This is a genomic window from Rhodococcus sp. Leaf278, from assembly GCF_001426085.1.
Lineage (GTDB): Bacteria > Actinomycetota > Actinomycetes > Mycobacteriales > Mycobacteriaceae > Rhodococcoides.
In genome coordinates, this window is record NZ_LMRR01000012.1 from 172,866 (window position 1) to 288,208 (window position 115,343).

At 64.7% G+C, this 115,343-nt stretch carries 109 protein-coding genes and 2 tRNA genes (2 of these 111 cut by a window edge); 84 read left to right on the forward strand and 27 right to left on the reverse strand.

Features of this window, described 5'->3' with window-relative positions:
- Positions 1-556 carry the 3' portion of an NAD-dependent DNA ligase LigA gene (gene ligA / locus ASG84_RS13535; RefSeq protein WP_057477559.1) on the forward strand. It extends 1,595 nt beyond the left edge of the window, so only the last 556 of its 2,151 coding nucleotides appear in the window; its start codon lies off the left edge, out of view; the stop codon is at positions 554-556.
- Positions 557-571: 15 nt separating this feature from the next.
- Here the strand turns inward: ligA and ASG84_RS13540 are convergent, their stop codons facing one another.
- Positions 572-1,222, reverse strand: coding sequence for an amino acid-binding protein (locus tag ASG84_RS13540; RefSeq protein WP_057477560.1), 651 nt, complete (start codon positions 1,220-1,222; stop codon positions 572-574).
- Positions 1,223-1,521: 299 nt separating this feature from the next.
- Between ASG84_RS13540 and gatC the strand changes: the two genes are divergently transcribed.
- The 3 genes from gatC to ASG84_RS13555 are packed head-to-tail and all read left to right on the forward strand — an operon-like array spanning position 1,522 to position 4,379.
- A complete protein-coding gene (gene gatC, locus ASG84_RS13545) occupies positions 1,522-1,821 on the forward strand; it encodes an Asp-tRNA(Asn)/Glu-tRNA(Gln) amidotransferase subunit GatC (RefSeq protein WP_057477765.1) in 300 nt (99 codons plus the stop codon).
- Positions 1,818-3,290, forward strand: coding sequence for an Asp-tRNA(Asn)/Glu-tRNA(Gln) amidotransferase subunit GatA (gatA, locus tag ASG84_RS13550; protein ID WP_057477561.1), 1,473 nt, complete (start codon positions 1,818-1,820; stop codon positions 3,288-3,290). Before gatC ends, gatA begins: the two co-directional genes overlap by 4 nt.
- A gap of 6 nt (positions 3,291-3,296) precedes the next feature.
- Positions 3,297-4,379: an alpha/beta hydrolase gene (locus tag ASG84_RS13555; RefSeq protein WP_057477562.1), complete on the forward strand. Its 1,083-nt coding sequence runs from the start codon at positions 3,297-3,299 to the stop codon at positions 4,377-4,379.
- A gap of 37 nt (positions 4,380-4,416) precedes the next feature.
- Here ASG84_RS13555 and ASG84_RS13560 read toward each other — a convergent pair whose 3' ends face one another.
- On the reverse strand, positions 4,417-5,817 hold the full coding sequence (locus tag ASG84_RS13560) for an alpha/beta-hydrolase family protein (protein ID WP_057477563.1): 1,401 nt from the start codon (positions 5,815-5,817) through the stop codon (positions 4,417-4,419).
- Entirely contained in the window at positions 5,814-6,458 is a 645-nt protein-coding gene (locus ASG84_RS13565) for a hypothetical protein (protein WP_082520973.1), read from the reverse strand. The genes ASG84_RS13560 and ASG84_RS13565 overlap by 4 nt, the downstream gene beginning before the upstream one ends.
- Before the next feature lie 246 nt (positions 6,459-6,704).
- On the opposite strand from ASG84_RS13565, the gene ASG84_RS13570 reads away from it, so the two are divergent.
- From ASG84_RS13570 to gatB, 4 genes are all read left to right on the forward strand, one after another.
- Positions 6,705-7,862, forward strand: a complete 1,158-nt coding sequence (locus ASG84_RS13570; protein WP_057477564.1) for a sensor histidine kinase — start codon at positions 6,705-6,707, stop codon at positions 7,860-7,862.
- A 10-nt stretch (positions 7,863-7,872) separates the two neighbouring features.
- Entirely contained in the window at positions 7,873-8,535 is a 663-nt protein-coding gene (locus tag ASG84_RS13575) for a response regulator (protein WP_082520974.1), read from the forward strand.
- Positions 8,536-8,636: 101 nt separating this feature from the next.
- On the forward strand, positions 8,637-9,668 hold the full coding sequence (locus ASG84_RS13580) for an ATP-dependent 6-phosphofructokinase (RefSeq protein WP_057477565.1): 1,032 nt from the start codon (positions 8,637-8,639) through the stop codon (positions 9,666-9,668).
- 52 nt (positions 9,669-9,720) lie between these two features.
- On the forward strand, positions 9,721-11,232 hold the full coding sequence (gene gatB, locus ASG84_RS13585; RefSeq protein ID WP_057477566.1) for an Asp-tRNA(Asn)/Glu-tRNA(Gln) amidotransferase subunit GatB: 1,512 nt from the start codon (positions 9,721-9,723) through the stop codon (positions 11,230-11,232).
- A gap of 57 nt (positions 11,233-11,289) precedes the next feature.
- On the opposite strand, the gene ASG84_RS13590 is transcribed toward gatB, so the two are convergent.
- Positions 11,290-12,438, reverse strand: coding sequence for a PQQ-dependent sugar dehydrogenase (locus ASG84_RS13590; protein ID WP_057477567.1), 1,149 nt, complete (start codon positions 12,436-12,438; stop codon positions 11,290-11,292).
- Positions 12,439-12,522: 84 nt separating this feature from the next.
- On the opposite strand from ASG84_RS13590, the gene ASG84_RS13595 reads away from it, so the two are divergent.
- The gene (locus ASG84_RS13595) at positions 12,523-13,530 is read left to right on the forward strand and encodes a DoxX family protein (protein ID WP_057477568.1); all 1,008 of its coding nucleotides are present in this window, start codon (positions 12,523-12,525) and stop codon (positions 13,528-13,530) included.
- A gap of 69 nt (positions 13,531-13,599) precedes the next feature.
- On the opposite strand, the gene ilvD is transcribed toward ASG84_RS13595, so the two are convergent.
- Both ilvD and ASG84_RS13605 read right to left on the reverse strand, forming a co-directional pair.
- Positions 13,600-15,441 carry a dihydroxy-acid dehydratase gene (gene ilvD, locus ASG84_RS13600; protein WP_057477569.1) on the reverse strand — a complete coding sequence of 614 codons (1,842 nt, stop codon included), beginning with the start codon at positions 15,439-15,441 and terminating at the stop codon, positions 13,600-13,602.
- 59 nt (positions 15,442-15,500) lie between these two features.
- A complete protein-coding gene (locus ASG84_RS13605; protein ID WP_057477767.1) occupies positions 15,501-15,923 on the reverse strand; it encodes a PH domain-containing protein in 423 nt (140 codons plus the stop codon).
- A gap of 365 nt (positions 15,924-16,288) precedes the next feature.
- On the opposite strand from ASG84_RS13605, the gene ASG84_RS13610 reads away from it, so the two are divergent.
- From ASG84_RS13610 to ASG84_RS13630, 5 genes are all read left to right on the forward strand, one after another.
- The gene (locus ASG84_RS13610; RefSeq protein ID WP_057477570.1) at positions 16,289-18,247 is read left to right on the forward strand and encodes an acetolactate synthase large subunit; all 1,959 of its coding nucleotides are present in this window, start codon (positions 16,289-16,291) and stop codon (positions 18,245-18,247) included.
- Entirely contained in the window at positions 18,244-18,747 is a 504-nt protein-coding gene (gene ilvN / locus ASG84_RS13615; RefSeq protein ID WP_008717436.1) for an acetolactate synthase small subunit, read from the forward strand. The genes ASG84_RS13610 and ilvN overlap by 4 nt, the downstream gene beginning before the upstream one ends.
- 61 nt (positions 18,748-18,808) lie before the next feature.
- Positions 18,809-19,810, forward strand: a complete 1,002-nt coding sequence (gene ilvC, locus ASG84_RS13620) for a ketol-acid reductoisomerase (RefSeq protein WP_179274679.1) — start codon at positions 18,809-18,811, stop codon at positions 19,808-19,810.
- A 187-nt stretch (positions 19,811-19,997) separates the two neighbouring features.
- Positions 19,998-21,593, forward strand: coding sequence for a phosphoglycerate dehydrogenase (gene serA / locus ASG84_RS13625; protein WP_057477572.1), 1,596 nt, complete (start codon positions 19,998-20,000; stop codon positions 21,591-21,593).
- A 49-nt stretch (positions 21,594-21,642) separates the two neighbouring features.
- Entirely contained in the window at positions 21,643-22,653 is a 1,011-nt protein-coding gene (locus ASG84_RS13630) for a 3-isopropylmalate dehydrogenase (protein ID WP_057477573.1), read from the forward strand.
- Between the two features lie 79 nt (positions 22,654-22,732).
- Here ASG84_RS13630 and ASG84_RS13635 read toward each other — a convergent pair whose 3' ends face one another.
- Positions 22,733-23,956, reverse strand: a complete 1,224-nt coding sequence (locus tag ASG84_RS13635; protein WP_057477574.1) for an MFS transporter — start codon at positions 23,954-23,956, stop codon at positions 22,733-22,735.
- Positions 23,957-24,100: 144 nt separating this feature from the next.
- On the opposite strand from ASG84_RS13635, the gene ASG84_RS13640 reads away from it, so the two are divergent.
- Genes ASG84_RS13640 through ASG84_RS13650 form a run of 3 tightly spaced genes read left to right on the forward strand, consistent with a single transcriptional unit; the run spans position 24,101 to position 27,414 of the window.
- Positions 24,101-24,874: a fumarylacetoacetate hydrolase family protein gene (locus ASG84_RS13640; protein ID WP_057477575.1), complete on the forward strand. Its 774-nt coding sequence runs from the start codon at positions 24,101-24,103 to the stop codon at positions 24,872-24,874.
- A gap of 7 nt (positions 24,875-24,881) precedes the next feature.
- The gene (gltX, locus tag ASG84_RS13645) at positions 24,882-26,357 is read left to right on the forward strand and encodes a glutamate--tRNA ligase (RefSeq protein ID WP_057477576.1); all 1,476 of its coding nucleotides are present in this window, start codon (positions 24,882-24,884) and stop codon (positions 26,355-26,357) included.
- A 46-nt stretch (positions 26,358-26,403) separates the two neighbouring features.
- Positions 26,404-27,414: a YihY/virulence factor BrkB family protein gene (locus tag ASG84_RS13650; protein ID WP_057477577.1), complete on the forward strand. Its 1,011-nt coding sequence runs from the start codon at positions 26,404-26,406 to the stop codon at positions 27,412-27,414.
- Here the strand turns inward: ASG84_RS13650 and ASG84_RS13655 are convergent.
- A complete protein-coding gene (locus ASG84_RS13655) occupies positions 27,366-28,937 on the reverse strand; it encodes a bifunctional 3'-5' exonuclease/DNA polymerase (RefSeq protein WP_057477578.1) in 1,572 nt (523 codons plus the stop codon). The two genes, ASG84_RS13650 and ASG84_RS13655, sit on opposite strands and share 49 nt — an antisense overlap.
- A 245-nt stretch (positions 28,938-29,182) precedes the next feature.
- Between ASG84_RS13655 and ASG84_RS13660 the strand changes: the two genes are divergently transcribed.
- Positions 29,183-29,254 (forward strand) — tRNA-Gln (locus ASG84_RS13660).
- Positions 29,255-29,344: 90 nt separating this feature from the next.
- Positions 29,345-29,417, forward strand: a tRNA-Glu gene (locus ASG84_RS13665).
- Positions 29,418-29,479: 62 nt separating this feature from the next.
- Here the strand turns inward: ASG84_RS13665 and ASG84_RS27755 are convergent.
- Positions 29,480-29,647 carry a DUF5302 domain-containing protein gene (locus tag ASG84_RS27755; protein ID WP_162248334.1) on the reverse strand — a complete coding sequence of 56 codons (168 nt, stop codon included), beginning with the start codon at positions 29,645-29,647 and terminating at the stop codon, positions 29,480-29,482.
- A gap of 117 nt (positions 29,648-29,764) precedes the next feature.
- Positions 29,765-30,493 carry an IclR family transcriptional regulator gene (locus tag ASG84_RS13670; RefSeq protein WP_057477579.1) on the reverse strand — a complete coding sequence of 243 codons (729 nt, stop codon included), beginning with the start codon at positions 30,491-30,493 and terminating at the stop codon, positions 29,765-29,767.
- Positions 30,494-30,637: 144 nt separating this feature from the next.
- Here ASG84_RS13670 and leuC point away from each other — a divergent pair, with 144 nt between their 5' ends.
- From leuC to ASG84_RS13685, 3 genes are all read left to right on the forward strand, one after another.
- Positions 30,638-32,062, forward strand: coding sequence for a 3-isopropylmalate dehydratase large subunit (leuC, locus tag ASG84_RS13675; RefSeq protein WP_057477580.1), 1,425 nt, complete (start codon positions 30,638-30,640; stop codon positions 32,060-32,062).
- Between the two features lie 45 nt (positions 32,063-32,107).
- Entirely contained in the window at positions 32,108-32,725 is a 618-nt protein-coding gene (gene leuD, locus ASG84_RS13680) for a 3-isopropylmalate dehydratase small subunit (RefSeq protein WP_057477581.1), read from the forward strand.
- 150 nt (positions 32,726-32,875) lie between these two features.
- A complete protein-coding gene (locus tag ASG84_RS13685) occupies positions 32,876-33,562 on the forward strand; it encodes an HU family DNA-binding protein (RefSeq protein WP_032377009.1) in 687 nt (228 codons plus the stop codon).
- A 91-nt stretch (positions 33,563-33,653) separates the two neighbouring features.
- Here ASG84_RS13685 and ASG84_RS13690 read toward each other — a convergent pair whose 3' ends face one another.
- The 3 genes from ASG84_RS13690 to cofC form a co-directional block, all read right to left on the reverse strand.
- Positions 33,654-34,589, reverse strand: a complete 936-nt coding sequence (locus ASG84_RS13690; RefSeq protein ID WP_057477582.1) for an NUDIX hydrolase — start codon at positions 34,587-34,589, stop codon at positions 33,654-33,656.
- Positions 34,589-36,709 (reverse strand): RNA degradosome polyphosphate kinase, encoded by a 2,121-nt coding sequence (locus ASG84_RS13695; RefSeq protein WP_235581670.1) that lies wholly within the window; start codon positions 36,707-36,709, stop codon positions 34,589-34,591. Before ASG84_RS13695 ends, ASG84_RS13690 begins: the two co-directional genes overlap by 1 nt.
- A gap of 157 nt (positions 36,710-36,866) precedes the next feature.
- Positions 36,867-37,637 (reverse strand): 2-phospho-L-lactate guanylyltransferase, encoded by a 771-nt coding sequence (gene cofC / locus ASG84_RS13700; protein ID WP_082520976.1) that lies wholly within the window; start codon positions 37,635-37,637, stop codon positions 36,867-36,869.
- A gap of 121 nt (positions 37,638-37,758) precedes the next feature.
- Between cofC and ASG84_RS13705 the strand changes: the two genes are divergently transcribed.
- On the forward strand, positions 37,759-38,757 hold the full coding sequence (locus ASG84_RS13705; protein ID WP_057477584.1) for an NAD(P)H-dependent glycerol-3-phosphate dehydrogenase: 999 nt from the start codon (positions 37,759-37,761) through the stop codon (positions 38,755-38,757).
- Between the two features lie 73 nt (positions 38,758-38,830).
- Positions 38,831-39,937, forward strand: a complete 1,107-nt coding sequence (locus tag ASG84_RS13710) for a D-alanine--D-alanine ligase family protein (protein ID WP_057477769.1) — start codon at positions 38,831-38,833, stop codon at positions 39,935-39,937.
- A 9-nt stretch (positions 39,938-39,946) separates the two neighbouring features.
- Here the strand turns inward: ASG84_RS13710 and ASG84_RS13715 are convergent, their stop codons facing one another.
- Positions 39,947-40,555, reverse strand: a complete 609-nt coding sequence (locus tag ASG84_RS13715; RefSeq protein WP_057477585.1) for a DUF3515 domain-containing protein — start codon at positions 40,553-40,555, stop codon at positions 39,947-39,949.
- Between the two features lie 3 nt (positions 40,556-40,558).
- The gene (locus tag ASG84_RS13720; protein WP_057477770.1) at positions 40,559-40,807 is read right to left on the reverse strand and encodes an Lrp/AsnC ligand binding domain-containing protein; all 249 of its coding nucleotides are present in this window, start codon (positions 40,805-40,807) and stop codon (positions 40,559-40,561) included.
- Positions 40,808-40,928: 121 nt separating this feature from the next.
- Between ASG84_RS13720 and ASG84_RS13725 the strand changes: the two genes are divergently transcribed.
- Genes ASG84_RS13725 through ASG84_RS13735 form a run of 3 tightly spaced genes read left to right on the forward strand, consistent with a single transcriptional unit; the run spans position 40,929 to position 43,240 of the window.
- Positions 40,929-41,987: a thiamine-phosphate kinase gene (locus ASG84_RS13725; protein ID WP_442970940.1), complete on the forward strand. Its 1,059-nt coding sequence runs from the start codon at positions 40,929-40,931 to the stop codon at positions 41,985-41,987.
- A gap of 39 nt (positions 41,988-42,026) precedes the next feature.
- On the forward strand, positions 42,027-42,551 hold the full coding sequence (locus tag ASG84_RS13730; protein WP_057477587.1) for a gamma carbonic anhydrase family protein: 525 nt from the start codon (positions 42,027-42,029) through the stop codon (positions 42,549-42,551).
- Positions 42,548-43,240: a uracil-DNA glycosylase gene (locus tag ASG84_RS13735; RefSeq protein WP_057477588.1), complete on the forward strand. Its 693-nt coding sequence runs from the start codon at positions 42,548-42,550 to the stop codon at positions 43,238-43,240. Before ASG84_RS13730 ends, ASG84_RS13735 begins: the two co-directional genes overlap by 4 nt.
- A 69-nt stretch (positions 43,241-43,309) precedes the next feature.
- Here ASG84_RS13735 and ASG84_RS13740 read toward each other — a convergent pair whose 3' ends face one another.
- Together ASG84_RS13740 and rpmB are read right to left on the reverse strand one after the other, a co-directional pair.
- On the reverse strand, positions 43,310-44,146 hold the full coding sequence (locus ASG84_RS13740) for an enoyl-CoA hydratase-related protein (RefSeq protein ID WP_082520978.1): 837 nt from the start codon (positions 44,144-44,146) through the stop codon (positions 43,310-43,312).
- A gap of 88 nt (positions 44,147-44,234) precedes the next feature.
- Positions 44,235-44,426 carry a 50S ribosomal protein L28 gene (rpmB, locus tag ASG84_RS26950; RefSeq protein ID WP_008717389.1) on the reverse strand — a complete coding sequence of 64 codons (192 nt, stop codon included), beginning with the start codon at positions 44,424-44,426 and terminating at the stop codon, positions 44,235-44,237.
- Between the two features lie 263 nt (positions 44,427-44,689).
- Here rpmB and ASG84_RS13745 point away from each other — a divergent pair, with 263 nt between their 5' ends.
- The 14 genes from ASG84_RS13745 to smc all read left to right on the forward strand — a co-directional run bounded on the left by ASG84_RS13745 (position 44,690) and on the right by smc (position 62,105).
- On the forward strand, positions 44,690-46,369 hold the full coding sequence (locus ASG84_RS13745; protein ID WP_082520979.1) for a DAK2 domain-containing protein: 1,680 nt from the start codon (positions 44,690-44,692) through the stop codon (positions 46,367-46,369).
- Positions 46,370-46,381: 12 nt separating this feature from the next.
- On the forward strand, positions 46,382-48,646 hold the full coding sequence (gene recG / locus ASG84_RS13750; protein WP_057477589.1) for an ATP-dependent DNA helicase RecG: 2,265 nt from the start codon (positions 46,382-46,384) through the stop codon (positions 48,644-48,646).
- A 111-nt stretch (positions 48,647-48,757) separates the two neighbouring features.
- Entirely contained in the window at positions 48,758-52,174 is a 3,417-nt protein-coding gene (locus ASG84_RS13755; protein WP_057477590.1) for a pyruvate carboxylase, read from the forward strand.
- Positions 52,171-52,725, forward strand: a complete 555-nt coding sequence (gene rsmD, locus ASG84_RS13760; protein ID WP_057477591.1) for a 16S rRNA (guanine(966)-N(2))-methyltransferase RsmD — start codon at positions 52,171-52,173, stop codon at positions 52,723-52,725. Before ASG84_RS13755 ends, rsmD begins: the two co-directional genes overlap by 4 nt.
- A 35-nt stretch (positions 52,726-52,760) precedes the next feature.
- Positions 52,761-53,249 carry a pantetheine-phosphate adenylyltransferase gene (gene coaD / locus ASG84_RS13765; protein WP_057477592.1) on the forward strand — a complete coding sequence of 163 codons (489 nt, stop codon included), beginning with the start codon at positions 52,761-52,763 and terminating at the stop codon, positions 53,247-53,249.
- A gap of 135 nt (positions 53,250-53,384) precedes the next feature.
- Positions 53,385-54,173, forward strand: coding sequence for a DivIVA domain-containing protein (locus ASG84_RS13770; RefSeq protein WP_057477593.1), 789 nt, complete (start codon positions 53,385-53,387; stop codon positions 54,171-54,173).
- Positions 54,174-54,263: 90 nt separating this feature from the next.
- Positions 54,264-54,872, forward strand: coding sequence for a YceD family protein (locus ASG84_RS13775; RefSeq protein ID WP_200936576.1), 609 nt, complete (start codon positions 54,264-54,266; stop codon positions 54,870-54,872).
- Positions 54,873-55,055 carry a 50S ribosomal protein L32 gene (gene rpmF, locus ASG84_RS26955; RefSeq protein WP_032397784.1) on the forward strand — a complete coding sequence of 61 codons (183 nt, stop codon included), beginning with the start codon at positions 54,873-54,875 and terminating at the stop codon, positions 55,053-55,055. It begins immediately after the preceding gene.
- A 26-nt stretch (positions 55,056-55,081) separates the two neighbouring features.
- The gene (gene rnc / locus ASG84_RS13780; protein ID WP_057477594.1) at positions 55,082-55,864 is read left to right on the forward strand and encodes a ribonuclease III; all 783 of its coding nucleotides are present in this window, start codon (positions 55,082-55,084) and stop codon (positions 55,862-55,864) included.
- Entirely contained in the window at positions 55,864-56,730 is an 867-nt protein-coding gene (gene mutM / locus ASG84_RS13785) for a bifunctional DNA-formamidopyrimidine glycosylase/DNA-(apurinic or apyrimidinic site) lyase (RefSeq protein ID WP_057477595.1), read from the forward strand. Before rnc ends, mutM begins: the two co-directional genes overlap by 1 nt.
- Before the next feature lie 51 nt (positions 56,731-56,781).
- A complete protein-coding gene (locus tag ASG84_RS13790; protein ID WP_057477596.1) occupies positions 56,782-57,210 on the forward strand; it encodes an OsmC family protein in 429 nt (142 codons plus the stop codon).
- Positions 57,210-58,115: an SMP-30/gluconolactonase/LRE family protein gene (locus ASG84_RS13795; protein WP_057477597.1), complete on the forward strand. Its 906-nt coding sequence runs from the start codon at positions 57,210-57,212 to the stop codon at positions 58,113-58,115. The genes ASG84_RS13790 and ASG84_RS13795 overlap by 1 nt, the downstream gene beginning before the upstream one ends.
- Complete coding sequence (locus tag ASG84_RS13800; protein ID WP_057477598.1) at positions 58,112-58,387, forward strand: acylphosphatase; 276 nt, start codon at positions 58,112-58,114, stop codon at positions 58,385-58,387. Before ASG84_RS13795 ends, ASG84_RS13800 begins: the two co-directional genes overlap by 4 nt.
- 64 nt (positions 58,388-58,451) lie before the next feature.
- Positions 58,452-62,105, forward strand: coding sequence for a chromosome segregation protein SMC (gene smc / locus ASG84_RS13805; protein WP_057477599.1), 3,654 nt, complete (start codon positions 58,452-58,454; stop codon positions 62,103-62,105).
- Positions 62,106-62,116: 11 nt separating this feature from the next.
- Here the strand turns inward: smc and ASG84_RS13810 are convergent, their stop codons facing one another.
- Entirely contained in the window at positions 62,117-62,749 is a 633-nt protein-coding gene (locus ASG84_RS13810; protein ID WP_057477600.1) for an MSMEG_1061 family FMN-dependent PPOX-type flavoprotein, read from the reverse strand.
- 93 nt (positions 62,750-62,842) lie between these two features.
- Here ASG84_RS13810 and ftsY point away from each other — a divergent pair, with 93 nt between their 5' ends.
- The 12 genes from ftsY to trmD all read left to right on the forward strand — a co-directional run bounded on the left by ftsY (position 62,843) and on the right by trmD (position 75,642).
- Complete coding sequence (gene ftsY / locus ASG84_RS13815; protein ID WP_200936577.1) at positions 62,843-64,252, forward strand: signal recognition particle-docking protein FtsY; 1,410 nt, start codon at positions 62,843-62,845, stop codon at positions 64,250-64,252.
- 202 nt (positions 64,253-64,454) lie between these two features.
- Positions 64,455-65,744: an ammonium transporter gene (locus ASG84_RS13820; RefSeq protein WP_200936591.1), complete on the forward strand. Its 1,290-nt coding sequence runs from the start codon at positions 64,455-64,457 to the stop codon at positions 65,742-65,744.
- Positions 65,745-65,816: 72 nt separating this feature from the next.
- Entirely contained in the window at positions 65,817-66,155 is a 339-nt protein-coding gene (locus tag ASG84_RS13825; RefSeq protein ID WP_019664269.1) for a P-II family nitrogen regulator, read from the forward strand.
- The gene (locus ASG84_RS13830) at positions 66,145-68,676 is read left to right on the forward strand and encodes a [protein-PII] uridylyltransferase (RefSeq protein WP_057477775.1); all 2,532 of its coding nucleotides are present in this window, start codon (positions 66,145-66,147) and stop codon (positions 68,674-68,676) included. The genes ASG84_RS13825 and ASG84_RS13830 overlap by 11 nt, the downstream gene beginning before the upstream one ends.
- A gap of 204 nt (positions 68,677-68,880) precedes the next feature.
- Positions 68,881-69,840, forward strand: coding sequence for a M23 family metallopeptidase (locus ASG84_RS13835; protein WP_057477602.1), 960 nt, complete (start codon positions 68,881-68,883; stop codon positions 69,838-69,840).
- Between the two features lie 147 nt (positions 69,841-69,987).
- The gene (gene ffh / locus ASG84_RS13840; protein WP_032403595.1) at positions 69,988-71,547 is read left to right on the forward strand and encodes a signal recognition particle protein; all 1,560 of its coding nucleotides are present in this window, start codon (positions 69,988-69,990) and stop codon (positions 71,545-71,547) included.
- An 18-nt stretch (positions 71,548-71,565) separates the two neighbouring features.
- Complete coding sequence (locus ASG84_RS13845) at positions 71,566-72,675, forward strand: amidohydrolase family protein (protein WP_057477776.1); 1,110 nt, start codon at positions 71,566-71,568, stop codon at positions 72,673-72,675.
- Positions 72,668-73,498: a CPBP family intramembrane glutamic endopeptidase gene (locus ASG84_RS13850; protein WP_057477603.1), complete on the forward strand. Its 831-nt coding sequence runs from the start codon at positions 72,668-72,670 to the stop codon at positions 73,496-73,498. The genes ASG84_RS13845 and ASG84_RS13850 overlap by 8 nt, the downstream gene beginning before the upstream one ends.
- 186 nt (positions 73,499-73,684) lie before the next feature.
- A complete protein-coding gene (rpsP, locus tag ASG84_RS13855) occupies positions 73,685-74,161 on the forward strand; it encodes a 30S ribosomal protein S16 (RefSeq protein ID WP_057477604.1) in 477 nt (158 codons plus the stop codon).
- Entirely contained in the window at positions 74,158-74,400 is a 243-nt protein-coding gene (locus ASG84_RS13860) for an RNA-binding protein (RefSeq protein WP_008717313.1), read from the forward strand. Before rpsP ends, ASG84_RS13860 begins: the two co-directional genes overlap by 4 nt.
- A gap of 15 nt (positions 74,401-74,415) precedes the next feature.
- Positions 74,416-74,958, forward strand: coding sequence for a ribosome maturation factor RimM (gene rimM, locus ASG84_RS13865; RefSeq protein WP_057477605.1), 543 nt, complete (start codon positions 74,416-74,418; stop codon positions 74,956-74,958).
- 3 nt (positions 74,959-74,961) lie between these two features.
- Complete coding sequence (gene trmD / locus ASG84_RS13870) at positions 74,962-75,642, forward strand: tRNA (guanosine(37)-N1)-methyltransferase TrmD (protein ID WP_057477606.1); 681 nt, start codon at positions 74,962-74,964, stop codon at positions 75,640-75,642.
- A 5-nt stretch (positions 75,643-75,647) separates the two neighbouring features.
- Here the strand turns inward: trmD and ASG84_RS13875 are convergent, their stop codons facing one another.
- Positions 75,648-76,604 carry a serine hydrolase gene (locus tag ASG84_RS13875; RefSeq protein ID WP_057477607.1) on the reverse strand — a complete coding sequence of 319 codons (957 nt, stop codon included), beginning with the start codon at positions 76,602-76,604 and terminating at the stop codon, positions 75,648-75,650.
- 68 nt (positions 76,605-76,672) lie between these two features.
- Here ASG84_RS13875 and ASG84_RS13880 point away from each other — a divergent pair, with 68 nt between their 5' ends.
- The 13 genes from ASG84_RS13880 (at position 76,673) to ASG84_RS13940 (ending at position 89,840) form a co-directional block, all read left to right on the forward strand.
- Positions 76,673-79,021 (forward strand): Tex family protein, encoded by a 2,349-nt coding sequence (locus tag ASG84_RS13880; RefSeq protein WP_057477608.1) that lies wholly within the window; start codon positions 76,673-76,675, stop codon positions 79,019-79,021.
- Positions 79,022-79,128: 107 nt separating this feature from the next.
- Entirely contained in the window at positions 79,129-79,977 is an 849-nt protein-coding gene (locus ASG84_RS13885; RefSeq protein WP_156399527.1) for a hypothetical protein, read from the forward strand.
- A gap of 138 nt (positions 79,978-80,115) precedes the next feature.
- On the forward strand, positions 80,116-80,457 hold the full coding sequence (rplS, locus tag ASG84_RS13890) for a 50S ribosomal protein L19 (RefSeq protein WP_032378188.1): 342 nt from the start codon (positions 80,116-80,118) through the stop codon (positions 80,455-80,457).
- Positions 80,458-80,600: 143 nt separating this feature from the next.
- On the forward strand, positions 80,601-81,377 hold the full coding sequence (gene lepB / locus ASG84_RS13895; protein WP_057477610.1) for a signal peptidase I: 777 nt from the start codon (positions 80,601-80,603) through the stop codon (positions 81,375-81,377).
- Complete coding sequence (locus tag ASG84_RS13900; RefSeq protein ID WP_082520980.1) at positions 81,374-82,132, forward strand: ribonuclease HII; 759 nt, start codon at positions 81,374-81,376, stop codon at positions 82,130-82,132. The genes lepB and ASG84_RS13900 overlap by 4 nt, the downstream gene beginning before the upstream one ends.
- 37 nt (positions 82,133-82,169) lie before the next feature.
- The gene (locus tag ASG84_RS13905) at positions 82,170-82,475 is read left to right on the forward strand and encodes a DUF2469 domain-containing protein (protein ID WP_008717288.1); all 306 of its coding nucleotides are present in this window, start codon (positions 82,170-82,172) and stop codon (positions 82,473-82,475) included.
- A gap of 412 nt (positions 82,476-82,887) precedes the next feature.
- The gene (locus ASG84_RS13910; protein WP_057477611.1) at positions 82,888-83,232 is read left to right on the forward strand and encodes a histone-like nucleoid-structuring protein Lsr2; all 345 of its coding nucleotides are present in this window, start codon (positions 82,888-82,890) and stop codon (positions 83,230-83,232) included.
- A gap of 369 nt (positions 83,233-83,601) precedes the next feature.
- A complete protein-coding gene (locus ASG84_RS13915) occupies positions 83,602-83,958 on the forward strand; it encodes a YraN family protein (protein ID WP_057477612.1) in 357 nt (118 codons plus the stop codon).
- Entirely contained in the window at positions 83,958-85,463 is a 1,506-nt protein-coding gene (locus tag ASG84_RS13920; RefSeq protein WP_057477613.1) for a YifB family Mg chelatase-like AAA ATPase, read from the forward strand. Before ASG84_RS13915 ends, ASG84_RS13920 begins: the two co-directional genes overlap by 1 nt.
- Complete coding sequence (gene dprA, locus ASG84_RS13925) at positions 85,460-86,581, forward strand: DNA-processing protein DprA (RefSeq protein ID WP_057477614.1); 1,122 nt, start codon at positions 85,460-85,462, stop codon at positions 86,579-86,581. Before ASG84_RS13920 ends, dprA begins: the two co-directional genes overlap by 4 nt.
- A 93-nt stretch (positions 86,582-86,674) precedes the next feature.
- Positions 86,675-87,457 carry a siderophore-interacting protein gene (locus tag ASG84_RS13930; RefSeq protein WP_082520981.1) on the forward strand — a complete coding sequence of 261 codons (783 nt, stop codon included), beginning with the start codon at positions 86,675-86,677 and terminating at the stop codon, positions 87,455-87,457.
- Positions 87,458-87,526: 69 nt separating this feature from the next.
- Entirely contained in the window at positions 87,527-88,453 is a 927-nt protein-coding gene (locus ASG84_RS13935) for a tyrosine recombinase XerC (RefSeq protein WP_057477615.1), read from the forward strand.
- A gap of 304 nt (positions 88,454-88,757) precedes the next feature.
- Positions 88,758-89,840: a MinD/ParA family ATP-binding protein gene (locus ASG84_RS13940; protein ID WP_082520997.1), complete on the forward strand. Its 1,083-nt coding sequence runs from the start codon at positions 88,758-88,760 to the stop codon at positions 89,838-89,840.
- Positions 89,841-89,843: 3 nt separating this feature from the next.
- Here ASG84_RS13940 and ASG84_RS13945 read toward each other — a convergent pair whose 3' ends face one another.
- Positions 89,844-90,350, reverse strand: a complete 507-nt coding sequence (locus tag ASG84_RS13945) for a M23 family metallopeptidase (RefSeq protein ID WP_057477616.1) — start codon at positions 90,348-90,350, stop codon at positions 89,844-89,846.
- A gap of 347 nt (positions 90,351-90,697) precedes the next feature.
- On the opposite strand from ASG84_RS13945, the gene rpsB reads away from it, so the two are divergent.
- The 6 genes from rpsB to ASG84_RS13975 all read left to right on the forward strand — a co-directional run bounded on the left by rpsB (position 90,698) and on the right by ASG84_RS13975 (position 95,763).
- The gene (gene rpsB / locus ASG84_RS13950; protein WP_057477617.1) at positions 90,698-91,588 is read left to right on the forward strand and encodes a 30S ribosomal protein S2; all 891 of its coding nucleotides are present in this window, start codon (positions 90,698-90,700) and stop codon (positions 91,586-91,588) included.
- Between the two features lie 158 nt (positions 91,589-91,746).
- Positions 91,747-92,571 (forward strand): translation elongation factor Ts, encoded by an 825-nt coding sequence (gene tsf, locus ASG84_RS13955; protein WP_037189637.1) that lies wholly within the window; start codon positions 91,747-91,749, stop codon positions 92,569-92,571.
- A gap of 164 nt (positions 92,572-92,735) precedes the next feature.
- On the forward strand, positions 92,736-93,464 hold the full coding sequence (pyrH, locus tag ASG84_RS13960; protein ID WP_057477618.1) for a UMP kinase: 729 nt from the start codon (positions 92,736-92,738) through the stop codon (positions 93,462-93,464).
- A 55-nt stretch (positions 93,465-93,519) separates the two neighbouring features.
- The gene (gene frr / locus ASG84_RS13965) at positions 93,520-94,077 is read left to right on the forward strand and encodes a ribosome recycling factor (protein ID WP_057477619.1); all 558 of its coding nucleotides are present in this window, start codon (positions 93,520-93,522) and stop codon (positions 94,075-94,077) included.
- A gap of 34 nt (positions 94,078-94,111) precedes the next feature.
- A complete protein-coding gene (locus ASG84_RS13970) occupies positions 94,112-95,026 on the forward strand; it encodes a phosphatidate cytidylyltransferase (RefSeq protein ID WP_057477620.1) in 915 nt (304 codons plus the stop codon).
- A gap of 17 nt (positions 95,027-95,043) precedes the next feature.
- A complete protein-coding gene (locus ASG84_RS13975) occupies positions 95,044-95,763 on the forward strand; it encodes a class I SAM-dependent methyltransferase (protein WP_057477621.1) in 720 nt (239 codons plus the stop codon).
- Positions 95,764-95,784: 21 nt separating this feature from the next.
- Here ASG84_RS13975 and ASG84_RS13980 read toward each other — a convergent pair whose 3' ends face one another.
- Together ASG84_RS13980 and ASG84_RS13985 are read right to left on the reverse strand one after the other, a co-directional pair.
- Complete coding sequence (locus tag ASG84_RS13980) at positions 95,785-96,627, reverse strand: HpcH/HpaI aldolase/citrate lyase family protein (RefSeq protein ID WP_057477622.1); 843 nt, start codon at positions 96,625-96,627, stop codon at positions 95,785-95,787.
- A gap of 90 nt (positions 96,628-96,717) precedes the next feature.
- The gene (locus tag ASG84_RS13985; protein ID WP_057477623.1) at positions 96,718-97,158 is read right to left on the reverse strand and encodes a LapA family protein; all 441 of its coding nucleotides are present in this window, start codon (positions 97,156-97,158) and stop codon (positions 96,718-96,720) included.
- 166 nt (positions 97,159-97,324) lie between these two features.
- Here ASG84_RS13985 and rlmN point away from each other — a divergent pair, with 166 nt between their 5' ends.
- Positions 97,325-98,476, forward strand: coding sequence for a 23S rRNA (adenine(2503)-C(2))-methyltransferase RlmN (rlmN, locus tag ASG84_RS13990; protein ID WP_057477624.1), 1,152 nt, complete (start codon positions 97,325-97,327; stop codon positions 98,474-98,476).
- An 8-nt stretch (positions 98,477-98,484) separates the two neighbouring features.
- Here rlmN and ASG84_RS13995 read toward each other — a convergent pair whose 3' ends face one another.
- Positions 98,485-98,754 (reverse strand): DUF2631 domain-containing protein, encoded by a 270-nt coding sequence (locus ASG84_RS13995; RefSeq protein WP_057477625.1) that lies wholly within the window; start codon positions 98,752-98,754, stop codon positions 98,485-98,487.
- A gap of 215 nt (positions 98,755-98,969) precedes the next feature.
- On the opposite strand from ASG84_RS13995, the gene puuE reads away from it, so the two are divergent.
- Entirely contained in the window at positions 98,970-99,869 is a 900-nt protein-coding gene (gene puuE, locus ASG84_RS14000; protein WP_057477780.1) for an allantoinase PuuE, read from the forward strand.
- A gap of 1 nt (position 99,870) precedes the next feature.
- Here puuE and ASG84_RS14005 read toward each other — a convergent pair whose 3' ends face one another.
- On the reverse strand, positions 99,871-100,392 hold the full coding sequence (locus ASG84_RS14005; RefSeq protein ID WP_057477626.1) for a DUF1990 family protein: 522 nt from the start codon (positions 100,390-100,392) through the stop codon (positions 99,871-99,873).
- Between the two features lie 119 nt (positions 100,393-100,511).
- On the opposite strand from ASG84_RS14005, the gene dxr reads away from it, so the two are divergent.
- The 5 genes from dxr (at position 100,512) to ASG84_RS14030 (ending at position 106,913) form a co-directional block, all read left to right on the forward strand.
- Complete coding sequence (gene dxr / locus ASG84_RS14010) at positions 100,512-101,651, forward strand: 1-deoxy-D-xylulose-5-phosphate reductoisomerase (RefSeq protein WP_057477627.1); 1,140 nt, start codon at positions 100,512-100,514, stop codon at positions 101,649-101,651.
- A gap of 5 nt (positions 101,652-101,656) precedes the next feature.
- Positions 101,657-102,877: a M50 family metallopeptidase gene (locus ASG84_RS14015; RefSeq protein ID WP_057477628.1), complete on the forward strand. Its 1,221-nt coding sequence runs from the start codon at positions 101,657-101,659 to the stop codon at positions 102,875-102,877.
- 61 nt (positions 102,878-102,938) lie between these two features.
- Positions 102,939-104,078: a flavodoxin-dependent (E)-4-hydroxy-3-methylbut-2-enyl-diphosphate synthase gene (ispG, locus tag ASG84_RS14020; protein ID WP_057477781.1), complete on the forward strand. Its 1,140-nt coding sequence runs from the start codon at positions 102,939-102,941 to the stop codon at positions 104,076-104,078.
- Between the two features lie 121 nt (positions 104,079-104,199).
- On the forward strand, positions 104,200-105,036 hold the full coding sequence (locus ASG84_RS14025) for a GNAT family N-acetyltransferase (RefSeq protein ID WP_057477629.1): 837 nt from the start codon (positions 104,200-104,202) through the stop codon (positions 105,034-105,036).
- A gap of 62 nt (positions 105,037-105,098) precedes the next feature.
- Positions 105,099-106,913, forward strand: a complete 1,815-nt coding sequence (locus ASG84_RS14030; protein ID WP_057477630.1) for a penicillin-binding transpeptidase domain-containing protein — start codon at positions 105,099-105,101, stop codon at positions 106,911-106,913.
- 12 nt (positions 106,914-106,925) lie between these two features.
- Here ASG84_RS14030 and ASG84_RS14035 read toward each other — a convergent pair whose 3' ends face one another.
- Positions 106,926-107,807, reverse strand: a complete 882-nt coding sequence (locus ASG84_RS14035; RefSeq protein ID WP_057477631.1) for a helix-turn-helix transcriptional regulator — start codon at positions 107,805-107,807, stop codon at positions 106,926-106,928.
- A gap of 137 nt (positions 107,808-107,944) precedes the next feature.
- Between ASG84_RS14035 and map the strand changes: the two genes are divergently transcribed.
- From map to ASG84_RS14050, 3 genes are all read left to right on the forward strand, one after another.
- Positions 107,945-108,820 (forward strand): type I methionyl aminopeptidase, encoded by an 876-nt coding sequence (gene map, locus ASG84_RS14040; RefSeq protein WP_057477632.1) that lies wholly within the window; start codon positions 107,945-107,947, stop codon positions 108,818-108,820.
- Between the two features lie 2 nt (positions 108,821-108,822).
- Positions 108,823-110,352, forward strand: coding sequence for a cobyric acid synthase (locus tag ASG84_RS14045; protein ID WP_057477782.1), 1,530 nt, complete (start codon positions 108,823-108,825; stop codon positions 110,350-110,352).
- 70 nt (positions 110,353-110,422) lie between these two features.
- Entirely contained in the window at positions 110,423-110,989 is a 567-nt protein-coding gene (locus ASG84_RS14050; RefSeq protein WP_057477633.1) for an alpha/beta fold hydrolase, read from the forward strand.
- Here the strand turns inward: ASG84_RS14050 and mtr are convergent, their stop codons facing one another.
- A complete protein-coding gene (gene mtr / locus ASG84_RS14055) occupies positions 110,990-112,381 on the reverse strand; it encodes a mycothione reductase (RefSeq protein ID WP_057477634.1) in 1,392 nt (463 codons plus the stop codon).
- A complete protein-coding gene (locus ASG84_RS14060) occupies positions 112,378-113,418 on the reverse strand; it encodes an alpha/beta hydrolase (RefSeq protein ID WP_057477635.1) in 1,041 nt (346 codons plus the stop codon). The genes mtr and ASG84_RS14060 overlap by 4 nt, the downstream gene beginning before the upstream one ends.
- A 176-nt stretch (positions 113,419-113,594) precedes the next feature.
- On the opposite strand from ASG84_RS14060, the gene mqo reads away from it, so the two are divergent.
- Positions 113,595-115,115 (forward strand): malate dehydrogenase (quinone), encoded by a 1,521-nt coding sequence (mqo, locus tag ASG84_RS14065; RefSeq protein ID WP_057477636.1) that lies wholly within the window; start codon positions 113,595-113,597, stop codon positions 115,113-115,115.
- Between the two features lie 11 nt (positions 115,116-115,126).
- On the forward strand, positions 115,127-115,343 hold the start of the coding sequence (locus tag ASG84_RS14070) for a GNAT family N-acetyltransferase (RefSeq protein ID WP_032377066.1). The gene runs 260 nt beyond the window's last position; 217 of the gene's 477 nt are visible here — the first part of the coding sequence; the start codon lies at positions 115,127-115,129; the stop codon falls past the right edge of the window.

The window sequence follows — 115,343 nt, forward strand, 5'->3', positions numbered from 1 at the left end:
GGCCGTAGCGAAGAACCAGCCACTCTGGCGCGTCCTGGTCAGCCTGTCCATCCGGCACGTGGGGCCATCGGCTGCCCGTGCATTGGCCGGAGAGTTCGGCAGTCTCGAACGCATCGAGGCGGCATCGGTCGAGGAACTGTCTGCGGTCGATGGAGTAGGCGGCACCATCGCAGCCGCTGTGTCGGAATGGTTCGACGTCGACTGGCATCGAGCCATCGTCGACAAATGGCGGGCCGCCGGTGTGCGGATGGAAGACGAGCGCGATGCCTCCATAGAGCGAAATCTCGAAGGGCTGTCGATCGTCGTCACCGGCTCGCTGACCTCGTATTCACGTGACGAGGCAAAAGAGGCGATCCTGCTCCGAGGCGGGAAGGCGGCGGGTTCGGTGTCGAAGAAGACTGCGTTCGTCGTCGTCGGCGAGTCCCCGGGTTCCAAGCACGACAAGGCGATCGAACTCGGTGTACCGGTACTGGACGAGGCGGGATTCACTCGGTTGTTGACCGAAGGGCCCCAGGCGGTGGCACCAGCGGACACCGAACCTGCATCGGACGACTGACCCGAAGCGGCAGCGTCAGTTCAGCACGGTGGCCACGATGCCCGCGAGGTAACCGAGCCGGGCCACCTCCGACGGTCGAAACTCCGGGCCACCCGGCCTTCCCAGCATGAGGACGGTGCCGGTGTTTCCCAGCGGAGCGACGGCGATCTGGGTGTCCATGTCGCGCCACACCTGTGGAACCCAGTCTGCATCTGCGTCCAGCGCAGCGGGGGCCGCCAGGGGGAACCACGGCAGCTCGGCGGCGTGGGTCTCGGGTGCTCCGGAGCTACCCACCAGACGGAAGGGGCCGTGCGCATTGGTGGCCACCACAGTGCTCCACCCCACCCGTAGAACCCGAGGGGCACCGTCGACCAACACCTGCAATCGGTCGTCGGATGCAGCGGCGACGCGATCGATCAATTCCAGCTCTCGGTGGGTGTCGAGGACGCCGGTGTACGGCCGGATGGAATCGACGCGGACATCGTCGAGGTTTTCGGCGGCGGTGATAAGCGTGTCGGGAAGCGAACCGGGCGCGACCTCGACCACCAGATCGTCCACCGCGTATCCGTCACCGCGTTCGATGACGTCGAGGGAGAGAATGTCTGCGCCGACCGAACCCAGCGCGACGGCCAACGATCCGAGACTGCCCGGCCGGTCCGGTAGTTGAACGCGGAGCAGGTAGGACATGTCACGCTCCCTTTCGACTTCTGGCGTACTGCGGCCACCCAGCGTCACCGTTGCTGACGGGTGGAGGGAACTTGTGCACCCCGGCGCGAGCAATCCTTGCATCTTCGACCTGTGCGGCACGTCCCGCAACGCGGGCAGTGACAATTCTGACACCCGGAGCGCCGACGAGGAGTGCGTGCAGCCTGCGCGACGTGCCGCACTAGGCTGGACTGCGTTCGCGGACCCGTTCGGTTCGCTCTGCACAACCATGGGGTCGTTTCGTCCGGCTCCACTCCTACAGTGTGAAAGGGGTCCACGCGGTGCCTGACATCTCCCGCGACGAGGTCGCTCACCTCGCCCGGCTGTCGCGCTTGGCTCTCAGCGACGCCGAACTCGACGAGTTCGCCGGTCAGCTGGATTCGATTCTTCATCACGTCAAAGCCGTGGCGGAGGTGGCTACGGACGATGTTCCGCCGACGGCCAACCCCAGCGAGATCGTCAACGTGACGCGTCCCGACACGATCGTTCCCGGGCTGACGCCGGAACAGTCGCTCGCCGGCGCACCGAATGCAGAAGAGAGCCGGTTCGCGGTGCCGCAAATTCTGGGAGAGAGCGAATGACCGACCTGACGAAGCTGGACGCGTCCGAGCTCGCCGGCCGCGTCCACGCGCGCGAGATCAGTGCAGTCGAGGTGACCCAGGCACATCTCGACCGGATTTCGGAGGTCGACGCAGACCTGCACGCGTTCCTGCATGTGGCATCGGCCGAGGCACTTTCCGCGGCGACCGACGTCGACGCAGGACTGTCTGCCGGTCGTGCGCCCGCGTCCGCGCTGGCGGGGGTCCCACTGGCACTCAAGGACGTGTTCACCACGACCGACATGCCGACCACGGCCGGCTCGAAGATTCTCGACGGCTGGATTTCGCCGTACGACGCGACGCTGACCTCGAAGCTGCGCGCAGCGGGTATCCCGGTGCTGGGCAAGACCAACATGGACGAGTTCGCGATGGGCTCGTCGACCGAGAACTCCGCGTACGGGCCGACCAAGAACCCGTGGGACACGACCAGGATCCCCGGCGGATCGGGGGGTGGCAGCGCGGCGGCGCTCGCGTCGTACCAGGCACCGTTGGCCATCGGCACCGACACCGGCGGATCGATCCGCCAGCCGGCCGCACTGACCGGCACCGTCGGAACCAAGCCGACCTACGGCAGCGTCTCGCGCTACGGTCTGATCGCCTGCGCATCCTCTCTCGACCAGGGTGGTCCGTGCGGGCGTACGGTGCTCGACACCGCGCTGCTGCACGAGGTGATCGCCGGATACGATCCGCGGGACTCCACGTCCGTCGATACGGCAGTGCGGCCCGTGGTTGCAGCTGCCCGGGAGGGCGCTCGCGGCGACCTGTCGGGCGTCCGCGTCGGGGTCGTCAAGGAATTGCATTCCGACAGCTACCAGCCCGGTGTGATCTCGTCCTTCGATGCCGCGGTGACCACGCTCACCGAACTCGGTGCCGAGGTCGTCGAGGTCTCGTGCCCCAATTTCGTTCACGCGTTGGCCGCGTACTACTTGATTCTGCCGTCCGAGGTGTCGTCCAACCTGGCTCGATTCGACGGTATGCGATACGGCTTGCGGGCCGGTGACGACGGCAAGCACAGCGCCGAGCAGGTCATGGCCATCACGCGCGCCGAAGGTTTCGGTCCGGAAGTCAAGCGCCGCATCATGATCGGGACGTACGCGCTCTCGGCCGGGTACTACGACGCTTACTACGGTTCGGCTCTGAAGGTGCGCACGCTCATCGCACGCGACTTCGATGCCGCCTACGAGAAGGTCGACGTGCTGGTCTCGCCGACAACCCCGACAACGGCATTCCCGTTGGGCGAGAAGGTGGACGATCCGATGGCGATGTACCTCAACGACCTGTGCACGCTGCCGACGAACCTCGCGGGTCACTGCGCGATGTCGGTGCCGTCGGGTCTTGCGTCCGAAGACGGTCTGCCCGTCGGACTTCAGATCATGGCTCCAGCGTTCGCGGACGAGCGGCTCTATCGCGTCGGTGCCGCCTACGAGGCCGCTCGCGGCGATCTGAGGTAATTCGCGGTGCTGCATCGGTGGGCTGCAGACCTGGCTCATCTACCTCTGCTGTCCGGTGCGGTGCCGACAGTCGCATTGACTGTGGCGGCGGTACTGTCACTGGCCACGATGTGTGCCGTCGTCGTGCGGGTTCGGCGCGGCTCACGGCTGGGGCCGGTGTTCGGATCACTGAGCGCCCTCGGCATGCTGGCAGCGGTATTGGTTGCAGCGGCCGTACTCACCAATCTGACCGTCACCCGGTACCCGACGGTGGCGCTCGCACTGGGGCGTCAACCTGTCGTCCCGGTCGAGGGCCACGGCAGACTGGTCGATCTCGAGGTGCCCGGCACGGTGTCGCACTTCGATGCGCGGCCCGCGACGATCTACCTTCCGGCCTCGTACGACGCAGGTGCAGACGACCTGCCGGTGCTGGTGCTGCTCACCGGCCAACCCGGTCACGTCGTCGACTGGATCGAGGGTGGCCGCTTGGTGCAGACGATGGACGCTTTCGCGGCCCGTCACGAGGGCGCTGCCCCCATCGTCGTCGTTGCCGATGGTCTCGGTGACACCGAGGCCAATCCGATGTGTATGGATTCGAACCTCGGAAATGCGGCGACCTACCTTTCCGTCGATGTGCCGCACTGGGTTCGGTCGAATTTCCGGGTGTCCTCGGATCCACGAGAATGGGCGGTCGGTGGATACTCCTACGGAGGAACCTGCGCCCTGCAGCTAGCAGTGACTGCACCGTCGGTGTATCCGACGTTTCTGGATATCTCCGGTGAGGACGAGCAACGCCGCGGCACGAGAAACGAATCGGTTGCGGCAGCATTCGGAGCGGACACCCCGGAGAACGAGGCTCGATTCGAACGAGCGACGCCACTGAACATACTGTCCCACAACAGCTTTCCTGATTCTGCCGGTGCCTTCGTCGCAGGTTCCGACGACGAAGAATTCAGACCGCAGACCGAGAGGGTCTTCGAGGCAGCCGTGGCTGCCGGTCTCGACGCTCATTACAGCGAGCTGCCCGGCGGACACTCGATGCAGGTATGGGCTCCGGCCCTGGAGCAGGAGATGGACTGGCTCGGACAACGATGGGGGCTGCTCGACTGACTCCGAAGTCACCGACACCGTGACATGAGGCCGGCCGTCACCGGCACCGCGGCATGCTGGTGCCCTGGTCGATTCCGTATCGGTGGCCGTGGCCGGCGTCCACGTCGAGAGCCGCTGCGAGATCGACGGACGTCTGGACGAAGCTGACGATCGGTAGCCACATCGGCGTCGGCGCATCGTGATGGGTTGCCGTTGGATCGGGTGCCGACCACAGCAGATCTGCAGACCATCGGACGACGGGGTCCGACGAGTTGGCGAGCACCGTTGCGCCGTCGGTGTTCACGGCTCCAGCAGGTGGACCCGCCCACACGGCTCCGCAGATGACCGGATCCGTCCGGCGAAGGGACAAGTAGGTGTCGCTGCCCGCCACCGCCCCCAGGCTTTGGCCGTACACGACGATCTGCGGCGGTGTCGATTGTGTGGCCGCCCGGGCAGCGACCGCGCGTGTCACGGCCTCGGCCGAGCTGCGCGCCTCGTTCTCGGCGAACAAGAACGTCGCCCAGCTCGGCTTGTCGGAGTACTGCACTGCCACGGTCGCGACGTCCCCGCCGAATCGGGCTTCGGCACCCGTGACCGCATTCTCGTCCACCCATCCCGATCCGGTCGGTATCGCGACGACCACCACGCTGCGATCGAAAGCGCCCGCGCGTTCCATGTCTGCGACGGCCAACGCTGCGCGTCGATCGAGCGTGGGTGCCGAGTCGAGGCCGACGTAGGTGCGCACGGTGTCGGCAGCGATGCCGCCGGAGACGAACTTTCTGCCCTCTCGACCCAGCGTGCCCCACGGAACGAGCGAGTCGGGGCCACCTGATCTCGTCGTCGTATTCGGTGCGGTGACCGAATCGTCCAACGCCGAGTTCGATGCCGAGAAAGATTTGGACATGGCCGACCAGAGCGCGGGCGCGGCGACAAGGTAGAACAGCATGCCGACGACCGCGATCAGAACGGTCGATCGCACACCGCCGAGTGTAGTGCACATTCTCCGAGTGGCAAGACCTGTTCCCCACAGGCTGAGAGCGACGCATGCTGCTCCACCGACGACGTCGACGGCGTAGTGCCAGTCCACTGTCCGGGTGCCCATCGCGGCTCGTAACTGGTTCTGCCACAGAATATTCGAGTACACCGCACCCATCGAGATCAGTGTTCCGATCCCCGCTGTCCACGCCCGCGCGCCGACTCGAGCGGGTCGGCGCGTGCCGAGAGCGCGCCCGCACGCCCAGACGAGGGCGAGCGCGATCGCCATCGATACGCCGATCAGCAATGCTTGGGTGGCGGCTGGGCGGGGGAGTAGAGCAGGAGCCGACGACATCGAGACCGCAGCTGTGAGTGCACTCGAGGTCTCGATTCGTGGTAGCCGGATGCCCGTCGAGAGTGGCGTAGCAACAGACGTTCCCGAAGAGCCGAGTTGCCCGGAGTATCCGGTGATCGAGGCGATCATGCGAGTTCGCCGAACCCCGGTACGGATGCTCGTGTACGCAGGTATCGGCTCGTCAGGAGAACCGAGAGTGCCATCAGGACAAGCGCTGCGCCGCCCAGCGCGATCGGCAGTGCGGGTTCGGCCACCGGTGCGCCGAACGACTGCCGCCACGAGTTCATGTCCACGGCGGCCGCGGCCACCGTTGCGGCGGCGTCGCAGGCCCGTCGGGATCCATCATCGGTTCGGTGGATGCAGGATGCATGCAGACGGCTCGCCAGCTGCCTGTCGATTGCGCGACGCCAGCCCGGATCCACGGTCTTGCCTGTCGAGGCGGCATACCGAAGGAGGTCGTATCCCAGATCGTGTGCTTGGCAGGAGGATTCGAATTCCGGAGGCAGCGGTACGGGCGAAGAACAGTCCCCGTGGGGATTGCCGGCCATGGCGTCGAGCACCCTCGGTCGGTAGCCCATCACCGATGCGAAGTCGGCGGGGATCGCTCGGGTCGCGGCGTCTGCCGACTCGGCGACGAGCGCGTGCACCGCTACGGCGACGGTCGAAGTTGTGTCGGGTGCCGACGGCGGGGGCGTCGCGGCACCGGTGGTCGCCATCACCGCCGCGGTCGCGGCGACGCATATCGCGATGCGAGAAGTGTTCCTGTTCATGGCTTTCGACGCTACGAAACGACATGCCCGACGAGCATCGCACCGAGGTCTCGTTCGGGAGCCACTGTCGGTCTCGGTGTGCGGCCGGTTCGATACCGCAGGTGTGCGCGGAACTGATACTCAGGTATGACGCCTTCGTCGGCCCGTACTGCCTAGGCTCGGTCCGTGCGCAAGAACAGATCAGGAATTTCGAAGCCCGAAGCGGCGAGGCCTCGGGTACCGACTCGGATTGCCGGTGTCCGTTCGGTGGACGCGCTGATCGTTGTCGTCGGCGCGGTGCTGTATTCGATCGCATGGCCGACACTGCCGGTCACCCATCAGGTCTCGGGGCCGTTGATGCCTATCGTCGGTGCACTCGCAGCCTTTCCGTTCGTGCTGATTCGAGTCAATCCCGCGTTGGGCTGGGCGGTGTCGGCGCTGTCGGCTCTGGTCGTTCCCCTGGCGTTCGACCGAGCTCCCGGGTACGACTATCCGTGGCAGGTCGTGCATATTCTCGTCTTGTTGGTGCTGTTGTTCGCCGTGGCGCTGCGGTCGCCGCCGGCGGTGCTACTGCTGGCGTGGTCGGCCAGCATGCTGCTCTTCTTCGCGTACATGCCGGGCTCGGACGGAGTCGGTTGGTCCGTCGGTCTGACGGCGGTCGTCGTCTTCGGTCTCTTGATCCGCTGGCTTGTCCTCTCCCGCAAGCAACTTGCCCAGCAAGAGGAGGTCAGCGAACTCGAGCGCACCAGGCGCACGGTTCTCGAGGAGAAGGCGAAGATCGCTCGCGATTTGCACGACGTCGTCGCACATCACATGTCCATGGTGGTCGTGCAGGCACAGAGTGCGCCGTACCGACTCGACGACGTATCCGAGGCTGCCGCGTCGGAATTCACATCGATCGGTGCCACGGCGCGCGAAGCACTCAACGAGATCCGGGGCATGCTCGGGGTACTCCGCAGTGATGGACAGCAGTGGCAGGACGCACCGGCACCGAATGCACTCGATCTCGAACGCACGCTTCGCGCGAGCCGTAAGGCCGGGATGGACGTGCGCTGGAACATCACCGGACCGGTCGAATCCATCTCCGAGACAACAGGGTTGGCGCTCTACAGAATTATGCAGGAGTCGTTGTCCAATGCTGCGCGCCATGCCCCCGAGGCTGCGGTGGCCGTCGACGTCACGGTCACACGGAGCAGCGTTGTCATGACCGTGATCAACGCGCCGTCGCCGGACATCGGTGTCGGACTTGTCGCGGGGGCGGATACCGGCGGGCACGGGATAGCGGGCATGCGAGATCGAGCACGGGCAGCACACGGGTGGCTGCACGCTGCCGCACTACCGGACGGCGGATTCGAGGTCGCGGTGCATGTGCCCCACGGGCTGCCGACTTCGACGGCACGGTTGGCCACGGACGATCTGGCCTAGGCTGACGAACGTGGTGACAACGGTCTTCATCGCCGACGACCAAGCGATGGTGCGGCAGGGGTTCGGCGCCCTTCTCGGCGCGCAGGCCGACATCTCGGTGATCGGGGACGCGGACAACGGCAGGACGGCGGTCAGCGAGGTGACTCGCCTGTTGCCCGACGTGGTGTTGATGGACGTGCGGATGCCGGAGATGAACGGTCTCGATGCCGCGCGGGCAATCCTCTCTGCCTCCTTGCCGTCGCCGGTACGAATCCTGATGCTCACCACATTCGACATCGACGACTATGTCTACGAGGCGCTGGCGCTCGGCGCAAGCGGCTTTCTGCTCAAGGATGCGCCGGCCGAGGAATTGATTCGAGGTGTGCGCGTCGTTGCCGCAGGCGAGGCCCTGCTGGCACCGTCGGTGACCAGACGGCTCATCGCGGACGTCACCGCGCGCCGCGGGGCGCGCCGTCGTCCGTCACCGCGTCTTAGCGATCTCACTCCGCGCGAACGCGAGGTGCTCGAACTCATTGCCACCGGCATGTCCAATTCCGAGATCGCGGGCTCGCTGTTCCTGGCCGAACAGACCGTCAAAACCCATGTGGGCAAGGTCCTGGGCAAGCTCGGGCTACGCGATCGCGCGCAGGCCGTGGTGCTGGCCTACGAGACGGGCGTCGTGACGCCGAAGTGAGCGGCGGACGGTACCGACGCGCGCAGCACACCACGTCCCATTAGGCTGACGACCGTCATCGGGTCCACTTCACGGGCCCGTAAGCAGAGAGGCGAAAATCGATGCGCATCGGAGTTCTGACCGGAGGCGGCGATTGCCCAGGGCTCAATGCGGTGATCCGCGCAGTGGTGCGTACCGCTGACGCGCGGTACGGCTCCACGGTCGTCGGCTTCCAGGACGGGTGGCGCGGCCTTCTCGAAGATCGCCGCGTGCAATTGCGCAACGACGACCGCAACGACCGTTTGCTCACCAAAGGTGGCACGATGCTCGGCACCGCGCGCACCAACCCGGATGTGTTGCGGGCCGGACTCGATCGGGTCAAGCAGACCCTCGAAGACAACGGCATCGACGTGTTGATTCCGATCGGTGGAGAAGGAACCCTGACCGCTGCCGCGTGGTTGTCCGAAGAGGGAGTGCCGGTGGTCGGGGTGCCCAAGACCATCGACAACGACATCGATTGCACCGACGTCACGTTCGGCTTCGACACGGCCCTGACAATTGCCACCGACGCGATCGACCGTTTGCACAGCACCGCCGAATCCCATCAGCGGGTGATGCTCGTCGAGGTGATGGGTCGGCACGCGGGGTGGATTGCGCTGCACGCCGGATTGGCGTCGGGCTCGCACATGACGCTCATTCCGGAGCAGCCGTTCGACGTCGAGGAAGTGTGCACTTTGGTGCGCAAGCGTTTTCAGCGTGGAGATTCACACTTCATCTGCGTCGTCGCCGAGGGAGCCAAGCCGATGGAGGGCTCGATGGAGCTACTCGACGGTGGCATCGACGAGTTCGGTCACGTTCGATTCACCGGAGTCGCCCATCAGCTCGGTGTCGAGATCGAACGTCGCATCAACAAGGAAGTTCGCACCACGGTGCTCGGCCACGTGCAGCGCGGCGGAACCCCGACCCCCTACGACCGTGTGCTCGCGACGCGATTCGGCGTCAATGCGACCGACGCGGCGCACGCGGGTGACTTCGGCAAGATGGTCTCGTTGCGGGGCACCGAGATCGGACTGGTATCCCTGGCCGAGGCGACCACACAGCTCAAGCGGGTACCGCAGACCCGATACGACGACGCCGCCGCCTTCTTCGGCTGAACCGGTGCACGTGGTTAACCGTGCGTCGTGTGCAATGCATAAACTACGGACCATGACTGCTGCAACCGTCGATCTGATCGATTACGACGAAGTGCTCGCCGCGTTCGACCCCGTGTTGGGCATGGAGGTCCACGTGGAGTTGGGTACGGAGACCAAGATGTTCTGCGGTTGCCCCACCGCGTTCGGTGCCGAGCCCAACACCCAGGTGTGCCCGGTGTGTCTGAGCCTTCCCGGTGCGCTACCGGTGGTCAACGCCGCTGCCGTGGAGTCTGCGATCCGTATCGGGTTGGCGCTCAATTGCTCGATCACTCCGTGGGGACGGTTCGCTCGGAAGAACTACTTCTACCCGGATCAGCCGAAGAACTATCAGATCTCGCAGTACGACGAGCCCATTGCCACCGAGGGCTACCTCGATGTTCTGCTCGACGACGGCAGTACGTTCCGCGTCGAGATCGAGCGCGCACACATGGAAGAGGACACCGGTAAGTCGACGCACGTCGGCGGAGCGACCGGCCGCATCGAGGGAGCGTCGCATTCGTTGCTCGATTACAACCGCGCCGGTGTGCCGTTGGTGGAGATCGTGACGAAGACGATCACAGGGACCGGAGCGCGCGCGCCCGAGGTAGCGCGTGCCTACGTCACCGCACTTCGAGATCTGCTGAAGTCGCTGAACGTGTCCGACGTGCGGATGGATCAGGGTTCGCTGCGTTGTGATGCCAACGTGTCTTTGATGAGGAAGACCGCCACCGAATTCGGCACCCGTACCGAGACGAAGAACGTCAACTCGCTCAAGAGCGTCGAGGTTGCCGTTCGGTACGAGATGCGCCGTCAGGCAGCGGTTCTCGAATCCGGCGGAGAGGTGACGCAGGAGACGCGGCATTTCCAGGAATCCGACGGCACCACCACCAAGGGCCGCAAGAAGGAAACGGCAGAGGACTACCGGTACTTCCCGGAGCCCGATCTGGCACCCGTCGCTCCCGACGCGGACTGGATCGAGCAGCTCCGCGGGACCCTGCCCGAGCTTCCGTGGCTGCGACGCGGCCGGATCCAGAAGGACTGGGGCGTCTCCGACGAGGAAATGCGCGACCTGGTGAATTCCGGTGCGCTGGAGCTGGTTGCGGCCACGGTGGACGCGGGGGCATCGCCGCAGGCTGCTCGGTCCTGGTGGGTGTCGTACCTCTCGCAACAAGCCAATGTGACCGGAGTCGAGCTGGCAGATCTGGCGATCACACCGGCTCAGGTAGCGCAAGTGGCCGCGTTGGTCTCCGACGGCAAGCTCAACAACAACGGTGCTCGTCAGGTGGTGGACGGGGTCCTCGCAGGCGAGGGTGAGCCGGCTCAGGTGATGTCCGACCGTAACCTGGTGTTGGAGAAGGACGACACGAAGCTCCAAGCCGCCGTCGACGAGGCGCTTGCTGCCAATCCTGGTGTGGTGGAAAAGATCCGCAGCGGCAAGGTTCAAGCTGCCGGTGCCATCGTGGGTGCGGTCATGAAGGCGACACGCGGTCAAGCCGACGCGGCCCGCGTCAAGGAGCTCGTCCTGGAGGCCTGCGGCCAGTCCTGACCGTCGATATCGACTGTGGCCGAGTGCAATTCGCGCTCGGCCACAGCTGTTTCTCGATCAGTCGATACCGCCGCCGCCACCACCTGGGAAGGGCACCTTGACGACGCGGTCGTCCGTAGGGCCGGGCTCCGCGCCGTTCTTGTTCACCGTTCCGACCAGAATCTGACCGTCGGCGGAGCTCGTGGCCCCGTTCAACTGCCCGTACCGGTCCTGGATCAGGAGTGTCGGTTCGGCCGACACGGCTCCTGTGTTCGCGTCGGTGGTCAGCGCCGCAACAGCTTTCGCCGTCGTGAGGGCTACGGCCACACCGCCCTCGCCTGCCGCGCATCCGGCTACGCCGGGGCGGTCCGGCCACGTCCAGACCGGGGAGAACACCGCGCCGAGTTTGTCTATGCGTTGCAGGCGGTCTTCGATCGCGGTGCGGTCGGTGACGTAGATGTTTCCGGCGCCGTCGGTGCACACATCGCCCGCCGTGCCGATTCCACTCAGCGCGATCTGCGGACGCGGGGGACTGGACGTCGGTGACAACGACGTGACGCGTAACAGCTTGCCGGACAGAGAATCCGGGTTCTGGGCTGCCGCCGGGTCACCGTTGTCGCCGGTGAGGACGAGCAGCTCTGTCGGGGTATAGAAGTCGATCGACCCACGATTGCCCGTCGCGCCGCGAGGAATTCCGGTCAAAATGTCCTTGGGGACGTCGCCGGGAGCGAGTCGAACCACCCTGGTGTCCGAGGTCGTGGTGACGAGCGCATAGAGCAGCTTGTCCTCGGCGTACGTCGGAGAGAGTGCGAGATCGAGTAGTCCTCCGTCCCCGGTGCCGTCGACGGCTATCCGGGCCACCTCGACCGGTGTGCGGCCGGCCGCGACCTCCATGATGCGACCGGTTCGGCGCTCGGCAACCAGCGCACTCTGGCCGTCGGGCAATGCCACGAGGCCGCCGGTGGTGTCCAGACATGTCGCGATCACCGACGGGTCCGGATCGACGCAGGGACCCGACGGCGGGGGCGGAGCATTCGGATCCGACGACGGCGGTGCCTCGCTGGGGGTCGTCGGTTTCAGCTCGGCAGCACCGACCTCGGGCGCAGGGGTGAACGGCGACGAGTTCGAGTCGTCGAAGCGGGCGCACCCGGCGAGCATGGCGGCCGTCATGGACAGTGCGACGACAGCGGCAGTGGCACTTCGAGGTGACGCTCCGACCGGCTTCATCCTTCGAACGGTACGTCAGCATCGGCGCGGACTCGCCACGCGGCCATGAGAGAAATCGGCGCATATCGGCTCTACTGTGGACAGGTGACCGATACACCGCGCGACCCCAACCGGCCGGACCAGTCGTACGAACCGGCCGAGAGCCCGTACGACAATCCCACCGAACAGATCCCACCCTCGCGCTCTGCGTCCGGCACATCCGCCTCGGACCGAGCCGACACGTCCGGCGCATCGACCACTGCGTTCGGTGCCCAGCGTTCGGATCGATTGCCTCGAACGGACGACGAGCTCGACTTCCCGTACTCGTCGACGTCCGACGCACGTTCGTCCGACGCACGTTCGTCCGATCCCAGGTCGACCGATGCGCAACCGACCGAGAAGATTCAGGCCTTCCGACCGTCGGCCTACGCGGATTCGCCCACCACCGGTGCGTCGGCCGACAACTCGTCCTCGAGTGCGTACTCCGATGACTCCACCGCGTACCTCGGCACCACCGCAGGCGCGGCGCCGGCTCCGGCGGCAGCCGTTGCCCCGGAGCCCGAGATCCGTACCGAGACCGTCGAGGTTCCCGCACGTCGCGGCAGCACCGACCTCGGCCTGTTCGTCCTTCGCGTCACCATCGGCGCGGTATTCCTCGGTCACGGCCTGCAGAAATTGGTCGGCCTGTGGAATGGGCCGGGACTCGACGGATTCCAGAACTTGCTCGAGAGCTCGGGCTTTCGCTACTCGGAGATTCTCGCGATCGCGGCTGCTGCGGGAGAGACCCTCGGCGGCGCGTTGTTGATCCTGGGTCTGGCAACGCCCCTTGCGGGCGCAGCGGTGCTGGCGACCATCATCAATGCGTGGTGCTTCAAGCAGGTGGCAGAGCCCGGATTGCAGTTCTCCGGTAGCAGTGGCGTCGAGTACGAGACGGTTCTCGGTTTCGCCGCGGCCGCAATCATTCTGACGGGCCCGGGAAAGATCGCGTTCGACGGTCGCCGCGGGTGGGCCACGCGGCCGCGGATCGGATCGCTGCTGGCGCTCGTTGTCGGCATCGCCGCCGGAGTCTGCATCTGGATTTTCCTCAACGGGGCCAACCCCGTCGTTCGCTGATCTCTCGACATCGATCGAACCCATGTACGTGGCACCTCGTAGTGCCACGTACATGGGTTTTCCTGTTCATCAGGGCACGTAGCGAACGGCACCCTTGTCGGCCGAGGTAGCCAACGCTGCATATGCGCGCAAGGCGGTGGTGACCGTGCGCTGGCGGTCCACCGGCTGCCACGGACGCTCGGACGCGAGCATCTTCGCTCGGCGGGTCTCGAGCGTCTCGTCGTCGACGAGGATTTCGAGAGTGCGAGTGGCGACGTCGATCCGAACCTGGTCACCGTTCTCGACGAGCCCGATGACTCCGCCGGCGGCGGCCTCGGGCGAGATGTGTCCGATGGACAGGCCCGAGGTTCCGCCGGAGAAGCGGCCGTCGGTGATCAGCGCGCAGACCTTGCCGAGACCGGCACCCTTGAGAAACGCCGTCGGATGCAGCATTTCCTGCATGCCGGGGCCGCCCTTGGGCCCCTCGTAGCGAACGACCAGCACGTCGCCGGGTTGGATCTTCTTCTGCAGGATTGCCGAGACGGCTTCCTCCTGCGATTCGACGACCAGGGCCGGGCCCTGGAACGCGAACAGATCCTCGTCGATGCCTGCGGTCTTGAGGATGGCACCGTCGACGGCGATGTTGCCGCGCAGCACCACCAGGCCCCCTTCGACCGTGTATGCATGCTCCAGATCTCGGATGCAGCCGCCGGCGGCGTCGGTGTCGAGAGACGACCAGCGATTGCCCGTCGAGAACGGCTCTACCGTCCGGACGCCACCGGGTGCAGCATGGAACAGCTCGAGTGCTTCGTCGGACGCCTTTCCTGATCGGATGTCCCAGGTGTCGAGCCATTCGTCGAAGCTCTTCGTGTGCACGGTCGAGACGTCGGTTTCGAGAAGGTTCGCGCGGCGGAGCTCGCCGAGGAGAGCCGGGATTCCGCCGGCGCGGTGCACGTCTTCCATGTGGTAATCGGAATTGGGCGAGACCTTCGCCAGGCACGGGACCTTGCGGCTGATAGCGTCGATGGTCTCGAGGTCGAAGTCGACCTCACCTTCCTGTGCGGCAGCGAGGGTGTGCAGCACCGTGTTGGTCGATCCGCCCATCGCCACATCGAGGGCCATGGCATTGCGAAACGCGGCCGGCGTGGCGATGTTGCGCGGAAGAACGGACTCGTCCTCGTCGCGGTAGTACTTCAATGCGGCGTCGACGATCGTGGTGCCGGCTCGCGTGAACAGGGCGCGGCGGGCATGGTGAGTCGCCAGGGTCGATCCGTTTCCGGGCAGTGCGAGTCCGAGAGCCTCGGTGAGACAGTTCATGGAGTTCGCGGTGAACATTCCCGAGCAGGATCCGCAAGTTGGACATGCGCTGCGCTCGACCTCGTCGAGGCCTTCCTCGGACACAGCGTCGTTCGCGCTGGCGGAGATTGCGGTGATCAGGTCGGTGGGTGCCTGTGCAACGCCGCCGACGACGACGGCCTTACCCGCCTCCATCGGTCCGCCGGAGACGAAGACGGCCGGGATGTTCAGGCGCATCGCGGCGTTGAGCATGCCGGGGGTGATCTTGTCGCAGTTGGAGATGCACACCAGGGCGTCGGCGGTGTGGGCGTTGGCCATGTACTCGACGGAGTCGGCGATGATCTCGCGGCTGGGTAGCGAGTACAGCATGCCGCCGTGTCCCATGGCGATGCCGTCGTCGACGGCAATCGTGTGGAATTCACGGGGGACGCCGCCGGCTGCGCGAACGGCGTCGGCGACGATCTCGCCGACGTTCTTCAGGTGCACGTGGCCGGGCACGAATTGGGTGTACGAGTTCGCGATGGCGACAATGGGTTTACCGAAATCCGAATCGGTCATTCCGGTGGCGCGCCACAGCGAGCGTGCGCCCGCGGCATTGCGTCCGACAGTGGTGACCCGTGAGCGTAGCGGCGGCATATGCGTAGTCCTCGTTCGTTGCAGCGGTTTCTCGCATCGAAGAGGCTACTCGCTGTCGACTATTCCTCCTTCGACGCCTGGTCGCCGTCGTCCTCGGCGTCCGCTCTGGCCCTTTCTTCGGCCGCAGCGGCAGCGGCGTACGGATCGGTGATGCGGCCGCCGCTGGCAGCCGCGAGTTGGGGGAGGAGGTCGAACCGCACCAGCGGCAGCGACTTCTCGCTCTTGTCGGTCAGGACCACCCGCGCCCAGCGGCGATCCGGGAAATGCAGACCCGTCACCGATTCCCACTCGATGACGTCGGAGCCGACGAACCGTCGCGCGGTGATCGCGTCCGGAGTGACGACGGTGCGCACTCGGAGGACCCACACGAACGCAACGATCGGCAGGATCAGGAGCCAGCCCAGAGCCGCAGGCCAGCTGAACGCCGGCAGTGCTGTGCCGAACAGCAGCAGCCCCACGCCGAGCAGTGCAAGGCGCGGCATGCGAATGACCTGCGTGGTCGACGGTTGCTGACCCTCGGCACCGTTCGGTGGCTCGGAGGCAGTGTGGGATGATGGCAGAGGTGGTTCGGACTGCTGCGGAGACGACACCCATTCATCTTCGCATTGCATCTACGCGATCTCACATAATGGGATTGCGTCGTGACGAGTTTGACTCTTCCCTGTGCGCGCGCCTACCGTCGAGCGCGTGAAGCGGAATTGGATACTCGTAATCGGCCGGCGCGTCAACGCCTGAGCCGGTTGTTCAAACTCGCATCGACGCGCCACCCTCGTACAGCACTCGCTGACGGGGGTTTTTTCTTGCCCAGAGATCGCCCAGCACTTTCACATTCCTGAGGAAGCAATCAGTGAGCGCACCAACCGCACGCCCGGGGCCCACGACTCGTAAGTCGGGGCCGGCCGCAAGCCCGTCGACCACCAGCCCGTCCGCAGAAGCGGCGACCAACGGGTCGCGACGTCACGTCGCGCCCGAGAAGGTCAGCGGCGCACAGTCTGTCGTACGCGCCCTCGAAGAACTCGACGTCGACACTGTATTCGGCATTCCCGGCGGCGCGGTTCTTCCCGTCTACGACCCGCTCTTCGACTCCGTCAAGGTGCGCCACGTGCTGGTGCGTCACGAACAGGGCGCGGGCCACGCGGCAACCGGCTACGCCCAGGCGACCGGCAGGGTCGGGGTCTGCATGGCCACGTCCGGCCCGGGTGCGACCAACCTCGTCACCCCGCTCGCCGATGCCCAGATGGACTCGGTGCCCATCGTCGCGATCACCGGTCAGGTCGCGCGCAGTCTCATCGGCACGGACGGTTTCCAGGAAGCCGACATCTCGGGTATCACGATGCCCATCACCAAGCACAACTTCCTGATCACCGACGGCGCGGACATTCCGCGCATCATGGCCGAGGCGTTCTACATCGCTGCCTCCGGCCGACCCGGTGCAGTGCTCGTCGACATCCCGAAGGACGTGCTGCAGGCGCAGACCACGTTCTCGTGGCCACCGGAGATGCGTCTGCCCGGGTACCGCCCGGTCACCAAGCCGCACGGCAAGCAGGTTCGAGAAGCCGCTCGCTACATTGCCGACGCCAAGCAGCCGGTGCTGTACGTCGGCGGCGGCGTCATCAAGGCCAACGCTTCGGCGGAACTCCTCGAGCTCGCCGAACTGACCGGTATTCCGGTTGTCACCACACTGATGGCGCGCGGGGCCTTCCCCGATACCCACCAGCTCAACTTGGGTATGCCGGGCATGCACGGCACCGTGGCCGCGGTGGCCGCACTGCAGCGCAGCGATCTGCTCATCACGCTCGGGGCCCGGTTCGACGACCGTGTCACCGGTCAGCTCTCGTCCTTCGCGCCGGACGCCAAGGTCATCCACGCCGACATCGACCCGGCCGAGATCGGCAAGAACCGGTACGCGGACGTGCCGATCGTGGGCGACTGCGGCGAGGTCATCACCGAGCTGATCGAGGCTTTGCGGGCCGATCGCGCGACCGGAACGACGCTCGATCTCGAACAGTGGTGGGTCTACCTCGACGGCATCCGCAAGACGTACCCGTTGAGCTACGACCGTCCGTCCGACGGTTCCATGTCTCCCGAGTTCGTCATCTCCTCGGTCGGCAAGTTCGCCGGTCCCGACGCGATCTACTGCGCCGGAGTCGGTCAGCACCAGATGTGGGCTGCCCAGTTCATCAACTACGAGAAGCCGCGTACGTGGCTCAACTCGGGTGGCCTCGGCACGATGGGGTACGCGGTTCCCGCCGCCATGGGTGCCAAGATGGGCCTGCCCGACGCCGAGGTGTGGGCCATCGACGGTGACGGTTGCTTCCAGATGACCAACCAGGAGCTTGCAACCTGCGCGGTGGAGGGCATCCCGATCAAGGTCGCGCTCATCAACAACGGCAACCTCGGCATGGTCCGGCAGTGGCAGACCCTGTTCTACGAGGAGCGCTACTCCAACACCAACCTCGGCACACACGGTGCCGTCCGTATCCCCGATTTCGTCAAGCTCGCCGAGGCACTGGGTTGCGTCGGTTTGCGGTGCGAGCGGGAAGAGGACGTCGACGCCGTGATCGCCCAGGCCCGCGCGATCAAGGATCGTCCGGTCGTCATCGACTTCATCGTCGGTGCCGATGCCCAGGTGTGGCCGATGGTGGCTGCTGGAACAGGCAACGACGAGATCATGGCCGCCCGCGGAATTCGTCCGTTGTTCGACGAGGACGAGACCGTGGGCAGTGAGCCCGGAATCGACGACGCCATGGAACGCGAGCAGGCGCCCCACCCGATGAACAACGACGTGAAAGGCACCGACCTGTGAGCACGAGCCATACCCTCAGCGTTCTCGTCGAGGACAAGCCAGGTGTGCTGGCCCGCGTCGCTGCACTGTTCTCGCGTCGCGGCTTCAACATCTCCTCGCTCGCCGTCGGCGGAACCGAGATTCCCGATATCTCACGCATGACCATCGTCGTGACCGTCGACGAATTCCCGCTCGAGCAGGTGACCAAGCAGCTCAACAAGCTCATCAACGTCATCAAGATCGTCGAGCAGGACGACGATTCCTCGGTGGCACGTGAGTTGGTGCTGATCAAGGTCCGAGCCGACGCCAGCGTCCGCAGCGAGGTCATCGAAACGGTGAACCTGTTCCGCGCCAAGGTGATCGATGTGTCGCCCGAGGCGGTCACGGTCGAAGCGACGGGCACCCGCTCGAAGCTCGATGCATTGTTGAAGATGTTGGATCCCTATGGAATTCGAGAAATAGTTCAGTCGGGAGTCGTTGCCGTCGGACGTGGACCGAAATCGATCACTGCGTCGCGGTAGCGGCCCAGTGACGAACACGCGTAAAACCCAAGAGGAAAGGTAACAACCAGTGGCAGTCGAGATGTTCTACGACGACGATGCTGATCTGTCGATCATCCAGGGCCGCAAGGTCGCTGTGATCGGATACGGAAGCCAGGGCCACGCGCACTCGCTGAGCCTGCGCGACTCCGGCGTCGATGTTCGCATCGGCCTGGCGGCGGGCTCGAAGTCCCGCGCCAAGGCGGAGGAGCAGGGCCTGAAGGTCGGCACTCCCGCCGAGGTGTCCGAGTGGGCCGACGTGATCATGGTGCTCGCACCCGATACCGCGCAGGCCAAGATCTTCTCCGAGGAGATCGAGCCCAACCTGAAGGACGGCGACGCGCTGTTCTTCGGCCACGGACTCAACATCCACTTCGACCTGATCAAGGCTCCGGAGTTCGTCACCGTCGGCATGGTCGCACCCAAGGGCCCCGGCCACCTCGTGCGTCGCCAGTTCGTCGACGGCAAGGGCGTTCCCGCACTCATCGCCATCGATCAGGACCCGAAGGGCGAGGGCCAGGCGCTCGCACTGTCGTGGGCCAAGGGCATCGGCGGAACCCGCGCAGGCGTCATCAAGACCACGTTCAAGGAAGAGACCGAGACCGACCTCTTCGGTGAGCAGGCCGTGCTGTGTGGTGGCACCGAGGAGCTCGTCAAGACCGGATTCGAGGTCATGGTCGAGGCCGGCTATGCCCCCGAGATGGCGTACTTCGAGGTTCTGCACGAGCTCAAGCTCATCGTCGACCTCATGTACGAGGGCGGCATCGCTCGCATGAACTACTCGGTGTCCGACACCGCGGAGTTCGGCGGCTACCTCTCGGGACCTCGCGTCATCGACGCCGGAACCAAGGAGCGCATGAAGGCAATTCTGGCCGATATCCAGTCGGGTGAATTCACGCGCCGCCTGGTCGCGAACGTCGAGAACGGCAACACCGAGCTCGAAGGCCTGCGCAAGGAAAACGCCGAGCACCCCATCGAGGTCACCGGCAAGAAGCTGCGCGACCTGATGAGCTGGGTCGATCGTCCGATCACCGAAACGGCATGATTCTCGTCGAATCGCGTTCGTACGCATACTGATCGAAGGGCACCGCTACTCCAGGTGGCGGTGCCCTTCGGTGCGTGCTCGACGGTGGCGTCGCAGGCCGACGTCGCCGGCCACTAAACTGTTTCTGCTGCACCAGCTCCGAATTTTTACCGTCAACAGTCTCGAACCGACTTAGGGAGTTCTTCACGTGAGCCAGCCAGGCCGTCCTGTCGTTCTGATCGCCGACAAACTTGCGCAGTCCACCGTCGAGGCACTGGGTGACGGCGTCGAGGTCCGTTGGGTCGACGGCCCGGATCGTCCCGCACTGCTCGCTGCGGTTCCGGAGGCCGACGCGATCCTCGTGCGCTCCGCGACCACGGTCGACGCCGAGGTGCTCGCTGCCGGGACCAACCTCAAGATCGTCGCTCGCGCCGGCGTCGGCCTGGACAACGTCGACGTACCCGCAGCCACCGAGCGCGGCGTCCTCGTCGTCAACGCACCGACCTCCAACATCCACACCGCTGCCGAGCATGCAGTCACGTTGCTCCTGTCTGCCGCGCGCCAGATTCCCGCTGCCGACGCCACCCTGCGTCAGCACGAGTGGAAGCGCAGCAAGTTCAACGGTGTCGAGATCTTCGGCAAGACCGTCGGTGTCGTGGGCCTGGGCCGCATCGGTCAGCTGTTCGCGCAGCGTCTCGCCGCATTCGAAACGCACATCATCGCCTACGACCCCTACGTGTCCGCGGCCCGCGCGGCTCAGCTCGGTATCGAACTGGTGAGCTTGGACGAACTGCTCGAGCGCGCAGACATGTTCTCGGTTCACCTGCCGAAGACGCCCGAGACCAAGGGCATCATCGGCAAGGAAGCCCTCGCCAAGACCAAGCCGGGTGTCATCGTCGTCAACGCCGCTCGCGGTGGTCTGGTGGACGAGCAGGCGCTGGCCGACGCCATCACCAGCGGGCACGTCTTCGCCGCCGGCATCGACGTCTACGCCTCCGAGCCGTGCACCGACAGCCCGTTGTTCGAGCTTCCTCAGGTCGTCGTCACTCCGCACCTCGGCGCGTCGACCACCGAGGCCCAGGACCGGGCGGGCACCGATGTGGCCAAGTCCGTGTTGCTCGCTCTCGCCGGTGAATTCGTGCCCGACGCGGTCAACGTCAAGGGTGGAGCCGTCGGCGAAGAGGTTTCGCCGTGGCTCGAGATCGTGCGCAAGCAGGGCGTCCTGCTGGGTGCGCTGTCCGCCGAGCTTCCCACGTCGCTCTCGGTCGATGTACGCGGTGAGCTCGCCGCCGAGGACGTCGAGATCCTGAAGCTGTCTGCGTTGCGTGGCCTGTTCTCCGCCGTCATCGAGGACTCGGTCACGTTCGTCAACGCGCCCTCGCTCGCCGAGGAGCGCGGCGTCACCGCCGAGGTCACCACGGCGTCCGAAAGTGAGAACCACCGCAGCGTCGTCGACGTTCGGGCCGTGTACGGCGACGGCTCGGTACTCAATGTTGCGGGCACGCTCACCGGAACCAAGCAGGTCGAGAAGATCGTCAACATCAACGGTCGCAACTTCGATCTCCGCGCCGAGGGCAAGAACCTCATCGTCAACTACGCAGATCAGCCCGGCAGTCTCGGCCGGATCGGAACGCTGCTCGGCGATGCCGGGATCGACATTCAGGCCGCTGCACTCAGCCAGGACTCCGAGGGTGACGGCGCAACGATTCTGTTGCGCGTCGACAAGGACGTTCCGACCGAGCTCAGTGCGAGCATCGCGACCGCGGTGGGTGCGTCCACCATCGAGCTGGTCGACCTGTCCTGATCGCTCTCAGTCGATCGGACACAAATCGAACGAACACACGAGGAGTGAGATGAAGCTGGCCGTCATCGCCGGGGACGGAATCGGACCCGAGGTCGTCACCGAGGCGCTTGCGGTGCTCGACGTGGTCGCGCCCGGTACCGAGAAGACCGAGTACGACCTCGGTGCGCGTCGCTACAACGCCACCGGCGAGCTGCTGCCGGACTCGGTGTTGGCGGAACTGCGTGAGCACGACGCAATCTTGCTGGGAGCCATCGGTGATCCGTCGGTACCCAGCGGTGTGCTCGAACGCGGACTGTTGCTGCGCGCTCGGTTCGCGCTCGATCACCACATCAATCTGCGTCCGGCCAAGCTGTATCCCGGAGTTGTCGGTCCTCTGGCCGGCGACAAGGAGATCGATGTCGTCGTCGTGCGCGAGGGCACCGAGGGTCCGTACACCGGAAACGGTGGTGCGCTGCGAGTCGGTACACCGCACGAGGTCGCTACCGAGGTCAGCGTCAACACTCGCTACGGCGTGGAGCGGGTGGTGCGCAACGGTTTCGAGCGAGCACTCGCTCGGAAGAAGCATCTGACGCTGCTGCACAAGACCAATGTGCTGACCTTCGCAGGCAGCCTGTGGGCTCGCACCGTCGAGGAGGTCGCCTCGGAGTTCCCGGACGTCGAGGTCGCGTATCAGCACATCGACGCCGCGATGATCCACCTCGTCACCGATCCCGGTCGGTTCGATGTCATCGTCACCGACAACCTGTTCGGTGACATCGTGACCGACCTCTCGGCCGCAGTGACCGGCGGAATCGGTTTGGCCGCAAGCGGAAACATCGATGCGACCGGCACCAACCCGAGCATGTTCGAGCCGGTGCACGGCAGTGCGCCCGACATCGCGGGACAGCAGAAGGCCGATCCGACCGCTGCCATCCTGTCGGTGTCACTGCTACTCGATCATCTCGGCGATGCGGCGGGAGCCGCGCGAGTGGAAGCCGCTGTCGCAGCAGATCTCGCGCAGCGGGGAACCGCCGCGGCGTCGACGAAAGAAATCGGCGCACGAATCGCCGCTCGCCTGTAGCCAGACCACGACGAAATGCCACGGTAGGCCGACTGCCCACCGTGGCATTTCTGTTTCTCGGATATCCCGCCGGGCTGAATCAGCTTGTGCTGTCGGCTTTCTCGTCGGTGATGTCGCGACGTGGATCGTCGGGGACGATCGGCACGGAGAGCGCCGGGAAAATTGCCGACACCAGGAATGCGACGGGAAAGCTGATCGCGGCAAGTGCCCCGAACACCGGCGGCACGGCCGACGCGAACACGTACTGGCTCGTGTTCTGCACGCCGAGGGCGCGTCCGCTCCAATACGGTCCTGATATCTCTGCGACCGCGGTGAAGGCAAGACCGTTCGGGGCAACGGTGGCGACGGACGCGACCACCAGGAGGACGATCGCGGCAGGGGAGTCGAACCAGTCGGCGATGCCCAGACCCAGCATGCTGACGGCGGCAGTCACCGCGACCCACCGTAGGGGCCGCATGCGGCTACCGACCCGATCGGAGAGCGCGCCGACGCTCATCCGGCCCAGTGCGCCGAGAATCTGCGTCACCGTGACGAGGACGCCTGCCGCTGCTGCCGTCCATCCTCGGTCGGTCATCAGCCAGACGAGCGCGTACGTCCAGACCACGTACTGCGGGACCACCAGCAGTATCGACGTAGCGTGAATGCGCCACAGTTGCCTGCTGCCGCGGTACGGATTGTCGAGCAAACCCTGTTCCGCCGCATCGATGCGGTTCGGTCGCGGGGGGTCGACCACGGCAAGACACAGCAGAGCGGCTGCTGCGCACACGGCAGCAGGTACGAGCAGTGCCGCTCCGACGCCGTGGTCTCTGGCTATGGGTGGGATGGTCAATGCCGCAACGGCCACGCCCAGTGGCACCGACATCTGCCGGATACCCATCGCCAATCCTCGGCGATGCGGCGGAAACCATCCGACCACAACTCGTCCGCTCGCGCTGTTCGCACTGGCGGCTGCCATGCCGCCGATCAGCAGAAGAACGGCCAGCACGGGAATAGAGGTGCTGATCACTGCAGCGAGACTCGCGGCGGCCGTGAGGCCGAGCCCGATCACCAGGACGAGACGTTCGCCGATCCGGTCGACGAGGACGCCCCATGCGATGAGGGTCAACATGATGCCGACGGTAGGCATCGCAACGACGAATCCTGCCGTGGCCAGGCCGAGTCCTCGGTCGTCGTGCAGCGACGGTATGAGAAATGCAGCGCCGTTGATGAAGACGGCACCTGCAGTCTGCGCGAGCATTCCGAGTACGAGCATGAACCAGCGCCGTGTTTCGCCGATGCCGGCCAGTTGCTCGGTGGTGTTCATTCGGTCCTTTCCGCTTACTGCCCGTCTCACGATGTGGACGTTATGTCTTGAGATATGGAACTACTCGAGGACATTACACCGGCGAAAGATCGACGGATCGGACGGCGTCGACGTGCGGGGAACGACGGTCGATAGACTTCTGGCATGCGTCTCGGTCGAATTGCAAGTCCTGATGGTGTGGCATTCGTGAGTATCGAAGGTGAGGGGGATGCCCGGACGGCGAAGGAAATTGCCGAACATCCCTTCGGCACACCGACGTTCACGGGTCGGTCGTGGCCGCTGGCCGATGTACGCCTGCTCGCGCCGATCCTGGCGAGCAAGGTCATCGCCATCGGCAAGAACTACGCCGCGCACGCGGCCGAGATGGGCGGCGAAGCACCGAAGGATCCCGTCATCTTCATCAAGCCGAATACGTCCATCGTCGGACCGGGTGCGGCCATCGTGCTGCCACCGTCGTCCGACGAGGTGCACTACGAGGGTGAACTGGCCATCGTGATCGGGCGTCCGTGCAAGGACGTTCCCGCGTCGAAGGCGTACGAGGTCGTTCTCGGCTATACCGTCGCCAACGACGTCTCGGCCCGTGACCACCAGAAGAACGACGGGCAGTGGACTCGTGCCAAGGGCCACGACACCTTCTGCCCACTGGGGCCGTGGATCGAGACCTCGCTCGATCCCTCCGATCTGGAGATCAAGACCGAGGTGGACGGCGTTGTGAAACAACAGAGCCGTACTTCGCTTCTGCTGCATGATATTCCGAAGATCATCGAGTGGGTATCCGCAGTCATGACGCTGCTCCCCGGCGACGTCATCCTCACCGGAACCCCCGAAGGTGTCGGACCCATCGTCGATGGTGACAGCGTATCGATCACCGTCGAGGGAATCGGTACTTTGACCAACCCCGTCGCAGCGAAGAAGTAGGGCACCGATGACCACTCCAGCAGACGTCCGCGTTCGGTTCTGCCCGTCTCCCACCGGTACCCCGCACGTCGGACTGATCCGAACAGCACTGTTCAACTGGGCGTTCGCCAGGCATCACGGTGGAGCCTTCGTCTTTCGCATCGAGGACACCGATGCTGCACGCGACTCCGAGGAGTCCTACGCCGCCCTGCTCGACGCGTTGCGCTGGCTCGGCCTCGACTGGGACGAGGGCCCCGAGGTGGGCGGCCCGTACGAGCCCTACCGTCAATCCCTGCGCCGAGAGCAGCACACGGCCGTCGTTCGGCAGCTGCTCGACGCCGGGGAAGCCTACGAATCGTTCTCCACGCCCGAGGAAGTCGAAGCTCGTCACAAGGCCGCCGGGCGCGACCCCAAACTCGGTTACGACAACTTCGACCGCGATCTGACTCCGGAGCAGCGCCAGGGCTTCCTGGACGAGGGCCGTGGAGCCGTCGTACGGCTGCGTATGCCCGACCACGATCTGACCTGGAACGACCTCGTACGCGGGGAGACCACGTTCAAGGCCGGGACGGTGCCGGACTTCGCGTTGACCCGAGGCAACGGAGTTCCGCTGTACACGTTGGTCAATCCCGTCGACGACGCCCTGATGAAGATCACCCACGTGCTGCGCGGCGAGGATCTGCTGTCGTCGACCCCTCGTCAGCTCGCCCTCTACGAGGCGCTGATTCGGATAGGTGTGGCCGATCGGACCCCGGCGTTCGGGCATCTCCCGTTCGTGATGGGCCAAGGCAACAAGAAGCTCTCCAAGCGTGATCCCGAAGCCGACCTGTTCATCCATCGCGATCGGGGATTCATCCCCGAGGGGTTGCTCAACTACCTTGCTCTTCTCGGGTGGGGCATCTCGGACGACCACGATGTCTTCTCGCTCGACGAGATGGTGGCGGCGTTCGAGATTTCCTCGGTCAATTCCAACCCGGCGCGCTTCGATCAGAAGAAGGCCGACGCGATCAACGCCGAGCACATCCGAATGCTGCCGGCCGACGATTTCGCGGCTCGGTTGCGTCAGTATCTGGTTGCGCGAGGACATCTCGTCGAACCGATCGACGAGAAGGTGTTCGCGGTAGCTGCGGACCTCATTCAGACTCGCATCGTCGTGCTGTCGGACGCGTGGGGACTGCTGAAGTTCTTGTTCGTCGACGAGACGGACTTCGAGATCGATCCCGCTGCTGCGGCCAAGAACCTCGGACCCGATGCTGCACCCGTTCTCGACGCCGCCATCGAGGCGTTGACGGCGTTGGCGACGTGGACCACGGCCGACGTGGAGGCCACTCTGAAGGAAGCGTTGATCGAGAAGCTCGAACTCAAGCCGCGCAAGGCCTTTGCTCCGGTTCGGGTGGGAGTGACCGGCTCCCACATCAGCCCACCGCTCTACGAGTCCATGGAACTGCTCGGCCGCGAGAGGACTCTCGCTCGACTGGCTGCTGCACGCGCTCGTATCGCGTGACGGCAGTTCGTCGGGGGCCGACACGATCGGTCGGAGATCTCCACACATGAGTGTCGCCGATCGACTGGACCGACTGCAGCGCAGGCGTCCGGCTCTCGGATATCCCATTGCTGTGGTGTACAAATTCGTCGACGATCAGGGCGGATATCTTGCCGCCCTGATCACCTACTACGCCTTTGTCTCGCTGTTTCCGGCGCTCCTGTTGTTCTCCACGGTTCTGGGCATCGTGTTGGTCGGTAGCCCGGAACTACAGCAGCAGATCCTCGACTCGGCGCTGGGACAGATTCCGGTGATCGGTGACGAACTCGGTCAGCCGGATCGAATCAGCGGCGGTGTCGTGGGCTTGGTCGTCGGTGGACTCGGATCCCTCTACGGCGGGCTCGGTGTGTCGGTGGCACTGCAGAACGCGACCAACACCGCGTGGTCCGTGCCCAAGAACGTGCGCCCCGACCCGATCCGCGCCCGCGTGCGCGGGTTGGGCCTGCTCGGTACTGTCGGAATCGCGACCCTGACGATCACGGCTGTCAATGTGCTCAGTGCAGCAGGATATTTCGGTCCCGAGGCCGGCCCGATCGTGTTCACCGTGGCCACCCTCCTGTACGTCGCGGTGTTCGTCGTTGCCTTCCGCTTGGCGACCGCCAGGCCATTGTCGGTCCGAGAAGTCCTGCCGGGTGCCATCGCGGCGGGCATCATCTGGCAACTGCTGCAGAGCTTCGGCAGCGTCTACGTGAAGTACGTGGTGAGCAATGCGACCGTCACCAACGGTGTGTTCGCCGTGGTACTCGGCCTGCTCGCCTTTCTGTATGTCACCTCGCTGTCCGTGGTGATGTGCATCGAAATCAACGTCGTTCGCGTCGATCGACTGTTCCCGCGAGCCCTGCTGGCACCCTTCACCGACGACGTGGAACTGACCGAGGGTGACAAGCTCACCTACACCGGACAGGCAGAAGCGCAGCGCAGCACCGCATTCGAGGAAATCGACGTCACATTCGAGGACCCACCGAGTGTTCAGTCGGACTCCGACTCCGACTCCGAATCGGAAGCCGAAACACCGTAGAAGCGATCGATTCTCGTCTCCATCGGAAACCGCACGTCGGTGTCGCCGAACATCAATCGAGTGGCAGACAATGCAGCCGCGGCAACGGCTTCCGACACCCGGTCTGCATCGGCCTTCGGGCAGTGCACCACCACCTCGTCGTGCTGAAAGAACACCAGCTCGCCGGTGCCGGCTCCGATCTCGTCGCGCAACCGTCCGCGCAGATCCGCCAACAGACACAAGGCCCACTCCGCAGCGGTCGCCTGCACCACGAAGTTACGGGTGAACCGTCCGCGCGCGTGCGCGTCGCCGTTGGACCACCACTGCGCTGAGGGTGGTGGGCAGGCTCGCCCCAACCACGAGCGGACGACCTCACCCCGTTCGCCGGCGCGGGCGGCCTCTTCGACGAGTCCCACCGCACCGGGGAACCTGGCCCGCAGTCGTGTCAGCAGACCGCGAGCCTCACCCGACGTCGCGCCGTACAGAACTCCGAGAACAGCGACCTTGGCTTTGCCACGATCACCTTCGAACGATTCCGCGGCCACGGGTGCGTACAGATCAGCGGTGCCGGCAGCGGCAACCATGCGTGGGTCACCGGACATCGCCGCGAGAATGCGGGGTTCGAGTTGTCCGGCATCGGCGGCCACGAACGTATGTCCGGGATCGGCAATCACGCTGGCTCGCAACGGTTTCGGAATCTGGAGTCCGCCTCCGCCGCGGCTCGCCCACCGGCCCGAAACCACAGCACCGGGAACGTAGACCGGCCGGAACCGATCGCCTCGCACCCACGAGTCGAGCCAAGCCCACCCATTCGTGCTGTGCAATTTCGAGAGATCACGATGGCGCAACAGCAGGGGGACGGCGGGGTGATCGATCTCGCGGATGACGTGCGCGCGCGTGGAAGTCAGCTCGACGCCGGATCGGGCGAACGCGGCCACCACTTCCACCGGAGACGAAGGATTGACGCGTCGGCCGAACGCCGACGAGATCTCGCCTTCCAGCCCCACCAGAGCCGGGGGAAGCGATCCATCGACCGGGCGGGCGCCGAGCATCGACTCGAGATGACGCCGATGCGCCGCTGCCGAGAACGGCAATCCGTCGTGGGTCATCTCCGCGGCGGCCAGACCCCCGGCCGATTCCGCCGCCGCCAGCAGTTGCAGTGCGCGGTCGGCCCCGATGTCGTCGAATTGACGCCGGTACTCGGTGACCACCGCTGCCGGGTCGGACTCCGGATCCGCGTCGAACAGTCCGGGTCGCAGGTCTGCGGGTACGGACGGAGTGACTGCGGAGCCGGTTCGCATCGCCAGAATCGCACCGACGAGTGCGAGGTCGTGGCAACGGCTGACTCGTACCCCTCGTTCGAGGAGACGAGGATAGATCCGACCGGTGTCCTCCCATACCCATCTCGGGCGTTCGGACGCCTCGATATCGGCCACCGCTGCAGCCGGATCCTCCACCACGATGGGCGCGCGGCGGACCGAACAGTCGTCGTCGAGATACGTCAGTACCGCCTGCTCGCCGCGAGGAACGAGCACGACTTTCATCGGGCTGTGTGGCGTGTGTGAGCGGTCACGGAGACCCAGTCTGCTGCACGTGCGAGCCGAGGGTCAGGGCAGGCTCGTGCTTCGGCGACAGAGGCCGGTCGAGCGAGGGCAGCGCGCGACCGCGGCGCAGTTTTGGATGCTCTGAGCAGCCGATTTGGAGAATGGGTATGCACCTTTGATAGTCTCTATCCCGGCTCGAAACGCAGTGCACACCGATCGCGGTGAGCAGTTCGATTCAAGTCCATTGGGGTATGGTGTAATTGGCAACACAGCGGTTTCTGGTACCGCCATTCTAGGTTCGAGTCCTGGTACCCCAGCGAGCAGGTAGGGGCGATTTTGTCGCCGGTGCCGAGACAGTTAAGCTGACTCGGCACTCACAAGCTCGAAACAATGCAGGTGAAGTTCCTGGCCCCGTCGTCTAGCGGCCTAGGACGCCGCCCTCTCAAGGCGGTAGCGCGGGTTCGAATCCCGTCGGGGCTACAACCGAGAACACCCTCTCGATCTTCGGATCGAGAGGGTGTTGTCGTTTCGGGCCGAGCGTCTCACACGCTCTTGCGGCGGAACATCTTCTGATGGTCGGCCGGTCCGTGGGCGTTGTTGACTTTCGGTCCACCGTCTTTGTGCTCGACGGAATTGTGGGCCTTGCTGTTCTTCTGCTCCAGGACCTCGCGGAACTTCTTCTTCAGTTCTTCACTGCCGGATTCGGGCATGGGGTGACTCCTCGCAGTCGACGACCGGCCGGTGAGGCCGTTCGAGACGAACGTACTCCTTTCTCGCCGCGCGTTCAGCCGGTTTTCGGGCGTCCGACCGGGGTCGGGGAGCATCGATCAGAGACGCTTGTGCAACGCGTCGGCTGCTGCGAGAAGATCCGCGGCCCAGCGCGCACCGGGCTTGCGTCCGATTCGGTCGATGGGTCCGGACACCGAGATCGCCGCCACCACAGTGTCGTTGCCGTCGCGAACCGGTGCCGCCACGCTTGCGACGCCTGGTTCGCGCTCGCCCGCGCTCTGCGCCCAGCCGCGGCGCCGTACCTCGATGAGTACGCGCTCGCCGAATTCTGCATCGGGCAGAACGGTTCTTTGGGTGTGCGAATCTGCCCACGCCAGAAGGACTTTGGCTCCGGAACCGGCCGTCATCGGCAATCGTGCGCCGACAAGCACTGTGTCGCGAAGACCTGTCGGGGGTTCCATGGACGCCACACAGACGCGCACCGTGCCCTCCCGTCGATAGATCTGCACACTTTCACCGGTGATTTCGCGCAGACGTGGGAGCACGGAAGCTGCTGCGTCGAGCAGTGCGTCGGACGCGCTCGCAGCGAGTTCTCCTAGGCCCGGCCCGGTGTGCCACAGGCCGTCGGCATCTCGTACGAGCAATCGGTGGGTCTCCAGTCCGACTGCGAGGCGGTGAGCGGTGGCGCGGGGTAAGTCCGTGCGCGCGCACAGATCACCGAGATTGCAGGGCTTCTCGGCCACTGCATGCAGCACCGCCATCGCCTTGTCGAGTACACCGATGCCACTCGCTTTGTCGACGAGGCCGCCCAGGCTATGCTGTCCCATAGAACGATATTAGCCTCCCGAATGCTGAGATTGCACAATTGTGAGATCTCTTGCGCGCCGAGAGGCATGATGTCGAGACGAGACGCACGGTGAACCAGCGACGTTCGCCGACGCGACGACAGAAAGACGAGGTCGACGACACCGATGTCCGAAACACCGAAGACTTTGGCCGAGAAGGTATGGGACCAGCACGTCGTGGTCCGAGGCGGAGGAGAAGGCGGCGCGCGTGAGCCGGACCTGATCTACATCGACCTTCACCTCGTGCACGAGGTGACCAGTCCTCAGGCGTTCGACGGTCTGCGATTGGCCGGCCGTGAGCTACGCCGCCCCGATCTGACGATCGCGACCGAGGATCACAATGTCCCCACGGCCGACATCTTCGCCCCCATCGCAGATCTCGTCTCGCGTACTCAGGTGGACACCCTTCGCCGAAACTGCGAGGAATTCGGAGTCCGGCTGTATCCGATGGGCGATCTCGATCAGGGCATCGTGCACATCATCGGGCCCCAGCTGGGTCTGACTCAGCCCGGGATGACCGTCGTGTGCGGAGACAGCCACACGTCGACGCACGGTGCCTTCGGCTCGATTGCGATGGGCATCGGCACCAGCGAGGTAGAGCACGTGATGGCAACGCAGACACTCTCTCTGCGTCCGTTCAAGACGATGGCGATCACCGTCGACGGCGAGCTCGCACCCGGCGTGACGAGCAAGGATCTGATCCTTGCTGTCATTGCCCAGATCGGTACCGGCGGTGGGCAGGGGTACGTCCTCGAGTACCGCGGTGAGGCTATCCGGAAGCTGTCGATGGAAGCGCGAATGACCATCTGCAACATGTCGATCGAAGCCGGGGCGAGGGCAGGCATGATCGCACCCGACGACATCACGTACGAATACCTGAAGGGGCGTCCGCACGCTCCGCAGGGAGCCGACTGGGACGCAGCAGTGGCGTCGTGGAACGAGCTGGCTACAGATCCGGATGCAGTGTTCGACAACGAGGTCCACATCGATGCCGATACGTTGACGCCGTTCGTCACCTGGGGCACGAATCCGGGTCAGGGTGCGCCGCTGGGAAGTACGGTGCCGGATCCGGAGGCGATGACCGACGAGGGTGAGCGGTTGTCGGCACAGAAGGCCCTGCAGTACATGGGTCTCGAGGCCGGCACACCGATCCGTGAGATCGCCGTAGACACCGTGTTCGTCGGTTCCTGCACCAACGGTCGGATCGAGGATCTGCGCGCCGTTGCGTCCGTTCTCGAGGGACACCGAGTTGCCGAGGGAGTGCGAATGTTGGTGGTGCCCGGCTCCATGCGGGTGCGAGCGCAGGCGGAGGAAGAAGGCCTCGGCGACATCTTCACTGCGGCAGGAGCCGAATGGCGTCAGGCCGGATGTTCGATGTGCCTCGGGATGAACCCGGATCAATTGGTGGCGGGTGAACGATCGGCATCGACCTCGAACCGTAATTTCGAGGGCAGGCAGGGCAAAGGCGGTCGTACTCATCTCGTCTCGCCACTGGTTGCAGCTGCGACCGCAATCCGCGGAACCCTGTCCTCTCCGGCGGATCTCGCGTAGATCGCGTCCCGCTCGGATCGATCGAACCCATTAGGAGAACATTCGATGGAAGCTTTCACCCGGCACACCGGTATCGGAGTTCCGCTCCGGCGCTCCAATGTCGACACCGATCAGATAATTCCCGCGGTCTATCTCAAGCGGGTGACGCGCACCGGATTCGAAGACGGGTTGTTCGCCGCATGGCGCTCGGACCCGAACTTCATCCTGAACCTGGAGCCGTACAACCGTGGCTCGGTACTCGTGGCCGGACCCGATTTCGGTACGGGATCGTCACGCGAACATGCCGTCTGGGCGCTGTCGGACTTCGGTTTCCGGGTTGTGATCGCGTCCCGGTTCGCCGACATCTTCCGTGGAAACTCGGGCAAAGCCGGGCTGCTGGCGGCCGAAGTGGAGCAGTCGGACGTCGAATTGCTGTGGAAAGCCTTAGAAGAACAGCCCGGTCTCGAACTAATTGTCGACCTCGTCGACAAGACCGTGACGGCTGGAACTTTGGTGGTGCGCTTCGCGATTGACGACTACACCCGGTGGCGTCTGCTGGAGGGTCTGGACGACATCGGATTGACATTACGCCAGGTAGAGGCCATTACGGAGTATGAAAAGTCAAGGCCTTCATACAAACCCCTGACGCTTCCAGCGCGGATCGAGACCCCGACCGAAAGCTGACCGGGTGGGGGTCCGACACGCTATGCGGCCCTGAATCATTCCGCGACGCCGAAATGAAAATTGGCGTGGCGCATAGACTCTTGACGACTTGGGGTTTACCGTTGTAGTAGTCGGTCCGACGATGGGCCACCATATAGCGGAGGAAATTCCATGAACAAGGCAGAGCTGATCGACGCCCTGACCGAGAAGTTGGGGTCTGACAGGCGGAGCGCCACAGAGGCTGTCGAGAACATCGTCGACACCATCGTGCGTGCAGTGCACCGCGGCGAAAGTGTCACGATCACAGGCTTCGGCGTGTTCGAGCAGCGTCGTCGCGCAGCCCGTGTTGCGCGCAACCCCCGCACCGGCGAGACCGTTCGCGTCAAGCCGACCAACGTTCCGGCATTCCGTCCGGGTGCACAGTTCAAGGCAGTCATCGCGGGCGGACAGAAGTTGCCTGCCACCGGGCCCGCCGTCAAGCGTGGTTCGGCAGCTGCTCCGGCCAAGAAGACTGCGGCTGCGAAGAAGACTGCTGCCAAGAAGGCAGCCGTGAAGACGACTGCCCGCAAGGCAACCACCGCTGCAGCCAAGAAGGCGGCACCGGCCAAGACTGCAGCCAAGAAGGCAGCTCCCGCGAAGACTGCAGCCAAGAAGGCAGCTCCCGCGAAGACCACGGCGCGTAAGACAGTTGCAAAGAAGGCTCCGGCCAAGACAACTGCACGCAAGGCCGCAACGACGGCTGCGCCCGCCAAGAAGGCTCCGGCCAAGACGGCAGCCAAGAAGACCGTAGCCAAGAAGGCCCCGGCAAAGAAGGCTCCGGCCAAGAAGGCCCCCGCAAAGCGCGCAGCGAAGAAGTAGAGCCTGCAGGCTTTAAATCTCGAACGAACTACGGCTGAGCCCCCGACTCGACATCCGAGTCGGGGGCTCAGCTGTCGTTCGGGTGCGTCCCTCAGACGTCGGTGACGAGGGTGGGCAGGGGGCTGGCGATGTGGTCGGCTGCAACGAGTCTGCCGTCGTGGCGCGAGAGCACCCAGACGCTGCCTTTGCGATTCCTGTTGGCCGGCAATGTAATTCCGTCTTTCTCGGCCCACCAGCGCATGAGGTCGGGGATCACCTTGCCCTGGCTGCACACCACGGGCGTGCCGGGCAGGTCGGCAATGTCGCGAGCGCGATGGCGCCCCTTGCGCGGGTCATCGGCGTATCCCTCCTCGGACAGCAGGTGCTCCGGGGTGATCTCCGTTCCCAACGATTCTGCGAACGGAGCCACCGTCTGAACGCACCGGGCACGGTCGGCCGAATACACCGCGTCGGCCCCGAATGCTCGAAGCAACGAGACCAGTGACTCGGACTGTCGTCGCCCGGTCTTGTCGAGTGGGCGATCGACGTCGTTGCCCTTGTACCGCGAACGCGAACCGGCGCTGCCGTGACGGACCAACAGGACCGTCGAGGTGTCGGCAGGTTTGGCCACGAACCGGCGAAGAATCTTGTGGTCCATAGGATACGAGAGTTCGCGACCGATATCCGCGGGTGCTATCCAGCGCACCTCGTCCACCTCCGCGTTGGGGACGAACTCGCCACCGGTTGCCTCCGCCGCCCAGTAGAGGACCTTCTTCATCCGGCGGTGGCCGGGGATCGGGTACGTGACGTAGGACAGCGACCGCCCCAGCCGCGAGTCGAATCCGGTCTCCTCCTTGACTTCTCGGACTGCCGCGTCGACAGCGGTCTCACCGGGATCGAGCTTTCCCTTGGGGAACGACCAGTCGTCGTACTTCGGCCTGTGGACCAACGCGATCTCGACGGCACCGTCGCTGTGCGGTGATCGTCGCCACAGAACGGAGCCGGCCGCAAAGATGTTGGCACGAGGGGAGCCATCGGACGTTCCCATCAGGACGCCTGATTCCTCCGGCTACGCATCAACTCCACCTGATGCTCACGGACTGTCTCACCCTGCGCCGGCGAGGCGACCCAACCGCCGTCCGGTCCCAACTCCCAGCAGCGCGTGGTGGGGTCGAGGGCGGAATCGAAGATATCACCGAGCTGGTTCGCCAGTCGCGAATCCTTGACCTGAGCCATTACCTCGACTCGGCGATCGAGGTTGCGGTGCATCATGTCCGCGCTGCCGATCCAGAACTCGTCGGCACCCTGGAAATGCAGAACTCGCGAGTGTTCGAGGAATCTGCCCAGGATGGAGCGAACCTCGATGTTCTCCGACAGTCCCGGAACGCCCGGCTTGAGCGCGCAGATACCGCGCACCACCACCTTGACCGGAACGCCCGCGATGGACGCGCGGTACAGCGCATCGATGACCTGCTCGTCGACCAACGCGTTCGCCTTGAGGCGAATCCCCGCCGCACGCCCCGCCTTGAGGTGTTCGACCTCGGCCTCGATGCGCTCGACGATGCCGCGGCGCACTCCGTACGGTGCCACGAGAAGGTTGCGGTACTTGGACTTTCGTGAGTAGCCGGTGAGCGAGTTGAACAGGTCGGTGAGGTCGGCACCGATTTCCGGGGACGACGTGAACAGACCGACATCCTCGTAGATGCGTGCCGTCTTGGGGTTGTAGTTGCCGGTTCCGATGTGGCAGTACCGGCGAATGACCGACCCTTCGCGGCGTACCACGAGACAGGTCTTGCAGTGCGTCTTGAGGCCGACGAGGCCGTACACCACGTGTACGCCTGCCTTTTCCAGTTTGCGTGCCCACTCGATGTTGGCCTGCTCGTCGAAACGTGCCTTGATTTCGACCAGTGCAACCACCTGTTTGCCGGCACCTGCTGCATCGACGAGCGCATTGACGATCGGGGAATCTCCCGACGTGCGATACAGCGTCTGCTTGATGGCGAGCACCTGCGGGTCGGCCGCCGCTTGCTCGATGAAGCGTTGAACGCTGGTGGAGAACGAATCGTACGGATGATGCACCAGGACATCGCCGTCGCGCAGCGTCGAGAAGACACTCTTGGGGGTCTCGCGCTCGCCGAACGCAGCGTGGGTCGCCGGAACGAAGGGTGCGTCCTTCAGATTGGGACGGTCGACGCTGTAGACCTGCCACAGGCACGACAGGTCGAGCAGTCCGGGTACCTGGATGACGTCACCGGGATCGACATCGAGTTCACGGAGCAGCAATTCGAGCATGTGCTCGGTCATGTCGTCGGCGATCTCGAGACGAACCGGTGAGCCGAAACGCCTGCGGGCCAGCTCGCGCTCGAGCGCCTGCAGCAGATCCTCGTCCCGGTCTTCCTCGACCTCGAAATCTGCGTTGCGCGTGATGCGGAAGGCGTGCGACTCGACGACCTGCATGCCGGGGAAGAGTACGTCGAGGTGCGCCGAGATCAACTCCTCCATCGACAGAAAGGCGTCGATGCGGTGCGAGCCTTCGCCGCGCTTGACCCGCACGAAGCGATCGACGTTGTCGGGAACCTTCACGCGCGCGAAATGCTCACCCGTTGTGGAGTAATCCTTCACCGTCACAGCGAGATTGAGACTCAGGCCACTGATGTAAGGGAACGGGTGCGCGGGGTCGACGGCCAGTGGCGTGAGTACTGGAAAGACCTGTTCGGTGAAGTACTCCGAGAGTCGGACGCGTTCGTCGCTGTCCAGATCCGACCACCGGATGATCGCGATGCCCTCGGCGGTGAGCTCCGGCAGGATCGAATCCAGCAGCACTCGCGCATGTTTGAGCGCCAGCTCCTGGGTGCGTTCGCCGATCACCGCGAGCTGCTCGCGCGGAGTCATACCGTCGGCGGATCGAACGGATAGACCGGTTTCGTCGCGACGTTTGAGACCGGCCACTCGAACCATGTAGAACTCGTCGAGGTTCGACGCGTAGATCGCGAGAAATTTCGCCCGTTCCAACAGAGGGAGCGACGAGTCCTCTGCCAGAGCGAGAACACGTGAATTGAAGTCGAGCCAGCTCAATTCCCGATTCAGATAGCGATTTTCGGGAAGCACGGTGGCGATGTCGACCGACTGCGGTGTGGCGGCCGGTAGCGCGGAGGGGATACTCGGCATCGTGGCTGCGATCGGAGCGCTCCATACCGCCTCCGAATCGGTACCCGACTCGTTCTCCGTCGACGGATCTTCGTTGGCCGGCTGCGTGTCGTCTGTGCTCACCGGACGATCATCCCTCATACCCGACGTGCGTGAAACACCGAAGGGCGAAACTCGGTCACGCAGTTGTCGCCGCTGCGTCGTCACTCCATCCGAGCGAACGCAGGACGGCAGCCGTTGCCGGTCCGACCCCGAGCCGGTGTGCACTGCGGACGTCCATTGCTGTGTCGACGTCGAGCCGTAGTCCCGGCCAGATGCCGTCGAGTTTCTGGGCGCCGGACTCGGCGTGGCGTCGGGCGGAGTCCACCCCGAACAGAGGTGCGAGCTCACCGGGGGAGTCCTTGAGGATCAGCGCGGCGGTACCGGTGCCGTGATGATCGACCACCAGTGCTCGGCCTCCGCGGCGCGCAAGAGCGTATGCCTGAGCGAGTTCGGATGGTCGCATGGACGGTAGATCGGCTTGCAGCGCGATGATGTCGACGCGGGAGGCGTCGTCGTACCCGCGTCCGTGACCGACGACCTCGTCGCGCCGCAACACGGCCGCTGCGGATTCGAAGGCGTGATTGAGGCGTGCGTCTGGTGGCAGTGCGGGATCGCCGAGCGGTTCGTCGAACACGCGCGCGCCGATTCTGCGGGCGGTCTCTGCGACGAGGGGATCGGGGGTGACCACCGTCACCGAGCCCACCACCGAAACGGCGGCTGCGGCGGCCACGGTGTCGCTGAGCATCGCGAGCACCAACCGTGTTCGCTCGGGACCCGAGAAGTCCGCCGACAACCGCGACTTCGCCGTCGCGAGATCCTTCACCGCGATGAGGACTGCGACGGCGCGGCGGGCAGGGTCGGACGATGCGGCCACTCGGTCGCCGTCGTCGGATCGTGTTGCACCCATGGTGCTCGATCCTGCCAGCGTCGCGGATCTGTGCCGACTCCGACCGCCCGAGCCGGTGTGCGCGTTAGGGTGATGCGCGCGAAGCACAAGGGCATCGGCACGCAGGTGAGGGGTTGGCGGCATGAGCAGAGCAGCGGTGATGGGTTCGGGTTCGTGGGGAACCGCGTTCGCCAAAGTATTGGCCGATGCCGGGACCGACGTCACGATGTGGGCCCGCCGTGAAGAGCTCGCGGCGTCGATCACCGACGATCACGAGAACAAGGACTACCTCCCAGGTATCGAACTACCCTCGTCGATTCGCGCAACCAGCGACCCGGCTCAGGCTCTCGACGGAGCCGACATCGTGGTGTTGGCTGTGCCGTCGCAGAGTCTGCGGGCCAACCTGGGGGAGTGGACCGGCTCGATCCCGCCGCACGCGACGCTGCTGTCCTTGGCCAAGGGAATCGAGACCGGCACGCTCATGCGGATGAGCCAGGTGATCGCTCAGGTCACCGGAGCAGATCCGAGTCGGGTGGCGTGTCTGTCCGGGCCCAACCTTGCGCGTCCGATCGCCGAGGGACAGCCCGCCGCGACCGTCATCGCCTGCTCGGACTCCCAGCGCGCCCTCGAGATCCAGAAGTCCTGTGCCACCGGTTACTTCCGGCCGTACACGAACTCCGATGTCATCGGTGCCGAGATCGGTGGAGCCTGCAAGAACGTCATCGCTCTCGCGTGTGGGATGGCCAGTGGCGTCGGATACGGCGAGAACACTCTCGCGTCGATCATGACCAGGGGTCTGGCCGAGATCATCCGTCTCGGCGTTGCACTCGGTGCCACGCCGTCGACATTGTCCGGTCTGGCCGGGGTGGGCGACCTCGTCGCCACGTGTTCTTCGCCCCTGTCGCGCAACCGCACCTTCGGTGAGCGCCTCGGTTCCGGTGGCTCCCTCGAAAGCGCGCAGGAAGCAGCGCACGGACAGGTTGCCGAAGGTGTGAAGTCCTGCACCTCGGTGCGTGCGCTCGCCGAAAGCTACGACGTGGAGATGCCGTTGACCGATGCGGTGCACCGGGTGTGTCATGGGGGCATGTCCGTTCCGGACGCGGTCGGTCACCTGTTGGGACGACGTATCAAGCCCGAGTGAGGCAGTGTTCGCGGCCTCGTCACCGACAGGGCGAATCCGCGCCGAGCAGGCAGCGACGGTACGGTTTCTCATCGTGAGTACTCCCCGCATCAAAGTCGCCGTCGTCTTCGGTGGCCGCAGCAGCGAGCACGCGGTGTCCTGTGTATCGGCAGGTAGCGTGCTGCAGAATCTCGATCCGGCCACGTACGAGGTGGTCCCCGTGGGCATCACTCCGGACGGTGCCTGGGTGCTCGGCTCCGCCGATCCCGGTGCACTGGCGATTCACGACCGCGTACTGCCGACCGTGGACAAGACAGGTGCGGCACTGACCCTCAGTACCGACCCCGGCCACGCCGGGGCGCTCATCGCCCTCGGTGAGGGAGAGGGAGCGACGATTTTCACCTCTGTCGACGTGGTGTTCCCGGTACTGCACGGGCCGTACGGTGAGGACGGAACACTGCAGGGCCTGCTCGAGCTGGCGGGCGTCCCGTACGTGGGGCCAGGGGTGTTGGCCAGCGCGGCCGGTATGGACAAGGAATTCACCAAGAAGTTGCTCGGTGCAGAGGGGCTTCCGATCGGTCGCCAGGTGGTACTTCGCCGTGGCGTCGACGACCTCACCGCTGGCGAGCGAGACCGAATAGGGTTGCCCGCGTTCGTGAAACCGGCCAGAGGCGGATCGTCGATCGGTATCTCCCGTATCACCGAGTGGGATCAACTGGACGCCGCAATAGCCGTCGCGCGTGAACACGACCCCAAAGTGATCGTCGAGGGAATGATCCACGGCCGTGAGGTCGAGTGCGGGGTCCTCGAATTCCCGGACGGCACGGTGCGCGCGAGCGCTGTTGCCGAGATCCGTATCCCGGACGCGGATGTCGACGACCACGCTTTCTATGATTTCGACACCAAGTATCTCGACGACGTGAGCGAATTCGATATCCCGGCTGCACTCGACGATGCGACCAGCGACCGCATTCGCGAACTCGCCGTTGCCGCTTTCCGGGCGCTGGACTGTCAGGGACTGGCGCGTGTGGACTTCTTCGTCACCGAAGACGGGCCCGTCATCAACGAGATCAACACGATGCCCGGATTCACCTCCATCTCGATGTACCCCAAGATGTGGGCGGAATCCGGTGTCGATTATCCGACGCTGATCACCACCCTGATCGACACTGCACTCGCCCGCGGCACGGGCTTGCGTTAGCTCCTTCCGCTACTGCAAGGGAGCCGGATCGAGTGCTTGCTGGGGTAGTGCATTCGACACCGCCGTTGATGCATCCTGCAACGGTGTCGGACCGGAATCGCCCGGAATCGTCAGGGCGATGTAGACACCGCGATCGACGACGAACCATGTGCTGGCATCGATTCCGTCGTCTTCCCCGGATACCTCGAACCATTGGACACCGTTTATCACCTGCAGCGGTGCGGCCACATCGAAACCGATCGGACGGGGCAGCCCGCAGCGCAACACGACCGGCTCGGCGTTCTCCTCGGCCGAGACCCACGCGCGAACCCCGGCCGGCGCAGGGTCGGCCAGCTCGGCTGCGGTGTAGTCGCCCAGATCCGCGGGCAGGGCGTCGAGCAACGACGTGCATTGCGCACTCGTGGCGTCGGGGGAGTCGACCGGGCCCAACGCGACCGGATCCTGGACCGGCGAACGGTTCACCGCGATAGCGGCGACCAGAACTCCGACCACCAGCGCAACCGGCAACGCGATCGCGGTCGCGATCACGGCGGGGTGTCGTTGTTCGCGAGTGCCGTCGGTGTCGTTCTTGTCGTTCTTGGCGTCGTGGGCGTCGTTGCCGGCGTCGGTCGAGTTCACTGGCTATCCGACCGCCGAGGTCGGCTGTGGTGCGACGGGGCAGGTGAGAGTACGAGTGATGGCGTCCACCTTCTGGATGCGGGAGACGATCTCGGCGACCTCGGCGTCGGATGCACCGTCGGCGCGCACGATGACGTCGTAGGGCCCGACGACAGCCTCGGCGGAGACCACTCCGTCGACGGCCTCGATCTGCTGCGCGACGGCCCTCGCCCGGCCCACCTCGGTCTGGACGAGGACGAATGCTTGCACCATCGGTGTTCCCTTTCGCTGCCGGACTTCTCGACTGTAAATTGGGTCGACTACGTTCTCAGTGCACACAACCTGCAGCGTCGGTGCTGTCCCGGCCGCCTCTGAAAGGTACCGCAGGCGGGCCATGCGCTCCGCGCGAGTCCGTCGCGCACCCACCGCGTTCTCGAGGAGGATCATCATCGACGACCCCGGCACCGAGTCGGACATGGACGACGAACGGACCGTCGCGCAGCTCGGCGAATTCGAGATCATCTCTCGCGCCGTCGCAGACCGCGTGCAACCTCCGTCGACCATCGTCGGGCCCGGTGACGACGCCGCCGTCGTCGCCGCGCCCGACGGAAGAATCGCGGCATCGACCGATATGTTGGTGCACGGCAGGCATTTTCGGCTGGACTGGTCCACTCCTGTGCAGATCGGCCGCAAGGCGATCGCGCAGAACGGCGCGGACATCGCCGCGATGGGTGCCCGGTGCTCGGGCTTTCTCGTCTCTCTCGGATGTCCGGCCGACACGCCGGTGCGGGTGACCGACGGTCTCAACGAGGGCATGTGGCTCGAGGCGGTGGCCGCGGGATCGGCGATCGTGGGTGGTGATGTGGTTCAGTCACCGGAGTTGGTGATATCGGTCACCGCATTCGGTGATCTACAGGGCAGGGCGCCGGTGTTGCGATCGGGCGCGCGTGTCGGTGACCTGATCGCCTACGCGGGGCGGCTCGGCTGGTCGGCAGCCGGATTGGCTCTACTGCGTGCGGACACGGACAGAACGGGCCACGACGCCGTGCTCGATGCACACCGGGTTCCCGTGCCGCCCTACCTCTCCGGGGTGGGGGCGGCCGAGGCCGGTGCGACGTCGCTCACCGACGTCTCCGATGGATTGCTGTCCGACCTGGGGCACATAGCCGATGCTTCGGACGTCGGAATGGATGTCGATTCCGGTCGGTTGGATGTTCCCTCCGAATTGCGTTCGGCAGCAACCGCACTGGGAGTCGACCCGCTGGATTGGGTACTCACCGGCGGTGAAGATCATGCTCTGGTCGGCACATTCGGCGATCACAGCGCCGTGCCGGCGGATTGGACGGTGATCGGGCGTGTCGAGCACCTCGGTGACGACCGAGCGAGTCGAGTGACCGTCGACGGCCGCGTCCATTCGGGTAGATCGGGGTGGACGAGCTTCGAGGGGGAGTGAACGCGGCCGACGTCCGATGGAGTCGGCTAAGTTGCTGAGATGGCTATCTACGCACTCGGTGATCGTGAACCCGACATTCATCCCGACGCCTACGTCCACCCGGACGCGGTCGTCATCGGGGCGGTGACCCTGGCGGCCGGATCCTCGGTGTGGCCCACCGCTGTTCTGCGGGCCGATTACGGCACCATCTCCATCGGTGCGGGGACCAACGTTCAGGACGGCACCGTGGTGCACTGCACACCGATCGACGCGACGGTGATCGGATCCGGATGCGTGCTCGGGCACAACGCACACGTCGAGGGCGCGACCATCGGAGACAACTGCCTCATCGCCTCGGGCTCGGTGGTGTTGAACGGGTCCAAGATCGGAGCAGGCTCGATCGTCGGCGCAGGAGCGGTGGTGCCGTTCAAGTTCGTCGTCCCCGAACGTTCCATGGCGCTGGGCGTTCCCGCGAAGATCCGGGAGGGCTACCAGGTCCCCGAGGGACACGTCGACATCAACGTGCAGATGTACTCGGCCAACGCCGCGTACTACCGCGACGCGCTGCGCCGGATCGACCGATGACGCCCCGGCCGCTCGCCGAGAGCGTCGAATCGGGGTGGGCGGACGCCCTTGCTCCTGTCGAGTCGAATGTTGCTGCGATGGGCGACTTTCTACGCCGAGAGCTTGCCGCCGGTCGGCACTACCTGCCTGCGGGTGAGAACGTTCTGCGCGCATTTCGCTACCCGTTCGACCGAGTGCGGGTCCTCATCGTCGGTCAGGATCCGTATCCGACACCGGGACATGCAGTGGGACTGAGCTTTTCCGTTGCACCGGAAGTGAAGCCCGTGCCGCGCAGTTTGAGCAACATCTTCAAGGAGTACTCCGACGACCTGGGGTTACCCACGCCGAGCAATGGTGATCTCACACCCTGGTCGGACCGTGGCGTGATGTTGCTCAACCGAGTGCTCACCGTCGAACCAGGGCAGGCCGCATCGCACCGAAAGAAGGGGTGGGAAGCGGTCACGGAACAGGCGATTCGGGCTCTCGTCGCCCGAGCCGAGAATTCCGACGCGCCGGGTCTGGTCGCAATTCTGTGGGGACGCGACGCGGCGACTCTGAAGCCGATGCTCGGATCTGTTCCCTACATCGAATCTGCGCATCCCTCACCGCTGTCCGCGTCGCGAGGGTTCTTCGGATCCAAGCCTTTCAGCCGTGTGAACGAGTTGTTGGTCGAAGGCGGGGACGAACCGATCGACTGGACATTGCCCTGATCGGACGCTGCCGTGATCGGACGCTGCCGTGATCGGACGCTGCCGTGATCGGACGCTGCCGTGATCCGATCAGGAGAAATCCGGACGACGCTTCTCCACGAACGCGTCGACGCCTTCTCGTCCGGCCGGTGACGATGCCGCCGCCGAGATCGACGCGGCTTCTGCATCCAACTGCTGTGCCAGACTTGAGGATTCGGAGGCCTGCAGTAGTGATTTGATGCCCCGGTATGCCGACGTCGGCCCGACGGCAAGGGTACGTGCGAGGCGCTCGGCCTCGTTGTCGACGATATCGTCACCCACCAGTCGGCTGAGAATCCCGAGACGGACTGCCTCCTCTCCGTTGATGATCGAGTCGTTCAGCAAGATGTCCATCGCGCGGCCCGAACCGACGATGCGGGGGAGTGTCCAGGACATTCCCCCGTCCGGAGTGAAGCCGATCGAGGGATACGCGGGTCGGAGCTTGGTGGACGGTCCGCCGATGGCGATATCCGTCAGACACACCAGGCTCATGCCCGCCCCTGCCGCCCATCCGTGTACCCCGGCGACGATCGGCACGGTCACGGCGTCGAGTTCACGAACGAACGCATGAAATGTGTCTGCGACGGAACCGACGAAGGCGCTGCGATCGGCCGCTCCGGCGAAATCGCGCACGTTGCCACCGGCGCAGAAATTGGGCCCACGACCGATCAGCAGGACGCTTCCGATCGCAGTCGAGCCGGCATTGACGGAGCGGAGGGTCGACGTGCCCTCCTCGATGCCCTGGAGATCGAGCGAGGCACCGCCGGCCTCGGTGGCGACGACGATGCGCAGCACGCCGTCTTCGATGCTGACCTTGCTTGAAATGTCGGTATCCGTAGTGCTCACCCCGGGAACTCTATAGGACGTCCGACTATCAGTCGCGCACATGACTGTGCCCCGCCTCCGAATACGGGGGCGGGGCACAAATCTCGCACGCAGTCGAGGCCGTGGAGGAAAACGAAGAGCGAGGCTCGAATCAGCCCCGGACCACCTTGCCTGCCTTCAAGCAGGAGGTGCACACGTTCATGCGCTTGGAGTTACCAGGCGCAACCTGAGCGTGAACGGTCTGGATATTCGGGTTCCAACGACGGTTGGTCCGTCGGTGCGAGTGCGAGACCGACTTACCGAAGCCGGGCCCCTTGGCGCATACGTCGCAGACGGCAGCCATAGTCGCGAACTCCTTGATAGATGTTGATCGATACATGTGGTCGAAGACATCGAAACGAACTACGAGCAGATGCAAGGATTGCAATGCGTGAAGATCGCCTCGAGGCAACCCTGCAAGAATAGCGGCGCAGCACGCAATCACCAAACTGCCACCGCAGACGCTGCTGTGGGCTCACCGACGTTCCTGCCCGACTAAGCTTCGGGCACTGTCCGCGACCGGAGTACGGACAGGGTAGCGATGCAACGTGGGGGAGGCTGCTCGACGTGGTCGACGTTCTCGATTCGATCGACGCCGCGGCCTTGCGACGGTGGGCCTACCGGTGCGTCGACTCGCTCACTGCTCGGTGCGACGAGATCAATGCGCTCAATGTGTTCCCGATCCCCGACTCGGACACCGGGACCAACCTGATGTTCACCTTCCGGGCTGCGGTGGAGTCGATGCGAGAGGCTGGACCGGCCGCGGACACCCGCGCCGTCGGGCGTGCACTGGCCGTCGGCGCGGTAGCGGGTGCCCGTGGCAACTCGGGGGTCATCGTCTCCCAATTGCTGCGAGCGGTTGCCGAAGCCGCAGCCGACGGCCCGTTGGACACCGTCTCGATCCAGGCGATGCTGCGACGCGCGCAGGTGCTGGTCTCGGATGCGGTCAGTGTTCCCGTCGAGGGCACGATGCTCACCGTGCTCGCTGCGGCCGACCGCAATGCCGCGGCGCACGACGCCAATGTCGGCCTATCCACGCTGGTGATCGATATCGCGGAGGCCACTGCTCGCGCTCTCGACAGCACGACCGACCAACTCGTCGAACTTCGCGAAGCCGGGGTCGTGGATGCCGGAGCGCTCGGGCTGTCGGTCGTTTTCGATGCGCTGGTCGAAGTGGTGACCGGCCGAATCCCGCCGCGCAGGCGTTACCGCCGCCCGCGAGATCGTGAACGAACACCGGTGGGCGACGGGTCGAGCGCGTCCACCGACTGTGCCGGAACACCCGAGCCGACGACGGTCTTCACGCACGGCCGGCCGTTGGGGTACGAGGTGGTCTACGTCGTCCACGGGATCGACGACGCGCAAGCGACCGCACTGCGCGCGGCGCTGTCCGATCTCGGCGACTCGGTAGTGGTGGCCGGTGACGGATCAGGGGCCTGGTCTGCGCACGTCCACACTGCGGATCCCGGTGCTGCTGTCGAATGCGGCATCGGCACCGGAAGCGTTCGCGGGGTGCGCATCTCGTGCTTCGGATTTGCCGAGTCGGGTGCTGAGGTCGGCGTCGATGCACGCCGCGGACCTGCACTGTCGGTCGGACGCGATATTTTGGCGCTGGTGGCCGGTGACGGTGCCGCGGATCTCTACGTTCAGGAAGGCGCGACGGTGGTGCGGTGCGACGAGCCGATCGACTCCTCGGTCCTGCTGCGGGCGATCGTCGCAGCCAAGCATCGCGAGGTTTTGGTGTTGCCGAACGGAGCGTTGTCCGCACAGGAACTGGTTGCCGTCGGTGCCGCAGCCCGAGCCGACGGCAAGGACGTGATGATGCTGCCCTGCTCGGCGATGGTTCAGGGATTGGCTGCGCTCGCGGTGCACGATGCCGCGAGGGCTGCGGTCGACGATGCGTTCACGATGTCCGAGGCGGCCGCGGGAACCAGGTGGGGTTCACTGCGCATCGCGCAGGAACGGTCGCTCACGTGGGTCGGTATGTGCGAGCCGGGCGACAGCATCGGTCTGGCGGGGCAGGAGGTGGTGATCGTCGCCGCGCATCCGCTCGACGCGGGGTGCAGGCTGATCGATCAACTTCTGGCCACCGGTGGAGAGATGGTGACGGTGCTCGTCGGGGATCGGGCTTCGGAGGACTTCGGTGCTCGGTTGGCCGAGTACGTCGCGGGTGCGCATCCAGGGGTCGACGTGGTGGTCTACGCAGGTGGGCAGCCCGGAGATCTCGTGCAACTCGGAGTGGAATAGGGAATTTCGGATATGGCAACGCTGGTGGATCGGCTCGATGACGTACTCGGAGCAGCGGCGGCGACCCCGCTCGCAGACACCTTCGGTATTCATACCGTCGAGGATCTGTTGCGGCACTACCCACATCGCTACATGACGCACGGTTCCGAGCTCGGCGAGAGCGAGCCCCCCGAGGGCGAGCACATCACCATCGTCGCCACGGTCGAGTCGGCGACGCTGCGCTCGATGAAGAATCGCAACGGCCAATTCCTCGCAGTCACGCTCGCCGCCGACGGCCAGCGGATCGAGGCCACCTTCTTCAGCCCGCACAAGCTCAAACACGTGGTTGTGCCGGGTCGGCGGGGAATGTTCTCCGGCAAGGTGAAGTACTTCGGCAAGCGGTGGAATCTCACCCACCCCAGCTACGTCATCCTGGGCGGAGACGACAACGACGGAGCCGTCGTGCCCGCGGGTCGCATCGTCGGTGGCGGAACTTTGGCCGGTCTGGCCCGCGGTGCGGTCGACTCCTCGGGGTCCGTCGACATGTCGGTGTTCGATCGGGCATTCGTTCCCATCTATGCGGCCACCAAGGACGTCGAGAGTTGGACGTTCATGCGGTGCGTCCGGCAGGTTCTCGACCAACTCGACGACGTGACCGATCCGCTGCCCGAAGCGGTGCGACGAGAACGTGGACTCGTCGACATCGACACCGCACTGCGGTCGGTCCATTTCCCCGACACTGCGCAGGACAAGGACTCCGCCCGCGAGCGGCTCAAGTTCGACGAGGCTCTCGCCGTACAGCTCGTCCTCGCGGACCGTCGGCGAGACGCATCCACCCGCGTGGCCGCGCGATGCCCGCCGATCACCGACGGCATCGCCGTCGAGTTCGATCGCCGGCTGCCATTCGAATTGACGGCGGGTCAGCGCGACGTCGCAGCCGAGATCGCCAACGATCTGTCTGCACCACAGCCGATGTCGCGGCTGCTGCAGGGCGAGGTCGGCTCGGGCAAGACCATCGTCGCGTTGCGGGCGATGCTGCAGGTGATCGATGCCGGTCATCAGTGCGCGCTGCTGGCACCCACCGAGGTGCTCGCCTCCCAGCATGCGCGGTCGATCAGGTCGATGCTCGGCAGTCTTGCCGCCGGTGGTGAGCTCGGATCGCACGAGCTCGCGACCAAGGTCGCTCTGCTGACCGGTTCGATGTCCACTGCGGCCAAGCGGTCCGCACTGCTCGACGCCGTGACCGGAGACGCCGGGATCGTGATCGGTACGCACGCCCTCATCGAGGATCGTGTGGAATTTCTCGATCTCGCGATGGTCGTCGTGGACGAACAACACCGATTCGGCGTCGAACAGCGAGATGCGTTGCGGGCCAAGGCTCGCGGCAACACCAGTCCGCACTTGCTCGTGATGACGGCAACACCGATTCCGCGCACCATCGCGATGTCGACGCTCGGCGACCTCGAAACGTCGGTACTGACGGAGCTTCCGCGTGGCCGGTCACCGATCATCAGCAACGTAGTACCGGCCAGAGCCAAGCCCACGTGGGTGGATCGAGCGTGGCAACGCATCCGTGAGGAAGTCGCTGCTGGACGTCAGGCATACGTGGTCTGCTCGAGGATCGGCGACGGCGACGACGCCGAGACGGGAAAGAAGAAGACGGCCTCGAAGTCCGACGACGGTCCCGAGACCACGGCCGCGGTGGACATGTACGACACCCTCCAGGCCGGCCCCATGCACGATCTTCGGGTCGGGTTGCTGCACGGGCGGCTCTCCGGTGACGACAAGGACATCACCATGTCCGAATTCAACTCCGGCGAGATCGACGTCCTCGTGTGTACGACGGTGGTCGAAGTGGGTGTCGACGTTCCCAATGCGACGGTCATGGTGATCATGGATGCCGACCGCTTCGGAGTCAGTCAGCTGCACCAGTTGCGTGGTCGCATCGGTCGAGGCGGGCACCAGGGTCTGTGCATCATGATCAGCTACCTCAGCCCCATGGGCGGTTCGTTTGCTCGGCTCGAGGCGGTGGCCGCGACCAACGACGGCTTCGAGCTGGCAAAGTTGGACCTCGCCACCCGGCGAGAGGGCGATGTACTCGGGGCCGCACAGTCCGGCACGGTCAGCGGACTTCGGCTGCTGTCGTTCATCGACGACGAGGACATCATCGCCGACGCGCAGGACTGCGCGCGGACGTTGTTCGCACGAGACCCGTCGTTGGCCAACGATCCAGGCATCGCGTCGATGATGCGGTCGGCCTGGCGATCCGACCGGGTCGACTACCTCCAGAAGTCCTGACCGACCTCGAAACCTCCACTGCACCGTTTCAGTCGGCATAATCGAAGGATTCGTCCCGAATGGTGAGATCAGTACGCCTCGGAGGCCCATGCTGCCGGGTAAGTTGAGCCAATGTTCTCCAAAGTTTTGGTTGCCAACCGCGGCGAGATCGCCATCCGTGCCTTCCGTGCTTCCTACGAACTCGGTGCCTCCACCGTTGCGGTGTTCCCGTTCGAGGACCGAAACTCGGTGCACCGGACGAAAGCCGACGAGGCATATCAGATCGGGGAGAAGGGCCATCCGGTACGGGCGTACCTCTCGGTCGACGAGATCGTCGCCGCTGCCCAGCGGAGCGGTGCCGATGCGGTGTATCCCGGGTACGGATTCCTCTCCGAGAACCCGGATCTGGCCGCAGCGTGTGCCGAGGCCGGCATCACCTTCGTCGGTCCTTCCGCCGATGTACTCGAACTGACCGGCAACAAGGCACGCGCCATCGCGGCAGCGAAGGCCGCAGGACTTCCGGTTCTGGCGTCGTCGGAACCCTCGTCCGACATCGACGAGCTCGTTGCGGCGTCGGAGTCGATGACGTTCCCCCTGTTCGTCAAGGCGGTGGCGGGTGGCGGTGGCCGAGGGATGCGCCGCGTGGCCGAACCGGAGCAGTTACGTGAATCCATCGAAGCGGCTGCGCGCGAGGCGGAGTCGGCCTTCGGAGATGCGACGGTGTTCCTCGAGCAAGCCGTGATCGATCCGCGGCACATCGAGGTCCAGATACTCGCCGACGGCCAGGGCAATGTGGTGCACCTGTTCGAGCGTGACTGCAGCGTGCAGCGTCGGCACCAGAAGGTCATCGAATTGGCACCGGCACCGAACCTGCCTCCGGAATTGCGGGAGAGGATCTGCGCAGACGCCGTTGCCTTCGCCAAGCAGATCAACTACTCCTGCGCCGGTACCGTGGAGTTTCTGCTCGATACTCGCGGCAATCACGTCTTCATCGAGATGAATCCGCGAATTCAGGTGGAGCACACCGTCACCGAAGAGGTGACCGATGTGGACCTGGTGCAGTCCCAGTTGCGGATCGCCTCGGGGGAGACGCTCGCAGACCTCGGTCTGCAGCAGGAGAACATCGTGTTGCGCGGTGCGGCGTTGCAGTGCCGCATCACCACCGAGGATCCAGCGAACGGCTTTCGGCCCGACGTCGGCCGCATCACCGCCTACCGCACTCCGGGCGGTGCCGGGGTTCGCCTCGACGGCGGGACCACGCTGGGCGCGGAGGTCGGCGCGTACTTCGATTCCATGCTCGTCAAGCTCACGTGCCGTGGCCGTGATTTCGACACCGCCGTGGCACGGGCTCGACGTGCAGTGGCAGAGTTCAGGATTCGCGGCGTCGCGACGAACATCCCGTTCCTGCAAGCGGTTCTGGTCGACCCCGACTTCACCGCAGGCCGGGTCACCACTTCGTTCATCGAGGAACGGCCGGAGCTGCTGACCTCGCGCTCGTCGGGTGACCGTGGCACCAAGATTCTCACTTATCTGGCCGACGTGACGGTCAACAAGCCGCACGGTGAGCGTCCGTCCCCGGTGTACCCACACGACAAACTCCCTGCGGTCGACTTCTCCGCGCCGATTCCCGACGGCTCGCGTCAGCGGTTGCTCGCCCTCGGGCCCGAGGGTTTTGCTCGAGATCTGCGCAACCAGAAGGCACTCGGCGTCACCGACACCACCTTCCGTGACGCGCACCAATCCTTGTTGGCCACCCGGGTGCGCACGAGTGGTTTGCTCGGCGTGGCCCCGTACGTAGCGCGTACGACGCCGCAGTTGCTCTCCATCGAGGCGTGGGGCGGTGCGACATACGATGTGGCGCTGCGGTTCCTGCACGAGGATCCGTGGGAACGACTTGCAAGTCTGCGAGAAGCCGTCCCCAACATCGCAATTCAGATGCTGCTGCGTGGCAGGAACACCGTCGGCTACACGCCGTACCCGGAGAAGGTGACGCGCAGTTTCGTCGCCGAGGCCACCGACACCGGAATCGACATCTTCCGCATCTTCGACGCTCTCAACAATGTCGATCAGATGCGGCCCGCAATCGATGCGGTGCGCGAAACCGGAACTGCGCTGGCCGAAGTGGCGCTGAGCTACACCGGGGACCTGTCCAACCCGAACGAAGACCTGTACACGCTCGACTACTACTTGAAGTTGGCCGAGCAGATCGTGGAGGCGGGAGCGCACGTACTCGCCATCAAGGACATGGCTGGACTGCTGCGCGCCCCCGCGGCCAAGACGTTGGTGACGGCGCTACGGTCGAATTTCGATCTGCCCGTGCATGTGCATACGCACGACACCCCCGGTGGTCAGTTGGCCACGTACTTGGCCGCGTGGGAGGCCGGTGCCGATGCCGTCGACGGTGCCAGTGCAGCGATGGCCGGAACCACCAGTCAGCCCGCGTTGTCGGCGATCGTCGCGGCGGCGGCCCACACCGATCGGGACACCGGGCTGGATCTGCAGGCCGTCTGCGATCTCGAGCCCTACTGGGAGGCCGTGCGAAAGGTGTACGCGCCCTTCGAGTCCGGACTGCCGGCACCGACCGGGCGCGTCTACACCCACGAGATCCCCGGCGGGCAACTCTCCAATTTGCGGCAGCAGGCCATTTCGCTCGGACTCGGTGATCGGTTCGAGACCGTCGAGGCCAATTACGCAGCAGCAGACCGGATGTTGGGCCGTTTGACCAAGGTGACGCCCAGCTCGAAGGTCGTCGGCGATCTGGCCTTGGCTCTGGTCGGTGCGGGTGCATCGGCCGAAGAGTTCGCCGAAGATCCGAGTCGATACGACATCCCCGATTCGGTGATCGGATTCCTTCGTGGCGATCTGGGAACTCCTGCAGGTGGCTGGCCCGAGCCGTTGCGCACCAAGGCTCTCGAAGGCCGAGGTGCGGGCAAGCCGGTGACGCCCCTGACCGACGAGGACGAGAAGAATCTCGACGGCACGTCGGCGCAACGCCGTACGACTCTCAACCGCCTGCTCTTTCCCGGGCCGACGGCGGAACTCGAGGCACACCGCGAGAAGTACGGCGATACGACCCGGTTGTCGGCCAACCAGTTCTTCTACGGGCTGCGTCAAGGCGAAGAACATCGCGTCACCTTGGAGAAGGGAGTCGAACTGCTCATCGGGCTCGAAGCCATCTCCGATCCCGACGAGCGCGGCATGCGCACCGTCATGTGCATTCTCAACGGTCAGCTGCGACCGGTGTCGGTGCGCGATCGGTCCATCTCGAGCGAGGTGCCGACGGTCGAGAAGGCGGACCGCTCTAACTCCGGTCACATCCCGGCACCGTTCGCCGGCGTCGTGACCCTGTCCGTCGAAGAGGGGCAGAAGATTTCGGCCGGTGACACCATCGCCACCATCGAGGCGATGAAGATGGAGGCGGCGATCACCGCTCCTCGCGGTGGCACAGTGACCCGGTTGGCGATCTCCGGCGTTCAGCAGGTCGAAGGTGGCGATCTGCTCGTCGTCGTCGGTGGGGGGTCGACGGGCGAAGAGGCCGGGAGCGAATGACGCGGATCGTGGCGGGTGTGGCAGGGGGGCGACGGCTCGCGGTCCCGGGCCAGGGCACCCGCCCGACTTCCGAGCGGGTGCGGGAGGCTCTGTTCAGCTCGCTGGAGAGCCGGATGGACCTCGACGGTGCAGCGGTTCTCGATCTGTTCGCCGGCTCGGGGGCGCTCGGGCTCGAAGCGCTCTCGCGTGGTGCATCGTCGGCAGTGTTGGTCGAGTCCGATGCGCGAGCGGCAGCGGTGGTGCGCCGGAACATCGATTCGGTCGGGCTGCCCGGAGCGTCGGTCAAGTGCGCACCGGTCGCCTCGGTATTGGCGGGGTCACCGGACGCGGAATACGACCTGGTGCTCGCCGACCCGCCGTATGCGGTCACCGACAGCGCGGTGACGGGTCTGCTGGACAGGCTCGTCACCGGGGGATGGCTGGCATCCGATGCCGTGGTCGTACTCGAGCGATCCTCGCGGTCGCCCGAGACCGAGTGGCCGGAGGGTCTGGTAGCGGAGAAGTCGAAGAAGTACGGCGAGAGTCGAATCGAGATCGCAGCGCGCTCGTAGCGATCGAATCCATGCTCGGCTGATAAGTTCGCGGCATGACTGGCGCACTGTGTCCTGGATCCTTCGACCCGGTGACCAACGGTCATCTGGACATCTTCGAACGAGCGGCGGCCGCCTTCGACGAGGTCGTGGTCACCGTCATGGTGAACAAGAGCAAGAAGGGCATGTTCACCGTCGACGAGCGAATCGAGATGCTCGAGGTCGCGACGGAGCATCTGCCCAACGTCAGGATCGGATCCTGGTACGGCCTACTGGTCGATTACGCACGGCAAGAAGGCTTTTCGGCGATAGTGAAAGGTCTGCGCAGCTCGGTCGATTTCGACTACGAGTTGCAGATGGCGCAGATGAATCGCACCCTCACCGGGGTGGACACGCTGTTCCTGCCGGCGAATCCCGCGCACAGCTTTCTGTCCAGTTCGCTGATCAAGGAAGTCGCGACCTTCGGAGGGGACGTCACCGGGATGCTCCCATCTTTCGTTCAGGACCGATTGACCGCTCGCATCGCCGAGCGGGCAGCAGACTAGTTCCAGAAGCGACACACCGGGCGGGTATAGCGCAGACACGCACATCGGCAGGCAGACTGAGCAGCGCAGCACTGTGCGTCTCGGTCGCTCCGCGGTCGGCACGTGCAGTGGCAGATTCGACGATTGGGGTAACCGGTGTACCGCGTATTCGAGGCGCTCGACGAGCTCGTCGCCATTGTCGAGGAGGCGCGCGGCGTTCCGATGACCGCCGGATGCGTCGTTCCGCGCGGCGATGTCCTGGAACTGCTCGACGATGTTCGTGACGCCATCCCCGGCGAGCTCGACGACGCGCAGGACGTTCTGGACCATCGCGACAAGCTGGTGGGCGATGCCCGGGCCACGGCGGAGAAGACGGTCGGAACCGCCAACGCCGAAGCCCAGGACACCGTCGAGAACGCGCGGGATTCTGCCGATCGCATCCTCGCCGATGCCAAGGCGCACGCAGACCGCATGGTGTCCGAGGCGTCGGCGCATGCCGAGCAACTCGTGGCCGATGCCGAAGCAGAAGCAGAGCGGACGGTACTCGAGGGCCAGCGTGAGTACGAGGAACTGACCGTTCGAGCCCGCACCGAAGCCGACCGAATGATCGAGTCCGGCACGATGTCGTACGAGCGATCGGTTGCCGACGGCACCGCCGAACAGAATCGGTTGGTGTCTCAGACCGAGGTGGTGCAGGCCGCGCACGCCGAGTCGGCGCGAGTGATCGACAGCGCTCACGCGGAGTCCGATCGAATGCGCAGTGAGTGCGACGTCTACGTCGACACCAAACTCGCGGAGTTCGAGGAGTTCCTCAGCGGCACCATTCGTTCCGTCGGCCGCGGTCGTCAGCAACTTCGAACCGGTTCCGGTGTCCCGGAATACGGCAGCGAGCCGTACGGCGAACCCTCGTACGGAAGCCAGGAAGGCCGTCGCAGCCGACACTGAGGGCGATGATTTGCCCTCGTATGCACGCATGCGTATCGTTGTGGGGTTGCTTACCGACGGTAGGCATATCGACAGTAAGGAAGAACAGCCGTGCCCCCGCCCAAGAGAACGACCCGTCCTGAACTGGACGACGGATTCGTTCTGGACATCCTCAACCTCGGTCGTCGACCCGGGTCGACGAAGACCGTCGAGCGGACGGTTCCGGCTCCTTCCCGAATCGGCCTCGATGCAATCGCCATCGAAGCCGGAGTCCCGGTCTCGCTCGACCTGCAACTGCAGGCGGTATCGGAGGGCGTTCTCGTCACCGGTTCCGTACGAGCTGCCACTGCCGGCGAATGCACGCGGTGCCTCGATCCGGTCAGCGGCAACGTCGACGTCTACTTGACCGAGCTGTTCGCTTACCCGAACAGCATCACCGAGGAGACCACGGATGCGGACGAGATTCACCGCATCGTCGACGACCTGATAGACCTCGAACCCGTCATCGTCGACGCGGTCGGTCTGGAGCTTCCACTCCACCCCGTCTGCAGTGACGAGTGCGAGGGATTGTGCCCAGAATGCGGCGTTCGCCTGGCGATTGCTGAATCCGGCCACAGTCACGATACAATTGATCCTCGCTGGGCTGGACTTGCAGCCAAATTTGGCGTGGATCCAGAACCGAGCACAGAACTTGTGAACAACGAAGCCGAGGAGAAGTAAGTGGCTGTCCCGAAGCGCAAAATGTCGCGTTCCAACACGAGGTCGCGTCGTGCACAGTGGAAAACCACTGCGCCCACCCTCGTGACGTGCCCCAACCGTGGTTGCGGCGAGAAGACCTTGCCCCACATCGCGTGCCCTTCGTGCGGTACCTACAAGGGCCGCCAGGTCGTCGCAGCGGTCTGATTCCCGCTCCTGTGACCAACGAAGTAGTGGATCGACACAACAACGATTCGCAGAAGAATAGTTCTACTGCCGTCAGCGGCGGGGACGACCGAGAGTCGCTCCTCGCCGCTATCGGTGTTTCTGTGTCGGAACCGCTGTTGACTCTGGCTCTGACGCATCGATCGTTCGCCTACGAGCACGGTGGTCTTCCCACCAACGAGCGCCTCGAGTTCCTGGGCGATTCGGTGCTCGGACTGGCGGTGACGGAGCACCTCTATGCGGTGCATCCCACCAAGTCCGAGGGCCAGCTGGCCAAAATTCGGGCAAGTGTGGTGAACATGCATGCCTTGGCGGAAGTAGCGCGCGGTCTCGGTGACGGCGGTCTGGGTCGGCATCTTCTGCTCGGCAAGGGCGAGGAGCAGACCGGCGGACGCGACAAGCCGAGCATCCTGGCCGATGGCATGGAGTCGATGCTGGGTGCGATTCACCTGCAACACGGCATCGACGTTGCCCGCACCGTCGTTCTGACGCTGTTCGCCGGCCTCCTGGACCGCGCCCCCAAGCTCGGTGCAGGCCTGGACTGGAAGACGAGCCTGCAGGAACTGACTGCAGAACTTGCCCTCGGCGTTCCCGCGTACGAGATCGCGTCCACCGGACCCGATCACGACAAAGAATTCACTGCCACCGTGTTGATCGGCGGACTTCCCCGGGGTGTCGGAGTCGGCCGCTCGAAGAAGGAAGCCGAGCAGAAAGCCGCCAGTCTGGCGTGGAATACGCTGTCGGGCAACGACATTGCTGTCGTCGACGCGTCCTCGACCGACCCTTCCTGATGCCTGAACTACCCGAGGTCGAAGTCGTCAGGCTCGGTCTCGAATCGCATGTGGTGGGCAAGACCATCGACGCGGTGGAGGTACTGCACCCCCGTGCCGTGCGTCGACACGACCTCGGTGGTCTCGATCTGATCGGTCAATTGCGTGGTCAGCGCATCTCCTCGGCCCGGCGCCGTGGGAAGTACCTGTGGCTGGTGATGGAGCCTGGTGACTTCGCCACCGTCGTGCATCTGGGTATGAGTGGACAGATGCTGGTGCAACCACCGTCCGCGCCGGACGAGAAGCATCTGCGGATTCGGGCACGACTCGACGACGGCACCGATCTTCGGTTCGTCGACCAGCGAACATTCGGCGGCTGGGCTCTTGCCCCGATCGTGACGGTGAACGGCACACCGGTACCCGAACCGGTGGCGCACATCGCGCGAGACCCAATCGACCCGCTGTTCGACGCTGAATCCGTGGTGAACGTGTTGCGCGGCAAGCACACCGAGATCAAGCGGGCTCTCCTCGATCAAACCGTCCTGTCGGGCGTGGGCAACATCTACGCGGACGAGGCTTTGTGGCGGGCCAAGATTCACGGCAACCGCATCGCGGAAACATTGACTCGGCCTGCTCTTCGTCGACTACTGACCGCCGTGCACGCGGTGATGGGGGAGGCCCTGGCGCAGGGGGGTACCTCGTTCGATGCGTTGTACGTCAACGTCAACGGACAGTCCGGCTACTTCGACAGGTCGCTCGATGCCTACGGGCAGGAAGGTCTACCCTGCTCCCGCTGCGGGGCACCGATCAGGCGTGAAAAGTTCATGAATCGCTCCTCTTTCAGCTGCCCCACCTGCCAGCCGCGACCCCGACACATCCGGACCTGACAGCGAACAGGCCATTCCGCAGGATCTGCACCACCGCCTAGTATTTCCGTCATGGCAGAACAGAGCACGCCGACCAACCTCTGGGTCGAGCGCACAGGCACCCGTCGCTACACCGGCCGCAGCTCGCGCGGAGCCGAGGTACTCATCGGTTCCGAGTCGGTTGAGGGTGTCTTCACCCCAGGTGAGCTGCTCAAGATCGCGCTCGCAGCATGCACCGGTATGAGTTCGGACGTCCCCCTGTCGCGTCGACTGGGGGACGACTACTCCGCCACCGTCGAGGTGTCCGGGGCAGCAGATCGTGAGAACGAGCTGTATCCGGAACTCGACGAGATCCTCCGCGTCGACCTCAGCGCGATGGACCCCGACGCGCAGCAGCGACTGCTCACAGTCGTCGAGCGGGCGATCGACAAGGTCTGCACGGTGGGGCGAACCCTGAAGGCAGGTACGACGATCAACCTGGACATCGACGTGGACGCCTGATGAAGGCGGGGGCAGCGGCCGTCGTGGCGGGACTTGTTCTCGCAGCCTCGGTTACCTTGTCTCCCATCTCGGAGGCGTCGAGCACCTGCACTCCGTGGTCGGTGAGTACGGTGGCGTCAGGATTCGGGCTGCTCGAGAATCTGGAGTTCGACGGCAACGGCTCCATGATCGTCTCGGAGACCTCTCCTGTCGGACCGGGTGCTCTACGAACCGTCGCGCCGAACGGAGACCGGGGCACTCTCGTGTCGGGCGTCGAGTCGCCCGGTGGACTCGTACGAGACGGCGACACTCTGTTCTTCACGACCGGAAACAGTGCTGCCGCAGGGCTTCTCGACATACGGAACGGAACGATCGAGAAGATCGGTCTACGTTCGGGTGCCAGATCGACGTACGCGTCGGGCCTGACCATGCCCAACGGACTGGCTCGCTCGGCCACGGGTGATCTGTTCACCACCCGCAATCTGGGCAGCACCTCCGGCCTGACGCGCGTTGCGGTCGACCGTTCGGTGTCGACCGTCCGTACCGATCTCGGTTCGGCCAACGGCATCGGTATCGGTATCGGCGAGGGAAAGATTTACGTGGCCACCACATTCGACCTCGAGACAACGCTCACCGTGCTCGACGAGAAGAATCCGTCCGGACCGTCCTCCCGTATTCGCGTCGACGGATTCGGACCGCTCACGATGTCGGACGATCTGACCGTGGCCGACGACGGAACGGTCTATCTCGCACAGAATCTCGCGGGCAGGGTTGTCCGTGTCGATCCTGAGACCGGATCGTCCTGTGTCATCGCGACGGGGGTGCCGTTGACCTCGTCGGTTGCTTTCGGAGGAGTCGGATTCGACTCGGAGGCGTTGTATGCCACGAGTTTCGACGGAACCGTCCGAAAGATGAGTCCGGTATGACGGACGAACGGCTGACGGCATGGGTGCACGGCCTGGTTCAGGGGGTCGGGTTTCGTTGGTGGACTCGTTCGCGGGCTCTGGAACTCGGATTGGTCGGGCACGCGACCAACCACTCGGACGGGCGGGTGCTGATGATAGCAGAGGGCCCGCGTCCGCGCCTCGACGCACTCCTGGACTTGCTCCGAGGCGGCGGCACCCCGGGCACTGTCACCTTGGTCGTCGAGAGTTGGGAGAGCGCCCGCGGCGGCCTCACTGGCTTCGTGGAACGGTGATCCGCTGCCGCCCGCGGACGGCTCGACACACATCGCTGCGTACTACCGGTAAAGTACGGACGCTATGTATCTCAAGAGTCTGACGCTCAAGGGCTTCAAGTCCTTTGCTTCGGCGACGACTCTCCGTTTCGAGCCGGGAATCACCTGTGTGGTCGGCCCCAACGGCTCCGGCAAATCCAACGTTGTGGACGCTCTGACCTGGGTGATGGGTGAACAGGGTGCCAAGGCGTTGCGCGGCGGAAAAATGGAAGACGTCATCTTTGCGGGCACGTCCGGCCGTGCACCCCTCGGCCGCGCCGAGGTGACTCTGACCATCGACAACTCCGACGGTGCGCTGCCGATCGACTACTCCGAGGTCTCGATCACCCGACGCATGTTCCGTGACGGTGCCGGTGAATACGAGATCAACGGGAGTTCGTGCCGGTTGATGGACGTCCAGGAGTTGCTCAGCGACTCCGGTATCGGCCGGGAGATGCACGTGATCGTCGGTCAGGGTCGGTTGGCGGCGATTCTGGAATCGCGTCCCGAGGACCGGCGGGCCTTCATCGAGGAAGCCGCCGGGGTGCTCAAGCACCGCAAGCGCAAGGAAAAGGCGGTTCGCAAGCTCGACGCGATGCAGGCCAATCTCGCGCGATTGACGGACCTGACAACCGAGTTACGCCGTCAGCTCAAGCCACTGGGCAGGCAGGCCGAGGTTGCGCGCCGCGCGCAGACCGTGCAGGCAGACTTGCGTGACGCTCGGCTGCGGTTGGTGGCCGACGACCTGGTGGCCAGACGTGAAGAATTCGCCAACCAGACCCAGGACGAGGAAGCGGCTCGCGAGCAGTACGCGATGGTGCAGGACGCCCTCGAAGCGGGAACCGTAGCGCTCGCGGAACACGAGCAGGCGGTGGCGCGGCTGACTCCGAGCGCCGAAGCGGCCGGGCAGACGTGGTTTCGTCTCTCCGCGCTGGCCGAACGAGTGAACGCGACGGTACGCATCGCGCACGAACGTGCTCGGCATCTGGATGCCGTCCAGAGCACCGGTCGCGGCCAGGATCCGGACGAACTCGAAGCACAGGCCGAGCGCGTCGCCGAGGAGGAAATGGAACTCGTCGAGGCCGTCGAGATGGCGCGGGAAACTCTGGAAGCGGCCCGCGAGCAGCTCGCCGGGCGCGAATCCGCTGCCGCAGCCGCAGAGCGTGCGCACCTGGCCGCCGTCCGCGCGGTTGCCGACCGCCGTGAGGGATTCGCGCGCCTGTCCGGTCGAGTGGACACCTTCAGAACCAAGGTCGAGTCCATCGACGCCGAAGTAGCGCGGCTCTCGGTGGCCATCGACGAGGCCAGGGAGCGCGGCGAGTCGGCTCAACGTGAGTTCGAGAGCGTCCAGGATCAGATCGGCACCCTCGACGCCAGCGAGCTCAGCCTCGACACTCATTACGAACGAGCGGTCGCCGCATTACGCCATGCCGACGCCCGGGTATCTGAATTGCAGGCGGAAGAGCGCATCGCGGGCAAGAGGGTGGCATCGTTCGAGGCCAGGATCGAGGCGCTCACCATGGGCCTCGAACGCAAGGACGGTGCCGGGTGGCTGGTGGAGAACCAGCAGGACGGTCTGTCCGGTCTGCTCGCCGGCCATCTCACGGTCGAGCCGGGTTACGAGATCGCGCTGGCCGTCGCCATGGGTCCGGCGGCGGATGCCGCGCACGCCGAATCGTTCGATGCTGCCCGTGCTGCCGTGCTGGCGTTACGCGCTGCCGACGGTGGTCGCGCTTCTATCGCGCACGGTAATGCTGTTGCAGCACAACCGATTCGACGGCCAGCATTGCCGAACGGTGCTCGGTGGGCACTCGACCTGATCGAGTATCCGGATCGGTTGGCCGGGGCGATGGTGGCATTGCTCGACGGTGTAGCGGTTGTCGACTCGCTCGACGCGGCGCACCGGCTCGTCTCGGATTCGAGTGAATTGCGTGCCGTGACCACGGACGGCGACGTGGTCGAGCCGGGTTGGGTCACCGGTGGATCGGATCGTCGACCCAGCACCCTGGAGGTGCAATCGGCGATCGACACGTCGAGGGTGGAGCTGACGGCGGCCGTGCGCCGGGCCGAGGAGCTCGATGCCGCACTCTCCGGTGCTTTGGCGGAGCAGCGCGACCGGCGTGAATCCGCCGAGCAGGCGCTTGCGGCCCTGAACGAATCCGATGCTGCGATGGCCGCTGTCTACGAGCAGTTGGGCCGCCTGGGGCAGCTGGCGCGTTCGGCGCACGCAGAATCTGCGCGATTGACGACGCAACGTAGTTCCGCCGAAGCGAGCCGCGAAGAAGCGATCCAGCGCCTGGCCGAGCTCGAGGACAGTTTGCGGACGGCAGAGGACGAACAGAACGGTTTCGCGGGAGACGGCGAGAGCGGCGACGCGGCGACCACCATGGAACGCGAGATGGCAGCTGCGGCGCTGACCGAGGTGCGGGCGGTGGAGGTCGAGGCGCGGCTGAACGTACGAACCGCCGAGGAGCGCGCGCAGTCGGTGCGGGGCCGAGCCGATTCGCTGCGCCGGGCGGCACGAGCCGAACGCGAGGCCAGGGCGCGAGCCGAACGCGAGGGCGCAGCCCGGCGGCACGCCGCCGCGGTGGCTGCTGCCGTCGGCGAATCGGGTGAGGACCTCGCCGCTCGATTGGCCTCCGTGGTGGCTGCGGCGGCCCGAAGGCGCGACGAGCTTTCCGCCGAACGAGCAACGCGCACAGTCGAACTCGACAAGGTCAAGGAGCAGGTCCGGGCTCTGCAGGGACAGCTCGCTTCGATCACCGACGCCGTCCACCGGGACGAGGTCGCCCGTGCGCAGGCCGCACTGCGTATCGAACAACTCGAAACTACGATTCTCGAACAACACGGGATCGGCCTCGACGATCTGGTCGCCGAGTACGGCCCCGATGCGACGCTGCCTCCGACCGAACTCGAGATGGCAGAGTACGAGGCCGCCAAGGAACGCGGTGAGCAGGTGGTGGCCCCCGCGCCGATGCCGTTCGATCGCGCAACCCAGGAGCAGCGGGCCAAACGAGCCGAACGCGATCTCGCGACACTCGGCAAGGTGAACCCGTTGGCACTCGAAGAGTTCGCCGCCCTCGAGGAGCGCTACAACTTCTTGTCGACCCAACTCGAGGACGTGAAGTCTGCGCGAAAGGACTTGCTCGGCGTGGTCGCCGACGTCGACGATCGCATCCTGCAGGTATTCACCGAGGCCTGGCTGGACGTCGAACGAGAATTCACCGGCGTGTTCGCCAAACTCTTTCCCGGCGGCGAAGGGCGGCTGATTCTGACCGACCCGTCGGACATGCTCACCACCGGCATCGAGGTCGAGGCGCGTCCGCCGGGTAAGAAGGTCAAGCGATTGTCGTTGCTCTCGGGCGGCGAGAAGTCGCTGACCGCGGTGGCCATGTTGGTGGCCATCTTCCGCGCCCGTCCGTCGCCGTTCTACGTCATGGACGAAGTCGAGGCCGCGCTGGACGACACCAACCTGCGTCGGCTGATCGGGTTGTTCGAGCAGCTCCGCGAGAAGTCACAGTTGATCGTCATCACGCACCAGAAGCCGACGATGGAAGTGGCCGACGCGTTGTACGGCGTGAGCATGCGCGGTGACGGCATCACCACGGTCATCTCGCAGCGACTGAATCGAGAACGCGTTGCGGTGGACGTAGCCGAGCCGGAGACAGCACCCGTCGTCGAACCGGACGCGGTCTCGTAGGACCGTCCCGCCTACTGCTTCGGGTAGAGCTGCTCCGAGTATGACGGCCCGTAATATTCGCGCAGCTCCTCGACGGTCTCGGGGGCTTGCGGAATCAACGCCTTCGTCAGCGACGCGACATCGGGAATGGACTCCGCGTCCCACGTTTCCGGCTGCCACAACTTGGATCGCATGAACGCCTTGGCGCAGTGGTGGAACACCTGCTCGATGTCGACGACGAGGCACATGATCGGTCGGTGGCCCTTGACCGTCAGCTCGTCGAAGAACGGTGCGTCCGTCACCAGTGACGCGCGACCGGCGATGCGCAGAGTGTCACCTCGCCCCGGCACGAAGAAGTTCAGTCCGACGAACGGGTTCTCGAGAATGTTCCGGTACCCGTCCATCCGACGATTGCCGGGTCGTTCGGCCAGTGCGATCGTGCCGTTGTCGATGACGTGGACCAGGCTGCCGGGCGGATCGCCCTTGGGAGACACGTCGCATCGGCCACTCGCGTCCGAGGTACCCATCAGGCAGAAAGGCGACGCAGCGAGCCATTGCACGTCCAGCGGGTGCAATGTGCTGCGGTCCTTGTTCGCGGCACGAAAACTCGGCTGCCCGAACATCGCTGTCAATGTGTCGGCGTCGCGCACCGTCGTCCACTCCATGGCGGAGATGCTATCGACACGGCTCGGGTGAGGGACAGTGCTTTTCTCGGACGGAGCACCACCGGTGACGAACGGCCGTGAACGCCTGACAGGATGGGGTACGTGAGTAACCAAGCGTGGATCATCGTCGCGGCGATCGCCGCTGTCCTACTGGTCGTTCTCGTCGTCGGGCTGGTGCTCTCCCGTCGACGGAGAGTGTCGCTCAAGTCGGACGAGGCCGCGCGGATCGAGGATGCGGCCACCAAGGACAGATCCGGTGGCTACACGGCGGGTAGTGGTTTCTCGTTCAGCCAGGGCACTGCGACCGCCGAGCCGGTCCCGCCTGCCCCGAGGCCGGTCCCGCCTGCGCCGAAGCCCGTCCAGCCTGCTCCAGAGTCCGTCGAGCCTGCTCCAGAGCCCGTCGAGGCCTCCCTGGTCGAGCCGACGCCGGTGGTACCCACTCCCACTCGGGACGAGCCGGAGGTGGTCGACCCCGAGGTGCCGGTCGTCGAACCACAGGTGCCCGTTGTCGAACCCGCCGAGCCCGAGGTGCCGGAACCCGCCCCGGACGCCGAGGCTCGCACTCCTCGACTGGACACCATCGATCCCACGGAGGGTCGGCTGGATCGGCTCCGCGGTCGCCTCGCGCGGTCACAGTCCGCTGTGGGCAAGAGCTTGCTCGGATTGCTCGGCGGCGGTGACCTGGACGAGGACTCGTGGGAAGAAGTCGAGGACACCCTGCTGATCGCCGATATCGGCTCGGCGACGACCGCCGAGATCATGCGCACCCTGCGCGAGCAGATGGCGGCGCGCAGCATTCGCACCGAAGCCGACGCCAGGGCGCTGCTTCGCGAAATTCTCGTTGCGCAACTTCATCCCGAGTTCGACCGGTCGATTCGGGCGCTTCCGCACGACGGCGCACCTGCCGTGCTGCTGGTGGTGGGCGTCAACGGCACCGGCAAGACCACGACCACAGGAAAACTCGCTCGTGTTCTGGTCGCCGACGGGCGGCGAGTGCTCCTGGGTGCCGCCGACACGTTCCGCGCGGCTGCCGCAGACCAGTTGCAGACCTGGGCCGAGCGGGTCGGGGCCGAGGTGGTGCGGGGCAAGGAGGCCGCCGATCCGGCTGCTGTTGCATTCGACGCAGTGAGCAAGGGAATCGAGAACGGTGTCGACGTGGTGCTGGTCGACACGGCAGGACGCCTACACACCAAATCGGGTCTGATGGACGAGCTGAGCAAGGTCAAGCGCGTCATCGAGAAGAGAGCCCACGTCGACGACGTTCTGCTCGTTCTCGATGCGACCGTGGGCCAGAACGGGCTCACGCAGGCTCGTGTCTTCGCGGAGATCGTCGACATCACCGGCGTCGTACTGACCAAGCTCGATGGAACCGCCAAGGGTGGCATCGTTTTTCAGGTGCAGCGTGAACTCGGGGTGCCCGTCAAGCTCGTCGGTCTCGGTGAGGGTGCCGACGATTTGGCTCCGTTCGAGCCGGGAGCGTTCGTCGACGCACTGCTCGGCTGATCGCGCGCTCGGGGTTGCCCGCGAACCGGGTAAAAAGCACAAACGCCAGCACGAAACCTTTTTGCAACAGAATTCGGTCATGCGTTCACATGTCCGAAACACCCGAGTGTCACGGATGAAACTTCGTGAAACCAGTCTTCTTGCGTAACGGCGCGCCAACCGGTGTGCAGGAGAATGGAGGGTGTACGTGAGTCCCGAGGATATGTTGGCCAACTCCGGCAACGCCGCGTGGATGCTGATCGCAGCATCGCTGGTACTGCTGATGACGCCGGGCTTGGCGTTCTTCTACGGCGGTATGTCGCAGTCGAAGTCCGTGTTGAACATGATGATGATGTCGTTCGGGGCAATGGCCGTCGTCTCGATCATCTATTTCCTGTGGGGATGGTCGATGTCCTACGGAACCCAGGACATCGGCGGAGTCTTCGCCAACCCGTTCGAGTTCTTCGGGCTCAAGGATTCGATCACCGATGCGGACGGTAATTACATCGTCGGTGCGTGGGGCTACGCCAACATCATCGATGTGGCCTTCCAGGTCACCTTCGCGATCATCACGGTTGCACTGATCAGTGGCTCGATCGCGGGCCGCGTCAAGTACGGAACCTGGCTCGCCTTCGCAGGTATCTGGGTCACCCTCGCGTACTTCCCGCTGGCCCACATGGTCTGGGGCGGCGGACTGCTCTCCGGATCCGAGAAGGGTCTGGCGGCAAAGATCTTCGGTACCACCGACGACGGTGAGGGCGGACTGGTTGCGAACGTCGCCCCGATCGACTTCGCCGGCGGCACGGTCGTGCACATCAACGCTGGTATCGCAGGCCTGATTCTCGCGATCATCATCGGCAAGCGCGCGGGCTTCGGCAAGGTTGCCTACCGCCCGCACAACCTGCCGTTCGTGATGCTCGGTGCAGCACTGCTGTGGTTCGGTTGGTTCGGGTTCAACGCCGGCTCGGCCTTCGCAGCCGACGGCATCGCCGGATTGGCCTGGGTCAACACCACGGCGGCCACCGCAGCGGCCATCGCAGGCTGGCTCATCACCGAGCGTATTCGTGACGGGCACGCCACCAGCCTCGGCGCTGCCTCGGGCATCGTCGCCGGTCTGGTCGCCATCACTCCGGCCGCAGGTGCACTGACGCCCGTCGGTGCCATGATCCTGGGCGTCATCGCCGGCGTTCTCTCTGCGCTGGCAGTGGGCCTCAAATTCAAGTTCGGCTACGACGACTCGCTCGACGTCGTCGGCGTGCACCTCGTTGCAGGCTTGTGGGGCACCATCGGAATCGGTTTCCTCGGATCCGAGACCGGTCTCTTCTACGGCGGTGACTACAAGCAGCTCGTGGTGCAGATCGTCATTGCACTGTTCGCGCTGATCTTCACCGCGATCGTCACCGCGGTGATCGCGTTCGCGCTCAAGCCTCTCGGCTGGCGCGTATCGGACGAGGAAGAGGCCAATGGCATCGACGAAGCCGAGCACGCTGAGACTGCATATGATTTCGCCTGACAAGGTAGAGATAGACGTGAACGCTGCACCGTACGACAACGGGCACTCGAGGTCTTGTGAAGGGAATCAAAAATGAAGCTGATCACGGCAATCGTCAAACCGTTCACCCTGGAGGACGTCAAGACGGGGCTGGAGCAGGCCGGCGTACTCGGAATGACGGTGAGTGAAGTTCAGGGCTACGGCCGTCAGAAGGGCCACACCGAGGTGTACCGAGGCGCGGAGTACTCGGTCGACTTCGTTCCCAAGGTGCGTGTCGAGGTAGTCGTCGACGACGCCGCTGTCGAGAAGGTCGTCGAGGTCATCGTCGAAGCCGCTCGCACCGGCAAGATCGGTGACGGCAAAGTCTGGGTTTCCCCGGTCGATTCGGTCATCCGAGTCCGCACCGGAGAACGTGGCGCCGATGCACTCTGACCCCAAAGGGTCTCGGGCCGGGGGCCCCGGTTCTGGCGCGAAAGCGTCAGGATCGGGGCCTTCGGTCTCCACGGGCTCTGCATCGAAGGGCACGAGCGATGCTGCAGCAGATCTCGCTCGCGCCAGAAAACAACTACTCGACGGCGGCACGCGCAACCGTCGCCTCGATGCTCCGTCGCTGAGGCAGGCTCTGGTCGATCTCCACGAGTTCTGGCTGACCACCAAAGGTGCAGAGCTGGGGATCAAACCGGACTCGGGCTTCGCGATCGTCGCTGTAGGCGGATTGGCGCGCCGTGAACTGCTGCCGTATTCGGATCTGGATCTGATACTTCTGCACGACGATCTCGAACCGCGAATCGTGGCCGACGTCGCCGACAAGCTCTGGTATCCACTGTGGGACGCCCATATCAAGCTCGATCACAGTGTGCGCACGGTGCCGCAGGCTCTACAGGTAGCCGCAGCCGATCTGACGGCATCGCTCGGGATGCTCGAGGCCCGCCATATCGCCGGTGACGTCGAGTTGAGCAATCTGCTGATCGGCGGCGTACGTCGCCAGTGGCGCACTGGAATTCGTGGACGCTTCGACGAGCTGATCACGCAGACTCACGGTCGATGGGCGCGTAGCGGTGAAATCGCGCATCGCGCCGAGCCCGAGCTCAAGAATGGTCGCGGCGGATTACGTGACGTACAGCTTCTCGATGCCCTCTCCATTGCCCAGCTCACCGATGGAATGCCCGGCCTCGGACCCGAATCACCAGGTGGTGGTTTGGCGTTCGCGCACGGAAGACTTCTGGACGTCCGCACCGAACTACACCGGGTGGCCGGCCGAGCGCGGGATCAACTGCGCGCGCAGGACGCCGACGAAATCGGTGCCGCACTCCGCATCGGTGATCGCTTCGATCTTGCACGCGTGCTGAGCGATTCGGCTCGCACCATCAGCTATTCGGTCGATGTCGGATTGCGCACTGCGGGTAATTCGCTTCCGAGAAAAGGCCTTTCACGTCTTCGTCGAGTGCCGGTTCGTCGTCCGCTGGACGAGGGGGTCGTCGAACACGCCGGCGAGGTGGTGCTCGCCCGTGACGCACGACCGAACAAGGACCCTGGCCTGATCATGCGCGTCGCCGCGGCATCGGCACAGACCGGAATGCCGATGTCGGCATCGACATTGAACCGGTTGTCGGACAGCGCCCCCGAACTTCGCGAGCCCTGGCCGAAGGAGGCTCTGAACGATCTGCTGGTGTTGCTCGGATCGGGTCGCAAAGCCATCGCGGCCATCGAAGCGCTCGATCGAACCGGCCTGTGGGGCCGCCTCATTCCGGAGTGGGGCGCAGTGCGTGACCTACCGCCCCGAGATGCGGTGCACACGTGGACCGTCGATCGCCATCTGGTCGAAACTGCCGCCTACGCAAGCGCATTGACCACCCGAGTTGCCCGTCCGGATCTGCTCGTTCTCGGCGCGCTGATACACGACATAGGCAAGGGGCGCGGCGGCGACCACAGCGTCGTCGGTGCAGATCTCGCAATCCAGATCGGTAACAGGCTCGGGCTGTGGCCGTCCGACGTCGCCCTGCTGACCTCGATGGTGAGGTATCACCTGCTGCTGCCGGAGACCGCCACCCGGCGCGACCTCGACGACCCCGCAACGGTGCAGACCGTCGTCGACGCACTCGGTGCCGACACCATCCTGCTGGAGCTGCTTCATGCTCTCGCCGAGGCGGATTCGCTCGCCACAGGTCCCGGAGTCTGGGGGGACTGGAAGGCATCGCTCATTCGCGAGCTCGTGCGACGCTGTCGATTGGTGATGGCGGGGGAGTCTCTGCCGTCCCCGGATCCACTCGACCCCGCTCACATCGAGCTGGCCGCGCGGGGAGGTGTGCACGTCGACATCGCGCCGACCGACGGTCTGCACACCTTCGTCGTCACGGTCGTGGCGCCCGACACGCCGGGACTGCTGTCGGACGCTGCAGGAGTGCTGGCGCTGCACTCACTGCGTGTGCTCTCGGCTTCGCTGGGCAGTCACGAGGGGTCGGCGATCAACTCGTTCGACGTGGCACCGCTGTTCGGAGCGCCGCCGCAGGCGGGTCTGCTCCGACAGGAGATCATCCGTGCTCAGGCGGGTGAGCTCGACCTCGTTTCGGTACTGGACGCGAAAGAACGCGACGCCCGAGCCGAGACCGTCGAAGACGACGGCGAGGATTCGGCGGTGCCGGTTCTGTACGCCCAGGCTCCGCCCAGGGTCCTGTGGTTCGACGACCACGAACCAGGTCAGGTGGTACTCGAACTACGAGCAGAAGACAGGCTCGGACTGCTTTGTCGGCTGGCGAGTGCCATCGAGCAGCAAGGCTCCGATATTCGCTGGGCGCGCGTGTCGACACTGGGCAGCTCGGTCGTCGATTCCTTCTGCATCGACCTGGCGGGCGAGGACAGCAGGGCGGTCCGAGAGGATCTCGAACGAGCCTTGCTCGCGGTTGTACCGGCACCGGAACCGCCCAAGCCTCCGGAAAAGCCGGAAGGCACCTGACCACAGCTCGGAATCGACCGACTCACCCACCCGCCGTGGTGACTTCTCACGAACTTTCAGCCGGTGGGTTTACCTCCGATATCAGTTTGTTATGTTCGTCACCACACGCAGGACGACTCGGCGAGATCACTTCTGCAGACTCCACACTGCCGGAACAGAGAGTCGTTCCTGCAGGCTCCACTGCTTTAGCGAGAGGCACGAACTGTGGGATCCCATCGACGGTCGAACATCTACACACCGGCCGACACAGCAACGGACGCGACGTCCGGCAAGCACCGCGCCGCAGAAGTGACCCCGGATACCGGTCGACGAGCCGCGACCATCGTCGCGGCTACCGGTGCCATCGTCGTCGGCGCGACGACGATGGGTGCAGGTACCGCGGGCGCCGCTCCGATTCCCGAGCCGCCCGCAGCAGGTTTTCCCTTCGCCATCCCGGAAGGTCTGCTGCCCGCGGGATTCGAGCTACCGCAGTTCGAGGTCCCACAGTTCGTACCCCCACAGTTCCTGCCACCGCAGCTCGCGCCACCCGTCGGTGCGCCGACGCAGGCCGCACCGGACCTGACTCCGGCACCACAGGGCAATCCGTCGGCGGTTCCGTCGGAGACGGCGACACAGGCACCGACTCCGGGACCGCTCGCTGCCCTCGGCCCCGAAGTGGACGCTGCCGCCCAACAGTGGCTCGACGACGTCGGATTCGGTGCGGCTGGTGCGGGGCCGACGTCGCCGCTCGAAAGTCTGCGCTCGTTGAAGAAGTCGACGGTCCAGCCCGTCGCCGGAGTGTTGACGTCGAACTTCGGATCGCGATGGGGTGCCCAACACAGCGGCCTCGACATCGCGGCACCCATCGGGACCCCCATCTACGTGGCCGCCGACGGCACGGTGGTCGACGCTGGCCCGGCAGCCGGGTTCGGTCTCTGGGTGAAGGTGAAGCACGACGACGGCACCGAGACCGTCTATGGGCACGTCAACGATTTCTCGGTGCAGCCCGGTCAGCGTGTCTCGGCCGGCGAGCAGATCGCCACGGTCGGCAACCGCGGCCAGTCGACCGGCCCGCATCTGCACTTCGAGGTACACGATCCCTCGGGCGTCAAGGTCGATCCCGCACAGTGGCTCTCGACTCGGGGAGTGGCAGTGACATGGAACGATTCCGCGCGCAACGCCTGACTCGGCTCCAGCTCTCAGCAGCACGTCCGTCGCTGAACGACACGGCTGCTGCACGCCCCAGCGACGGCGGGTCGTGCTGGCGCTAGTCTGGTAACCGTGCCGGATTCGGCTCGTTTTCGGTGATCGGCTAGCTCAGGAGTGCAATCGGTGTTCGAATCCCTTTCCGACAGGTTGGCCGGGACTCTCAAGGACCTGCGTGGCAAAGGTCGACTGTCCGGTGCGGATATCGACGCCACGGCCCGCGAGATCCGTCTGGCTCTGCTCGAAGCGGACGTGGCCCTGCCCGTGGTGCGGGAGTTCATCAACCGCATCAAGGTCCGCGCGAAAGGTGCCGAGGTATCGGGTGCGCTCAACCCGGCGCAGCAAGTAGTCAAGATCGTCAACGAGGAGCTCGTCGGCATCCTCGGCGGCGAGACGCGCAGACTCGTCTTCGCCAAGAACCCGCCCACGGTGATCATGCTCGCCGGTCTGCAGGGCTCGGGTAAGACGACATTGGCCGGCAAGCTCGCCAAATGGCTCAAGGGCCAGGGCCACACACCGTTGCTCGTAGCCTGCGACCTGCAGCGCCCCGGTGCAGTCAGCCAGCTCCAGATCGTGGGCGAGCGCGCGGGCGCAGCTGTGTTCGCGCCGCATCCCGGCACGTCGATCGGCGGCGGTGACAATGCACTCGGTGTCTCGGCTGCGGATCCCGTCGAGGTCGCGCGGGCCGGCATCGCCGAGGCGCGGAGCAAGCAGTACGACGTGGTCATCGTCGACACCGCCGGCCGCCTCGGCATCGACACCGAGCTGATGAGTCAGGCCGCTGGGATTCGCGATGCCGTCGAGCCGGACGAAACCTTGTTCGTTCTCGACGCCATGGTCGGCCAGGATGCGGTCAGCACCGCCGAGGCGTTCCGCGACGGAGTCGGCTTCACCGGCGTTGTGCTCACCAAGCTCGACGGCGATGCTCGTGGCGGCGCAGCACTCAGCGTCCGTGAGGTGACCGGACAGCCCATCATGTTCGCGTCGACCGGCGAGAAGCTCGAAGACTTCGACGTCTTCCATCCCGACCGTATGGCCAGCCGGATCCTCGGCATGGGTGACGTTCTCAGCCTCATCGAACAAGCCGAGCAGCACTTCGATGCCGAACAGGCCGAGGCGACCGCCAACAAGATCGGCTCGGGACAGCTCACGCTCGACGACTTCCTCGAGCAGATGATGGCCGTCCGCAAGATGGGACCCATCGGAAATCTGTTGGGCATGTTGCCCGGCGCGGGTCAGATGAAGGAACTCGCCAACGTCGACGAGAAGCAACTCGACCGCGTTCAGGCGATCATCCGCGGCATGACTCCGCAGGAGCGAACCGACCCGAAGATCATCAACGCGTCGCGGCGACTGCGTATCGCCAACGGCTCGGGCGTGAAGGTGTCCGACGTCAATCAGCTGGTCGATCGGTTCTTCGAGGCGCGCAAGATGATGTCGGCCATGGCCGGTCGAATGGGTATGCCGGGTGCGCGTAAGCAGGTGCGCAACAACAAGAAGGGCAAGAAAGGCAAGAAGGGCGCTCGCGGTCCGACACAGCCGAAGATCCGCGGTGGATTCCCCGGCATGCCGGGCGGAATGCCTGCGGGTATGCCCGATCTGTCCTCCATGCCCAAGGGCCTCGACCAGTTGCCACCGGGGCTCGAGGGAATCGATCTTTCTCAGCTGAAACTGCCGAAGAAGTAAGCGACGCACGTGTCGGCGATGCGGGTGCGGGGCCGTGGACTGCCGGACGGGTCCGAGATCGATCTGTGGATCGACCACGGTGTCGTGTCCGTGGAGCCGATTGCCGACGCGGATTTCGTGTACGACGGCGGTTGGATTCTGCCCGGTCTCGTCGATGCCCACTGTCATGTGGGAATCGAGTACGGCGGGGGACACACGGACCTGCCCGGCTCGATCCGTCAGGCACACACCGAGCGAGGCGTCGGCGCGTTGCTGCTTCGCGACGCGGGGTCTCCGGTCGACACCCGCGAGTTGGACGAGCGAGACGACCTTCCTCGAATCATCAGAGCAGGCCGACACATCGCATCGCCGAAGCGATACATACCGGGTCTGGCCATCGACATCGAGGACGAGTCTCAGCTGCCCGAGGCCGTTGCACAGCAAGCGCGATTCGGTGACGGCTGGGTCAAGCTCGTCGGCGATTGGATAGATCGCTCGGCAGGCGATCTGCGGCCGCTGTGGACCGACTCGATCCTGGTCGACTCCATAGCCGCTGCTCATGCCGAGGGCGCGCGGGTGACCGCCCATGTATTCGGTGAAGATGCGCTTCCCGGACTGATTGCGGCGGGAATCGACTGCATCGAACACGGCACCGGTCTGACCGACGAGACCATCGAGATGATGGTCGATCACCGAACCGCTCTGGTGCCGACGCTCATCAACATCGAGACGTTTCCCGGAATCGCGGATTCCGCCACCCGGTACCCCGTCTACGCCCGGCACATGCGGGCGCTGCACGCGCGCGTCGCCGACACCGTCGGCCGGGCCCATGATGCCGGGATTCCCATCTACGCGGGAACCGATGCCGGTGGGTCCATCGCACACGGTCGCATCGCCGACGAGGTCGCGGCACTCACGCGCGTCGGTCTCTCTCCGACGGACGCCCTCGGTGCTGCCTGCTGGGACGCCCGGTCCTGGCTGGGACGACCGGGACTCGAGCACGGCGCACCCGCAGACCTCGTCGTCTACGCGGAGGATCCGCGCGGTGGACCGGACGTGCTGGCCAACCCGGAGCTGGTGATTCTGCGCGGACGCGTGACCGACAGAGGGTCACGCACGACGAGCAGATCGGAGGCCGGTGATGACTGATCCGTCCAATGGCGGCGGGCAGTTCGACCCGAACCGCCCGAGCTGGGCCGGAATGGCCCCGATGAACAACGTTCAGCAACAAGGCTCGGGCCTGTCCGAGACCTACTGGCGGGCCGAACAGGCCAATCAGCAGCGTCAGCGCGGTCAGCGATGGGGACTGCCGGCGGCAGCGCTCGTTCTCGGCCTCAATCTGGCGGGCTTCCTGCTCCTCGGACTCGTCGTCACGACCGAGACCTCTGCTCTGTTCGTCGTAGGCATCATGATTCCGAGCCTGCTGGCCGCAGGACTGGCCGTGGCGATCTCGATGTCTCGTGGCAACGGTCCCGTCGTGGATTTCGGTCTTCCCAGATCCAGTTCCGAACTGCTCGGTCAGCTTCGATCCGGATTGGCCTGGGGTGGTGTCGCGGTCGTCGGCGGTCTGCTTCTCGCGCTGGTGCTCTTGTCGAGCCTCGACCTCGAGGACCAGACCCCACTGGGCAACGTCACGGATACAGCTGTCGGATGGAAAGTCGCTCTGGCCGTGTGGATCTGGATCGGCGCACCGATCTGCGAGGAAACGATGTTTCGCGGCATGCTGTGGGGCGCGCTCGAGAAGCGCACCCGCCCGATGCCGATGGCCTGGCTGGGCAATCGATGGGTCGTACTCACGATCACCGCGGTCGTGTTCGCCGTCTGGCATCGTGAATGGTGGCGATTCGTGGTCCTGCTGTGGGGTGGACTGGCGATCGGCATCGCCAGAATGCGGTCCGGCTCGATCGTCGCGTCGACCACGGCCCACTCGATGAACAACACCCTGCCTGCCCTGGTGATCCTGCTGGCCTGATCGCGTCGTCGCCAAGGGCGATTCACGGTTCGCGGTGCTCGTCTGGCACAATGAACAGCTGTTCGCCCGTCTTCCGGTTACGTACCGCGCGGCGGTCACAACAACCTTCAACGCAAAACCGGGTTCGCATGCCGTGCGAACCGCTGAATTGCGCCGTGACCAACTCTCGAAAGGCTCCACCAGAACATGGCTGTCAAGATCAAGCTCATGCGTATCGGCAAGATCCGCACCCCGCACTACCGCGTCGTCATCTCCGACGCCCGCACCCGCCGCAACGGCCGTGCGATCGAGACCATCGGCACGTACGAGCCCAAGCAGGACCCCAGCGTCATCGAGATCAACTCCGAGCGCGCGCAGTACTGGCTTGGCGTCGGCGCGCAGCCGACCGAGCCTGTCGAGGCCCTGCTGAAGATCACCGGCGACTGGCAGAAGTTCAAGGGTCTGCCCGGCACCGAGGGAACCCTCCGTGTCGCCGAGCCCAAGCCGTCGAAGCTCGACCTGTTCAACGCCGCACTGGCGCAGGCCGATTCCGAGCCCCAGGGCGAGGCCACCACGGCGAAGAAGAAGAAGGCTCCGAAGTCCGACGACGCCGCTGCCGAGAGCACCGACGTCGCAGCAACCGAGACCGCAGACGCACCGGCCGCCGAGGCTGCTGAGAAGTGAGTGCCGTTGTCGCCGATGCCGTCGAACATCTCGTTCGCGGCATCGTCGCCAATCCCGATGACGTTCGCGTCGAGATGATCACCGGCCGTCGTGGCCGCACCGTGGAGGTTCACGTGCACCCCGACGATCTGGGCAAGGTCATCGGTCGCGGCGGTCGCACCGCCACGGCGCTGCGCACGCTCGTCTCGGGTATCGGTGGTCGCGGCATTCGTGTCGATGTGGTCGACACGGACCACTAGGTCACGCACACAATCATGGAGCTGGTCATCGGCCGTGTTGCAAAGTCGCACGGCATCAAAGGCGAAGTCGTCGTCGAGGTTCGCACCGACGACCCCGACGATCGCTTCGCAATAGGGACCGTTCTTCGCGGCCGCAAGCCCCGATCGAATGCTGCTCCCGCCTCGTACACGGTGGACGCCGTCCGGGAACACTCCGGGCGGCTTCTGCTGCGTCTGAACGGTATCGACGACAAAACGTCCGCCGATCAGATCCGCGGAACCCTGTTCGTCGTCGAGTCCACGGATCTTCCGCCGTCCGATGATCCGGACGAATTCTACGATCACGAGCTCGAAGGACTCACTGTCGTTCTGTCCGACGGCTCGGCAGTGGGGACGGTCCGAGAGGTACTGCACTCGGCAGCGGGTGAGTTGCTCTCCATCACGCCGGGGCCCGGTTTCGGCGGAGACACCCGCGCCGAAATTCTCGTTCCCTTCGTGGCGGCGATCGTGACGTCGGTGTCGTTGGCCGACAAGACGATCCAGATCGATCCGCCCGAGGGCCTGCTGGACCCGGAGTAGATCGTGCGTCTCGACGTCGTCACCATTTTTCCCGAGTATCTGACGCCGCTGCGAACGGCTTTGTTGGGCAAGGCAATCGACCGCGGTATTGTCTCGGTGGAGGTCCACGATCTGCGATCGTGGACCCATGACGTGCACAAGGCCGTCGACGATTCACCCTACGGCGGCGGACCTGGCATGGTCATGAAGCCAACTGTCTGGGGCGACGCCCTCGACCACGTTCTGACCGAGGATTCACTCCTCGTCGTTCCCACTCCTGCCGGTGTTCCGTTCACCCAACGCACAGCCGAACGGTGGTCCACCGAGCAGCATCTGGTGTTCGCCTGCGGGAGGTACGAGGGTATCGATCAGCGGGTCTTCGACGATGCGTCGCGCCGCGTCCGCGTCGAAGAAGTCAGTATCGGCGACTACGTGCTCATCGGCGGTGAGGCGGCCGTCCTGGTGATGGCCGAGGCGGTAGTTCGACTCATGCCCGGAGTGCTCGGCAATCAACAGTCGCACCAAGAGGATTCGTTCTCCGACGGTCTGCTCGAAGGGCCGAGCTACACGCGTCCGGCCCGGTGGCGTGAACTCGACGTTCCCGACGTCCTTCTCTCCGGCGATCACGCGAAGATAGCGGCGTGGCGTCGTGCCCAGTCGTTGACACGCACCGCCGAGCGTCGCCCGGATCTGCTCGGCGACTGAGCAATTCAGCTGACAGTGCCGCCAGGGAAGAGCATCGAGACGAATCCGGTGAGAGTGTCCCTGGCATGCAGAGCACTGGCATCATCGCTCACATCGACCACTGCGGTGTCCGGATAGCTCTCCATGTCGTCGGCGTAGAAGATGTCCTCTCGTGACGAGAGAGCCAGCAGATAGCGATTGTCGACGCCTATCGTCCCGGTGGACAGGTGCACCCAGCGATCGGCGACACAGCACATCCAGCCCTGTTTGACTGCGTGCACGCTCTCGCCCGGTAGACCGTCGACGATTCCGAAATGCTGCTTGTAGCCGTCCGCGGCAATCGGTGCCGAACGCCGCAGCATGCCGATGATCACGTCCGTCGACGCAGTCGTCAGTCCACCGCTGCCGTTGAGCAAGCCCGCGTAGTACCCGACCAGGTCGCTCGGCGTGGTTTCGGTGTTGTACCACTGATCGTCGCCCGGTGCGGTGGTGCGTTGCAAACCGTATCGGGCCGCGACTGCGCGCACTATGTCCGACGTGCCGTAGCGGTACCAGAGGGTGTACGCAGCGTTGTCGTCGGAGAATTCCAACATGTCGGTCATGGTGCTCAGTTCGTCGACCGAGACAGGGCGGTTCTCGGTTTGCGCCCGGAACATCACTTCGTCGGCGATGAAGAGCTTGGACACCGATGCAGTTTCGACCTGTACGTCGGCGTTGCTGCTGTAGAAGGAACCGGTCTGGCGGTCCAGTAATGCGAAGTCGACGTCGGCACCGCGAGCCTGCGCCGACGCGATCGCCATGGGGATTCGGGCTTCGAGAGCGACGCCGTCGACCTTCTGCATGTCGGGAAAGGGTGACGCTGAGGGCTCGGCGGTTGCTTTCGCGGCGGGATCGCCGGGTCGATTGTCCGGTGGAACCGAGCAACCTGCGGTGAACAGCAGTGCGGTGCAGACGACAGTCAGGAAGCGAGACACCCTGACCATGCGTGCATCTCTCCCAGACGTTGAACCGCTGACCGACCTGTCCCACATTAGCGGTAGGGTCCATCGCCGTGACCACTGCTCTGAAATCTGTGAACAAGCGCATAGCCGAAGAACTCGATGTTCGTGAAGAACAGGTTCGGGCCGCCGTGGAACTGCTCGACGGCGGCTCGACGGTCCCGTTCATCGCGCGGTACCGCAAGGAGGTCACCGGCACCCTCGACGATGCGCAGCTGCGGCAGCTCGACGAGCGGCTGCGGTACCTGCGCGAGCTCGACGAGCGAAGAGATGCCGTCATCGAATCCATCCGCAGTCAGGGCAAGCTCGACGACGCCCTCGAACAATCATTGATGCTGGCCGATACCAAGGCTCGCGTCGAGGACATCTATCTGCCGTTCAAGCCGAAGCGTCGGACGAAAGCCCAGATCGCGCGTGAAGCGGGGCACGAGCCCGTGGCCGATGCGCTGTTCTCCGACCCCACCACCGATCCTGCGCAATTCGACCAGGAGCAGCTCGACGGCGCACGCGCAATTCTCGTCGAGCGTTTCGCCGAGGACGCCGACCTGGTGGGTGAACTGCGCGAACTCATGTGGACCTCCGGCAAACTCGTTGCCACCGTTCGCAAGGGCAAGGAGGAGGAGGGTGCCAAGTTCTCCGACTACTTCGAGTTCTCCGAACCGTTCACGAGCCTGCCCTCGCATCGCATTCTCGCCACCCTCCGAGGCGAAAAGGAAGAAATACTCTCACTCGGATTCGAGCCCGAGCGCGAAGAACCGACACCCGGGGTGCCCAGCGTCTACGAGGGTCGGATCGCCACCAAGTTCGGGATCGCGAATCGAGGACGGCCCGCCGACAAGTGGTTGCTCGATACCGTCCGTTGGGCGTGGCGCACGAAGATGCTGGTGACGGTTTCACTCGATACCCGGATGCGACTGCGTCAATCCGCCGAGAAGGACGCCGTCGACGTGTTCGCGAGCAACCTCAAGGATCTGCTGCTCGCCGCGCCTGCGGGCAACCGCACCACGATGGGCCTCGACCCGGGCTTCCGTACCGGCACCAAGGTCGCCATCGTCGACGCCACCGGAAAGGTCGTCGACTACGACACGATCTATCCCCACAAGCCGCAGGGCAAGTGGGATCAGGCACTGGCCACCCTCGCCGGCCTCGCGGCCAAGCACGAAGTGGAGCTCATCGCTATCGGAAACGGTACGGCGTCACGTGAAACCGACTCTCTGGCAGCCGAATTGATTTCCAAGTTCCCGGCTGCGAATCTGACCAAAGTGGTGGTCTCCGAGGCCGGTGCCTCGGTGTATTCGGCGTCGGCGTACGCCTCGAGTGAGCTGCCCGAGCTCGACGTCTCGATCCGTGGAGCGGTCTCGATCGCTCGCAGGCTGCAGGATCCGTTGGCCGAGCTGGTCAAGATCGATCCCAAGTCCATCGGCGTCGGCCAGTATCAGCACGACATCTCCGAAACTCTGCTCGCTCGCTCACTCGGAGCCGTGGTCGAAGATGCCGTGAACGCGGTCGGCGTCGACGTCAATACAGCGTCGGTGCCCCTGCTGTCGAGGGTATCGGGAATTGCCGGCTCGCTCGCCGAGAGCATCGTGGCGCACCGCGACCAGAACGGACCGTTCGCCAGCCGCAGCACCCTCAAGGACGTACCGCGCCTGGGCCCCAAGGCTTTCGAGCAGTGCGCCGGATTCCTCCGCATCTCCGGGGGCGAGGACCCACTCGATCGGTCGAGTGTGCACCCGGAGGCGTACCCCGTAGTCCGACGCATCGTCGGAAAGGCCGGCGTCGGAGTGCGTGAAGTGGTCGGCAACACGGCTCTCCTGCGCCGCCTCGATCCCGCGGAATTCGTCGACGAACGATTCGGGTTGCCCACTGTCACCGACATCATCTCCGAGTTGGAGAAGCCGGGACGCGACCCGCGTCCGGAGTTCAAGACCGCGACTTTCGCGGCCGGTATCGAGAAGGTGGCCGACCTGAAGCCGGGCATGACGCTCGAAGGCGTGGTGACGAACGTGGCGGCGTTCGGTGCTTTCGTCGACGTCGGTGTGCATCAGGACGGTCTCGTTCACGTCTCGGCGATGTCGCACAACTTCGTCAAGGATCCGCGTGAGGTCGTCAAGTCCGGTGACGTCGTACGCGTCAAGGTCATGGAGGTGGACCTCCCTCGTCAGCGCATCGGATTGAGCCTGCGACTGGACGACGAGCCTGGGGCCTCCACCGGAAAGGACGCCCCCCGCGGACAGCAGGGAGAACGACCGCGGGGCCAGGGGCGAGCCGGCGGTGCCGACCAGGGCAATCGGGGACGAGACTCACGACCCCAGCGAGAGCGCCGCGGTGGTGCTCAACAGGCCGCACCGGCGGCCGGTTCGATGGCGGACGCGCTCCGGAAGGCTGGATTCGGAAAATAGCGACTGCTCGATGGTCGATGCCGTCCTGGGCTGCCCGAATCACGAATAGTGTGAAGTCCGACTCGCCGGTCGTTCGGTAGGAAGGACGTGAGACGCACGTGAGGTGGTTGCAACACGGGGTCATCGATCACGGTCGTCTTCCGCTTCTCTGCTTCCTGTTGGGTCTGCTGGTCGGATTTCTGTTGATCCGCCTCAGCGTCAGGATGATTCGCGCGGACGTGAAATGGTGGCCCGGCAACATCACGCCCGGTGGGCAGCACATACATCACGTCGTGTTCGGGATCGTGCTGATGTTGCTGGCAGGGATCGGTCTCATCGCGGTGTATGTGGACGGATCGCAGACGATCGGCGCGGTCCTGGCCGCCATCTTCGGCATCGGGGCCGCGCTCGTTCTCGACGAGTTCGCATTGATCTTCTACCTCCGCGACGTCTATTGGTCCGAACAGGGTCGTACGTCGGTCGACGCAGTGTTCGCTGCGGTGGCGTTCACGGGACTGTTGCTCCTCGGGTTCCACCCCTTGGCGCTCCTGAGCCCGGCGAGCTTTCGAGCCGATCCGGATCCGTGGGTTCGCGGGACACTGGCGGTACTGGCATTGGCCAACTTGGCTCTCGGTGTCATCGTTCTGCTCAAGGGAAAGATCTGGACCGGGTTGGTAGGGCTGTTCGTCCTGCCGATCCTCGTGTTGGCGGCGATTCGACTGAGCAGACCGAGCGCGCCGTGGGCGAGGTGGCGCTACACCAGCAGGCCGAAAAAGATGGAGAGAGCTCTGCGACGTGAGAAGCGCTGGCGCAGACCGCTGATCAGAGCCAAGATCTATTTGCAGGACGCAATCGCGGGCAAGCCCAGCATCGTCCATGCACGCGAGGCCACCGAGGACGAGTTGGCGCGCGTCGTGGTGCCGGCACCGGTGTCGGGCGCTGCCGTCTCACCCCGCGCGGAGTCGATTTCTCCGTAGGCATGATGGTCTGGCACAATGGTCGGGTTGCCTCTAGCAGGCACGGACCTCACTCGGAGTACGAACCAGTCGAGCCGCGCAGTCTGCGAGCCGCTCGGTTCCTCTACTCAAGCGCAGAACGCAAGGATGGCACAACCGATGAACACTCTGGACTTTCTCGACAATCAGTCGCTGCGTGGCGACATCCCCGATTTCCGCCCCGGCGACACCCTGAACGTGCACGTCAAGGTCATCGAAGGCTCGAAGGAGCGTATTCAGATCTTCAAGGGCGTCGTCATCCGGCGTCAGGGCGGTGGCGTTCGCGAGACCTTCACGGTTCGTAAGGTCTCGTTCGGCGTCGGCGTCGAGCGCACCTTCCCGGTGCACAGCCCCAACATCGCGCAGTTCGAGGTCCTCACTCGCGGTGACGTCCGTCGCGCCAAGCTCTACTACCTCCGCGATCTGCGTGGCAAGGCCGCCAAGATCAAGGAAAAGCGCTGATTGGTTCCGCCCGGATCCATATAGCTCCCATCATGCCGCGTCGCCCTCTCGGGCGACGCGGCATGATGCGTCTCGGCCGGTCCGAAACGCCGGTGCACAGACCGTCCGGCCGCGCAGACCAGCGTTCCGGCTAACCTGTTGACGTGACGCAGTCCCCACAGGATCCGACCGACGAGCCCGACGACGACTCTTCGCAGAACGAGCGTCGGGATCGCAAGCCCCGATCGTTCTGGCGAGAGCTTCCGATTCTCATTCTGGTAGCGCTGGTGTTGAGTTTTCTGCTCCAAACATTCGTCGCTCGGGTGTACCTGATCCCATCCGAGTCGATGGAGCCGACTCTGCACGGCTGCGCGGGCTGTACCGGCGACCGGATCGTGGTGGAAAAGATCGGGTACCGCTTCGGTGACCCGAAGCCCGGCGACATCGTCGTCTTTCGTGGTCCGGATTCGTGGAACGACGAATTCGTCTCGCAGCGCTCCGACAACTCGGTCATCCGCGGGGCCCAGGAAGTGGGCTCCTTGATCGGAGTCGTCGCTCCGGACGAGAACGATCTGGTCAAACGCGTCATTGCCACCGGCGGTCAGACCGTCGAGTGCTGTGACGATCAGGGCCGAGTACTCGTCGATGGGAAGCCGTTGGACGAGCCGTACATTCAGATGGATTTCCCGTTCGCCCCGGGCACGATGACGTGTGACACCGAGCTGAAGTCGGGACGCTGCTTCGACCCCGTGACCGTCCCCGAGGGCAACATCTGGGTGATGGGAGACAACCGGAGCAACTCACGAGACTCCCGCTATCACATCACGGACGAATTCACCGGGACTGTGCCGCTCGACAACGTGATCGGCAAGGCTGTCTTCATCGCCCTGCCCCCGTCACGGACCGGACTCCTCGATTCTCCCGACATCCAAGGTCGATGACGACGGCCCCCCGCCGCGCGCCTCGTGTTCGAGCGACTCTGACGCGGTCGTCGTGGCCGCCACGTCCGGTCATCCGGCGAGCCGCCGGGTTGCGGACGATGGAGTCGGCTTTGGAACGCGGCGGTCTCGGGCCGGTTGCGGGTGTCGACGAGGCAGGTAGGGGAGCGTGTGCCGGTCCGTTGACGGTCGCGGCATGTGTACTCGGCGCTCGCGCCCATGCCGCGCTGGCCGATCTGGACGACTCGAAGAAGTTGACCGAGCGTCGACGCGAGAAACTGTTCCCCAAGATTCAGAAGCTGGCGCTTGCATGGAGCGTGGTGTTCATAGACGCTGCCGAAGTCGATCGCATCGGGGTGCACGTGGCGAACATCGAGGGAATGCGTCGCGCAGTTGCCGGGCTCGGAGTGACTCCCGGGTACGTGCTCACCGACGGCTTCCGGGTGCCCGGCCTGCCAATTCCGTCGCTACCGGTGATCGGCGGCGACGCCACCGCCGCGTGCATCGCTGCCGCGAGCGTGTTGGCAAAGGTCTCGCGTGATCGGTTGATGGTGCAGATGGACGAGGAGATTCCGGGCTACGGATTCGCCGTTCACAAGGGCTACAGCACGCGGGCTCATTCGGCCGCCATGATTGCTCTCGGCCCCAGCAGAGAACATCGAATGTCGTATGCGAATGTCGCTGCGGCGGCCGCAGGCTCCCCGCGAGACGACGACGCCGTGGGGCGAATGGACTGCCGCGACGCAGGTGCGCGATGATTACTTCTCACGCCCGACTGGAGGATGAAAGAGACCGATGAGTGCCGAAGATCTCGAAAAGTACGAAACCGAGATGGAGCTCTCGCTGTATCGCGAGTATCGGGACATCGTAGGTCAGTTCAACTACGTGGTCGAAACCGAACGTCGGTTCTATCTGGCGAACTCCGTCGAACTCATTCCGCACAACGCCGACGGTGAAATCTACTTCGAATTGAGGATGTCGGATTCGTGGGTGTGGGACATGTACCGCCCCGCCCGTTTCGTCAAGCATGTCCGAGTGATCACGTTCAAAGACGTTAACATCGAAGAGCTGGACAAACCCGACCTACGCCTTCCGGAATAGCGTGTTGCGGCGAACGCCGTGGCACATCGGCAGTCGACGGCGGTTCGCGTACGGGTGAACAACGCCCGGCCTCACGCCGACGAGTCGCCGCACCGATAGTCGACGGTGTCGATCGTGATTGTCGAAAAAAATTGGACAGCCGACCAAATCGTTCCGTGTGTCCTGTTTCATCGTTGGTTTCGGCGGAGAGCCACCTCTGGCAGAGGGCGGCGCGGTAGATTCGAGCCGCGAAAGTAACTGTGTGACAAAAGTATTCGATTTCGAGGTCTATTTTCTCGAAATGTGAGGCCATATCTGGGGTGATATTCGTAAGTTCGACGCGTCGCGTAACACCTGCAACTTCTTTGCACACATACGAGAATGGGTGGTAGAACTTGAATATCACATCCCCCAGACGTGTAAGAGGTACGAGATGGCACGCAAGACGCTTGTTCAGATGATCGACGATGTCGATGGATCGGTAATCAAAGACGGTCAAGGTGAATCCATCGAATTCGGCATCGGTGGAAACCAGTACCGCATCGATTTGAACCTCAAGCATGCGAACGAATTGCACGAACAGTTGGCTTTCTGGATCGAGCACGCAGAGAAGGTCTCCGGACGCCGTACGCGCAAGGGCGGCGCTACTCCGGCACCGGTTCGCGGCAAAGTCGATCTTCAGGACATTCGGGCATGGGCACGCGAGAACGGCCACGAGGTCAGTGCTCGCGGCCGCATCAGTCAGGACGTGCAGGCAGCATACGAGGCTGCCCACTGACCATGTGGTAGCACCGTTTACCTCGGTGCCCGAAAACGCTCTACCGGCATTCGATTTCGTGTGCCGACGCTGAGCATCAGCTCCGTCCGAATTTTCGTTTCGGGCGGAGTTTTGTGCGTGTGGGGGTCCTTGGATTCATGCGTGTGATGACCGCTGCCACCCGGCCGGCGAGCTGGTCCAAGCCGTGCACGACGGTCTGACAATTCCGGCAACAGGTCTCTCACATCTGCCCGTTCGTCCACAGGCGAGCAGTTGTCCACAGGGTGATCACCCACCTGCGCTTTCATTGTTTCTCCTCGATTCGGACGTGCCACCTTCGGTAGCACGAATCGGCCGCGAAGTACGGCCGCAGAGTGGAGGAATGCGGATATGGCGACCAATCAGGAACTCGGTGCGCGCGGTGAGGACCTCGCGGTGCGCCATCTCGAGGACATCGGACTCGAGGTGATCGAGCGGAACTGGCGGCATCGATCCGGTGAGCTCGACATCATTGCGCGCGACGGTGACACGATGGTGTTCGTCGAGGTGAAGACGCGCTCGGGAGTTGGTTATGGAACCCCGGCCGAGGCTGTCACCTACACGAAACAGGTACGAATCAGAGGGCTCGCATTGTCGTGGCTTGCCCTGCAACAAGGTCCTTGGGTTCAGATCAGATTCGACGTGATCGCTATCGTGGTCGGGCGAGACGACAATCCGGTGATCACTCACATCCGGGCTGCGTTCTGATGCCGCTCGGAAGAGCGCATTCGGTTGCGGTCAACGGTGTCGACGGTGTGCTGGTGGAGATCGAAGCCGATATCGGGCAAGGGCTTCCGGGTACACATCTGGTCGGCCTGCCCGATACTGCACTGAACGAATCACGAGATCGCGTGAAAGCAGCCGTGAAGAACTCGGGTGGCACGTGGCCGGACAGTCGGGTGATTCTCGCACTGTCACCCGCAACGCTGCCCAAAGGCGGATCGGTGTACGACCTCGCTCTCGCGTTGTCTGTTCTCGATGCGGCGAAGGCCATCCCGCGCGGGTGTCTCTCGGAGACAGTGTTTCTGGGCGAACTTGCTCTGGACGGCAGGCTGAGGCCAGTTCGCGGGGTCTTGCCCGGGGTGCTTGCTGTCAAAGGGGCGGGCTGGCAACGGGTGGTGGTCCCGATGCAGTGTCTACCCGAGGCGGGACTGGTGGACGGTATCGACGTGCTGGGCGCAGGCTCGCTTGGGGATGTCGTGGCGTGGCTTCGCGGCGAGCAGGGCTTGGAATCGCCGGTGCCGACCGAGTGGCATCAGGAGACCTATCCCGATCTCAGCGATGTGGCCGGGCAGGCGGATGCGCGGTGGGCTCTGGAGGTAGCGGCCGCCGGAGCGCATCACATCATGCTGACCGGTCCGCCGGGTATCGGCAAAACGATGTTGGCGCAGCGTCTTCCGGGGATTCTGCCGCCGCTGACCGAGTCCGAGGCGCTCGAGGTGACGGCCATCCATTCGGTGGCCGGTCTGTTGACCACCGCGCGCCCGCTCATCACCTCGCCGCCGTTCATTGCACCTCATCATTCGACGTCGGTCAGCGCTCTGGTGGGGGGTGGAACGGGAATGGCCAAACCGGGCGCGGTCAGTCGCGCGCATCGAGGAGTCCTGTTTCTGGACGAGTGCGCCGAGATGAGCGTTCGCGTACTGGAGGCTCTGCGGACTCCGTTGGAGGACGGTGAGATTCGCATTGCTCGTCGAGACGGTGTGGCGAGATATCCGGCTCGATTTCAGCTGGTTCTGGCGGCGAACCCGTGCCCGTGCGCACCTGCGCGACAGGTCGACTGTGTCTGTGCGCCCACTGCGCGGCGCAAGTATCTGGGGAAGCTCTCGGGGCCGTTGCTGGACCGTGTCGATCTCCGCATACAGATGATGGGCGTCGCGACGGGAGCATTGGTCGACGAGGTGGGGGAGGGCACGACCGAGATCCGCGCGCGAGTGACCGGAGCCAGGGATGCGGCCGCGCAGCGGTGGCAGGACTTCGGCTGGAGGACCAATGCGGAGGTCCCGGGGCCTGCTCTGCGGCAACGATTCCGCCTGGCGCGGTCGACGCTCGCGCCGGTGGAGCGCGCGTTGCGGAACGGATCGTTGACCGCGCGGGGAGCAGACAGAGCGATACGGGTGGCGTGGACGTTGAACGACCTCGCCGGGGGCACGGTTCCCGGTGCCGACGAGGTCGGAGCAGCGCTGGATTTCCGCGACAGGGGCGTGGCATGACGCACGACGCACGCCGACTCGCGTGGGCCTATCTGTCTCGAGTGGCGCAAGGCCCGCATCGACTCGTGGTCGACCATGCCGCTGCACACGGCCCGGAAGCGGCTGCCGCGGCGGTTCGGGCAGGCCGATTGGGTGAGAGGCTGGCGGTGCGTGCCCACATCGACACCGCTGCAGCGGATCTCGATCACATCGCGGCGCTGGGTGGCCGGCTGATCACTCCCGACGACGACGAGTGGCCGGCGTGGAGATTCCTCGGCTTCGACGGCTCGGGTCTGACTGTCGGAGTGGACACCTGCCCACCGATTGCGTTGTGGGCGCTCGGAAATCGGCCCGTCGCAACTGCTACCGAACGATCCGTCTCCATCGTGGGGACGCGTGCATCGAGCCCGTACGGAGATCACGTGACCGCAGAAATATCCGCAGACCTCGCGCTCGACGGTTGGACCATCATTTCCGGCGCGGCCTTCGGGATCGACGCCGCGGCGCATCGGGCCGCCCTCGGAGTAGAGGGAACGACGATGGCGGTGCTGGCCTGTGGCGTCGACCGTGCGTATCCGGCGGGGCATTCCCGATTGCTGCGACAGATAGCCGATCACGGCCTGGTCCTGAGCGAATACGCACCGGGCACCACTCCTGCCAAGCATCGCTTCCTCGCTCGCAACAGACTCGTTGCGGCACTCGGATCGGCTGTGGTGGTGGTCGAGGCCGGGTGGCGCAGCGGGGCTCGCAATACTGCGGCATGGGCGACAAAACTGGGTCGTCCGGTACTCGCGGTTCCCGGTCCCGTCACATCGCCTACGTCCAAGGGGTGCCATCGCATGATCCGCGACGGGGAGGCAGTGCTGGTGTCGAGCTCGCACGATGTCGTTGCCGAGGCCGGTGCCCTGGGATCTCCGGAGGAGTGGCGGCCCGACCTCTTTCGCGAGACGGACGCGCTCTCGGAGACCGGATTGCTGATCTACGACGCGTTGCCGGCAACCGGGTCATTGTCGAGCAGCGAGTTGTCCGAACGGTCCGGTGTACCGATCGGCAAGGTGCGCGCAGCGCTTCCCGTGCTGGAAATGGACGGCTTCGTGGCCAGCGACGAGACCGGGTGGTTCCGCGTGGTTCGGGGCTGACCGCCACGTTTGCCGAGCCCCGAAGGTAGGGTGTTAGGTAATGCTTAGTCGGTGCAGCACGCACCGACGTGTTCGCTCGAAGAGGGGTCCGAAGTGCCACGCAAGAAAACCACGCTGTCCGTCCTGCGCACCGAGGCGCTCACCCCGCACATGTACCGGGTGTATCTCGGCGGAGACAATTTCGACGACTTCGACGCGATCGACGAGACCGACGCCTACGTCAAGCTGTTCTTCGGAACCGACGACGATCCGATCATGCGCACCTATACCGTTCGATCCGTCGACACGAGTGCGCGCGAGATCGCGATCGACTTCGTGGTGCACGGCGACGAAGGAGTTGCCGGGCCGTGGGCCACCCGGGCGAAGCCGGGGGAAGAGATGTCGTTCTTCGGCCCGTCCGGTGGGTACGCCCCTCGGCCCGACGCGGACTGGCATCTGTTCGCAGGTGACGAATCGGCGATTCCCGCGATCTCGGCTGCCGTAGAGGCACTGCCCGAAGACGCCATCGCCAAAGTGTTCATCGAAGTTGCCGACCGTCACGACGAGATCTACATGGAAACGCTCGCCGTCGTCGACGTCACGTGGGTTCACCGGGGTGCCTCCTCCAACGAGGTCGGTGACGACCGAGCCGGCGACAACGCTCCCTTGATCGCCGCGGTCAAGGACACGGAATGGCTACCCGGCCAGGCACAGGTCTTCGTGCACGGTGAGGCGCAGGCCGTGATGCACAACATCCGGCCCTACATTCGCAAGGAGCGTGGGATCTCTGCCGAATGGGCATCGATCTCGGGTTACTGGCGTCGCGGACGCACCGAGGAGACTTTCCGAGCCTGGAAGCGTGAGCTGGCACAGGCGGAAGCAGGCGTCGACGCCTGAGCTCGCACCGATGTCGTTCCGGCGGCGTGTCCGGTTGTCGTGCGAGTCGTCAGCACCCAAGCTGAGACTATGACCGATTCGCTGCCGCCTCACCTCGGCGTCCACGTCGAAGAGTTCGCCGAACATCTTCGACTCGGTCGAGAGCGCTCCGAACACACCATTCGCGCCTATGTCGCGGATGCTCGATCGCTCCTCTCGCATCTCGCGGACTCCGACCCCGATGCGACCATCGCCGATCTCGACCTCCGGGCCGTGCGCTCCTGGCTGGCGAAGTATTCGGCGGCCGGCGCGGCCAGAACCTCGATGGCCAGGCGTACCTCGTCTGCGCGGACCTTCGGCAAATGGCTCGAGCGGGTGGGGGCGGTGCAGGTCGGGCCTGCCGAACGGCTGGCGGCACCGTCGAGTCACCGGACTCTGCCTGGTGTACTGCGGCACAATCAGGCCGCCCAGGCGCTGGCGGCTGCCGAATCGGGTGCTGCCGAGCTCGATCCGATCGCGTTGAGGGATCGGCTCATCGTCGAGCTCCTCTACGCAACCGGGGTCCGCGTCGGGGAGTTGTGCGGACTCGACCTCGACGATGTCGACACCGATCGCCGCGTTGTCCGCGTTCTGGGCAAAGGAAACAAGGAGCGTTCTGCGCCGTACGGAATGCCGGCGGCACACGCTCTCGAGAAGTGGCTCGTCAGTGGCAGGCCGGAGTTGGTCGACGATCGGTCCGGGGCGGCTCTGTTGCTGGGTAGGAGGGGAGGGCGTCTCGACCAACGGCAGGCCAGGACCGCGGTTCACGCGGTACTCGAGACCGTTCCCGGTGGCCCCAGCCTCGGTCCGCACGGTCTGCGTCACACAGCAGCGACCCATCTCCTCGAAGGCGGCGCCGATCTCAGGGTGGTGCAGGAGTTGCTCGGGCACGCGTCCCTCGCAACCACGCAGATCTACACACACGTCTCGGTCGAACGGTTGCGAGCCGTGCACGATCAGGCTCACCCCCGGGCGTGAGTCGAGCGTCGGCGACGCTACGTTTGGTAGCGTCATGACCGACCAACCAGACCGAGTACGGGGGACCGTGGACCGCGACCGACCGCAGGGTGCTTCGGAACCGTGGTCGATGCATGTCCGTGAGAACCTCGCGGCCGAGGGGCAGGAGCCCGGCAACCGAAGCGGTGAGGCACCGGAGAACAGTTCTCGGCCGGCATCATCGGAGCCGAATGTCCGATCGCGCTCGACGCCGCGGCAGCCGCCACCTTGGCAAACTCCCGATTCGATCGAGCGGCGTGCCGTTCCACCGAGGTACAACCCGCCCGTGCCGCTGGAGCCGGGGCCGGTGGCTGCGGAGTTCGACCGACACACGCCCGCGCAACCGCGGCCGGAGGAGTTCCCGGCACCTGGTGGAGGCTGGTCGCCGCAACCGTGGGCGGGTGCGCCGAACCCGTATCGCCCCACCAGCCAGGATCTGGGTGCCGATTCGCTGCTGAAGCGTCCCAAGCGAGCGTCGAACTCCGGATGGCGTCGAGGCGTTCACCGGCTGACCGGTGGTGTCATCAATCCGGGTGAGTCGACGGCCGAGGAGCGGTACCGAAATCAGGTCGAGCGAATCCGTCAACCTGTGCTCGGTGACTACCGGATCGCGTTCCTCTCCCTCAAGGGTGGTGTCGGCAAGACGACCACCACGCTCGGCCTCGGCTCGACGTTCGCGTCGTTGCGGGGAGATTGCGTCATCGCCGTGGACGCGAACCCCGACTTCGGCACCCTCGGAGAGCGAGTTCCCCGGCAGACGTCGTCGACCGTCCGCGACCTGTTGGCAGCCGCACCGAACATTCGGCGCTACTCCGACATTCGCGAGCACACCTCGCAGGCACCGAGTCGACTGGAAGTGCTTGCAGGAGAGCGCGACCCGGCGGCGTCCGAGATGTTCGGCGAAGAGGATTACCGAGCCGTCATCGACATGCTGCAGGTGTACTACAACCTGATCCTGACCGATTGCGGAACCGGCATCATGCATTCGGCGATGAACGGCGTGCTGCAGCTGGCCAACGCGCTCGTACTGGTGAGTTCTCCGGCGGTCGACGGTGCCCGCAGTGCCGCGGCGACATTGGACTGGCTCGAGCTGCACGGGTACGGACACCTGGTCGAGCGAACGGTCGTGGTGATCAGCTCGGTGCGTCCGGGCTCGTCGGCAGTGGACATGAACCTGCTGCAGCAGCATTTCCTCGAACGCTGTCGCGCAGTCCTCGTCGTCCCGTTCGACGAGCATCTGGCAGAGGGCGCGGTGGTCGATCTCGATCTGTTGCGCCCGCAGACCAGAAGCGCATTCGTCGAGCTCGCCGCCATGGTCGCGGACGATTTTCCGGCAGCGTCCGGCCGACACTCGGGTCCCCTGCGCTGACATTCACCGGCTCGGTTCGTCCACCGGTTTCAACCTGATCGGCCGGGTGCGTACCAGCGCCGTCGGATCCAGGTATTCGCGGCCTCGTCTGATGCCCCAGTGCAGACATGTGGGCGAGCAGCCCTCGTGTCCGAACGCCACCGAACCCAGCACCGTTCCGCGTCGGACCCGCGTTCCTGCTGTGACCGCGGCCGTCACCGGCTCGTACGTCGAGCGCAGTCCTCCCGCATGGTCGACCGATACGACGGGCTTTCCCGCGACCGAACCGGCGAACACCACCGTGCCGTCGGCCACCGCCAGTACCGATCGTCCCTCGTCGGCGGCGAGGTCGATACCGCGGTGTCCGGGGAGCCAATCCTGGTCGGGAAGGTCGAACGGGGTGACGATGCGGGGCTTCGGCTGCAACGGCCAGGTGAAGTCGCCCGGAGCGGCCGATGCGACCGTCGTCGAGAGCGAGAGGCCGACCGCGACGCCGATCGACGATGCCCGCGCAGCGAGACGAAAGTTCATCCGTCGACCATCTCCCGAATCAGAGCGCCGAAACGGTAGCGAACGTCGATTGTGGACGATGGACTTCTTTGTCCACAGGTAGCGGAATCTCTTGACAGTCGGGCCTGGTTATGAAGGGGGGCGCGGCAGGTCTACACTGGTCAATGCGGCCTGTGCGTGCACGGGTCGACTTCGCGCGTCCGTTGTCATCGCATCGTCTGCCACGGCAGAACCATCGATGCGAGAACCGGTTGTCGGCGGTCCTGAGAATCCTCGTGGTTCGCGGGTCCGGCAACCCCAGCGGCCGCCAGGGCAGAGGTCACCGACACTCTGCGTCAACCGCACCATCGAAAGAGAGTTCTTCAGCCATGGCTGTAGTAACAATGAAGCAGCTGCTCGACAGCGGCACACACTTCGGACACCAGACCCGTCGCTGGAACCCGAAGATGAAGCGATTCATCTTCACCGACCGCAACGGCATCTACATCATCGACTTGCAGCAGACTCTGACGTTCATCGACAGGGCCTACGAGTTCGTCAAGGAGACCGTTGCCCACGGAGGCACGGTTCTGTTCGTCGGCACCAAGAAGCAGGCGCAGGAGTCCATCGCAGCCGAGGCGACTCGCGTGGGCATGCCCTACGTCAACCAGCGCTGGCTCGGTGGCATGCTCACCAACTTCCAGACCGTGCACAAGCGCCTCGTTCGCCTCAAGGAGCTCGAGGCAATGGAGCAGACCGGCGGCTTCGAGGGACGCACCAAGAAGGAAATCCTCATGCTCACGCGTGAGATGACCAAGCTCGACCGCACCCTCGGTGGTATCCGGGACATGGCCAAGGTTCCGTCGGCCATCTGGATCGTCGACACCAACAAGGAGCACCTCGCGGTTGCCGAGGCCCGTAAGTTGAACATCCCGGTCATCGCGATCCTCGACACCAACTGCGATCCCGACGTGGTCGACTACCCGATCCCGGGTAACGACGACGCGATCCGTTCCGCTGCGCTGCTGACCAAGGTCGTCGCGTCCGCAGTCGCCGAGGGCGTACAGGCGCGAGCAGGTCAGAACACTGCATCCGACGCCAAGCCCGAGGTCGGCGCAGGCGAGCCCCTCGCCGAGTGGGAGCTCGAGCAGCTCCAGCAGGCGTCACCCGCGGCAGACGCACCGGCCGCGGACGCACCGGCAGCAGAGGAAGCTCCGGCAACCGACGCTCCCGCGGCAGAGGCTCCGGCAGCAGAGGAAGCACCAGCCGCTCAGGCTTGATCGAATTCGGTCCCGGTTCACCCTCAGGGGTGGGCCGGGGCCGCTTCGGTATGTCAGGGTGGTGGTCGGTGCGGCTCCACAGTGAGCCCGTCGACCACGCCCTGGAACAGCATTTTTCGTCAACGCCCGTACCCAGACTTTGAGGAGGCTCGCCCACGATGGCGAACTACACTGCCGCCGACGTCAAGCGGCTCCGTGAGCTCACCGGCTCCGGAATGATGGACTGCAAGAACGCGCTCGCCGAGAACGACGGCGACTACGACAAGGCCGTCGAGTACCTGCGTATCAAGGGTGCCAAGGACGTCGGCAAGCGCGCCGAGCGCAATACCGCCGAGGGCCTCGTCGTCGCCGAGGGTGGAGTGCTCGTCGAGATCAACTCCGAAACCGACTTCGTGGCCAAGAACGACGAGTTCCAGACCTTCGCGGCGTCCGTTGCGGCGACGGCTGCAGCAGGCAAGCCGGCCGACGTCGATGCCCTCAAGGCGCTCGACCTGAACGGCAAGACTGTCGAAACGGCTCTGAACGAGCTGTCGGCGAAGATCGGCGAGAAGCTCGAGCTGCGTCGCGTCGTGTCCTACGACGGCAACACCGCCACCTACCTGCACAAGCGCAGCGCGGATCTGCCGCCTGCCGTCGGCGTCCTCGTCGAGTACACCGGTGACGGCGACGCCGCAGGCGACGCCGCTCGCGCCGCTGCGATGCAGATCGCTGCCCTCAAGGCCAAGTACGTCACGCGTGACGAGGTCCCCGAGGACCTGGTGGCCGCCGAGCGTCGCATCGCCGAGGAGACCGCTCGCGAAGAAGGCAAGCCGGAGCAGGCATTGCCGAAGATCGTCGAAGGTCGCGTGAACGGATTCTTCAAGGACGTCGTTCTCACCGAACAGAAGTCGGTGCAGGACGGCAACAAGACCGTCAAGGCCATTCTCGACGAGGCCGGCGTGACCATCACCCGCTTCTCTCGATTCGAGGTCGGCGCCAGCTAGTCTGCGCACCGGTCGGTCGAGGCGATGCCGTTCATTCGATTCCATCGAGTGGGCGGCATCGTTCGTGCGCGAGGCACGTCGGAGCCGTGTCCACCGACCGGGTACCGATAGGGCAGGATGATCGGTGAGTAAACCGTAGTGTTCGACGAGTACCGAGGAGAGCTATGACCGATCCGGCCCCTGACCGTCCCGGGTTCCGACGCGTGATGCTCAAACTGGGTGGGGAGATGTTCGGTGGAGGCCAAGTGGGGCTCGACCCGGATGTCGTGAACAACGTCGCCGAACAGATTGCCGAGGTGGTGTCCACCGGAGTTCAGGTCGCCGTCGTGATCGGTGGCGGAAACTTCTTCCGGGGTGCCGAACTGCAGCAGCGTGGAATGGATCGATCTCGGTCGGACTACATGGGCATGCTCGGCACGGTCATGAATTGCCTTGCGCTGCAAGACTTCCTGGAAAAGCAGGGCGTGGCGACGAGGGTGCAGACGGCAATCACCATGGGCCAGGTCGCGGAGCCGTACCTACCACTACGCGCGCGCAGGCACCTGGAGAAGGGTCGCGTCGTGATCTTCGGCGCCGGAATGGGGATGCCCTACTTCTCCACCGACACCACTGCAGCGCAGCGCGCCCTCGAGATCGGAGCCGAGGTGCTGCTGATGGCCAAGGGCGTCGACGGCGTCTACTCGGCCGATCCGCGTCTGGACCCCGACGCAACGATGTTCGACACGATCACCCACCGCGAGGCGATCGAGCAGGGACTCAAAGTTGCCGACGCGACTGCTTTCAGCCTGTGCATGGACAACCAGATGCCGATGTTGGTGTTCAATTTGTTGGTTCAAGGAAATATTGCTCGCGCCGTGGCGGGCGAGAAGATCGGCACGCTGGTCACGTCGTGAACGTCACCGACACGACCGTGGGCGAATCGAGAACGAAGACGATGGAGGACAGATCGTGATTGACGAAGCTCTCTTCGACGCCGAAGAGAAGATGGAAAAGGCCGTATCGGTTGCACGTGACGATCTGTCCTCGATTCGTACCGGGCGTGCCAACCCGGGAATGTTCTCGCGCATCGTCATCGAGTACTACGGAGCACCGACGCCGATCACTCAGCTGGCGAGCATCAGCGTCCCGGAAGCTCGTCTGGTCGTGATCAAGCCGTACGAGTCGAACCAACTCGGGCCGATCGAAACCGCGATCCGTAACTCGGACCTCGGGGTGAACCCTACGAACGACGGCAACCTGATTCGTATCGGTGTCCCGCAGCTGACGGAAGAGCGTCGCCGAGAATTCGTCAAGCAGGCGAAGGGCAAGGGAGAGGACGCGAAGGTGTCCATTCGCAACGTCCGCCGCAAGACGATGGAAGAGCTCAAGCGGATCCAGAAGGACGGCGAAGCGGGTGAGGACGACGTCGTACGCGCGGAAAACGAGCTCGACAAGACAACCGCCAAGTACACCGCGTCGGTGGACGATCTCGTCAAGCGTAAAGAAGGCGAGTTGATGGAGGTCTGACCTCCGAAAGGAGTGGCTTTCACGACGGCAGACGATGAATCGCGAGGAGTTGACGACAGTGGTGGGACCGGATCGGCAGGAGGGCAGCGGTACGCCTGCCGGCTCGTCCGGGGTCGCTGCCGCGAAGTCCGCCGGTAAAGCCGGCCGTAACCTGCCTGCCGCGATCGGCGTCGGCGGCAGTTTGGGCATCGGCTTGATTCTCGTCCTCGTGTTCGTCCCGCTGGTGTGGATCGGGGTCGTGGCCGTTGCATTGGCCGTCGCGACGTACGAGGTATCGAAGCGGCTTCGTGAGGGCGGTGTACTGGTTCCGCGCATCCCGCTGATCATCGGCGGTCAGGCCATGATCTGGCTGGGCTGGCCGTTCGGTGCCGTCGGAGTGCTCAGCGCTGCGGTGGGCACCGTCGTGGTCTGCATGGTGTGGTTGCTGCTGCGGCAAGGGTTCGGCACCGCTCCCAAGAACTATCTCGAAGAACTGTCGGTCACTGTTCTGGTGGCGTGTTGGCTGCCGCTCCTGGCCTCGTTCGCCGTTCTGATGGTCCTGCAGGACAACGGTGCCGGACGCATCCTGGTCTTCGTCATCGGTGTCGTGTGCTCGGATGTCGGCGGTTACATAGCGGGCGTGTTGTTCGGGAAGCACCCGATGGCACCTGCAATCAGTCCGAAGAAGTCCTGGGAGGGGCTCGTCGGATCGCTTGTCTTCTGCATCATCGGTTGCCTGTTGACGGTGACTCTCATTTTGGGGGCGAACTCGCTGATCGGTGTATTGCTCGGAGTCGTGCTGGTCGTCACGGGCACCCTGGGCGACCTCATCGAATCGCAGGTCAAGCGCGACCTCAGAATCAAGGACATGGGAACTCTGTTACCCGGCCACGGCGGCATCATGGACCGACTCGACTCGCTGCTGCCGTCGGCGTTCGTGGCATGGCTCGTGTTCACCGTGTTGCTCTGAGACGACTCCGTCGGACGATGCGCGGTGATCGCGGCAAGGTGATCCCGAGTCCCAACATCTGGCACTGGCCACACCTCTACGAGGCAGAGAACCGGGCTCAGGATGTCGATGGTGCCGTGTTCGAGGCCATCAAATCTGTCGCGGACTGGGCCGGCAAGACAGTTGTCGATGTGGGCTGCGGAAGCGGATTTCACCTTCCAATCTTCGCCGCCGATGCCGAGAGCGTGCTGGGCGTGGAGCCGCACGAACCGCTTGCGGCCGCGGCGAGATCGCGGGTGGTCGACCTCTCGAACGTCGAGGTGCAGACTGCCGGAGCGGAGTCGCTACCGGTTGCCGACGGCAGCGTCGATCTTGTTCATGCTCGCACGGCGTACTTTTTCGGCCCCGGTTGTGGGCCCGGTATCCGCGAGGCAATGCGAGTCCTCCGACCCGGCGGCGCGCTGGTCGTCGTCGACCTCGACGCAACGGCGTCTCCGTACGGTGACTGGATGCGTGCGGATCTTCCGCATTACGATCCAGCCGCCGTCGAGGCATTCTTCGACGCGCAGGGGTTCGAGCTGCAACGCATCGATACCAGATGGACGTTTCCCGACCGTCGAATCTTGCGCGATGTGCTGGGAATCGAATTCTCCCCGCGAGTAGCGCGAGCGGCGACAAGGGCAGTCGACGGACTGACCCTGGGTGTGCGCTATCGCGTCCACGTTCGGTACAAACCGACGGGCGTCGAACTGAGGTGAGCCTGCCTCAGCGTCGAGCGATCACGACGCCGCGGAGATTCCGAAGACCTGAGCCAATTCGTTGATCTTGAGCGCTTTGGCCAGACGAGGCAGATCGCTGCCGTCCTTGACATGGGCACCGTCGGCACCGAGGGCGTCGATCACATCGTGCGCCCAGGACACATCGGTGGGGGAGGGAGCGAGTTCGCGGTTGACGATGGCGACCTGATCGGTGTGCATGCAGAGTTTGCCGGCCATGCCCATCGACAGCGTCAACGCAGCGTCGCGGCCGAGGATGCTGTCGTTCGCGGTCAATGTCGGACCATCGATGGGTCCGGGCAGTCGCGCGACCCGTGACGAGACGACCAGGCGTGAGCGTGGGTAGGCCATGGCCAGCGGATCGTCGCTCATGCCGGTGTCGCGTCGGAAGTCACCGCTGCCGAACGCGAGCCGAAAGGTGGAGTCGGCCCGTGCGATCTCGGTGGCGGCCTCCAGGCCGGCGGCCGATTCGACCAAGGCGAGGATCGGGGTGCCGTCGGCGAGGCGGGCGGCTGTCGCCTCGACCTGACCGCCACTCTCGGTCTTCGCGAGCATGACTCCCACGAGGCCGGGCAGACCCGACAATGCGGCAAGATCGTCGGCCCAGTACGGAGTCGTCGCGTCGTTGACACGGACCCACGCGGAGTTGCCCTCGCTCAGCCAGCGGACAACGGCCTCGCGTGCGGCAGGCTTCTTGGCCGGAGCCACCGCGTCCTCGATGTCGAGGATGACGGCGTCGACACCGGACGCCACTGCAGCGTCGAACGTGTCGGGCTTCGTGGCGGGTACCAACAGCCACGATCGAGCGCGGTCGGGTGCAACGCCGGATGCCACCGGTGTCTCCATGAAAGTAGTCACGTCATGCTCCTCGAGTGAAGTCGGGCACCGCCAACCTTATCGATTCAGTCGAACGGGGCCAGCTTCTGTACATAGTGTTCACGAACCGTGACGCTGATTCTTCTTTGCTGCGCGGCGTACCTGAAGGATGCGTGCGCCACCGGCCATGGCCATCACCAGTGCGCCCGCGATCGCGGCCAGCAACATGCTGATGCCGAGCGGAAGATCGAGCTGCCAGGCGAAGATCTGCACGGTGACCGAGTCGAGGTTCTGCACGATGAACACGAGGAGGACCACGAGGACGACTGCCCCGACCACCAATCCGGTCCACAGCGCGGCGGTCCGCGTATGAGCGACGTCCTTGGGGGTGTGTTGCTGTTCCGGAACGAATTCGGGGTCGGGTGCGGAATGGCCGTCCGAATCCGGGGTAGTGATCGGGGCGAGATCGCCGGAGGCACTCGCCGACCGATCGAATCCCGCCTTCGTCGACGCCGATGTGTCGAACTGTGCCTCGTTGCTGTCGTCTGCTCTGGTGGCCATGTGGATGATCCTTTCGCACGTGCGGTCCGAATGCACGCGCAATCGGTCCCGGCCTCAGTACCCGCCGAGGCACCGTCGAAAACCGTCGCGAATAGGACTGTGAGCACAACGGGTGGACAATGGTGAGCATGGAGTTGAGTCAGCAGGAACGACGCGGGGGTCGAGCATGAGTGATTCCGCAGCCGCAACGGACGGCGCGACCGAGCAGAAGAGGCCCAACCTTCCCCTCGTCTTCACCGCTCCCCGCCGGGGCATGCCGTCGCGCCACCTCGCCGACCTGGACAAAGAGGGGCTACGGGAGGCAGTGAAGGCGCTGGGTCTGCCAGCATTTCGGGCCGATCAGTTGGCGCGGCACTATTACGCGCGACTCGAAGCCGACACGACCAAGATGACCGACCTTCCGGCCGAGGCTCGCGAGAAGGTCGGTGCCGATCTCTTTCCCACGTTGCTGACGCCGATCAAGCACCTGGCATGTGACGACGGTGACACTCGAAAGACCCTGTGGAAGGCCAACGACGGCACGTTGCTCGAGAGCGTTTTGATGCGGTACCCGGATCGGGCGACTCTGTGCATCTCCAGTCAGGCCGGGTGCGGAATGGCCTGCCCCTTCTGTGCGACGGGCCAGGCCGGGCTGACGAGGAACCTGTCGACGGCCGAGATCGTCGATCAGGTCCGTTCGGCTGCTGCTGATCTGCGTGACGGCGTGGTCCACGGCGGCGAGGGCCGACTGTCCAACGTGGTGTTCATGGGGATGGGTGAGCCGCTGGCCAACTACAAACGCGTGGTGGCGGCAGTGCGCAAGATCGTGTCACCCGCGCCCGACGGTCTGGGACTCTCACAACGTTCGGTCACCGTGTCCACGGTCGGTCTGGCTCCGGCCATCCGCAAGTTGGCCGACGAGGGACTGTCCGTCACCTTGGCGGTGTCTCTGCACACGCCCGACGACGAACTTCGCGACACGTTGGTTCCGGTCAACAACCGGTGGTCGGTGGCGGAGGTGCTCTCCGCGGCCCGGTACTACGCCGATCAGACCGGTCGACGTGTCTCGATCGAGTACGCGATGATCCGGGACGTCAACGATCAGCCGTGGCGAGCGGACATGTTGGGCAAGAAGCTGCACAAGGCGCTCGGTTCGCGGGTCCACGTGAACCTGATTCCGCTCAACCCGACTCCGGGCAGCGAGTGGGACGCCAGCCCGAAACCGGTCGAGCGAGAATTCGTCAGACGAGTGATCGCGCAGGGCGTCTCGTGCACGGTGCGCGACACTCGTGGTCAGGAGATCGCCGCGGCATGCGGTCAGCTCGCCGCCGAGAACTGAACCGGGAGCTACCGGGGCTTGCGGCGAACGATCACGTCACGCACGACCATTCCGACCAGGGCGACGGCAAATCCGATCAGCCACAGGTCCTCGACCTTGCCGGTGTGGTTACCGATGATCATGAACAGCAGGAATGCGGCAACGACGATGGCGGCCACTCGCATCGCACGGTTCGACTCGCCACTCCACCCCCACTCGGCGGACGGCACGTCCGGAACCTCGTGACGGGTATCGACGACCTGGTCGTACGAAGCGGTTTCCAGTTCGTTGTTTGCCACCGGTCGGTCCTCTCGGGTGATGATTCACGTTGACGTGCGCACGAGGCGTGTCTCGGCTGCCGCGTGGGGACAATATTGGCATACGACCGCCCGTCGTAGCCATCAGGGTTGCGCTCACCCGGCGCGAGTATCGACTTCGGTGAGAGACTGCCTCGGTGACGTCCGAGCGCCTTCCGCACCCGCTGACCCAGTTTCCGCTGAGCTATCCCCGCGACATGGTCGGGTACGGCCGAACTCCACCGGACGCCCAGTGGCCGGGAGGGGCGAACATCGCCGTCCAATTCGTCCTCAACTACGAGGAGGGCGCAGAGAACAACGTGCTCGACGGCGACACCAAGTCCGAGACGTTTCTGTCGGAAATGATAGGGGCGCAAGCGTTTCCGAATCGCCACATGAGTATGGAGTCCCTGTACGAGTACGGATCCAGGGCAGGCGTGTGGCGAGTACTCCGGGCATTCGAGAAACGAGACCTTCCTCTGACGGTGTTCGCCGTCGCCAAAGCCATGGAACGGAATCCGGAAGTGGTTGCCGCATTGGCAGAGCTCGGTCACGAGATCGCCTGCCACGGCTTGCGGTGGCTTTCGTATCAACAGATCGACGAGAACGTCGAGCGCGAGCACATGGCCGAGGCGGTGGCGATCCTGACGGAGCTGACCGGCTCGGCTCCGCTGGGGTGGTACACCGGGCGCGATTCACCGAACACGCGATCACTCGTCGTCGAACACGGTGGATTCGTCTACGACTCCGACTCCTACGCCGATGACCTGCCCTATTGGGAGAAGGTGTCCACCGGCAGTGGGACGGTCGATCATCTGGTGGTGCCGTACACACTCGATACCAACGACATGCGGTTCGCCTCACCGGGAGGCTTCTCGACCGGTGACGAGTTCTACGCACATCTCCGGGACGCGTTCGACGTGCTCTATGCCGAGGGAGAGCAGGGCAGCCCCAAGATGCTGTCGATCGGACTGCACTGTCGACTGGTGGGCAGACCTGCTCGCATCGCGGCCCTCGAACGCTTTCTGGATCACGTGCAATCGCACGAGAAGGTATGGGTCGCCAAGCGAATCGATATCGCCGAGCACTGGCGCGCCGTACATCCCCCCGGTGCCTGACTCAACGGGCGGAACGGCACGCCTTCTCCAGCGCGCCGAAGTACCGGTCGGTGGCCAATGCCTGCCCGCGTCGACCCACCGGGCCGGCCAGTCTGGTGTACCAGCGCCCCGGCCGTGAGAACGCCGAGATGTGTGCGGTGACGATGCCGTCGGCAGGGGAGTAATCGATGTGGAAGAGTTCCTCACCGGCCTCGGGGTGGCCGTCCAGCGTGCCGTAGGCGAACCCCTGGCGATTGGCCTCGTCGATGACGTAGATCACCCGGCACGGGATTCGAATCGGGCCCAGCGTGAGCACCACCACCGCGTCGGTGATAGCGGTGTCGGTGGTCGGGTGGACCTTGAGGCCCGCACCCCGATGCATATCCCACTGCATCAGGGCGTCGGCTCCGGCCCCGAATTCGTCGAGTCCGGATCCGATCACCCGCGACTTCGCCAGGTGGTGGTAGCCGGTCGGAAACCTGCTTTTCGTCGCCCCCACATCGGCGTAGTTGAACGATGCCGTGCGGTACTTCGAGACGTCCATGGCCTCCAGCGTGCCAGCCTTCGTCGACGCATAGGGGTTTCTCAGGCTCGGTAGGCAACAATGGACCGGTGCCAGACCATAGTGGAACGACCACCTCGGATCGCCCCGCGCCGATTCGCGTGCTGCTGTTGGGGAGTACCGGATCGATCGGAACCCAAGCGCTCGACGTCATCGCAGCCAACCCTGGTCGCTTCGTCGTCGTCGGTCTCGCGGCGGGCGGCGGAAACATCGACCTGCTGCGTCGTCAGATCGCCGAAACCGGTGTCGACCGTGTTGCCGTCGCCGATCCGGACGCTGCCGCCGCGCTCGATTTTCCGGGAACACTCAGTGGACCACGGGCAGTCACCGAACTCGTCGAGACGACTCCGGCGGACGTGGTGCTCAATGCGCTGGTGGGATCGCTAGGCCTCGAACCGACGCTCGCAGCGTTGAAAACCGGTGCCCGGCTCGCATTGGCCAACAAGGAATCACTGGTGGCCGGAGGCGAACTCGTCCTCGCTGCTGCCGCCCCCGGGCAGATCGTGCCGGTGGACTCGGAGCACTCGGCGTTGGCGCAATGCCTTCGCAGCGGCACCCGCAGCGAGGTGGATCGGTTGATCCTGACCGCGTCGGGTGGACCGTTCCGCGGGTGGACCGAGACCGAGCTGAAGTCGGTTACCCCGAAGCAGGCCGCGGCGCACCCCACCTGGTCGATGGGTCCGATGAATACCTTGAACTCGGCGACCCTGGTGAACAAGGGGCTCGAGCTGATCGAGGCGCATCTGCTCTTCGGAGTTCCCTACGACAAGATAGACGTGACCGTGCACCGTCAATCCATCGTGCATTCCATGGTCACATTCGTCGACGGCTCCACCATCGCCCAAGCCAGCCCACCGGACATGAAGCTGCCGATCGGTCTGGCACTCGGGTGGCCCGATCGAGTGCCGGATGTCGCTCGCGCACTCGACTTCACCTCGGCGTTCTCCTGGGACTTCGAGCCGTTGGACGATCGAGTGTTCCCCGCCGTGCAGCTCGCCCGCGAAGCCGGAATTCTCGGCGGGTCAATGACCGCCGTCTACAACGCGTCCAACGAGATCGCGGCCGAGGCATTCTTGGCCGGACACATCGAATTCCCGCAGATCGTGCAGACCGTGCGTGCGGTGGTCGACGGCGGTCGTGCGGACTGGTCGGCGGTGCCGACTACCGTGGACGACGTACTCGCGGCGGATTCCTGGGCCCGCGCGCATGCGCGTGAGCTCCTGAAGCAGAAGGGCGTCTGACTCACATGGTGTTCGCACTCGGCGTCGTGCTGTTCGCCGTCGGCATCGGTGTGTCGATAGCACTGCACGAGGCAGGACACATGTGGACCGCGAAAGCGCTCGGCATGAAGGTCCGTCGGTACTACATCGGTTTCGGCCCCAAGATCTTCTCCTTCCGGCGCGGCGAGACCGAATACGGTCTCAAGGCGATTCCGGCCGGAGGGTTCTGCGACATCGCCGGAATGACGGCGATCGACGAGCTCGCTCCCGACGAAGTCGAGCGAGCGATGTACCGCCAGAAGACGTGGAAGCGCATCGTCGTCATGGTCGGCGGCATCGCGATGAACTTCGTGCTCGGCATCGTGCTGGTGTACACGTTGGTGGTCGGGTGGGGAACGCCGGATCGCGTGACGCCGCCGACTGTCCAGGTCAGTGATGTCGTATGCATCGCTCCCTCGCAGACCGAGGACGGCACACTGGCACCGTGTTCCGGAAGCAGTCCTGCGGCCGAAGCCGGTCTTCGCCAGGGCGACGTCGTCACCGCCGTCAACGGTGAGCCGGCGCAGTACTGGTCCGAGGTCGTCGAAGCAGTGCAGGCGTCGTCCGGCTCGGTGGATCTGACCATCGAGCGAGACGGTTCGCCCATCGATCTGACCATCCCGATCACCGAGGTTCAGCGCTTCGTCACCGATCCGGACACCGGAGCCAAGGAATCGACCACGGTCGGCGCGGTCGGGGTCAGCGGCTCCACGATTGCGCCCCCGAATGTTCGGTACAACCCGATCGAGGCAGTACCCGAGACCTTCGTCTTCACCGGCGACATCTTCGTCCAGACCGGTAAAGCGCTGGTGCAGCTGCCCACCAAGGTGCAGGCGCTGTGGGAGTCGATCTTCGGCGGGGAACGTGGACTGGACACCCCGATGAGCGTCGTGGGTGCGAGCGTCATCGGCGGCCAGGCCGCCGAGAACGACAACTGGGCTCTGTTCGTCGGTTTGCTCGCCTCGCTGAACTTCTTCCTCGGTGCGTTCAACATCGTGCCGCTGCTGCCGTTGGACGGTGGCCACATCGCCGTGACCATCTACGAGCGCATCCGCAACATTTTCCGCAACCGCCGCGGTCTACCCGACGGCGCGCCGGTGGACTACATGAAGCTCATGCCGGTCACCTATGTGGTGATCATCGTTTTCATCGGGTTCTCTCTCTTGACACTTACGGCGGACATCGTCAACCCGATTCAATTGTTCTAAGTAGACTCGACAGTCGTAGCTAGGAAAGAAGGCCACTGTGTCCGTGTCAGTCGGATTGGGAATGCCCGCACCGCCGGTGCCCGTACTTGCGCCACGTCGAAAGACCAGGCAGCTCCAGGTCGGATCGGTGGGAGTGGGTAGCGACAGCCCCATCTCGGTGCAGTCCATGTGCACCACCAAAACTCACGACATCAACGCCACGCTGCAGCAGATTGCCGAGCTGACGGCGTCGGGCTGCGACATCGTCCGTGTGGCATGCCCCACACAAGAAGACGCTGATGCGCTGTCTATCATCGCCAGGAAAAGTCAGATACCGGTGATCGCCGATATCCACTTCCAGCCCAAGTACATCTTCGCCGCGATCGAGGCCGGTTGCGCCGCAGTTCGTGTCAATCCCGGAAACATCAAGGAATTCGACGGCCGAGTCAAGGAAGTCGCGAAGGCCGCCGGCGATGCGAACATACCGATTCGCATCGGTGTGAACGCAGGCTCACTGGATCCCCGCCTGATGAAGAAGTACGGCAAGGCCACTCCCGAGGCGCTCGTCGAATCTGCGCTGTGGGAGGCCGGGCTGTTCGAGGAACACGGATTCGGCGATATCAAAATCTCCGTCAAACACAACGACCCTGTCGTGATGGTCGCCGCGTACGAGCAGCTCGCCGCTCAGTGCGACTACCCGTTGCACCTCGGCGTCACCGAGGCCGGCCCCGCTTTTCAGGGCACGATCAAGTCCTCGGTTGCCTTCGGGGCGTTGCTCTCCCGTGGAATCGGCGACACCATCCGCGTCTCTCTGTCGGCACCACCCGCCGAGGAGATCAAGGTCGGAAACCAGATTCTTCAGTCCCTCAACCTGCGCCCTCGCAAGCTCGAGATCGTCTCGTGCCCGTCCTGTGGGCGTGCTCAGGTCGACGTCTACACCCTCGCAGACGAGGTCACTGCAGGCCTCGAAGGCATGGAAATCCCGCTGCGCGTAGCCGTCATGGGCTGCGTCGTCAACGGGCCGGGCGAGGCACGCGACGCTGATCTGGGCGTGGCGTCGGGCAACGGCAAGGGCCAGATCTTCGTCAAGGGCAAGGTCATCAAGACGGTTCCGGAGGCGCAGATCGTGGAGACCTTGATCGAGGAAGCAATGCGCATCGCGGAGGAATTCGAGAAGGACGAGACTGCCGACGGCGGCGCTCCGGTAGTGACTGTCAGCTGAGCAGGGCGTCCCCGATCGTCATCCGGTTTGTCGCACTGCCACCGGGGGAACACGTTCTCTGGAATGATTCGGTAGACGCTCGGTCGGTGGTTACGCGGTAGGTGGGTCAGGAGGTCGGTAGGTGCTCAAGCTCCTCGGTGCGAAGCCTCTCGGTAATCGAGACACCGCACACGTGTTGCGGGTGCTCGACGCCGACCCGGTCGCTACCTGCATGGTCGCTGCTCGCGTCCAGGAATCCGGACTGGATCCCAGGTCCTTTCACGGTGAAATGTGGAGTCGGGGGGGCCCGGACGAATCATTGTGCTTCTACGGAGCGAATCTCGTGCCGCTGCTCGGATCGGGCGACGACCTCCGGTCGTTCGCGGACCGCGCGTGCCGCGGCCCCCGATTGTGTTCCTCGTTGGTCGGACGGGCCGAACTGACGCTCCCGCTGTGGGAAATGCTCGAAACCGACTGGGGCCCCGCCCGAGAGGTCCGCGGTGAGCAACCGTTGCTGGCCACGTCGGTTCGCTCGACTTTGCCACCCGATCCTCAGGTCCGTCTCGTCAGACCCGACGAACTCGACGTGTACCTCACCGCGGCCGTTGCCATGTTCATCGAGGAAGTGGGAGTAGACCCCCGACAGAACGACGGTGGCCGTGGATACAGACGCCGGATCTCGAGTCTCATTGCGGCGCAGCGTGCCTGGGCTCGATTCGAGGACGGCCGTGTGGTGTTCAAAGCCGAGATCGGATCGCAGTCGGCGACGGTGGGCCAGATTCAGGGAGTGTGGGTTCACCCCGACCGCCGAGGCCACGGTCTGGGCGCGTCCGGGACCGCAGCAGTGGTCGACTCGGTCGTTCGTCAGGGCCGCACCGCCAGCCTGTATGTCAACAGCTTCAACTACGTCGCCCGTCGCGCGTACGCAAAAATCGGCCTGACTCAGGTCGCGACCTTCACCACGGTATTGCTCGATTAGCTTGTCGTGAACCGCGTTTCGTTGCCATCGGTGAGGGGTGCGCCCTATTACGATGGGGCGCAATGAGATCACGTGGCGCAACCGAGGTGCGGTATCGAGTCGGCGTGGTGCTGGCCATCGGAGCCGTGGCCGCTGCCTCGCTCACCGGGTGTACCCCCAAGCCCGACGGTCCGGAACCCGCGGCCCAAGCTTTTCTCGCTGCCTTCGAGTCCAATGACATTGCAGCCGCCGCTGCGGACACCGACAAACCCGACGCCGCCGCCACCGCACTGACCGAGGCGTGGACCAATCTGCAGGCCGAGTCGTTGGACGCCCAGACTACGTCGGTACAAGTCGACGGCGATACCGCCACGGTCGGTTACACATACACCTGGCAGCTGCCCAAGGATCGGGTGTGGACCTACGACGGTCAGCTGAACATGGGACGCAGCGAGGGCAACTGGGTGGTTCGCTGGACGGCGTCGGACATCCATCCCAAGCTCGGCGACACCCAAACCATGGCGCTGCGCTCGACGGCAGCCCCGAGGGCCCGCGTCAACGAGCGTTCCGGAACCGATGTCCTGGTGCCCGGCGTCGTCCATCGAATCAAGTTCGACGCAGCGGATGCGAACAATGTGGTGGCATCGGCGACTGCGTTGTCGACTCTGCTGACTCCGTTCGATGCGTCGATCACAGCGCAGTCCATCGTGGAGTCGGCCACTTCGGTCGACGGCGACTACCCGGTGGCGCTGCTGCGGGAGAGCGACTTTCAGCCGATATCGGCTGCACTCACCGAAATTCCCGGTGTCACAGCATCCGACGAGTCGGATCTGGTGTCGACCGACCCCACATTCGCGCCGGATCTGGTCGGCCAGGTCAAGAAGGCCGTCATCGACGAGGTCGACGGTAAAGCAGGCTGGAGCGTGGTGACCAGCAATCGCAACGGCGTCGACGTCGACGTTCTGACCGACACTCCGCCCGAGCCTGCTCCGTCGTTCTCGATCAGTCTCGATCGCAACATCCAGATCGCGGCACAGCGAGCGGTGAACGCGCGCACCGAACAGGCGATGACGGTAGTCATCCAACCGTCGACAGGTGCGATCCTCGCGGTGGCGCAGAACCCGGCCGCCGACCGGGACGGACCGGTGGCGTCCGCCGGTCTGTACCCGCCCGGATCGACGTTCAAGATCATCACCGCCGGCGCAGCAATTTCGAGCGGACTGGCGACCCCGGGCAGCACGGTTCCGTGCCCGGGTCGCATCGAGATCGGTGAGCGCAGTGTCCCCAACTACAACGAGTTCGCGCTCGGCAATGTGACCATGAGCACCGCGTTCACTCGATCGTGCAACACCTCGTTCGCGAAGCTCGCCAGCGAGATGTCGCCCGACGCGTTGACCGTGGCGGCATCTCAGTTCGGCGTAGGCCCGGATTACGACGTCGTCGGGCTGCCGACGGACTCCGGTTCGGTCCCACCCGCGGACGAGCTCGTCCAACGAACCGAAGACGGCTTCGGGCAGGGCAAGGTGGTCGTCTCCACCTTCGGCATGGCCCTGGCCGCGGCGACGGTGGCCCACGGTTCGACTCCGGTGCCGAACCTGCTGGTGGGCCGCGACACGGTGATCAGCGGTGATCACCCGCCGATCGAACCGGCGATGGTCGACGGTCTACGCGGAATGATGCGCTCGGTGGTCACCAGCGGTACGGCCGAGCGGATCGCAGACCAGGGTGAGGTCTACGGAAAGACCGGTGAGGCCGAGGTCGATGGCGGCTCGCACTCGTGGTTCGTCGGTTATCGAGGCGACATTGCGTTTGCCACGCTCGTGGTGCGTGGAGGCAGCTCGGACAACGCTGTCGCGGTGACCCGGGAGATGTTCGAGCAGCTGCCGCCGGGGTACTGAGCGACCAGTGGGTCAGGACGTGACGATGCCCAACCGACGGCACGCCACCACGGCCTCGTATCGGGTACGAGACTCGGTCTTTCGCATCACGCTCCGCAGGTACGACTTGACCGTTTCGGCACCGATGGACAGGCGTTTCGCTACCTCGATGTTGGTGCAGCCCAACGCAACCTGTGAGATCACGTCGATTTCACGAGGCGTCAACAGGGGCGAAGCCTGCGGACTGGCCTTGTCCACGTCGGCGGACAACACTCCCCGGCCGAGGGTCGCTGCCATGCGCGCAGTGACCAGATCGAGTCTGCGTCGGATCTTCTCGTCACCCACCGAGCGCGTGAGATCGGCCAGTTCCTCGTGAACGCTGCGGAGTTCGGCCGCCCGCGCGAGGTCCGAATCGGGAATCGATCGGGTGGTCGCCAGTAGGCGAATCCTGCGGTCGACCTCGTCGCGGACGGCTATTTCCTGCCCGAGGCGTCGCGCGGCCGCCGTCATGACGTCGCCGACGTGATCGCCCAGCGGACCGCGCTCGCGTACCGCGGCGTACATCACTATCCGAGCGACTCCCGCCACCACCACGGGCATCGCGAGTATCGATTTGAGGCCCTCTCCCAGCACCGGCCGGTCGAAGTGATGGGTGATCGACATGGACGATCCGTAATCGCTCACGGCTGCCGGTCTGCGCTGCTCCATGACGCGCCCACCGAGACCCGAGCGAGGTGGGATGGCGAGTCCGTCGAGGCCGCGGGTGCGGGTGCCCTGGAACTCGCTCAGATACAGAGTGTCCGAGGAGACTTCGCCGCCGAACACGACGGGCACATCCGACGTTGCCGCCACCTGACGTAGTTCGGCGCGTAGGGCGTCACCGTCACGAGGGCGCAGCAGATTCGAGTGGACCACGATGCGTTCCTTCCTCCAGACGGCGGTCAGCGATGAACGTGACCCACATCATATCCACTGTCGAGAACGATCATCCGATGGCCCGCGCATCCTGCGCAGGTCGGAGTGTGGGTACGAGGCCGACTACTCTGGGGCACATGTCTGTGACCGCCGAGAGCAAGCCCCGTCAGCCACTCGTACCAGGCGTCGTATCGCCCGTTCTCGCGGTGCCCAAGTCGATCGAGCGACCCGAATACGCGTGGAAGTCCACCGTTGCCGAAGGAAGCGAACCGTGGGTGCAGACTCCCGAGGTGATCGAGAAGATGCGCGTGGCGTCGACGATCGCGGCCAGGGCACTCCAGGAAGCGGGCCGCGCGGTGGCACCGGGAGTGACGACCGACGAGCTCGACCGGATCGCACACGAGTACATGATCGATCACGGCGCATATCCGTCGACGTTGGGCTACAAGGGATTTCCCAAGTCGTGCTGCACCTCGCTCAACGAGGTCATCTGTCACGGCATTCCCGACTCGACGGTGATCCAGGACGGTGACATCGTCAACATCGATGTCACCGCGTACATCGACGGAGTGCACGGCGATACCAACGCAACCTTCCTGGCCGGCAACGTCTCCGAGGAGGCTCGCCTTCTCGTGGAGCGCACGCACGAGGCCACGATGCGGGCCATCAAAGCCGTCAAGCCGGGTCGCGCGCTGAACGTCGTGGGCCGCGTCATCGAGTCGTATGCGCATCGGTTCGGGTACGGAGTGGTCGAGGATTTCACCGGACACGGGATCGGTACCACTTTCCACAACGGTCTCGTCGTTCTGCACTACGACCAGCCGTCGGTGGACACCGTCATCGAGCCCGGAATGACCTTCACGATCGAACCGATGATCAACCTGGGCACGATCAACGCCGAGATGTGGGACGACGGCTGGACGGTGGTCACACACGACAAGAAGTGGACAGCGCAGTTCGAGCACACCCTTGTGGTCACCGATACGGGCAGCGAGATTCTGACTCTCCCGTGAGCCTGAAAGGTGCCCTGCTGGTTGCGGGGACGACGTCGGATGCGGGCAAGAGTGTGTTGGTCTCCGGTCTGTGTCGCATGTTGGCGAGACGGGGAGTGCGGGTGGCTCCGTTCAAGGCGCAGAACATGTCCAACAATTCGGTGGTCACGCTCGACGGCGGCGAGATCGGGCGGGCGCAGGCGATGCAGGCGGCGGCCTGCGGCCTCGAGCCGAGTGTCCGTTTCAATCCGGTGTTGCTCAAACCAGGAAGCGACCGGACCTCGCAGTTGGTGGTGCGGGGTCGGGCCGTGGCGCAGGTGAGTGCGAGCAATTACATCGAGCATCGGCAGTCGCTGCGCGCCGTGGTGGCGGAAGAATTAGCCTCTCTGCGTGCAGAATTCGACGTGGTGATCTGCGAGGGAGCGGGTTCGCCCGCCGAGATCAATCTGCGTGCAACCGATTTGGCCAATATGGGACTGGCGACTGCGGCTGCTCTGCCGGTGATCGTGGTGGGCGACATCGATCGTGGGGGAGTGCTCGCCCACCTGTTCGGCACCGTTGCCGTCCTGTCTCCGGAAGACCAGGCGCTCGTCGCGGGATTCGTGATCAACAAGTTTCGCGGTGATCCGGTGCTGTTGGCACCCGGTCTCGATCAGTTGCATGCACTGACGGGGCGGCCGACGTACGGAGTCGTTCCGTTCGCGGACGGATTGTGGATGGATGCGGAGGATTCCCTCGGTACGGTTGCCGACGCTCCGGTGGGCAGGCCGCGTCCTCCCGTCGGATCCCAGTGGTTACGGGTCGCGGCGGTGCGGTTGCCGAGAATCTCCAATACGACCGATGTCGAGGCGCTGGCATGCGAGCCAGGGGTGTCGGTGCACTGGGTCACCGAACCCTCTCGGCTCGAGGATGTTGATCTGGTGGTCGTACCCGGCAGTAAGTCCACGGTGTCGGATCTGGAGTGGTTGCGGCGCACCGGTCTTGCTCGCGCCATCTCCGAGCGCGCCGCTGCGGGACTCCCATTGCTGGGGATCTGCGGCGGCTACCAGATGCTCGGCCGAACGATCGCGGATGCGGTCGAGTCGGGTGTCGGTGTGGTCGAGGGGCTCGGTCTGCTCGATCTCGACATCGAGTTCGCGGCCGAGAAAGTGCTCGAGCAGGCGTCGGGTCGGGCAGAGCGGTTCGGTGCCCAGGCGGTGTCCGGGTACGAGATTCATCACGGACGGGTAGTTCGGAACGGTGACGATGCATTGCTGACAGCGTCTTCGGGCGATCGCGAGGGCAGTGTGCGCGGCAGTGTCGTGGGAACCCATTGGCACGGCCTTCTCGAGTCCGACGATTTCAGACGATCCTTTCTTGCCTGGGTGGCGGCGAAGTCGGGTCGCGAGGGATTTCTGGTGGCCCCTGCTACGTCGGTCGAGGCGCTGCGGGAGCAGCAGTTGGACCTGCTGGCCGATTTGGTGGAAGACAACCTCGACGTCGACTCCGTACTCGATCTCATCGAGCACGGAGTCGATCCGAGCCTCGACACGATCGTGAGCTTCATGTCGTGATCGGCCTCGTCCTTGCCGGTCGGGGGCCTGGACTTCCTCGGCTTCGGCAAGAGGCAGTACCGTCGTCGTCATGGAGTTCACGCATGTGAGTGCTGCGGGCGGGAAATGTTCGGTGCGAGTCGCGGGACCCGACAGCAGGCACGCCGTTCTGTTGCTTCCCGATGCAGATGATTCGGTGGATGTGTACGACGCAGTCAGCGAACGGCTGCACAATTCGGACCTGAAAACCGTTGCGCTGGAGAGCATCGACGGCGTGAGCGACGAGGCGATCCTGGCTGTTCTCGACGAGCTGAAGCTGTCGTGGGTGCACCTCGTCGGCAGTGGCGCGGGTGCAGAATCTGCGTGGACTCTGGCAGCGAAGACCTTCGGCCGTTTTGCCAGCCTGATCGCGGTGAACCGGTGTCACCCGGCGATCGCCGACGAGCAGGGTTCGGTGCGGGCTCCGGACTGCCCGCCCGTCGAGCTACCGACGACCCTGGTGGTCGGCAACTCACTCGGCCGGGCAGCCGCCGATGCCAGCGGCCGGTTCGTCTACGCAGACTTCAGGGTGGTCCAACTCGACGGGGCGCGGAACATCCCCATCGACGCATCGGCGGCGCTGGCTACAGAGATCGTGCTCCGCACCAGCCCCTGGTGATCAGAACTTCAGGTCGAGGCCCAGCAGTGCGTTCTCGACAACCTCGGGTAGTGCTGGATGAATCCAGTACTGGCCGCGAGCCATGTCCTGGGCAGACAACCCGAAGCTCATGGCCTGGATGAGGGGCTGAATCACCGTGGGTGCCTGTGCGCCGATGATGTGAGCTCCCAGGATTTTGCCCGTGCCCTTTTCGGCGATGATCTTGCACAGACCTTCGCTGTCCTCCATCGCCCAGCCGTAGGCGACGTCGCCGTAGTTCTGGACCTTCACGGTGATGTCCAACCCCGCGTCGCGGGCTTGTTCCTCGGTCATGCCCACCTCGGCGATCTGTGGATCGGTGAACACCGCCGCAGGAACGAACCGGTGGTCGTTCTTGCGCAGAGTCGAGGTGTCACCGTTCCACGCGTCCTGGAGCAGGTTGTACTGAACAACCCGAGCTTCCTGGTTGGCCACGTGCTTGAGCTGGTACGGCGACGAGACGTCGCCCAGCGCGAACACGCCCTCGGCGGTGGTGCGGCCGAATTCGTCCACCACGATGCGACCCTCGTCGTCCAGCTCGATGCCTGCCGTGCCCAGATCGAGTTTGTCTCCATTCGGTTCCCGGCCGACGGCGACGAGGAACGCGTCGCCCAGAACCTTGGTGCCGTCGGCCAGTTCGACGCCGTGCAGCGTGCCCTCGGTGACCGGACGGGTCTCGCCGGCCTCGAGATGGACGTCCCACTTGGCACGCGCCAGTTCGGTGAAACGCTTCGAGATATCGGCATCGAGCGCGCGCAGCAGCGCGTCCTTCCTGGCGACGATCGATACCTTGGAACCGAGAGCCGAGAAGACATGCGCGAATTCTGCTGCGATGTAACCGGATCCGAGAATCACCAGGTGTTCGGGAAGCTCCGGCAGGCGCATCACGTCACTGTTGGTGTGATAGCTGATGCCCGAATCGGCAATGGCCTGTGGGACTGTCGGCCGTGATCCGGCCGCGATGACGATCTGGTCGGCGGTGATGACGGTGCCGGTGCCGGTATCGATCGTGCGAGGGCCGACGAACGTCGCGTGGCCCTCGAACAACGTGAGATTGGGGCTGCCCTCGGCGCGGTAGTGCTTGCCGCCCTCGGAGATCGGGTCGATCCGTCCGAAGACTCGATCGACGATGTCGCGCCAGCGGACCGAGTCCACATGGGCGTCGACTCCGTACTTCGCCGAGTCTCGCACCGTCCGTGCAACTTCGGCCGCGTAGACGAACATTTTCGTGGGGATGCACCCGACGTTCAGGCACGTGCCACCGAACGTGGAATTCTCCTCGAGCAGCGCGATCTTCTTGTTGTCGAAGCGTGAATCGGCGATGGAGTTACCCGATCCGGAGCCGATGATCGCGATGTCGAAATGTTCGGTCATGAAATGTGCCCGCTCTCGCTGTGGTCCTTGCCGGACGCATGGTCGGTGCTTTCTCCTCGGTGCAACCACTCGAGCCACTCGTCCATTTCCTCGAATGCCCGTAACCGTGGGCTCTCGGTGGACAGAAACACGTCGTGGCGGGCGCCCTCGATGGGCACGATTGTCGTACGGTCGCCCAGGCAACCGGCCCAGCGGGCAATCTGGCGGACGTCGAGTACGGCATCTGCAGCGTCTACGGCCGAGCTGTAACGACGGGAGAAATGCGTCACCTTCGAGCGAAGTATCAGCGAGGGAATGCCGATGTCGAGGCCTCGGTGCAGCTCGGCGTGTCCGTGGCGGACGGCGCGAATCCACCCGAAAGTGATGGGAAAGCCTGCCAATGGTTTCCAGTCGAGGTCGTAGTCCCATTCGCCGTTCTCCGACGCAGCGAGCGACAACCCATACGTGTCGAGCCCACTGCCGGGGACCTTCTTCTTGGACCCGAACCGGCCGATCACGTTGATCGCTGCCGTCCCGACAGTGCGAATTGCGGGCGGGCCCTGGAGGTCGAACCATGGGCTGTTCAACACCACGCCTGCCAAGCCCAACCCGGCCGAGCCGCCCTCCCGACGGTTGAGGCGGTTCAGCCATAGCGGCAGCACGAGGCCGCCTGTCGAGTGCGCCATCAGCAGTATCGGCACATCCTCGCGCTCGGTGCGAACCAGGCTCAGCGCCTCGTTCAGTTCGGCGTCGTACAACGCCAGATCGGTCACGAAGTGCGCAGTCTGTCCCTCGCGGCGCGAACGCCCGCACTTACGCAGATCCAGAGCGTAGAACGCATATCCCTTCGCCGCGAAGTGCTCGGCGATGTGCCGCTGGAAGAAGTAGTCGGTGAAACCGTGGACGTAGATCACCGCGCGCTCGAAGTTGGCGGTGCCGGGCGGTTGATACCGCACGAGAGTGGCCTCGACCTGCCCTTCGCCGTCCGGATCGTTGCCGAGAGGAATGGTCGTCTGTTCGTAGCCGTCGCCGAGGACGTCGGGCACCCAGGTAGTCACAGATCACAACTGTAGTGGGCGCCGCAGACGTCGTCCGAGGAGCACAATCGAGAGCGGGTTGACGTGGTGTCCGATGGGGTAGGCCCAGCTAGTAACCTGACCGCATCGGGTGAACAACCCTCGAACAGCAGAGTTCTCCGGTCGAGACCGCCACAGACAAGGAAGTCGATTCTCCAGTGTCCACAGAAGAGCAGGGTAAACGGATCAAGACCGACGTCGTTCTGGTCGGTGCCGGAATCATGAGCGCCACCCTCGGTGCGCTGCTCCGTCAGCTCGAGCCGAACTGGTCGATCGACGTCTACGAGCGGCTCGACGCGGCGGCGGCCGAGAGCAGCGACGCGTGGAACAACGCGGGTACCGGTCATTCGGCGCTGTGCGAACTGAACTACACCCCGCAGAACAAGGACGGCAGCGTCGATATCTCGAAGGCGCTCAACGTCAACGAGCAGTTCCAGGTGTCGCGGCAGTTCTGGTCGCACGGCATCGAGGCGGGCGTGCTCTCCGACGCCAAGAACTTCATCAACCCCATTCCGCATGTGAGCTTCGTGCACGGAGCCGACAATGCGAAGTACCTGCGTGCGCGGTACGAGGCGCTCGTGGGCAACCCGCTGTTCGCCGGTATGGAATACATCGACTCGAAGGACGAGTTCTCGGCTCGCCTGCCGTTGATGGCGAAGGGCCGTGACTTCTCGGATCCGGTAGCCCTCAACTGGAGCCAGGAAGGTACCGACGTCGATTTCGGTGCGCTGACCAAGCAGCTGCTCAACTACCTGTCGGCCGCGGGCGGCACCGTCCACTTCGGCCACGACGTTCGCAACATCACCAAGCAGTCCGACGGCACCTGGGACATCAAAGTCGCCAACCAGCGGACGGGCGTGAAGAAGACCGTCAACGCCAAATTCGTTTTCGTGGGGGCAGGCGGCGGCGCACTGCACCTGCTGCAGAAGTCCGGCATCGCGGAGATCAAGGGCTTCGGTGGTTTCCCGGTCAGCGGCGAGTGGCTGCGCTGCACCAACCCCGAACTCATCGCGCAGCATTCGGCCAAGGTGTACGGCAAGGCGTCGGTGGGCGCTCCACCCATGTCCGTGCCCCACCTCGACACCCGGGTGATCAACGGTGAGCAGGGTCTGCTGTTCGGTCCGTACGCCGGGTGGTCGCCCAAGTTCCTCAAGCAGGGCAAGATCACCGACCTGCCCGGCTCGGTCAAGCCCGGCAACCTGATGTCCATGCTCGGTGTCGGTGTGACCGAACTCGGCCTCGTCAAGTACCTCGTCAGCGAGCTGGCGCAATCGCAGGCCGATCGGGTGGAGACTCTGCGCGAGTTCGCACCCACGGTGATCGCCAAGGACTGGGAGCTGGTCACCGCTGGTCAGCGCGTCCAGGTCATCCGTAAGAAGGGACGCGGCGGTGTGCTCGAGTTCGGCACCGCTGTGGTCAACGCAGCGGACGGCACGATCGCCGGCTTGCTCGGAGCCTCGCCCGGTGCGTCCACCGCAGTCCCGGCCATGCTGGACGTACTGCAGCGGTGCTTCGGCGACAAGTACGACGCCTGGCAGCCCAAGCTGAAAGAAATGGTCCCGTCACTGGGGGTCAAGCTCGCCCAGAACAGCTCGTTGTTCGACGAGGTCTGGGCCTGGACCTCGAAGACACTGGAGCTGGAAAATTCGCGTGAGCTCGCACAGCCCACGGGTGTGTGATAGCAAAAGGTATGAATACGCAAGCAGCAGCTCTCAAACGATCATGGGCACTAGACCTGTCCAACAACACGTTGTACGACCTGTTGAAGCTGCGCGTCGAGGTGTTCGTGGTCGAGCAGGCATGCGCGTATCCGGAATTGGACGGGCGCGACCTGCTGACCGAGACACGACACTTCTGGCTCGAACGAGACGGGGAGGTGGTGTGCACGCTCCGTCTGCTCGAGGAGC

What these genes read in the sequence shown, in the direction of transcription:
- ASG84_RS13540 (WP_057477560.1), bottom strand. Translation starts at nt 1,222, where the DNA reads ATGTCCTACCTGCTCCGCGTTCAACTACCGGACCGGCCGGGCAGTCTC.
- gatA (WP_057477561.1), top strand. Translation starts at nt 1,818, where the DNA reads ATGACCGACCTGACGAAGCTGGACGCGTCCGAGCTCGCCGGCCGCGTC.
- ASG84_RS13560 (WP_057477563.1), bottom strand. Translation starts at nt 5,817, where the DNA reads ATGATCGCCTCGATCACCGGATACTCCGGGCAACTCGGCTCTTCGGGA.
- ASG84_RS13565 (WP_082520973.1), bottom strand. Translation starts at nt 6,458, where the DNA reads ATGAACAGGAACACTTCTCGCATCGCGATATGCGTCGCCGCGACCGCG.
- ASG84_RS13580 (WP_057477565.1), top strand. Translation starts at nt 8,637, where the DNA reads ATGCGCATCGGAGTTCTGACCGGAGGCGGCGATTGCCCAGGGCTCAAT.
- gatB (WP_057477566.1), top strand. Translation starts at nt 9,721, where the DNA reads ATGACTGCTGCAACCGTCGATCTGATCGATTACGACGAAGTGCTCGCC.
- ASG84_RS13590 (WP_057477567.1), bottom strand. Translation starts at nt 12,438, where the DNA reads ATGAAGCCGGTCGGAGCGTCACCTCGAAGTGCCACTGCCGCTGTCGTC.
- ilvD (WP_057477569.1), bottom strand. Translation starts at nt 15,441, where the DNA reads ATGCCGCCGCTACGCTCACGGGTCACCACTGTCGGACGCAATGCCGCG.
- ASG84_RS13605 (WP_057477767.1), bottom strand. Translation starts at nt 15,923, where the DNA reads ATGCCGCGCCTTGCACTGCTCGGCGTGGGGCTGCTGCTGTTCGGCACA.
- ilvC (WP_179274679.1), top strand. Translation starts at nt 18,809, where the DNA reads ATGTTCTACGACGACGATGCTGATCTGTCGATCATCCAGGGCCGCAAG.
- ASG84_RS13630 (WP_057477573.1), top strand. Translation starts at nt 21,643, where the DNA reads ATGAAGCTGGCCGTCATCGCCGGGGACGGAATCGGACCCGAGGTCGTC.
- ASG84_RS13635 (WP_057477574.1), bottom strand. Translation starts at nt 23,956, where the DNA reads ATGAACACCACCGAGCAACTGGCCGGCATCGGCGAAACACGGCGCTGG.
- ASG84_RS13640 (WP_057477575.1), top strand. Translation starts at nt 24,101, where the DNA reads ATGCGTCTCGGTCGAATTGCAAGTCCTGATGGTGTGGCATTCGTGAGT.
- gltX (WP_057477576.1), top strand. Translation starts at nt 24,882, where the DNA reads ATGACCACTCCAGCAGACGTCCGCGTTCGGTTCTGCCCGTCTCCCACC.
- ASG84_RS13650 (WP_057477577.1), top strand. Translation starts at nt 26,404, where the DNA reads ATGAGTGTCGCCGATCGACTGGACCGACTGCAGCGCAGGCGTCCGGCT.
- ASG84_RS13655 (WP_057477578.1), bottom strand. Translation starts at nt 28,937, where the DNA reads ATGAAAGTCGTGCTCGTTCCTCGCGGCGAGCAGGCGGTACTGACGTAT.
- ASG84_RS27755 (WP_162248334.1), bottom strand. Translation starts at nt 29,647, where the DNA reads ATGCCCGAATCCGGCAGTGAAGAACTGAAGAAGAAGTTCCGCGAGGTC.
- ASG84_RS13670 (WP_057477579.1), bottom strand. Translation starts at nt 30,493, where the DNA reads ATGGGACAGCATAGCCTGGGCGGCCTCGTCGACAAAGCGAGTGGCATC.
- leuC (WP_057477580.1), top strand. Translation starts at nt 30,638, where the DNA reads ATGTCCGAAACACCGAAGACTTTGGCCGAGAAGGTATGGGACCAGCAC.
- leuD (WP_057477581.1), top strand. Translation starts at nt 32,108, where the DNA reads ATGGAAGCTTTCACCCGGCACACCGGTATCGGAGTTCCGCTCCGGCGC.
- ASG84_RS13685 (WP_032377009.1), top strand. Translation starts at nt 32,876, where the DNA reads ATGAACAAGGCAGAGCTGATCGACGCCCTGACCGAGAAGTTGGGGTCT.
- ASG84_RS13690 (WP_057477582.1), bottom strand. Translation starts at nt 34,589, where the DNA reads ATGGGAACGTCCGATGGCTCCCCTCGTGCCAACATCTTTGCGGCCGGC.
- ASG84_RS13695 (WP_235581670.1), bottom strand. Translation starts at nt 36,709, where the DNA reads ATGCCGAGTATCCCCTCCGCGCTACCGGCCGCCACACCGCAGTCGGTC.
- cofC (WP_082520976.1), bottom strand. Translation starts at nt 37,637, where the DNA reads ATGGGTGCAACACGATCCGACGACGGCGACCGAGTGGCCGCATCGTCC.
- ASG84_RS13705 (WP_057477584.1), top strand. Translation starts at nt 37,759, where the DNA reads ATGAGCAGAGCAGCGGTGATGGGTTCGGGTTCGTGGGGAACCGCGTTC.
- ASG84_RS13720 (WP_057477770.1), bottom strand. Translation starts at nt 40,807, where the DNA reads ATGGTGCAAGCATTCGTCCTCGTCCAGACCGAGGTGGGCCGGGCGAGG.
- ASG84_RS13725 (WP_442970940.1), top strand. Translation starts at nt 40,929, where the DNA reads ATGCGCTCCGCGCGAGTCCGTCGCGCACCCACCGCGTTCTCGAGGAGG.
- ASG84_RS13730 (WP_057477587.1), top strand. Translation starts at nt 42,027, where the DNA reads ATGGCTATCTACGCACTCGGTGATCGTGAACCCGACATTCATCCCGAC.
- ASG84_RS13735 (WP_057477588.1), top strand. Translation starts at nt 42,548, where the DNA reads ATGACGCCCCGGCCGCTCGCCGAGAGCGTCGAATCGGGGTGGGCGGAC.
- ASG84_RS13740 (WP_082520978.1), bottom strand. Translation starts at nt 44,146, where the DNA reads ATGTGCGCGACTGATAGTCGGACGTCCTATAGAGTTCCCGGGGTGAGC.
- rpmB (WP_008717389.1), bottom strand. Translation starts at nt 44,426, where the DNA reads ATGGCTGCCGTCTGCGACGTATGCGCCAAGGGGCCCGGCTTCGGTAAG.
- recG (WP_057477589.1), top strand. Translation starts at nt 46,382, where the DNA reads ATGGCAACGCTGGTGGATCGGCTCGATGACGTACTCGGAGCAGCGGCG.
- ASG84_RS13755 (WP_057477590.1), top strand. Translation starts at nt 48,758, where the DNA reads ATGTTCTCCAAAGTTTTGGTTGCCAACCGCGGCGAGATCGCCATCCGT.
- rsmD (WP_057477591.1), top strand. Translation starts at nt 52,171, where the DNA reads ATGACGCGGATCGTGGCGGGTGTGGCAGGGGGGCGACGGCTCGCGGTC.
- coaD (WP_057477592.1), top strand. Translation starts at nt 52,761, where the DNA reads ATGACTGGCGCACTGTGTCCTGGATCCTTCGACCCGGTGACCAACGGT.
- mutM (WP_057477595.1), top strand. Translation starts at nt 55,864, where the DNA reads ATGCCTGAACTACCCGAGGTCGAAGTCGTCAGGCTCGGTCTCGAATCG.
- ASG84_RS13790 (WP_057477596.1), top strand. Translation starts at nt 56,782, where the DNA reads ATGGCAGAACAGAGCACGCCGACCAACCTCTGGGTCGAGCGCACAGGC.
- ASG84_RS13795 (WP_057477597.1), top strand. Translation starts at nt 57,210, where the DNA reads ATGAAGGCGGGGGCAGCGGCCGTCGTGGCGGGACTTGTTCTCGCAGCC.
- ASG84_RS13800 (WP_057477598.1), top strand. Translation starts at nt 58,112, where the DNA reads ATGACGGACGAACGGCTGACGGCATGGGTGCACGGCCTGGTTCAGGGG.
- smc (WP_057477599.1), top strand. Translation starts at nt 58,452, where the DNA reads ATGTATCTCAAGAGTCTGACGCTCAAGGGCTTCAAGTCCTTTGCTTCG.
- ASG84_RS13810 (WP_057477600.1), bottom strand. Translation starts at nt 62,749, where the DNA reads ATGGAGTGGACGACGGTGCGCGACGCCGACACATTGACAGCGATGTTC.
- ftsY (WP_200936577.1), top strand. Translation starts at nt 62,843, where the DNA reads ATGGGGTACGTGAGTAACCAAGCGTGGATCATCGTCGCGGCGATCGCC.
- ASG84_RS13820 (WP_200936591.1), top strand. Translation starts at nt 64,455, where the DNA reads ATGTTGGCCAACTCCGGCAACGCCGCGTGGATGCTGATCGCAGCATCG.
- ASG84_RS13825 (WP_019664269.1), top strand. Translation starts at nt 65,817, where the DNA reads ATGAAGCTGATCACGGCAATCGTCAAACCGTTCACCCTGGAGGACGTC.
- ASG84_RS13830 (WP_057477775.1), top strand. Translation starts at nt 66,145, where the DNA reads ATGCACTCTGACCCCAAAGGGTCTCGGGCCGGGGGCCCCGGTTCTGGC.
- ASG84_RS13845 (WP_057477776.1), top strand. Translation starts at nt 71,566, where the DNA reads ATGCGGGTGCGGGGCCGTGGACTGCCGGACGGGTCCGAGATCGATCTG.
- ASG84_RS13850 (WP_057477603.1), top strand. Translation starts at nt 72,668, where the DNA reads ATGACTGATCCGTCCAATGGCGGCGGGCAGTTCGACCCGAACCGCCCG.
- rpsP (WP_057477604.1), top strand. Translation starts at nt 73,685, where the DNA reads ATGGCTGTCAAGATCAAGCTCATGCGTATCGGCAAGATCCGCACCCCG.
- rimM (WP_057477605.1), top strand. Translation starts at nt 74,416, where the DNA reads ATGGAGCTGGTCATCGGCCGTGTTGCAAAGTCGCACGGCATCAAAGGC.
- ASG84_RS13875 (WP_057477607.1), bottom strand. Translation starts at nt 76,604, where the DNA reads ATGGTCAGGGTGTCTCGCTTCCTGACTGTCGTCTGCACCGCACTGCTG.
- rplS (WP_032378188.1), top strand. Translation starts at nt 80,116, where the DNA reads ATGAACACTCTGGACTTTCTCGACAATCAGTCGCTGCGTGGCGACATC.
- ASG84_RS13900 (WP_082520980.1), top strand. Translation starts at nt 81,374, where the DNA reads ATGACGACGGCCCCCCGCCGCGCGCCTCGTGTTCGAGCGACTCTGACG.
- ASG84_RS13905 (WP_008717288.1), top strand. Translation starts at nt 82,170, where the DNA reads ATGAGTGCCGAAGATCTCGAAAAGTACGAAACCGAGATGGAGCTCTCG.
- ASG84_RS13910 (WP_057477611.1), top strand. Translation starts at nt 82,888, where the DNA reads ATGGCACGCAAGACGCTTGTTCAGATGATCGACGATGTCGATGGATCG.
- ASG84_RS13915 (WP_057477612.1), top strand. Translation starts at nt 83,602, where the DNA reads ATGGCGACCAATCAGGAACTCGGTGCGCGCGGTGAGGACCTCGCGGTG.
- ASG84_RS13920 (WP_057477613.1), top strand. Translation starts at nt 83,958, where the DNA reads ATGCCGCTCGGAAGAGCGCATTCGGTTGCGGTCAACGGTGTCGACGGT.
- dprA (WP_057477614.1), top strand. Translation starts at nt 85,460, where the DNA reads ATGACGCACGACGCACGCCGACTCGCGTGGGCCTATCTGTCTCGAGTG.
- ASG84_RS13935 (WP_057477615.1), top strand. Translation starts at nt 87,527, where the DNA reads ATGACCGATTCGCTGCCGCCTCACCTCGGCGTCCACGTCGAAGAGTTC.
- ASG84_RS13945 (WP_057477616.1), bottom strand. Translation starts at nt 90,350, where the DNA reads ATGAACTTTCGTCTCGCTGCGCGGGCATCGTCGATCGGCGTCGCGGTC.
- rpsB (WP_057477617.1), top strand. Translation starts at nt 90,698, where the DNA reads ATGGCTGTAGTAACAATGAAGCAGCTGCTCGACAGCGGCACACACTTC.
- tsf (WP_037189637.1), top strand. Translation starts at nt 91,747, where the DNA reads ATGGCGAACTACACTGCCGCCGACGTCAAGCGGCTCCGTGAGCTCACC.
- pyrH (WP_057477618.1), top strand. Translation starts at nt 92,736, where the DNA reads ATGACCGATCCGGCCCCTGACCGTCCCGGGTTCCGACGCGTGATGCTC.
- ASG84_RS13970 (WP_057477620.1), top strand. Translation starts at nt 94,112, where the DNA reads ATGAATCGCGAGGAGTTGACGACAGTGGTGGGACCGGATCGGCAGGAG.
- ASG84_RS13975 (WP_057477621.1), top strand. Translation starts at nt 95,044, where the DNA reads ATGCGCGGTGATCGCGGCAAGGTGATCCCGAGTCCCAACATCTGGCAC.
- ASG84_RS13980 (WP_057477622.1), bottom strand. Translation starts at nt 96,627, where the DNA reads ATGGAGACACCGGTGGCATCCGGCGTTGCACCCGACCGCGCTCGATCG.
- ASG84_RS13985 (WP_057477623.1), bottom strand. Translation starts at nt 97,158, where the DNA reads ATGGCCACCAGAGCAGACGACAGCAACGAGGCACAGTTCGACACATCG.
- rlmN (WP_057477624.1), top strand. Translation starts at nt 97,325, where the DNA reads ATGAGTGATTCCGCAGCCGCAACGGACGGCGCGACCGAGCAGAAGAGG.
- puuE (WP_057477780.1), top strand. Translation starts at nt 98,970, where the DNA reads ATGGTCGGGTACGGCCGAACTCCACCGGACGCCCAGTGGCCGGGAGGG.
- ASG84_RS14005 (WP_057477626.1), bottom strand. Translation starts at nt 100,392, where the DNA reads ATGGACGTCTCGAAGTACCGCACGGCATCGTTCAACTACGCCGATGTG.
- ASG84_RS14015 (WP_057477628.1), top strand. Translation starts at nt 101,657, where the DNA reads ATGGTGTTCGCACTCGGCGTCGTGCTGTTCGCCGTCGGCATCGGTGTG.
- ispG (WP_057477781.1), top strand. Translation starts at nt 102,939, where the DNA reads ATGCCCGCACCGCCGGTGCCCGTACTTGCGCCACGTCGAAAGACCAGG.
- ASG84_RS14030 (WP_057477630.1), top strand. Translation starts at nt 105,099, where the DNA reads ATGAGATCACGTGGCGCAACCGAGGTGCGGTATCGAGTCGGCGTGGTG.
- map (WP_057477632.1), top strand. Translation starts at nt 107,945, where the DNA reads ATGTCTGTGACCGCCGAGAGCAAGCCCCGTCAGCCACTCGTACCAGGC.
- ASG84_RS14050 (WP_057477633.1), top strand. Translation starts at nt 110,423, where the DNA reads ATGGAGTTCACGCATGTGAGTGCTGCGGGCGGGAAATGTTCGGTGCGA.
- mtr (WP_057477634.1), bottom strand. Translation starts at nt 112,381, where the DNA reads ATGACCGAACATTTCGACATCGCGATCATCGGCTCCGGATCGGGTAAC.